Source organism: Actinopolyspora lacussalsi, from assembly GCA_030803735.1.
Lineage (GTDB): Bacteria > Actinomycetota > Actinomycetes > Mycobacteriales > Pseudonocardiaceae > Actinopolyspora > Actinopolyspora lacussalsi.
Genome location: JAURUC010000001.1, coordinates 498,529 through 613,871, shown reverse-complemented (window position 1 = coordinate 613,871; position 115,343 = coordinate 498,529). Strand labels below are relative to the sequence as shown.

Sequence of the window (115,343 nt, the reverse complement as noted above, 5' to 3'; positions counted from 1 at the left end):
CGACATCGATCTGGAACACAGTTTCGACACCGCGGGAATGACCAGTGCCGCGCGCCAGCTCCGAAACCACTCCGGTTCGGACTTCATTCTGACCATGGCGCCCCAGACACTGTACGTACAGCCGGGTGGCTCGTACATGCAACTGATCGACAACCTGAGCGACATCATCACCACGGTGCACACCCAGTACTACAACTCGGGCTCGATGCTGGGATGCGACCAGCAGGTGTACAGCCAGGGCTCGGTGGACTTCATCACCGCCCAGGCGTGCATTCTGCTGGACAAGCTCAGCGCCGACCAGATCGCGCTGGGGCTACCTGCCGCACCGTCCGCCGCGGGCAGTGGTTACGTGCAGCCCTCCGTCGTCACCGACGCACTGGACTGCCTGGCGTCGAGGACCGACTGCGGACAGTTCGTCCCAGGTCAACCGCGCCCCTCGATCAGCGGAGTAATGACCTGGTCGATCAACTGGGACGTCAGCAACGGCACCACCTTCTCCACGACCGTCGGCAACCACTTGGAGACCCTGCCGTAAACCCCGTGACCCGCGGGCCGCGAAGCCGTCACGGCGGATCGGGCGAGCTACGTCCCGGAGCCCGCTTTTCCGGACCGGCCGAGGAGACGGAAGCTCCCCTAACACATTCCCGGACGTGACGCCTCGCCGAAAGTGGACGACTCGAAGCCGCCGGCGGTGGAAAGTCGTCCACTTTTCGCGCCTTTTCCCGAAGTTTGATTACACAAAGCAATATTCTTGTCACTTAATGTGATTCTGCTGACAACCCGCACGTTGGCGCACACAAACTCTTCACCAGGAGGTAAGCTGGAACCATGACAGTCGCGCTGGAGACCGTGCTCGCCAGAGCCGGTCTGAAGGTCACCGCGCATGAATTCCTCGTACTGGTCGAGGACGCGGCCAAAAGACTCACGCCGCCGCAGGCGGATCCCAGCGCGCACTTCGACGAATCGGAACGCGCGGCGCTGACCGAGACGGGGCTGGATCTGTCGCCGCTCGCCGAGCAGGAAACCGACCCCCGTGCGCGCGCGGTGGCGGAACAGACCGTACTGCGCGACACCGCACTGTCGGTGGGCCAAGCCGCCGAGATCGTGGGAGTGGACAGCAGCCGCATCAGACACCGGGTGGCCTCCCGCCGGCTGATCGGCTGGAAGGACCGCGGGGGCTGGCGACTGCCGGCCTGGCAGTTCACCGAGGACGACGTACTTCCCGGCCTGGAAACGGTGCTGGCTGCCATGCCCGGTGACCAACCGGCGCTGGTACTGGCGAACTTCATGACCACTCCGCAGCAGGACCTGGATCTGGGAGATCGCCCTGTGAGTCCGCGTGACTGGCTGATGGCATACGGTAATCCGCAGCGAGTCGCCGAACTCGCTGCGGTCATCGGAACGCCCGCGTAGTCGACGACGGACACAGGACCATCAATGGCTCGGCTCCCACAGCCGCCCGCTCCAGCCGTGCTGCAGGCGCTACTTCGCCGAACCGAGGACGTCGTCGCGGTCCCCGCCGGGACCCGGCTCGTACGGATCTTCGCCTCGGGAGGTAATCACCCGCAGCACTGGAACAGTTTCCGCTACGCGGGACCGCTGCCGCACGCCCGCTTCGACCCGCACCCCCCGAAGCCGCAAGGCGGTCCCACCGTCACCAGGGAGCACGGCGTGCTGTACTTCTCGCTGGCGGTACAGACCTGCATCGCCGAGGTGTTCCAGGCCACATCCACAGTGGACCGAAAAACGCGTGCGCCACAACTGGTGATATTCCGACCACGTCGGACGGTCCGACTGCTCGACCTGTCCGGGCTCTGGCCGACCAGAGCCGGCGCCTCCCAGGCGATCAGCAACGGCACGAAGGAGCGCGCCCAGTCCTGGGCACGTTGCATCCGCGCGGCCTACCCGGAACTGGACGGGCTCTGGTACCGATCGTCGATGGACGCCGGTGAGCCCTCGGTCTGCCTGTGGGATCCACCGGCGGCGACGGTACTGCCGGAAAACCCCGATCTACTGCTGCCGCTCGAACACCCCGGCCTGGACCTGCCGCTGGGAAGGGTCTGCAAGGAGCTCGGCTACACCCTGCTGAACTAGTGGACCCCGTCCACCGGTTTCGACGCGGCGCTCGCCCGCTCGCGGACCGGCGGAACCAACCGTGAGCTCTCGCCGCGAACGAGCGGAAGCATCGGCCGACGGCCTGCCCAACAGCGGGCCGGACACCCCGCACGCGTGCTCGCGAGCGACCTGTCCGGCCCACAGAGCCGGCCCAGCGGATGCCGCTGTTTCGGCCCGTCCCTGTTTCAGCCTGTCCCCTGTTTCAGCCTGTCTCCGCGTTCTCGGCTTCACGCTGCTGTCGACGTGACCTGAGCAGACTGGCCACCGTGGTGACCAACAGCACGAGAACGATCACACCGAGCGACAGGAAGTTCCCGATCTCGAACCACCCGGGCACCAGCCCGTAATCGTGCAGGGCGTGCACGATCAGCTTGAATCCGATGAAGGCCAGAATCACGGACAGCCCGGTGGAGAGATAGACCAACCTGTCGACGAGGTCCCCGAGCAGGAAGTACAGCTGACGCAACCCCATCAACGCGAAGGCGTTGGCGGTGAACACCAGGAACGCATCCTGTGTGATCCCGAAGATCGCCGGGATCGAATCCACCGCGAACATGACGTCGGCGCTGCCGATGGCCACGATCACGATGAACATCGGTGTCAACCACCGCTTACCGTCGATCCTGACCGACATCTTGGTGCCGTGGAACTGCTCTGTTACGGGATAGGCCTTGCGAACCCATCGCACGACCGCGTTCTCCGGATCATCGTTCTCCTCGTTGTTACGGAGCATGCTGATCGCGGTCCAGAGCAGGAAAGCGCCGAAGACGAAGAACACCCACACGAAGCGGGAGATCAGCTGGGCGCCGATGGCGATGAACAACCCGCGGAAGACCAGCGCGAGCACGATCCCGATCAGCAGCACCCGGTGCTGGTGGATCGAGGGAACCGCGAAGCTGGACATGATCACCATGAAGATGAACAGGTTGTCCACGCTCAGCGAGTACTCCACCACGTAACCCGTGAAGTACTGGATCGCGAAGTCGTGGCCGCCGAACCACCACACTCCGAGACCGAACAGGAGAGCGCAGGCGACGTAGAAAACCACCCAACGAGCGGCCTCACCCGCCTTGACCTCGTGCGGCTTGCGGTCCACGATCACGAGATCCAACAGCAGCAGCACGACCAGACCGGCCAAGGTGGCCAGCCAGACCCACCAGGAAACACCCAGCGTCTCCTGTTGACTCCGCTGCGTCGCCTCCGCGAGCACATGAGTCCCGACGTACATCAATCACCTCCGGTACAGGGCTTATGCCGGGGACCGGAGGTCTCTCCCACCGGCTGAGCCGGCCGACGGTACCGGGAAAGAGTCACCGGACATGCCGGAGTTCGATCCGTGATGACGACACCGCCGCGACAGGAATACTCCCCTCCAAACCTCGTGAATTGTCACCCACGTTCGACGTCGACCGCTATCGGGGGTACGGCACCGACAGCCGTTCACCGAGAACGCCATGACCCCCGAAAATACGGGGACACGCGGCGCGAACTGTAGCCAAGGTCACTCTCGCGTGGTTAAATGAGGGCTCCATCGGCGATGATGTCTTCGCCTGAGGTCCGGTTCCGGCCGGTGGAACGCCCTTCGGATCACGGTTGACATCACGGGGAGACGTCACGGGGAGTCTGTCCGAACCGGAGCAGCGGGGTCGGTTCGTCGAAGGGTGATCGAGCCACTCACACGGTTCGCGCCACTCCCGTGCGGCAGCTGTGGAATATTCCCATCGCGATGCGATTTCGTCCCGATATCCGATTCATAGCTTCTTCGGTCGTATCGGATCCATGGGACCCCGTGATACGACTCGTTGCCCTAGAGTCACCCGCGTGTTCCAGTCCCGCCGGTATGTCCCGAACTTCGCGTTGCTGCCGATCGTGCTGGTGGCTCTGATCGTGGCAGCAACAGCGATGTGGTCGGCCGAACAGGATTCGGCCGACCGTGTTCCCAGTGTCGACACGCGGGACGCGAGTATCGACGTACTGGACGGTCCCGACCAGCAGCAGCGGATACAGCTCGATCTCAGGCTGTTCGTCCCCGAACGCACCCCGGCACCATCGGTGGTACTGGCACACGGCTTCGACGGTGACAAGACCGAACTGGCAGGCCCCGCACGGCGACTGGCCGCACGCGGATTCACCGTGCTGACCTACTCGGCCCGCGGTTTCGGACAGAGCACCGGCAGGATCGCACTGAACTCACCGGATTACGAGGTGACCGACGCAAGCCGGATCCTGGACTGGCTGGCCCGGCAGCCCGAGGTGGCGACCCAGGACGAGGAGGACCCCCTCGTCGGGGTAGGAGGAGTCTCCTACGGTGGAGCGCTGAGCATGCTGCTGGCGGGTAACGATCCCCGTGTCGACGCGATCGCACCGCTGAACACCTACAACGACCTGCGTACCGCGATGCTGCCCAATGCCGCCTCGACCGAGTCGATACCGACCACCACCGCCGCGCAAGGCAGCGACTCGAGGCCGGGTGTGTTCCGACGGGCATGGGCGGGCTCACTGTTCGGGATGGCAACACGCCCGCGGTCGGAGCAACGGGACTCGCGGAGCCCGGAATCCCCGTCGACCACGCCGCCGCCGCCCGAGGAGAGCGGCGAGGGCGAGACGGACAACACGAGAACACCACTGACGTGCGGCAACCTCACCGCGAGGATATGCCGTGCCTACACCGAGATGGCCCGTACCGGACGAGCCGGATCGAGCACGCTCGAACTGCTGGCCGCGGCCTCGCCGAGCAGCGTGACCGGCGACATCGACATTCCCACCCTGCTGGTGCAGCGTCAGCGCGGCGAACTCTTCGGGTTGTCACAAGCCGACGCGAACGCGCGTCAGATCAGCGCCGCGGGGGGCACCGTCAACATGATGTGGCTGCACGGCGACGGCAACGCTTCACTGCCCACACACGTCTGGGAGAAGGTCGGCGACTGGTTCTCGTACTACCTACACGATTCCGACGAACCGCGACCGCCCCAACCGGAAACGGGATTCCGGTACCAGTTGGTCGACCGCATCGCCTCGGAACGTCAACCCGCGACGACCTGGCGGACGGCGGAGTACCCCGGTCTGGGCTCGAACGAGGTGGCTCGCACCGAGCTCTCGCTGGAGGGCGAGCCCTCCCGAGTGATCGATCCACCCGGTAACGGTGCGGGCACGAGCGGATTCTCGACCACTCCTACTTCCGGGAGCCGGGCAGGAACGACAGCCGGAAACGACGGCGACCCGTCCACCCGCGGCGATGCCACACCGGGCAGGGTGGCGGTTTTCAAGACCGCACGGGTGGACCGGTCCACCCTGATCACCGGGATACCACGGACGCGACTCTCGGTGGCTTCGGTTCCGGAACAGCCCGGCAACGGCGAGGCGGTGCTGTTCGGCAAGCTGTTCGACATCGGACCGAACGGCTCTCGGACGCCGATCGGCGACGGCAGTTCCCCCCTGCGAATAACGGGGCTACCCGACAACGGGACGGCGGTTCGGGTCGATGTGGCCCTGCCCGCCACGATGCACACCCTGCAGCCCGGTCATCGGCTGGAGCTGCGAATGAGCACCAACGATGCCGCCTACAGCGGCCCCCGGGAAACAGCGGTGCACCTGATCTCCCCGGCGGGTGCGGGAAATATCTCGCTTCCCGCCGTACCCGCCTCCCGGGTCGATGAAACGTCGATCCCGGTGGGAGCTCTACTCGGTATCGCGGCGTTCGTGGTGCTGCTGGTCGTGGCGGGGGTACTGGCGATCAGGTTCGAACGTGCTCGTCGGAAACCGCCGAAACCGGAGTTGACCAGCGTGCCGATCTCGATCGAGGGGGTGAACAAGTCCTATCCCCGACATCCCGACGCGGTGAACGACCTGTCGCTGCGAGTCGAGGCAGGACAGGTCGTCGGACTGCTCGGGCCGAACGGTGCGGGCAAGACGACCCTGCTCCGCATGGTGCTCGGTATGACACGAACCGACACCGGCCGGATTCACTTGTTCGGTCACTCGGTGATACCGAGCGCACCGGTACTGTCGCGAGTGGGCGGGCTCGTGGAGTCCCCGGGACTGCTGCCGCACCTGACCGGGCTGGAGAACCTGCGCAGCTACTGGCAGGCAACCGGCAGACCGGCGGAACAGGCCGGGCTGGACGAAGTCGTTCGGATCGCCGGACTGGGCGCCGCGGCTGATCACAAGGTGCGTACCTACGGCCCGGGGATGCGGCAACGAGTGGCCCTGGCACAAGCCATGCTGGGACTGCCCGATCTGCTCGTGCTCGACGAACCGATGAACGCGCTGGACCCCGCGCACACGCAACGGATGCGCGAGGTCATCCGGGAGTACGCCAGGACCGGACGCACCGTCCTGATGTCGAGTCACCTGCTCAGCGAGGTCGAACAAACCTGCACACACGTCATCGTGATGCACGAAGGGCACCGAGTGGCGGGCGGAACGGTCGACGAGATCACCGCTGGGGACTCGATGATCGCCTTCCACGTCGATCAACCCGAACTCGCCGCGCGTACACTCCGCTGTCTGGAGGGAATCGGCAGCGTGCGGGTCGGCGCCGATGTGGTCTACGCCGAACTGGCCGGACACTCCACGGCGACAGCCGTGAACGTGTTGGTCGCCTCCGATGTCTCCATAACGCGCGTGGGGCCCCACCGCAAACTCGAGGACGCGTTTCTGGAACTGGTCGGAGAGGACCACTGATGCAGCACGAGCGGGACCGTTCGGCCGAGCGTGCCGTGGAACCGGCCACTCGCCTTCCGGGAGGGTCCGACGGCAGCGCACCAGGATACCGCGCCAATCGCACTCTGCCACTGCGTGTGGAGCTGCGCAGACAGCTGACGCGTGGCAGGACCAAGCTGGTGCTGTGCTGTCTGGCGGCGCTGCCGCTGTTGTTGGTGGGCACCTTCGCTCTCGGTAACGACGAGACGGCTCCGCGGCCCCCGGCCGACTTCGGTGATCTGGCCACGAGCAGCGGGGCGAACTTCACCGTCTTCACGCTGTTGCTGTGTACCCATCTGTTGCTGGTACTGCTCGTAGCACTGTTCTTCGGGGACGCCATCGCCGGTGAGTCGTCCTGGGCGAGTCTGCGTTACCTGGTCGCGATCCCCGTACCCAGGCATCGACTGTTACGGCAGAAAGCACTGGTGGCGGGACTGCTGTCCTGCCTGAGCCTGCTCGTGCTGACCGGCGCGGCCTTGGTCACGGGCACCTTCTGGTACGGCGCGGGCGTACTGCGCACCCCGCACGAGGGAGTGCTCCACTCCCCGTGGAACGTGCTGGTTCCGCTCGCGATCTGCGGCTATCTGGCGATCCACCTGACCTGGGTGGCCAGCCTGGCACTGCTGTTCAGCGTGATGGCCGACAACCCGCTCGCGGCGGTGGGAGCGACAGTGGGTGTCTCGGTGATCTCGCAGATTCTGGACGAGATTCCCCGGCTGGAACAGTTCCGTATCCTGCTTCCGAGTCACCATGCGACAGCCTGGACCGACCTGCTGGACACCGGCATCGACTGGACCGACATGGCGAACGGAACACTGTCGGCCACCGCTTACGCGGCGGTGTTCATCACCGCCACGCTGGTGCGGTTCCACCGGGCCGACATCACCAACTGATCGAGGAGTTCCCCGGAGCGGATCGGCCCCGCAGTGTTCGCCCACCCGGACGAACCACTCGGACGAACCACTCGGACGAACCGCTCGTGTGGCACCACTCAGTGGTGCGGCACGTCCCGGTTCTCGGCCGCGCCCCAGCCGTGCCAGCGGTCCACATCGATCCAGGCACTGACCCGGTCGCGGTCGCGCACGTGGTAAGGGGAGCCGGTGTAGTGCCGCGCGAGCCGGTCTATGTCGGAAAGGCTCGGATCGTCCAGTAGTTCGGTGACACGTCCCTGCAGACTCACGTGGGTGTACCAGTCGTCGGTGGCCAGCACGGTCAGCGACACCCGCGGTTCGGCACGCATGTACTCCAGCCGTTTCCGCCCTTCGTCCATGTTGACCAGGATCCGGCCGTGCCGCAGCAGATACCAGGTGGCCACCGAGACCGGCTGGCCGTCAGCGCGCACCGTGGTTATCACCGATGGATTCGGCGCGGACAGCAACTCGGTGACCCGCTCGGGCAGTGGTGGCTTCGGCACGGACAAACACCTCGCTGTTCGAACGACGCTCGTACTGTGGCCGACCGTTCCGCGCCGGTCCGGTCATTTCGCGTCGAGCCGGTCGCTGTGTCTCGGTTACCGGTTCGTTCCGGACCGGATGCTCGGTCGGCCCGCCGCTCGAACCAATCGTGGCATTCCCGCGGGGCACCGACACACGCACCTCCGTCGGGGTGCTCTCCGAGCGCCACACTCACCCTTCCGGAGTAGTCTCGACCGCGATGGAGATACTCCACCCGAGTTGTCTCCTCGCCGTCGTGGCGAGTCTCCGTTTCTCGGGCCGAACGCCGACTCCGAATGGCCGCCTTCCCGCTCCTCTCCCCCGGCCGCGTGACGCCTACGGCGGGCGGAACAACTCGCGACACCAACCACGCGGAACGATCCCAGCAGGAGGCAGGTGATCATCATGGCGAAAACCGCCAACACCGATTCCGACTTCTTCGGATTCGAGGAACTGCTGACCGACGAGGAACGAAGCGAGCTGGCCCGGATCCGCGAAGTCCTGCGTCGGGAGATCAAGCCACTGGCCAACGATGCCTGGGACCGTGCGGAGTTCCCGTTCGGGGCTGTCGAGACCTTCGCGAAACTCGGCCTCGCAGGCTTTCAGTTCCCGGAGTACGGCGACGGGGTCGCTCGCCGACCGCTGTTCAACGGGTTCCTCAGCCTCGAGATGAACAAGGTGGACCCCTCGCTGGCCGTTGCCTCCGGTGTGCACACCGGGCTGGCGATGGGCAGCATTTACGGCGGTGGTGACCAGCGACAGCGGGATCGCTGGATGCCGGACATGGTCGCCTGGAACAAGATCGGAGCTTTCGGACTGACCGAGCCCGAGGGAGGCTCCGACGTGGCCGGGGGAATGCGCACCACCGCCCGCCGCGAGGGCGACGAGTGGGTACTCAACGGCGCCAAGCGCTGGATCGGCAACGGCACGTTCGCCGATCTGGTCGTCATCTGGGCCCGCGACGAGGCCGACGACAGTGTCAAAGGCTTCGTGGTCGAGAAGGACATGCCGGGCTTTCACGCGAGCAAGATCGAGGGCAAGATCGCGCTGCGCTCGGTGCAGAACGCGGACCTGTCACTGGAGGACGTGCGCGTACCGGAGGACAACCGGCTGCAAAACATCGACAACTTCCGCGACACCGCGAAGGTCCTGGCCAAGACGCGGGGAAACGTGGCCTGGCAGGCACTCGGCGTGGCAGCACGCGCCTACGAACTGGCGCGGGACTACGCGGTCACCCGCGAACAGTTCGGCAACTCCATCGGAGGGTTCCAGCTCATCCAGGACCTACTGGTCAAGATGCTGGGCAACATCACGGCCATGTTCGGGATGGTCACCCGACTCGCCCAGAAGATGGCGGACGGCGCGGCGGGGCCCGACCACGCCGCGCTGGCGAAGAGCTTCACCACCACCAGGATGCGCGAGTGCGTGGCGTGGGCACGCGAACTGTTCGGCGGTAACGGCATCGTGCTGGACTACGAGGTGGCCAAGTTCTTCGCCGACGCGGAAGCCGTCTACTCCTTCGAGGGCAGCCGGGAGATGAACACGCTGATCGTGGGCAAGTCGATCACCGGGCAGAGCGCCTTCACCTGATCCACGGAGTCCGATGTCCCGGGGCGGGGATGAGTGAACGTCCCACCCGTCCCCGCGAGGTTCAGCTCACGCCGGCTTCGTCCATGGCCCGAAGCTCCTTCTTGAGATCATTGATCTCGTCCCGCAGCCGCGCGGCGAGCTCGAACTGCAACTCCCTGGCCGCGTTCATCATCTGGTCGTTGAGCTGCTGCACCAGGTCGGCCAGCTCCGCACGTGGCATCGACTTGGTGTCGCGATCCTTGAGCACACCGGAACTGGTGGTGGCCGAAGTCTCCCCGCCGGGTTTCTTGCCACGCGAGGCGTTGCGCCCGGAGCCACCCTCCGGAACGGTCTCCTCGGTGTCCTCCGACTCCGAGTACACCCGGTCGAGAATGTCGGCGACCTGCTTGCGCAACGGCTGCGGATCGATGCCGTGCTCGGTGTTGTATGCGATCTGCTTGGCCCGCCTGCGGTTGGTCTCGTCGATGGCCCGGCGCATCGAGTCGGTCACCTCGTCCGCGTACATGTGCACCTGCCCGGAGACGTTGCGGGCGGCACGGCCGATGGTCTGCACCAAGCTGGTCTCGGATCGCAGGAACCCCTCCTTGTCCGCGTCCAGGATCGAGACCAGTGAGACCTCGGGCAGGTCGAGCCCCTCACGCAGCAGGTTGATACCGACCAGCACGTCGTACTCACCGAGCCGGAGCTGGCGCAACAGCTCCACGCGTCGCAAGGTGTCCACCTCCGAGTGCAGGTACCTCACCCGGATCCCGAGTTCGAGCAGATAGTCCGTGAGGTCCTCGGCCATCTTCTTGGTCAGCGTGGTGACCAGTACCCGTTCGTCCCGGTCGGCACGTTGCCGCACCTCGGCGACCAGATCGTCGATCTGCCCCTCGGTCGGTTTGACGACCACTTCGGGATCGACCAGCCCGGTGGGCCGGATGACCTGTTCGGTGAACTCCCCACCGGCGCGCTGCATCTCGTAGCTGCCCGGGGTCGCCGACAGGTACATCGACTGACCGATGCGATCGGCGAACTCCTCCCACTTGAGCGGCCTGTTGTCCAACGCGCTGGGCAGCCGGAATCCGTGGTCGACCAGGGTGCGTTTGCGCGAGGCGTCGCCCTCGAACATCCCGCCGATCTGCGGCACCGTCACGTGGGACTCATCGATGACCAGCAGAAAGTCCTCGGGGAAGTAATCGAGCAACGTGGCCGGGGCCGAACCGGCCTCCCGGCCGTCGATGTGCCGTGAGTAGTTCTCGATACCGGAGCAGAACCCGACCTGACGCATCATCTCGATGTCGTACTGGGTGCGCATCCGCAGTCGCTGCGCCTCCAGCAACTTGTTCTGGCGCTCCAGCTTGCCGAGCTGTTCGGTCAGCTCCTCCTCGATGCCGCGGATGGCCTGTTCCATCCGCTCCGGCCCGGCCACGTAGTGCGTCGCCGGAAATATCCGCAGGTCACGAACCTCGTGCACCACGTCACCCGTCAGCGGGTGCAGGTAGTAGAGCCTGTCGATCTCGTCGCCGAAGAACTCCACTCGTACCGCGAGTTCCTCGTAGGCCGGGATGACCTCGACGGTATCCCCGCGCACGCGGAAGGTACCGCGCTGGAAAGCCAGGTCGTTGCGCTGGTACTGCACGTCCACCAGGGCGCGCAGCAGCACGTCGCGGTCGATCTCCCCGCCGACCTCCAGGGCGATCGAACGATCCAGGTACGACTGCGGCGTACCGAGACCGTAGATGCACGACACGGAGGAGACCACCACGCAGTCCCTCCTGCTGAGCAGGTTGGAGGTGGCAGAGTGCCGCAACCGTTCGACGTCCTCGTTGACCGAGGAGTCCTTCTCGATGTAGGTGTCGGTCTGCGGTACGTAGGCTTCCGGCTGGTAGTAGTCGTAGTAGCTGACGAAGTACTCCACGGCGTTCTCCGGAAAGAACCCGCGCAGTTCGTTGGCCATCTGGGCGGCCAGCGTCTTGTTCGGCTCCATCACCAGGGTGGGGCGCTGGATCCGCTCGATCAGCCACGCGGTGGTGGCGGACTTGCCGGTACCGGTGGCTCCCAGCAGCACCACGTCGGTCTCGCCCGAGTTGATCCGACGTTCGAGCTGATCGATCGCCTCCGGTTGGTCACCGGCGGGTTCGTAATCACTGACGACGCGGAACCGTCCGTCCTTGCGCGGGATCTCACCGACCGGGCGGAACTCGGAGTGCGCCAGCACGGGGTACTCAGTCGCGAATGCCACTCTCCCAGCTTACGGGGCCGGTACGACATCACGCCGCCGACTGCGGATCGCGCTCGAATGCGGACAGCGAGACCTCTCAACTCGTAGAGTGGCACCGTGACGACGCAACGGGAGATCGCCGCGGACCTCGGGCTTCCGATTCATCCCCCGAAGGTGGAGATTTTCGATCTGACCGATCGGACGAACACCGACGCCAAACAGCGGGTGCGCCGGGTGGACGAGTACCGGACGGAACCGTTCGGGCTCTACATGGCACGTCCCATGATCGACCACCCCGAGCTGGACTACCTCGAGTCCTGGCTGCTGCCCGACCTGGACCTGCGGATCAGTGACTACCGGCGGAGACCGGGGCACGACAGGGAACAGGACTTCTACGTCGACATAGCGCGGATCGAGCCGGGCGAGCACCGCTGGCGCACCGTCGACCTGTACCTGGACATCGCCGTCAGGCAACGGCAGGACGCGCGGGTGCTGGACAGCGACGAGTTCGTCACCGCGCTGCGGGCGGAGCTGTTGGACGACGAGACCGCGCGGCGCGCGATGGACACCACCCACCGGGTGGTGGACGGGCTGGCCCGGCACGAGTACGACCTGCCCGCGTGGTTGCACACCCTCGGCGTCGAGCTGAGCTGGCGACGCACCGGTTGACCGAGCTCGGGGCGGCAACACGTATCCACCCCTCGGAACAACCGCCGAATCTCGCAATGCGTCGAACGAGATCCGAACGTGATGTCTACAACACTCAAAAGTTACGTAACGGATTCATATTGTTGATCATTTCACAGTTCCCGTGCGGCTATGGTCGAGTTCGTGGGTTCGGTGATCACTCCTCAACACGTTGAAGTCGTCGATGTCGCCAGTGGGCAGCGACACCTGGGCTCCGGGATCACCCAGCAGCTTGACGACTGCCATCTCGAGCGGTGGGGGTTGTGCCTGGAACGCAGCACACCCGACGACCCCGTGCACGGCAGCGAGGTGACCTGGTTACTGCCCGAGCTCGGGCTGCGGCTGACGCGCTATCGCCCCCGCAGCAGACACGCCCGTCCGGACGGCAGCCTGCTGACAGCGGCCCGGATCGACCGGGACGCGCGTTCCTGGATCACGACGGATCTGCTGCTGGGGCTGGAAGTGCCCGAGCACGGGGCCGCACGAATCGTCAAGTCCGAGGAATTCGCCGCCGCGGTCAGCGACGGGATGCTCACCCCGGAGGAAGCCGATCTGGCGGTGTGCACGGTGCACCGGATCTACGAGGAGATCCGGCTGCACCGGGATGTCGAACAGTGGTTGGCCTACCGCGGCGTGTTCACCGCTTGGTAGCCGGAACAGCGCTCGGGCGGGCGCCCCGGAACCGATCGAGCCAGTTGAAAACCCCGTACGGAACTCGGCTGCCCGTCGACACGCTCCCGGAAGGGCCCGGACGACTCACCACGGCGGCGGCTGCCATCCGGTCTCGGATGCCCACCGCTCCGCGCGGGGCAGCGCCCGCTCGAACCAGGACCGCTTTGCCTCGACGTAGCGACGCGTATCGGGATCGGAGCCGAACCGGACCGCGAGGTCGCGTTTGATCGAGGCGTACTCCCGCCGAGCCCCGTCATCGGCGCGGAGCCAGGCGGGAAACAGCAGCGCGAGCCGCCAGTTGGCCGCCCCCGCGACCCGCGGGTACAGCTTCGCTCGCAGTCCCGGGTCGGCGGAGACGTGCGTGCGATCGGGCCACTGTTCCGGATCCGGCTGAGGGTGGTGCACCTCGTCCGTGTCCGCTCCGGGCAGTAGGGGCATCCCCGCTTCGGCCAACGGCTCGACGAGCGCTTCCGCCTCGGCGAGACTCCGCACGGTGAGCTGTAGGTCGATCACGTCATCGGCGGGCAGGCCGGGCACCGAGGTCGAACCGATGTGATCCACGCGGAGCGCGGAATCACCGGCGGCCTTGGAGATTCTTGCCAGCAGCCTGCTCGCCCGGCGCGGCCATTCCGGGTCCGGCTCGACGATTCGGGGCCCGTTGAGCGGTAGGGGGTTACGGGAGCGGATGTTGGCCTCGAAGGGCACGAGCCGCTCCCGCCAGAGCTCGTCCACGCTCGACCGGATCCGGTCCAACTCGGCACCGTTGTCCAGCCAGATGTCGGCAGCGTCCCTGCGCTGCGCTTCGCTCGCCTGCGCCCCGATACGTGCCCTGGCGTCCTCCTCGGGCAGTCCGCGGTCGACGAGCCGCCGCACTCGCTGCTCCACCGGAGCGTCGACGACGATCACGAGGTGGTAATCGGCCTGGTAACCGTTCTCCACGAGCAGCGGGACGTCGTGGACCACGATGGCATCGGGACCGGCTTCGGCCATCAGCTCGGCGGTTCGTGCGGCGACTCTGGGGTGGACGATGCCGTTGAGGTCGCTCCTGGCCGACTCGTCGGCGAAGACGAGGCGTGCCATGGCGGCGCGATCCAGCGCGCCGTCGGCATCCAGTACCTCGGGGCCGAAACGGGCGGATATCTCGGCCAACCCGTCGGTTCCGACGGCGACCACTTCCCTGGAGATCCGGTCCGCGTCGACGACGCGAGCGCCGTGTTCGACCAACCGGTCGGCGACCGTCGACTTGCCCGAACCGATTCCTCCGGTGAGACCAACGCGCAACATCGGCTTCATCCTGCCAGGCGGTTCAGGCCGTGCCGAAGCGGTCCGCCGTGCCGTGGAGCGAGCCGACCGGGCGAACGACGAAAAACGGCCCCGCCCCTGCTCGCGGCAGGGACAGGGCCGTCGACGGTTTCAGCCGTTCACCGCCGAACTAGCGGTCACGCGCCACCGGAGAGCTTCTCGCGGAGAGCGGCCAGCTGAGCGTCACTGGCCATCGCACTCGGCTCCTGCTCTTCCTCCTCGGCGGGAGCGGCGGAGGTGTAGTTGCCCTCCTGCTGCTGCTGTTCCTCCTCGCCACCGGCGGCAGCCGCGGCGGCGTCGGCCTCGGCGGCCTTGGCGACCTGGCGCATGTGAGCCTCGTAGCGCTCGAGGGCCTCGGCGTACTGCCGCTCCCACTCCTCGCGCTGGGTCTCGTAGCCTTCGCGCCACTCCTGGGTCTCCGGGTCGAAGCCCTCGGGGTAGATGTAGTTGCCGTCGTTGTCGTACTCGGCGGCCATGCCGTACTGCGTCGGGTCGAAGTCCGAGTCCGGTGTGAAGCCCTCGTTGGCCTGCTTCAGCGACAGCGAGATGCGCCTGCGCTCCAGATCGATGTCGATGACCTTGACCATGACCTCGTCACCGACCTGCGCGACCTGCTCGGGAATGTCCACGTGGCGCTCGGCCAGCTCGGAGATGTGGACCAGACCCTCGATGCCCTCGTCCACGCGGACGAAAGCACCGAACGGCACGAGCTTGGTGACCTTGCCCGGCACGATCTGACCGATCGCGTGCGTACGGGCGAACTGACGCCAGGGGTCCTCCTGCGTCGCCTTCAGCGACAGCGAGACCCGCTCCCGGTCCATGTCCACGTCGAGCACCTCGACGGTGACCTCCTGGCCGACCTCGACCACCTCGCTCGGGTGATCGATGTGCTTCCAGGAGAGCTCCGAGACGTGCACCAGTCCGTCGACCCCACCCAGATCGACGAACGCACCGAAGTTGACGATGGAGGAAACGACGCCCTTGCGGACCTGGCCGTTCTGCAGCTGGTTGAGGAACTCACTGCGCACGGCCGACTGGGTCTGCTCCAGCCAGGCACGGCGGGACAGCACGACGTTGTTGCGGTTCTTGTCCAGCTCGATGATCTTGGCTTCGAGCTCCCGGCCCACATAGGGCTGCAGATCGCGGACGCGCCGCATCTCCACCAACGAGGCGGGAAGGAAACCACGCAGGCCGATGTCGAGGATGAGACCACCCTTGACGACCTCGATGACGGAGCCGCGCACGGGCTCGTCCTTCTCCTTGAGGTCCTCGATGGTGCCCCAGGCACGTTCGTACTGCGCGCGCTTCTTGGACAGGATCAGACGGCCTTCCTTGTCCTCCTTCTGCAGGACAAGAGCCTCGACAAAGTCGCCGACGGCCACGACCTCGGCGGGGTCGACATCGTGCTTGATGGAGAGCTCCCGGGAAGGGATGACCCCCTCGGTCTTGTAGCCGATGTCGAGCAGGACCTCGTCCTTGTCGACCTTGACGATAGTGCCTTCGACGATGTCGCCATCGTTGAAGTACTTGATGGTCTGGTCGACGGCGGCGAGGAAGTCCTCCTCCGTCCCGACGTCGTTCACTGCGACCTGCGGCTTGGTGGCGGCTGCAGTCGGGACGGTGGTGGTGTCGGTGGACATCAGGTGGGTTGCTCCGGTACGGGTAGGTCGGTTGTCGAGTCTCTAGGTTCTCATGCACCCGGATCGGCTCCGCACGGACCACCCCCGCTACCGCCGAGGCACCCCCCCACGGAACGACGGGAACCGCCGTTGACCACACCGACGTTCCACTTCCGTCCGGAAGCCGCAGCTTCCGGCGGGAAGCAGCACGTGCGGTGGCTTCCCGCGCGGTGTTTTTCCGAGAATGACCGCTTTCGGAACGAATCCCGAAGGCGGACGGACCACGCGAAAACGGACTGTTCCGGCGCCGTGCGGTAACACGGGCCCTGACGGAGACAGACCCCTGGTGCGAGCGATAGCGTACCCGTCTCGGCGATCGTGGGGCAAATCGCCCGGCGGTTCCCGAAAGCTGTCGGCACCGGCACGCACCGCACACCACACGATTCCCAGGGAGGCGATGGTGACCAATCCCGCACCCGATCCGACGGGGCAGGCGGCGGAGTCCCAGCACAGCAACGCCGAGAGGATTCTCGGGACGATCGGGGTGGCCAACCGCGCGGCCGGAGCTACGGAGTCCCGTTCGGCGAGCAGAATGTGGTGGGACGCCGACGCGGACGACTACCAGGCCGAACACGGTCCGTTCCTGGGCGACGCGGAGTTCGTGTGGTGCCCGGAACGACTCAGGGAACGCGAGGCGCGCCTCCTCGGCGACGTCGATGGTTCGCACGTACTGGAGGTCGGCTGCGGAGCGGCGTCCTGCTCCCGCTGGTTGGCCGCCCGGGGAGCACGACCGGTGGGGCTCGACATCTCCGGCGGGATGCTCGGGCACGCCCTAGCGGGCAACGAGCGCAGCGGGATCCACGTCCCGGTGGTGCAGGCCAGCGCCGACATGCTGCCCTTCGCGTCCGACTCGTTCGACATCGCCTGCTCCGCGTTCGGCGGCGTGCCGTTCGTGGCGGATTCGGGAGCCGTCATGCGTGAGGTGGCGCGCACGCTGCGCCCCGGGGGGCTGTGGGTGTTCGCGGTGACGCACCCGATTCGCTGGGTGTTCCCGGACGACCCAGGCCCGGACGGGCTCACCGCCGTCGGCTCCTACTTCGACCGCAGCCCCTACGTGGAGATAAACGGCACCGGCAGGGCCACCTATGTCGAGCACCACCGAACCCTGGGCGACTACATCACCCAGCTCGACGACGCGGGGTTCCGGCTCCGCGGCCTCGTCGAACCGGAATGGCCCGACGATCTCACCGAGACCTGGGGACAGTGGAGTCCGCTGCGCGGCAGAACCCTGCCCGGAACCGCGATCTTTCGGTGCGAGCTCGCGGCATGACGACCGAGTCGACGTCTCCCGTCGCACCGGTGTTTCGCCCACCTGACCACGGCACACAACCACCGGAATCCCACGAAGGAAGCGCAGCAGGGTCGTGACCAGCGCTCAGGAACTACTGGAAATTCAGCAGGCGAGGTTTCGCCGGTTGGATCCGGCACTGCCGGAGGCCTACCCGCTACCACGCGGCGGTGAACCGGTGATGGCCCGGTTGCGCGGTGGTGAACCGGTGGCGGGACTGACAGCACACACCACCCAGCCACCGGGCTCGCTGGCGAGCCTGTGGTCGACCACCGAGACCTACGAGCTGTTCCCACTGCTGGGCGATGCTCCGGGGGAGGGCATGGACGCACTGCTGCACGCGCTGCGACGGCAACTCGGCGAGCTGGGGGCACCGGAGCACGACTCCTCCTGCCTGGTCACCTGGCCCAGCGGGGACGTGGCGGCGACTCGCGCCCTGCTGGATCACGGCTTCGTCCCCTTGTCGTGCCTCGCGATACGAACGCCCGTGGCTACAGTAGATACGAAACTGTCTGGTACCGTAAAAATGCGCCGGGCGGAGCCTGCCGACGTGGACAGTGTGGTGGAGCTGGCGATGGCCGAACTCGAATACGCCGCCCTCGTCGGCGCCTCCGTTCCGCGCTCCGGCGCGGCCGGACTCAAGCGCGACGCCGTGTCGGTCCGACTGCGCACGAAGAGCGGACCACGCGGGATTCGCCGCGCGGACGGCGCGCCGTCCGGCGACCCGGTCTGGTTGGCCGAACGGGACGGAAACCCGGTCGGACTGGCCGAGTGCGGCTGGGTCGACGCGGACAACCATCACAGTGGACACCGGCTCGGCAACGGGCTCTGGGGTTACGTCAACTGCCTCTCGGTACGCGAGGAGGAGCGGGGCACCGGCATCGGGCGAGAACTGATGTCGTTGGTCCACGACGACTTCGCCGCCGCGGGTGCGGTGGGCAGCTATCTCTACTACAACCCGGCGAATCCGTTGTCCCCGGTGTTCTGGCACCGCAGGGGCTATCGCCCGCTGTGGACACTCTGGGAGATCAGACCGGCAACCGCGCTTCGCTGAGAGCCGCGGCGAGGGGTGCCGGTCGCTGACGCGAAAGGCACGCCGAGTCGTGGAAATCCTCGCAGCGGGCGCCGGAGTCACCGGGCCACACGGGACACTGCTCGAACCGACCTCCATACGGGCATCGTCGGGAGAACTGCTGCTGGTGTCAGGACCGCCGAGATCCGGGCGCACCGCACTGGCCCTGCTGCTCGCGGGCAGACTCCGCCCCGACTCGGGAACCGTGCTCCGGAACGGGCGCCGGGCCCCCGCCGAGCTGCGCGAAACCGTGGCCGTCGTCGACGCGCCCGGTGTCACCGAGCCGGAAGGCAGTGTCCAGCTGCGCGATGTGGTCGCCGAAGGTCTCGGGATAGCCGGACGGCGCTTCGGCGGACGGGCGGTACGCGACTGGCTCGCGGAACGCGGTCTGCGGCAGCAGGCCGGCCTGAGATTCGAACGGATCACCCCGCACTGCCGCACGCGGCTGCTGCTGGACCTGGCTCGCGAGGCTCGTGGCGTCGAGGCACTCGTGCTCGACTGCCCGGACCGGCACGGCGGCGAGGCGGTCCGCTGGTACAGCGCCGCGCAGGAGGCCGCCTCCCAGGGATACGCCGTCGTCGCGCTGTGCTCACCGCACACCGCCACCGAGCTCAACCACCTCCCCGCGCGTATCGGCACGGACAACGACGAGCCGGCGTCACCGCCGCGAACCGAACCGTCCGCCGATTCAGCCCCGCCCGCCGACTCCGGCTCGTTTTGAGGAAATCAGCATGACCACGTTCCGGCTGGCTCGGACCGAGCTCCGTCGACTGACCTCCGGCAAATTACCCAAACTCGCCCTGGTAGCGGTCACGCTCGTACCGCTGCTGTACGGCGCGATGTACATCTACGCCAATCTCGACCCCTACGAACGCCTGTCCGCCGTCCCCGCCGCCGTCGTGATCGACGACGAAGGGGCCGAAACGGAGGACGGCAGCGAACTCAACGCCGGCGAGAAGGTCTACGACCGCCTCGTCGATTCCGGGGACTTCGACTGGCACCGGGTCGATGAGCGACGGGCGACCACCGGTGTCTCGGAGGGGAGCTACACGTTCGCACTGGTGATTCCGGAGGACTTCTCGCGTGCACTGCGGTCGCCGAGCGATTTCGACCCCAGGCAGGCCCGGCTGCGGCTGGTGACCAACGACGCGAACAACTATCTGGTGGGCACCATCGCCGACCGCGTGGCCACCAGGATCCGTGAGTCGGTGGCCGCAGATGCGGGCAGTGACGCGGCACACCAACTGCTGCTCGGGCTGAGCACGGTGCACGACCGAACAGCACGGGCGGCCAACGGGGCGGGAGATCTCGCCGACGGAGCGGGCGATCTCGACACCGGATTGGAGAACGCCAGGCAGGGCGCCGAGAAACTGTCGACGGGCACCCACGAGCTGCTCACCTCGCAACGGAAGTTGACCGACGGCGCCGCGACGCTGGAGGAGGGCGCGGGCCGGATCTCCGCGGGCAGTCAGCGGCTCGCAGACGGAGCGGACGAACTGCGCGAGAAGACCGCGGATCTTCCCGACAAGAGCGAGGAACTCGCCGACGGTGCCGAGCGGGTCGCGGAGGGCAACTCCGAACTGGCCGCCACGGCCGAACGACTCGGCGGCGTCTCGCAACACATCGTCGACGAGCTGGACGGGGCCAACGAGAAGATCGCGGACCGCCTGCGGGCGCTGGGTCTCGACGAACAGGAGATCGAGCGGATCACCGCCACGCTGGACGAACTGAACCAACCGCTCGACGAGACCAACAGTCAGGTGCAACAGCGGGTTTCCCGGGTGAACGAACTCGCCGACGGTGCCGAGCGGGTGGCGAGCGGGGCTCGCCGACTGGCCGACACCACCCCGGAACTGACCAACGGCATCGAGAAGCTCGACGAGGGCTCACAGCGTGTCACCGACGGGGCGAGCGAACTCGACCGAGGGCTGGGCGAACTCGTGGACAACCAGCGGCGTGCGGTCTCCGGAACGGAGGAGCTGGCCGGAGGCGCCGACGACCTGGCGGCGGGGACGAGCAGGCTGGCCAACGGTTCGACGGAACTGGCGACGGGGTCGAACGAACTCGCCGACAGGTTGTCGAGCGGGGTGGACGAGATCCCGAACCCGGACAGCGGAGCACGGCAGGCCACGGCCGAAACCATCGGGGACCCGGTCAAGGTGAGCGAACGGGCGCAGACCAGTGCGGGCAGCTACGGCGCCGGGCTCGCGCCGTACTTCATGGGGCTGGCGCTGTGGATCGGCGGTTTCGTGCTGTTCCTGCTGCTGCGGCCGCTGTCCAACCGGGCACTGGCCGGAGGGGTCGCCCCGTGGCGCGTCGCGCTCGGCGGCTGGCTACCCGCGGCGATCGTGGGAACCGTGCAGGCCGTACTGCTCTACGGGGTCGTGCGGTTCGGGGTCGGGATAGAGCCGGCCAGGCCGGTGGCGACGCTGGCGTTGCTGGTGCTGACCTCGCTGGCGTTCACCGCCGTGGTGCACTCGCTCAACGCGGCCTTCGGACCACGCGGCAAATTCCTGGCGCTGGTGTTCCTGGTGCTGCAGCTGGTCAGCGCCGGTGGAACCTTCCCGTGGCAGACGACACCGGCACTGCTCCATCCACTGCACCACGTACTGCCGCTGAGCTACGTCGTGGACGGCCTGCGGCAGCTGCTCTACGGCGGCTCGCCGGACAACGCGGCACACGCTGCACTGGTACTGGGCAGTTACCTGGTCGGGGGGCTGCTGCTGAGCACGGCGGCAGCGGCACGCCAGCGGGTGTGGACCGCGAAACGGCTTCGTCCGGAGCTCGCCCTGTGACATGGTGCGGACCAGGGCGTGACCGATGACCGAACCGTTCGGGCGGTGGCCTCCCGAGTGGACCACCGCCCGAACGGCGTCACTGCTCGGAGCGCTGCGAGGGATCGTCGTAACGGGCGACCTCGATCAGGTTGCCGTCCGGATCGCGCAGGTACAACGAGGTGATGGGGCCGTTGGTGCCGGTGCGGACCACGGGCCCGGCCTCGATCCGCACGTCGTTGGCCCGCAGGTGCTCCTGGACGTCACCGAGCGCGTCGCCGGTCACCAGGCACAGATTCGCCGACCCGGGAACCGGGTGGGTGGCCGTGGGCTCCACCAGTTCACTGGCGGCGTGCAGTTTGATGGTCTGCTGTCCGAAACGCACCGCGCGCCGTTCCTCCTGGAACTTCACGGGCTCCATACCGAGAATGTTCTCGTAGAAGTCCAACGCACGATCGACATCGGCCACGGTAAGTACCAGGTGGTCCAGTCTGTCGACGTTGATCATGATCCTCCTTCGCCGACGCCAGGCACGCTCCCCCAACACCACGCGTCGACACCGCGGTTTCTCGTGTCGTCCAACTACGTCGGGTCCCCGGCGATTCGTTTCCCCTGATCGAGTGAGCAGACGGAACCCCCGACGGAACCGGTACCGCCGACGCATCAATGAATCCAGGGCAGCCTAACGGCAGCCGTTGATCGCCGAAGCAGCAGGCCGACACGGTTCAGTGTGTGCCCACCGCACTCCGGAGCGGTAGGGGAAACCGCCCTCCGCGACGCGGAAGGCGGTTCCGTCCAGCGAGCATCCCGACCACCCGAAAAAACTCCGATCAGTGGGCGGCCGCGTCCCAGGAGACACCGGTACCGACCGAGACCTCCAGCGGAACGTCGAGTTCGGCGGCCGAGGTCATCTGTTCCCGCACCACACGCCGAACCGCCTCGGTCTCGCCCTCGGCCACCTCGATGATCAGCTCGTCGTGCACCTGCAGCAGCATGCGGGAGGCCAGTCCCTCCGCCGCCAACGCGCGGTGCACTCCGAGCATCGCCACCTTGATGATGTCGGCCGCGCTGCCCTGGATGGGAGCGTTGAGGGCCATGCGCTCGGCCATCTCGCGACGCTGCCGATTGTCGCTGGTCAGGTCCGGAAGATACCGGCGCCGCCCCAGGATCGTGGCGGTGTAGCCCTCCTTGCGCGCGCGCTCGACGATCTCGTGCAGGTACTCCCGCACGCGCCCGAAGCGGGCGAAGTAGGCCTCCATCTGCTGCTTGGACTCCTCGTTGGAGATCTGCAGCTGCTGGGCCAGCCCGTAGGCGGACAGTCCGTAGGCCAGGCCGTAGGACATGGCCTTGACCCGCCGGCGCAGCTCCTGGTCGACCTCGTCGATGGGAACCCCGAAAGCCTGCGCCGCGACGTAGTTGTGCAGGTCCTCGCCGGTGCGGAACGCCTCGATCAGCCCTTCGTCACCGGAGAGGTGAGCCATGATCCGCATCTCGATCTGGCTGTAGTCCGCGGTCAGCAGGGTCTCGTAGTCACGCCCCACCACGAACACCTCGCGGATGCGGCGCCCCTCCTCGGTACGGACCGGGATGTTCTGCAGGTTGGGCTCGGTCGAGGACAACCTTCCGGTGGAGGCGATCATCTGGTTCAGCGTGGTGTGGATCCGACCGTCGGAAGCCACCGCCTTGTCCAACCCCTCCACCGTGGTCTTGAGCTTGGTGGCGTCCCGGTGCTCCAGCAGGTACCGCAGGAAGGGGTGCTCGGTCTTCTCGTAGAGCCCCTGCAACGCCTCCGCGTCGGTGGTGTAACCGGTCTTAGTGCGCTTGGTCTTGGGCATGCCCAGCTCGTCGAACAGCACGGTCTGGAGCTGTTTCGGCGAACCGAGGTTGATCTCCTTGCCGATCACGGCGTACGCGTCCTCGGCCGCCTGCTTGACCCGCGCGGAGAACCGGGATCCCAGTTCGGTGAGCCGATCCTGATCGACCGCGATCCCGGCTGTCTCCAGATCGGCCAGCACCAGCAGCAGCGGCAGTTCCAGATCGGTGAGCAGCCCGTGGTTCTCGATCGCACGCAGCTGCTGGTCCAGCGCGTCGGCCAGTTCCAGGACCGCCTTCGCCCGGGTCAGTTCCGCTGCCGCCGCGTTCTCCCTGACCTGCTCTTCGTCCTCCAGCAGCGAGAGCTGACCACTGCCGTCGCCCTGGTCGACGGTGAGATCGCGCTGCAGGTAGCGGACCACGAGGTCGGGAAGGTCGAAGGAACGCTGTCCCGGACGGACCAGGTAGGCGGCCAGTGCCGTGTCACTGTTGAGCCCACCGAGCGACCAGCCGCGGTCGCGGATCGCGTGCAGCGCCCCCTTCACGTCGTGCGCGGCCTTGGGGACGGCCGAATCGGCCAGCCACTCCGCGAAAGCCGCGTCGTCGTCCGAGGTCATCGCGGTGACGTCGACGTAGGCTCCCTGCCCGGCAGCGCTGGCCACGGCGATTCCGGCGAGATCACCGCCGTTGCGGGACGAACTCCCGGAACAGGCCAGGCCCACGCGCGAACCGTCCCACGCGTGACGCTCCAGCCAGGTGCGCAGCGTACCGGGCTCGACGATCCCGCCGGCCACCTCGAAACCCTCGACGACCTCCGGCTCCTCGGTCGACAGCGTGGCGAACAGTCGGTCACGCAGTACCCGGAACTCCAGATCGTCGAACACCCGGTGCACCGCGTCGCGGTCCCACTGCCCCATTCGCAGGTCCTCGGGCCCGGAATCGAGCGCGACATCGTCGACCAGCTGAGTCAGCTGCCGGTTGAGCAGCACCTGAGCGATGTTGTCCCGCAGCTTCTCCCCGGCCTTGCCCTTGACCTCGTCGGCCCTGTCGACGAGGTCGGACAGCGAGCCGAACTGCTGTATCCACTTGGTGACCGTCTTCTCGCCCACACCGTCGATCTTGGGAAGGTTGTCGGACGGATCGCCGCGCAACGCGGCGAAATCGGGGTACTGCACCGGGGTGAGCCCGTACTTCTCCTCGACCGCCTCGGGCGTGAAACGGGTCATCTCGGAGACACCCTTGCTGGGATAGAGCACGGTAACGTCCCGGTTGACCAGCTGCAGCACGTCCCGGTCACCGGTACAGATACTGACCCCGAAGCCGGATTCCACAGCCTGTCCGGTCAGGGTCGCGATAACGTCGTCGGCCTCGTAGTTCTCCCTGCTCAGGACCGGTATGTTCAGCGCACCGAGCACTTCTTGGATCAGACTCACCTGGCCGCGGAACTCTTCCGGCGTCGAACCGCGGTTGGCCTTGTAGTCCGGAAAGGTCTCGGACCGGAAGGTTTGCCGCGACACGTCGAAGGCCACCCCGAGGTGTGTGGGCTGCTCGTCCCGTAGCAGGTTGATCAGCATCGAGGTGAAGCCGTAGACCGCGTTGGTGTGCTGTCCGGTGCCCGTCTGGAAGTTCTCCTTGGGCAGTGCGTAGAACGCTCGGTAGGCCATGGAATGGCCGTCGATCAGCAGCAGGCGTCGGTGCTCGGATGCCATCACGGCATGCGAGTCTAGGCTTACCCCCCGACAGAGGTCGCGCGCAGGGCAGGAGTGTGAACAGTGACCGAGAACACCGATATCACGTCGCTGAACGGCGCGGAAGCGCTGGAGGCGGCGGCGACGGTTCCGCCCGAGGAACAACTGGGCAGTCGGATGGGCATAGCGGTGACCGAGTATGCCCCTGATCGTGTGGTCGGAACCATGCCGGTGGCGGGAAATCGGCAGCCCTACGGACTGCTGCACGGCGGCGCCAACGCGGTACTGGCCGAGCAGCTCGGCTCCATCGCGGCGGCACTGCACGCGGGAGCGGACCGGATCGCGGTGGGGTTGGAACTGTCCTGCACGCACCACCGGGCAGCGACCGAGGGAACGGTGACCGGGGTGGCGACGCCGTTGCACCGGGGTGGTGCCACGGCCACGTTCGAGATCGTCATCACCGACGAGCGCGGCAAACGTACCTGCTCGGCACGGTTGACCTGCGTGCTGCGCGACAAACCGCCCGCGAACTGAAGCGGCGTTCCGCGGCACGCCGCGTTCCGCGACGGCGGGGCCGTTCCGGAACCTGGCGGGGTCGCGCCAACCGCGAAACCTTGGGCCGTCCCCGCGGGGGATCCGCTCGTTCGGACCGCCGCGGGGTCGTGCACGGGCTCACTCCTCCGAGGACATGCTGTCGAGCACGGCCTGGGCGACCGCCTTCATGGTGGTGCGCCGGTCCATGGCGGTTCGCTGCAACCAACGGAACGACTCGGGCTCGGACATGTCGTGGTTGCTCATCAGCAGGCCCTTGGCCCGCTCGATCGTCTTCCGCGATTCCAGCCGCTCGGAGAGACTGGCGGCCTCGGCCTCCAGTGCCTGCACCTCGGTGAACCTGGAGACCGCCAGCTCGATGGCGGGAACCAGGTCCCGCTTGGCGAAGGGCTTGACCAGGTAGGCCATGGCTCCGGCGTCCTTGGCCCGCTCCACGAGGTCGCGCTGGCTGAAGGCGGTGAGGATCACCACGGGGGCGATGCGCTCACCCGCGATGGAGGAAGCGGCCTCGATGCCGTCCATCTTCGGCATCTTGACATCCAGGATCACCAGATCGGGACGCAGTTCCTCGGCGAGCCGCACCGCCTCCTCGCCGTCACCGGCCTCACCGACGACCTGATATCCCTCCTCGCGAAGCATCTCCACCAGATCGAGCCTGATCAGCGCCTCGTCCTCGGCTACGAGCACACGGTGCTGAGTAGCGTTCGTCGCACTCGCCGCGTTCGGCTCCTCGGCAGCCGGCGTGGTCACCGGATCCTCCTGGATGAGTCTCGGGTCTGCCGATGCGGTCGCATCGGAGCCTGCAGCTTATCGTCCTGCGCACCCCCACCACAGCGGCAGGGGCGCGGAAGCGGAACCCCGCGTCGGGCACGCCAGGCGGGCGAGCCGAAGGAGGATCCCGTCGGACGAAGCGGCGGGTCCGGCCGAGCCTCACCGGATGGTGGAGCCCCGACCTCGGGGCACGAAGAGAGCCGCCCACCCCGCTGTCGGGCAATGATCACCCCTACCGTATGCTGTACGCAGTAACGGCCCCCGTAGCCCAATAGGCAGAGGCGGCGGACTCAAAATCCGTGTAGTGTCCGTTCGAGTCGGACCGGGGGCACCCTGCACCACCATCAGAAGCTTGATGTTGCACTGAATGGACCAGCCTCGCCGCCTGTCGCTACAAACCTTCCGGCGGAATCGAGCTTTTCGATCGATGTTCGCAGCCGGTCCCACCCCGCAGCACGCGGACTCACCGCGCCCTTGGAGAAGCCACGAGGTGTTGCGCGGTTGGTCCGCACCGGAAATCCCGACGAGGGCCCCTCTGCTCTCGAACCTGCACCAGCACGCTGTTCACGAGCCCGATCAACCGGAGCATCGGCTATCCCTGGAGCAGCCAAGTGGAGACCGCGAGCATGCGAACAACACCGGTTGACGAGCGAAACTCTTCCCGCGAAGAGAACAACCCCGTGTTCTGGGTTTTTCTCTGGTCGCGGCCGCAACTTCCCGAAGGGACGGATCCGGCGCGGATAGGGTGGTCAAACGAAAGTCACGAGCTGACCGGATGTGACGTCCACCAGGCGATCGCGTGGGCACGTGCTAGCACTCCGGAAAACGGTGTGTATACGCTGCACCTCGCCCACGAGGAAATCGATGGGGCGACCACCCTGATTCGCATAGCCGGGACAGAGCCGACTCGGGAATAGGATCCCGCTGCACCCACTCGAGAAGTGCCGCACCACCACCCGCCAGACTCGGCGAGACGGAACCGACCAAGGCCAGACTCATCAGTCTGATCGTCGTCCATGGCGAGACCCTCTGGAAGAGTTTCGTAGGACAGATCGAAACGAACTGGAAGTCGAGCAATCTTCAGAAGTGCTCCAGCATGGGCCGCGAGCTACTCACTGAGCTGTGTTCCGATGAAGTGCGGAGCAACGAGGGCCTGTTCGCGTTCCTCCAGGGACTGCGCAGGCTCTCCGAGTTGGACAACGAGCGGGTGAACGCCGCGGGTGAATCCTGGGACACTTCATCGACCCCGGCGAGGACATACGGCACCCCGAGGACGTCGAAGTCAAAAGGGGCGTGCATCCTCCCTGCGATAAAAGCGGCCCGAATGAGCACCGGACCACGAGTGAACCATCCTGGTCCTATTGATCGAGGGCAACTTCTACGTCTACCTCGCCGACGGACAAGCCCTCCTCCAGCGCTAAGGTGACTACCTCGCCGGGGGCCAGGTGTTGAGCGCTCCTGGGAAGCCGAAGAATACTCCGTCGTCGTCACTGTCCGTTGTCCCTCTGCTTCTTGCTAACCTTTCCCCAAGCGGACGCCAAGGCCAGCCAACCTCCGCATGATGTTCACTGGCGCATCCGCAAGCTTATACTTGCTGTTGTTCTTCGTAGCGCCCCGGACGAGGTCATGAGAAAGCAATTGGAGGCATTCTTCAACGGCATTCTGCGTAGGCCGCGGAGACAACTCTTTTCGTAGTGCATAGTTCACATTCTCAAGGCTGATGTATCCTTCCATGAGCGGATCCTCCTCTTTGGCTTCTTCGTGCAGGAGCTCAACGATTTTTGCCAGCAACTCTACTGATCGCTCAGAGTCTGAGTACAATTCTTCAAGGTCGGTTAAATCATCTCCGTTCACTTGAAACAGTACTTGTAGATCTGACAGTGGCACCGGATGGGCAGTATGACGAACTAGGAGATTAACGAGATCATCGACAGTCATCAACGCAAATCTGTTGTTTTCAGCCCATTCTCGGATCCTGCCGCCAAAATCTGGTCCGATTACCATTCCAAAGTCCGCGTGATGACGCTTTTGATGATCCTTCAAAGCGTCAAACTTTACAAGATGCTCGGCGATCATACCGCTTGACGACGCTTTTGTTTCGATCATCGCACGGTACGAGTCCTTTGCTGGGAGTTCGGCGTCGATGACTACATCAGTGCGCCCCGCCCCTCCGACATGCCGAGAAGTAAACCCAAGGAAGGCAAATGCGGAAGCTACCGCCTTCTCAAATTCTTCGCTTTTCTCTCCGTTGTATCCACACTCTCGAAGATCGGAGACAATTGAATTTTCTTGAGTTGTGTAGGTAGCATCCCCTGAGAGCTCGGAAGATTCCTCTTCTGGTGCTTTATTGGTTGGCAGATCGAGTGCCAACTCAGCCGCTAGGAGCTTTCCAATAGGAGAAACGCGGTACCGAGTCCAGTCGATCCTCTCCACCAGGCCGGCACCAGATAAGAATCCCATTCGAGTTCGAATCTCGCCCTTGTCAAGACGAGTTAAACTAAACTCTTTGTTTGCGATGCGCGCGACCTCAGGAACAGGCGTAGGTTCATCAAGAATACTGAGTATTTCTCCGATGAAGCAGTAGCGCGAATGGAGGTAACGGATGAAGTCGACTTCGTTTCCGAGATTCAGTAGTTCTGCGACATCAGGCACTGGACCGTACTGACCGAAGGCCACCATGTCCATAATACCTAATTGTCGCATTGTTTGTATTGTTTGGTTTGCCGAGGTCTTCTTGATTCCAAGGCGAGTTGCGCATCGTCTATAATACTCGCCAACATCGACACTATCCCCTACCAGAGACAGGAGATTTCTAATAGCCTCAAATGGGGATTGCGAAGAAGAGGTCGAATTATGACCGCGAGCATTTCGACCTCTGGGTATATACCCGATAAGGTCTCTACGTTGGCCAGCACTCTTCGAGATTAGGTTCAAAACAACGTCACCTGGATCAGGCAGAGTAGCAGTCTTGTCGTTGGGTGATGCCATAGTTCCATTGGCTTCCTCTGGGGATGCAAGCGATACCCTATCAAGAAAGGACTGTCCAGCTTCCGTAATTACAAACCTGGAAATGCCCCATCGCTCGAGGAGTCCAAGTACTTCGAGCCATGAAATTCGCCGGTATAGCTGGTCTGTGCTCGTCCAGTTAAGTCCGTACTCTTGAGCAATCGCGATGAGGTTATCTTTAGTGTGGCACCCCTCGATTCGTTCTAGGAGCTCACCAAAGAGCTTCACGTTGTTGTGTATATAGACGGCAAATTCCACATCATCCTGGTTGGACAGCCATATCCGTACCGGTTCTGTCGCTTCCCAACTTCCATCGGTCTCTCGGCGAACGAGTTGTCCGCGAGTTAGCTGAGCCGAACAGAGGTCGTCGACCTGCACGGTGACCTCTTTGCCAGAACCGTTCTTGATTGCGATGAAGGTACCGGAATCAGCCGGCAACTGTTCGAATATCCGACGCAGAGTGTCGCGACGTTCTGTCTTCTTTCCGGGGACGTAGCCGATCGTATTAGACCGCTCTGCCCAAGGCCGAGTCTCCTGCACCGCTTACCTTTCCCACTGTTGTTTCGTTCCATCCCTCGGAGGGACCCAAGCTGATCAGGAAGATACCAACGGTCACCGACAGTGTGATCATGTCATATGGCACGCGATCGGGGACGCTCGCTCCAGCACTTCGGAGCAGGCGCTGCATATGGATAGGCTCTTGATCACCTTCTCAGGTGCCTGTGTGCCCAATGCGTGCCACCGTGCAGGTTGTTCGACGATGTTCGCGTTTCCGGGTGCAGGTCATGGGGTTGTGGTGTGTGATCGATCATGAGCCTGTAAATCAGCCACCGCAATCGTGCGGTACCTACAACACTATTTCACGCTCGCTTTATACGCTGGCTGGTCACACCACCTATCTCCAGCGCTCCGAACCATCGAGTGGGACATCAACACACAACCAATACACGGACAAACCGAGCCGAGCGTCAGCATCACCACAGGTCACGGGCACGATCGCGGAACCACTCAAAATCCGTGTAGTGTCCGTTCGAGTCGGACCGGGGGCACCTTTCATCGCAGTTCATAGGGCTATGGAAGATCCCACAGGAGATCCAACTCCCTTTTCCCACCCTCTTTCAGCACTTCAAAGATCCAGATGTCGGTCCAAGCTGGCCTTCTCCATGACCGACATCTGTCAAACTCTTACACTCAGTGCCTGACGAGTCGTCCAGTGGCGCACCTCACTGCTGCTCGCCCCGTCCGGGGTCGCCATGAAACGCGGCACGGTCGACGGGGTCACGTTCAAGGTCCACAACGTGCGCTCTGAAGCTTCTACCAACTCGCTGGGTAACGCCACGCCTTCGCCCGAAGGTCAGCGGTTCGTGGCCTTCGACATGGACGTGACCAACAACAGCGGCGAGGAACGCTCGGCCCTCGGGGTGTCCGAGTCCCGCATCCACGTGGGCAGGGCGGAGCTTCACATGGACGTCGACGCGCCCACGCTGCCAACCACGTTCCTGCCCGGTGATCGCGTCACCTCCACGCATTTCGTCGCGGTGGACTGCACCGCCAAGCAGCTGCGCATCACGGCAGGACTCGACATGGGGGCAGAACCAGCAGTTGCAGTACCCGGTGCGAAACCCGCACTTCCGGGGTCCACTGCCGCAGGAGCAGCCGCGGCCCGCCTCGGGGCCCGCTGAGGAGTACTCGCCCCCGAACCCCGGGACCCCGCCACAGCAGCCACGGAGATGATGACTCTGGCCGTGACTTTGGGAGAGTACTCGCACGGCGAACTCGACACCGCCAAGGCCCACGGCAAGAACCCTGTCTGCCCCGACGGCAAACTCTCCCTCGGCAAGCCGCATTCGGGCCCGAACAAGCAGGGCACCCGAATGATGCGACTGCGCTGCCCGTACTGCGGCTACACCGTCCGCACCACCGCGAAATGGCCGGAATACGGCAACCCCGCTCCGCCGGGGAAGAAATGACCCCGTGAGTGTTCTTCTCCGGACACGATGAGGGACGAGTCCTCGTCCCTCATACACACACGTCGAGTCCCCGACCGTGGCAGGCCGGGGGTTGATGTAGATCAATCGACGTTGGCTGTCCGGGCCCGTCGTGCCGCCACCGCATCGGTGTACTGCTCGGTGATAAGATCGTCCTCGACGACGCCCAACGAGTGCAGGACCGCGCGTACCACCGCCAAGCCGGCTGGGACATCCTCGGGCCGCCCGACCTGGGTTTCGACTTCGAGGAAGGTTCCCTCCAGCTCAGGAACGTGCACCAGAGTCGCGAGCAGCTCGTAGCCGCTTTCGGTGAACCGGTAGTTGCGGCAGTGCTTGCTGAACGCGATTCGTTCGATGAGTCCGAGACCGCTCAACAGCGCTGCTACAGAAGCCCCATCGGCGACCTCGGTCTCGTGCTCGGGTTTGGAGCCGCTGGTGTGCACGGCGGGTTCCTTGAAGGTCAACACGGTTTTCGCGGAGCGTTCATCCTCCACGGTCCGCAGCCGCACCTCGTAGTCTTGGGCGGTTAGTTCTCCGGTCGGCTGGTCGAAGTACCGATCCCGGTAGGTCTGCACCTGTTCCTCAGCGCGCGAGGCCAGTCGCTCGTGTACCGCATCCGGATGACGGACATGTGCTTTCAGTTCGGCCTCTACTGCCACGGTGACTCCCTACACGATCCGAACGGCCTGGTTGCGCAGCTCATGGGTGAACCTGCGAAAGCCTCGGTGTAACGCGCCGTGCGAACTTTCCGCAATCTTGTACATGCGTGAAGTGTGTCCCTCGTGGTTCTCACCGAAGGCGGACACGAACTGAACATCGTCCAGAGTCAACACTCGCCAAGTCGGGAGCATGTCGTAGAAATACACTCGCACATCAGTGTGCGTGCTCAGCTCTTCGAGACGCGCGACGCTGAACTCTATACCTGATTTGAACACTCCCCAGCTCTCGCCGACCTCTCTGGCACGACGCTGCGCTGCTTCGCCATTCGGGTCAAGCAACATAGCACTCACTGTCGGGCAACCACGACTGACGACTGACCGAAGCAGGGAGTCATTCATCGCGACAATGCCCAGCCCGCGCACCGCCACGATCTCTATCATGCTCGCGGTGGCAGCTGCCCGCTGAATATCCGAGACGGCGTTGGACTGTGATGGAAACGTCGCCAGCTGTTCCCAGGTGATCCACTCCCAAAGGACGTACTGGCGCCAACCCGAACAGAACTCGCACCTCGTCAGGCATATTCAGACCATCGGCGATGCGTTCGTAGACGTCGAAGGCGGTAATTCGACGTGAGCCATTCACGATCTCACTGACACGTCCTTGAAGGATGTCAGTGGCACTGGAAAGCTGAGACTGCGTAGCTCCGGCCGAACGTTGCAACACGCGGAAGAGCTCTCCAACGTCACGATCGCGGCACGCTTTCCGCAGGTCGTCGCGTTTCCACACCGGTTCAGGAACGTTGAGCGAGTTCCACACGAGCGTGATCTTCTCACCATGAGAACCCCGAGTTGGAATTGGGACATCCCCTCACCGTGCCGATGCTGGAAGTGATGAAAGTGGCAACGGCGCACATCGGCCGGGATTGACCCGGTCGGTGTTGGAGGAGATGGAGCACGACATGCTCGACATGGACCCGCCGGAGGACAGGCACACGGTCTACCGGTTCACGCCCGAGGGGAATGGCTGCAACACGCGACATTGACGCAGCCTCCAGAAGAGGGCGGGCCGGTCGACACGCTCGGCGGGCGCGGCTCCCGCACAGCACCCCCCGAACTCCGGCACCCGAATGCGCCACACCCAGCAGTTCAGCCCCCAGTGCTTCGACGCCTATCCGCACTTGCCCACGTCCACCCCCGGACGGAAGCCCACGAAAGGAGAAAGGATTGGCTCCCCCCTTCCCACGTGAAGCCCGGTGCATCCGCGAGGCCCTGGACCGCACCGACCCGCAACGACGTGCCGAGTTTGACCGCGACTTCCAGGAAGCGCTGCGAAAAGTCGCCGAGGACTACAACACCGGCCACATCGACACCGTGCTCGACGACTGGTGGGGCACGGCCATCCTCGCCGAATACCCACCCACCGAGGAAGAAGAAGCGATCAAAGCCCGCGCCGACCGCGGTGACTTCTCCGGCCTGATCCGAGTCGACGAAACCGGTCTCGAATGGCGCGAGGACGCACACGGCAACCTGTGGCGCACCGACGACAACGGCGAGCTGTGGCGGGGGACCCCCGACGGCAAACGGGAAAAGGTGGAGGCGAACACGACTCCGGAGGAGAACTGATGGCCCGTCACTTCATCCAATGGAGCGATGTTCCCCGAGAAGCATATCGGGCTCTGCCAACCAAGCAGCGCAAAGCTGTCGACAAGCGCATGGAGCAGGTCGCGGAAAACCCTCGGGACGACAGCAGATACGACAAGAAGACGGACCGATGGAGCACCACCGCTGACAACGGCGCCATCCTGATCGTGTTCGCACTCCACGACGAGACCCTGCGCATCACCATCCTGCGCCTGTTCTGACACCTCCCTGACGACCCCGAACTCGGCCGCTCGTGCGTGAGCGGCCGATCACGAATTCTGCGGTTGTTCCCGGCTCGGTGCGGGTCTGTGCGGATGTTCACGGCACATACACGGCAAAGTTTTCGCCTTATGTATCGCCCGGTTCCTCCAAGAACTTCTGAATCCGGTTTCGTGCCGCTTCTTCCTACCCGGTCAGTACCCTGGCGTAGATCTGGAGCAGCACGTTGCCGCTGTGTCCGGCTCATTCGGCCACCTGGGTGAGTGGCACTCCGGCGGTCAGCCAGCTGGACACGACGGCGTGCCCGAAGATCATAGGGCCGCTTGACCAGTGGGGATGCGAACTCAGCCGGTTGTACAGCATCCCGAAGCTCATAGCCCCTCGAAGCACTGTTCCCACAGCCACTTCGGTGGTCCGTATGACGCACGCACGGTCAACTCGGTTATGTCACCTTCGCCCGTGGCTCCGAACGGACTCCAGCGAATCGCTGTTTCCTCGTTCGTATCCGTTCCCCAGGGGCGGGTCGAGCCGCGCCATATCCCGTCATCGAGTGCGTTCATCAGTCCGTCCAGCACCCGACGGTGATCCCTTCCGAAGGTATGCATCGACGCCTGTGCTCGGTACTTACCGGTATCGCACTCGCTCGTTTCCTCGGGGATCACCCACGTTTCCTCGGCGGAAACACGGGGCCGGATATCGTCCAGCAGGTTCCGAAGCGCGTTCTCGGCAACAGCGCCCCGGGAGCAACGCACCTCGGCGCTGACAACGAGCCAGACCTGCCCCAGGACATCCCGCAAGCCACTGAACACTTCGACAAATTCGGATAGCTGCTCATCGGTGAGGTCGTCCTCCGGCAGGTCGTCCTCCTCGGGGTCCTCATCCGACTCGAATCGTGAGGTGCTGTTGTCGACGATTCCGAGCGGATCGGCACCGAGCCGCACGTAGATCCCCTCGAACCACCGGGCACCCGTCGAATTCCCCCGAGTTCGTGGGTTCCGCACCACTCCGATCGATTCCCGGGGCCACTGTTCGACGATGGCACTGTCCTCCGGAATCCCGAAGAAGCGGGCCGTATCCCGTCCCGCGGCCAGCATTCGCTCTTCCCGATTCGTACTCGCGTCGCTCGCGACGGTGCCGAGCAGTGCCGCGTGATACCCGTCCTCCGCACGAGCACCGGCCGGTAGTAGTTCGACCGCCTGCCCGCCCCATTCGTACAGCGGCTGGCGTAGCAACCCCACGGCCGTGGTCAGATCCGCGGCCGCGAGCCACAGCTGTGTACGAACCACCACCTCGTCCGGCTGGTCGGCGGCATCCGCGAACACCGAATGCACCCGCCCCGAATCGTAGGTCTCACGGCTCCGGAACGGGTAATCCGCTTCCGGGTAATCCGCACGTGCGTGCTTCGCGGTGAACCCCGATACCGAGGACACGGTCACACCCATTTTCGGAAAGAACCGAGGTGGCGCCACGAGATCGGCGAAGACCTCGCTCTCGTCCTCTTCCTCGTCCCCGATGATGCTGTACCGGTCTTCCGAGAACCTGAACTTCTCGAGAGCCGGACAAGCGGCGGCGAGCAACGAATCGCCGATCGAGGACGAAGAATCACGGGACGTCACCGAAGTAACGACGGAGCTGTATCCCGGCCCGTCCTCCTCGATCCCTCTCGATCCCACACGAAGCGTCGAGCACTCCAACATCTCGGCGATCGAACAAGATCTGTCCAGTGCTTCGGTGATCGTGTCGGCATCGACATCCAAATGGACCGAAGTCACCACGTCGTTATCGTCGAAGCGCATTCCATCCCCGAATTACTCCCCTTGCTCCGCATTCCGTGTTCACCTTTCCGGCGTTTTCCCACGCGGGACAACGTATACCGGCCGGTACGTGTCGAGCAAAGCATTTCGACGGAGCCGCGCATCGGGCGCCGGGCGCCCCTCGACCCAGTGGCACGCCGAGAGGTACGGTCGGAATTGGGCATCTGCCCAAGGCGAATGCCCAAAATGATCGGAAGAAACAGGTGGTGCCGACATGGCCGCGACGGCTAAGGAGCGAGGACGCGAGGCGCGCGAACGGTTGCTGCGCGCGGCGGCGGAGCTGATCACCGAACGCGGCTGGAACGGGGTGACCACTCGCGCGGTGGCCGAGCGAGCCGGAGTGACCGCCGGCATAGTGCACTACCACTTCGACTCGGTGGACGCGCTGCTGACGGAAACGACCATCGGAACGATGCGTGCGGCAACCGCGTGGCTCAAGACAGCCCTCGAGCGGGTGGGTAGCGCGGACGAAGCACTGACGACTCTACTCGCCGCGCTGGATTCCTACGGTGGAAACGATCCGGAATCGGTGCTGTTCGTGGAGGCTTACCTCGCCGCCACACGCGATCCCGGCTTGCGGGAGCGGATCAGCGCTGTGCTCACCGAGCTTCGCACGGCACTGACCGGCCGATTCACCGAACACGGCATCACCGACGCCGAAGCCACAGCCGCGGTAGTGGTCGCGAGCCTCGACGGCCTGGTGATGCACCGCGCCCTGAACCCCGCGCTCACCGCCGGGAGCGTACGAGCCGTGCTGCGCAGGCTGCTCACCACCGAGCACGACGGCGAGGGCGACCGACACGACGAGACCGCCGACGGCGACGCGAGCACCGAGAAGGGAGACCGCTCGTGAAAGCGATCATCTGCGGAGCGGGCATCGCCGGACTCACCCTGGCGCGACGACTGAACACTCTGGGCTGGCACGTGGTGCTGTTGGAACGAGCACCCGGTCCGCGCACGCAGGGCTACATGATGGACTTCTTCGGTCCCGGCTACGACGCCGCCGAGGCGATGGGATTACTGCCGAGATTGCACGAACTCGGCTACCAGGTCTCGGAGGCGTGTCTCGTCGACCGGAACGGCCGCACCCGCGCTCGGCTCGACTTCGAGCGGTTCTCCCGGGCGGTGAACAGTCGCATGGTGAACATCCCGCGTCCGGACCTGGAACTGGCGTTGCGGGAAAGCCTTCCCACCGAAGTGGACCTTCGATTCTCGGTCGGTCCCGTTCACGTCGACAACCGTTCCGACGGGGTGAGCGTGACGCTGAGCGACGGTCGGGTGCTGCACGCGGACCTGCTGGTCGGCGCGGACGGTGTTCATTCCACGGTACGAACGCTGGTGTTCGGCGACGAACGAAACCACCTGCGGTATCTCGGTTTCCATACCGCCGCGTTCACCTTCCACTCCCCAGAGATCCGCGCCCGTCTGGAGGATCGTTACTGCCTCACCGACACCGTCGACCGCCAGATCGGGCTGTACGGCCTGCGCGACGACAGGGTCGCGGTGTTCGCCGTCCACCGCACGGGCGATCCCACGCTGCCCACCGACCGCCACGCCGCGCTGCTCGACGACTACGGTTCGCTGGAGTGGCTCGTTCCCGAGGCGCTGGCCCATTGCCCGCCGTCCGAGGACGTGTACTACGACCAGGTCGCGCAGATCGAGACGTCCCGCTGGCACCGCGGTCGCGTGGTATTGGTCGGTGATGCCTGCCACGCAGTGTCGCTGCTGGCGGGCCAGGGTGCCTCACTGGGACTGGCCGGTGCGTACGTACTCGCCGACCGACTGCGGCGTGCCGCATCGATCGAGGACGGACTCGGGGACTACGAACGGGTGTGGCGACCGGTGGTCGAGGAGAAGCAGCGGACCGCGCGCGGCGGCGTGCGCTGGTTCCTGCCACACACGACCGCGCAACTGACACTGCGCCGGATCGTGCTCGGTCTGTCCCGGCTACCCGGCATGCACCGCCTTGTGGCGCGCTCGCAGATCGGCAAGCCGGTAACGACCATCACCGAGCTCGGCCAGCAGGGTGACACCACCACGGGCCACTCGGCACGGCGATGAGCGATGCGTGGGAGTCGGAGACCGCGAGGACGACGGAGACACGGCGGGCTCCGCAGGTGTCCGGGCCGATGACGGGAGCAATTTAGAATGCCCGTTGACACGAGCGGACCGACTTCGGGAAGGAACCAGTGAGCCAGCAGGAGCCCACTCCCCCGCCAGCAGCACGACCACAACCACGTCTGATGCGTCAGGAGGGTGCGCGGCGCTCCGAGGTCGCGCCGATCGAGCTCTTCTTCGACCTGGTATACGTCTTCGCGATCGTCCAGGTGTCGCACACGCTGCTGTCCCACCTGAGCTGGCTGGGAGTGCTGGAGGTGGCCCTGCTCTTCGGGGCCGTGTGGTGGGCCTGGAACTACTCGGCCTGGGCGATGAACTGGCTGGATCCGAGCAGTGGGCTCGTTCGGGTCCTCAACGGACTGCTGATGCTCGCCGCGCTGGGCATGTCGCTCGGGTTGCCGCACGCCTTCGCCGAGGACGGCCTGTTGTTCGCCGCCTGCTACGTGGGCGCCCAGGTCGGGCGCGCGGCGTTCATGGCCGTGGCGCTGCGTGGGCACGTACTCGGGAAGAACTACACGAACCTGCTCGCCTGGAGCGCTTCGGCAGGCGTGCTCTGGCTCGTCGGCGCGTTTCTCGACCCCACCGCACGACTGGTCGTCTGGCTGGTCGCGCTGGTCGTGGACGTGGCGGCACCACGATTCGAGTTCCGCTTCCCCGGTCTGGGAACGGCGCCGATGCACACCTGGCCCACCGACCCGGAACACCTCGCCGAGCGCAACCGTGGCGTGTTCATCATCGCGCTGGGTGAGTCCATCCTGATCATGGGGTTCACGCTCTCCGAACTGGAGCCGATCACCGTCCGCGCGGTCGTGGCCACACTGCTCGGTTTCGTCGGACTGTTCGTGCTGTGGTGGGCCTACTTCGCGCTGGCCGGGCAGGACACGCAGGCCAGTCGGGGCGACGCGAGCACCAGTGCGCTGCGTTCGGCGTTCGCCTACGCCCACGCGCTGATGGTGGCGGGTGCGATCGTCGTGGCCGTCTCGATCGAACTGCGCATCAGCCATGCCGAGACCGACCCGGCGGTGGTGCTGACCACTGTAGGGGGTCCACTGGTCTATCTGGCCGGCAACATCCTGTTCCTGCGTTCACGAACCGGTTCGGTGGCCCGCGCCCGTTACGTGGCGGCGACGGGGCTGGTCGTGATCGGTGTCATCGGCCTGGTACTCGGCCACACGGTTCCCTCGCTCGCCATCGGGCTGGCCACCGTGGCGGTCATGGGGACGCTGGCCGTGGTCACCCAGCTCACGTCGAAGTCGGGTTCCTCGGAGACCGCGGCGTGATCGCACCTCTCGGCGCGGGGCGGGTGTGACCCGGCGACGGCCCTTCCCGAGCTGACGCACCGCACTCCCACCTCCGGCGCCCAGCTGCTCGACGAGCGGCGCCTCCTCCGGCTCACGGAGCCACCGACCGCTCCACGGTGGTCCGGTGGCTCCCACGGCTCTACCTGAGTCGTGACGCGTTTCCGGACGAGCGATCGGTCGACGTCCAGCGCCATTCGACACGACTCTCCATTGACGTGATGCCGATCACTGTCTACTGTGCTGTCGAAGCGCTTCGAAAAGCGGAAGTTCGTTCGGTGCGGATGAGAACAACTTATGCCAACGGTCGCCGATCTCGCCCGACAAGCCGGTACACCGATGAGCACCACGTCCTCCGACGCCGGCGGAGAGCGGTTCACCCCGGAGGACACGGGCGACCGTGCGGGTCGGGGTGTTCACCGCTGGACGCACCCGCCACGACAGGGTTCGCGGACACCGAAACCTCCCACCGACGTGAGCGCCGTTGAGCTTCCGCCCCAGCGGCGAGGAGAACATGCCGGTGACGCCCGAGCGAGCGGGAACGCGGGCTCGGGGCCTCGCACGCTCCCCCGAGCGGACGAGGCGACGGAACCACGGCACCTCGCGACCGACAGGAACGCCACGGGACCGGAAGAAGGTGGCAACGGTGCGATTACCGGCAAGCATAATCGAATCGCTTCGACAACCTCGCTTCGGAGGAAGCGGAATCGACCGTTCGGCGGAGAGCGGAAGGGCCACGGCGGGCTCGGACGGGCACGGGGCACGCGGTCCCCGGTGGCCCCGTCCGAGAGCCAGGATGGTCACCTTCGGCCTGGCGCTGCTGTTGGTCACCGCGGGCTGCACGGGCGGGGTGAGCTCCCGGCCCGCTGACGTGGTCGTCGAGCTCGACCACTACACCAGCGCCGAGGCAGGTCGCCAGTTCCGTTCGGTGCTGGACCGGTGCGCCGAACGGTTCGGGCTGCGCATCCGCAGGCAGAACGTCCCGGTCGATCAGCTCATGCCCAAGGTCCTCCGGGACGCCACGGCCCATTCCCTTCCCGATCTGCTGTTCGTGGACAACCCCGATCTGAAGACCGTGGCCAAAACGGGAGCGCTCACCGAGCTGAGCCAGTACGGGCTCAGCGGCGAGGGGTTCTACCCCGGCATCGTCGAAGCCGGCAGCTACCGGGGAAAGCTCTACGGCCTGGCACCCGGGGTGAACGGGCTCGCGCTGTTCTACAACCGCACCATGTTCGAACGGGCCGGACTGGAGCCACCGGAAACCTGGCAGGAGATGCGAAGCGCGGCCGGGGAGTTGACCGAGGGCTCGACCCACGGAATCGCGTTCTCGGCGCTCGCCTCCGAAGAGGGATCCTGGCAGTTCGAACCCTTCCTGTGGAGCAACGGAGGCTCGCTCGACTCCCTGGACTCGCGGCGGTCCGTCCAGGCGCTGGAGTTCTGGGCCGGTTTGGTCGAGGACGGCCTGGCATCGAGATCGGTGGTCAACTGGAACCAGAACGACGTCATCGACCGCTTCGCCGGTGGAAACGCCGCGATGATGATCAACGGCTCCTGGTCGTTGTCCTCATTGGATGATTCCGGGGTGGACTACGGCATCGTCACGCTCCCGACGCCGAGTACGGACATCGCCCCGAAGGTGCCGCTGGGTGGTGAGGTCGGCGCGATCCCGGAGACGACCCCGGAGCGGCAGCGCGATGCCGCTCGGGTGCTGGGCTGCATGCTCGAGCGGGACAACATGCTGGATTGGACGAGCGACCACGCCTACGTACCGGCACGCACGAAGGTGGCCGAGCAGTACGCCGCGGACCGTCCGGTCATGAAACCGTTCGTCGAGGAGGTGGCAACCGGCCGGGCCCGCACCGCCGAGCTGGGACCGCGCTACCGCGAGGTCTCACAGGGGTTGGCCGACGCGATCCAGGCCACGATCGCGGGATCGACCAGTCCGCGAGAAGCATTGGAACGGGCGGCACGCATCGCGGCGAACGCGGACTGACGTCGACGGTGTCGAGTGGATGGTTGCCATGACGACGAATACGCGAACGACGAGCGGAACCAGTCGGCCGCGACACGCCAACCGGAAACCGGGCGGCCACGGCGAGCGTCTGGTCCAGTGGACCTTCGTCCTGCCGATGATGCTGTTCCTCCTGCTGTTCTTCTGCTATCCGGTACTGCGGAACCTGACGATGAGCTTCCAGGAGTGGACCGTCGCCTCGTTCTACGAGGGCGGTTCCCCCTTCGTGGGGCTGGACAACTACATCGCGCTGGTCACCGATCCGATCTTCGGCAGAGCGGTGCTGAACACGGCCCTGTTCACCACGGGATCGTTGTTGTTCCAGTTCGTGATCGGGCTGGGGCTCGCGGTGTTCTTCCAGCGGCGTTTCCCGCTCAGCGGAACGTTGCGCGGCCTGATGCTGCTGCCGTGGTTGTTGCCGCTGGTTGTTTCCGGCGCGGTGTTCCGCTGGATCTACGACGAGGGGTTCGGGGTGCTCAACCAGCTGCTGCTGGGGCTGCACCTGATCTCGGATCCGATCCCCTGGCTCTCCAGTACCCAGTACGCACTGACCTCGGCGATCATCGCCAACATCTGGGTCGGGGTGCCGTTCAACCTGGTCATCCTGCACAGCGGACTGCAGGCTGTACCCGCTTCGCTCTACGAGGCCGCCGCCCTGGACGGGGCGGGACCGTGGCAACGGTTCCGGATGATCACCCTTCCGCTGCTGCGCCCCGTGATCGCCATCGTGCTGATGCTGGGGCTGATCTACACCCTCAAGGTGTTCGACATGATCATGATTCTCACCGGCGGTGGCCCCGCGAACGCCAGTGAAACGCTGACCACCTGGTCGTTCGCCCTGTCGTTCGAGGAGTTCGACTTCGGACAGGGAGCTGCGGTGGGCAACTTACTCATCGTGATCGCGCTGGTGTTCGCGTTGTTGTACCTGCGTTCCATCCGGAACACGTTCAGCTCACAAGGGGAGCGAGGATGACTACCACGCGACGCGTCGGCAACACCGTGGTCGGGGTCCTGCTGGTGCTCGTGTTCCTGGCACCGGTCTACTGGATGATCAACGTTTCGCTGCAGAGCAGCGACGCGTTGCTGCGGACACCGCCCGCCTGGTTCCCGTTCGACCCGACCTGGAGCGGCTATGCCGAGGCCCTCCGCACCCAGGGCTCGCATCTGGCGACCAGCCTGGTGATCGCGTTGGGCACCGTGGTGTTCACGCTGCTGGTGAGCGCACCGGCCGCCTACGCCCTCGCGCGGTTCCGGCTGCGCGGCACGCTCGCACTGGTGCTGGTCGTGCTGCTGGTGCAGATGGTTCCCGGCATCGTGATGGCCAACTCGCTGTATCCGATCTTCAGCGGGGTCGGGCTGCTGGACAGCTATCCCGGCATGATCCTCGCCGATTCGACGCTGACCGTACCGTTCGCGGTGCTGATACTGCGCACCTTCATGAGCGGCGTCCCCGGTGAGCTGATCGAGGCGGCCCGGGTCGACGGTTGCGGCCAGTGGCGCACTTTCGGCTCCGTGGTGCTACCGGTGTGCCGCAACGCGGTGATCACGGCAGGGCTGTTCAGCTTCCTGTTCGCCTGGGCCGACTTCCTGTTCGCCGTCAGCTTCACCACCGGCAACACCATTCAACCGATCACGGTGGGGATCTATCGCTTCGTGGGGAACCAGACGACGAACTGGAACGGCGTCATGGCCACCGCGGTACTCGCCTCCATTCCCGCCGCCGTCCTGCTGCTGACGGCACAACGCTACGTCGCGGCGGGAATCACCGGGGGCGGAGTGAAGGAATGACGTTCGCGAGGTTCGGAAGCGGATCGTTCCGCGTCCCCGGCGACAGGTTCGCGGAGTTCCTCCGACACGACGGGGTTCTTCCGGTCCCGCGGATCAGGCAAGGACCCGATCGACCACGGCTACAGGAAGGCGGAATCATGCGAGGTGCCCACGAGAGCGACGGGGCATTGGAGTGGACCCACGGTCAGGAAACCGTTCGGATCGAACCCTGGGGGCGGGACAGCCTGCGGGTACGAGCCGGATTCGCTCCGGTGGTCGACGACCTTCCCGGGGCGCTCGTCGAACGTCCCGACTCCGGCGAGGCTCCCGGGATCACCATCGGGGACTCCCTCGCCAGGATCACCAACGGTTCCCTGACCGCCGAGATCGACACGGCGGGAATGCTGCGTTTCGTCGACGCGAACGACGGCGGCGAACTGCTGGCGGAGCAACCCGCGCACTTCTGGTGGCCCGGGCCGCGGCTCTACGGGTCCAGCTCCGGCAGCAGCAGGCGCATGGAGCAGTGCTTCCGGGCCTACGACGGGGAGCGGATCTACGGGCTGGGGCAGCACACGCACGGACTGCTCGACCAGAAGGGGACCGTGCTGGATCTGGTGCAGCGCAACGCGGAGGTCTCCATTCCCTTCCTGCTCTCGAGCAGGGGATACGGCTTTCTGTGGAACAACCCGGCGGTCGGCAGGGTGGAGTTCGCGCACAACGGGACCAGGTGGGTGGCCGACAGCACCAGGCAGCTGGACTACTGGGTCACCACCGGCCGAACACCGGCCGATCTGCTGGGCAACTACACCGAGGTCACCGGCCGGCCCCCGATGCTGCCGGAGTGGGCCGCCGGATTCTGGCAGAGCAAACTGCGGTACCGCTCCCAGGAGGAACTGCTGGAGGTGGTCCGGGAGTACCGCCGTCGCGGGCTGCCGCTGTCGGTGATCGTCTCGGACTTCTTCCACTGGCCCCACCTGGGCGAGTGGAAGTTCGATCCGGCCGAGTACCCGGACCCGGCGGCCATGCTGCGCGAGCTCGACGAGGCCGGAGTGCGCCTGATGGTCTCGATCTGGCCCTCGGTCAACCCGCTCAGCGAGAACTTCGAGCGAATGAGCCGGGAGGGGTTGCTGGTCGAGACCGAGGCCGGGGTCCCGTACCACGCGCCGTGGCGGGACAAGGGGTTCGACGTCGAGATGCCGGTGGCCTTCTACGACGCCACGAACCCCCGGGCGCGACGGTTCGTCTGGGACCGGGCGCGGGAGCACTACTACGAACTGGGAGTGCGGGTTTGGTGGTTGGACGCCTGTGAACCGGAGATCCGCCCGGGTACTCCGGAGAACCTGCGGTTCGCGGAGGGGCCGGGCAGGGAGGTGTTCAACCTGTATCCGCTGCGGCACGCCCAGGGATTCCACGACGGGATGCGGGAGGAGGGTGAGACCGAGATCGTGTCACTGTGCCGTTCCGCGTGGGCCGGCAGTCAACGCTACGGTGCGGCCCTGTGGTCCGGCGACATCGACGCCACCTTCGAATCGCTGCGGGCTCAGGTGCGTGCCGGGTTGAACGTCGCGTTGTCCGGGATTCCCTGGTGGACCACGGACATCGGCGGGTTCCACGGTGGCGATCCGGATTCGGAGTACTTCCGGGAGCTGGTGGTGCGGTGGTTCCAGTACGGGGTGTTCTGCCCGCTGTTCCGGCTGCACGGAAACCGTGATCCGCGTATGCCGCTGGGGCCGGAGATGACCGGTGGCCCCAACGAGGTGTGGTCGTTCGGGGAACAGGCCTACGAGTCGATCCGCGAGACGCTGTTCCTCCGGGAGCGGCTCCGGCCGTACCTGATGGAGCAGATGCGTGTGGCGCACGAACGCGGTCTGCCGCCGATGCGCCCGTTGTTCGTCGACTATCCGGGTGACGAGCGGGTGTGGGACGTCGAGGACCAGTTCCTGCTGGGGCCGGACGTGCTGGTGGCGCCGGTGACCGAGTACGGCGCGCGGGAGCGCTCGGTACGGCTGCCGCGCGGCGACAGGTGGGTCGGCGCCTGGGACGGGCGGACGTTCGACGGCGGCACCACGATCACGGTCGGGGCCCCGCTGGAGACGGTGCCGGTGTTCCGCCGGGAGGGCGCGACCGTGGAACTGGGCACGTAGGCGGAGAACCCGGTGGTGAGGTCCGTCGTGCACGGCGGGTCGCTCGCCGCACGGGCACTATCCCCGTAGTGGGTTCCGCCGGGTTCCGGTGGCGTCGACACGGGCACCACGGGAACCGGGGGAACACGGCCACTACGGGGTTCGCGCTCGGCGGGACGAAGTGGCACGAGGGCGGTTCGATGTGGCGGGACGGCGGCTACAGGTCCGAGCGCAACCCTTCGTCTCCGATCGGCGGCGGGGTGCCCGCTCCACCGGGAAGGAAAGCTCGGGAATCATTCGAAGGAAGCGAGAAAGCTGCTCACCGCGGCCTCGGCGGCACCGAGCAGGTGTCCCTGCTCCCCCAACCGAGCGCTGCCGAGTTCCACCGGCAGTTCGGGAAGTCCCCGGACGCGTTCGAGGCTGTGGCGCAGTTCTCCCTCGGCGTGCCGTAGCAGAGGTCGCAGCAGCCCACCGAGCAGTACCAGTCCCGGATCGAAGATGTTTATCAGATTGGCCAGACCGGTCGCGACCGGCGCACAGAGCTGCCGGAACGCCTCGAGCGCTTCGGCGTCCCCCCGTTCGGCGCGTTCGAACAGCCGCTCCAGTTCGGCCTGTCTGTCGGCGGGTTCGACGACACCGATCCGCCGCAGCAGGGCATCCGCCCCGATCTCGGTTTCCCAACAGCCCCGGGCACCACAGTGGCAGGTTCTGCCGCCGGGACTCGTGATCATGTGCCCGATCTCGCCCGCGTATCCGGTGTTGCCGGTGAGCAGCTGGTCGTGCGCCACGATCCCGGCGCCCACACCGACCCCCGCGGACACGTACACTAGGTCGGTTCGGTCCCTGCCCGCGCCACGACGGTGTTCGGCCAGGGCGGCCAGTCGCGCCTCGTTGCCGACCACCACCGGAGCCGTGATATCCGCCGACTCGCGCAGTCGTTGTCCGAGCGCCAGCTCGTGCCAACCGAGGTTGGGAGCGCGGGTGACCACACCGTCCTCGTCCCGTACCAGGCCGGGCACCGCCACCCCCACCGCGATGGGCGGGGCCTCGGTCGTCGTCACGAGCTCGCGGACCAGTCGTGCGAGCTGCTCCAGCCCCGGTGCGGGATCACCGGGCGAATGTTCGTGCTGGGTGGTCATCTCCTCGAGAACGTTGCCTCCCAGCCCCACTCTGCCGATGCGTACGGTGTCCACGTCGACGGCTATGGCGAGCGCGTAGGCGCGTTCGTCGCGCGGCGAGACGATCAGCGGGGGACGCCCCCGGCCGGTTCTGCCCGGCTGCTGCTGGCTCGAACCGCTTTCCAGTACCAACCCGCGTTCGGTCAGCTCCCCCACCAGGTCCGCGATGGCGCTGCGGGTGAGTCCGGTCACTTCGCCGAGTCCGACCCGGCTGGTGGGCCCCCGCAGGTGCAGATGACGCAGCAGCGCCCGGAGATTGTGACGTCGCAGGCTGGCCGGATCGCGGCCCTGCGCGGTCGATGCGGTCACGTGGTCCTCGCTTCGCGGCTCATTGCTTCCCTCACCAGTCAACGTTCGCCAGTCAACGTTGCACCGTTGCGCGGCGCCAACGGGTGTGGGGGTTGACACGCCGCCCATTTTGTTTTTACCTCTTACAAATAATATTTAACACGTCACATCGCACGATCGCGGCAGCGGCGAACCGGTGAACGACCGGATCCGGTCCCGCTGTCGAGACCGAACGACATTTGGCACCGAGTTGACGGAGAGCTGGATGAGACGAGGACCGACACGTCTCCTGGTGACCCTCGGCCTGTGCGTGAGTTGTGCGCTGTCCACCGCACCCGCGCTGGCCCAGGAGAGAACCGATGAGACCCCCGTGTACCTGGACCAGAGCTACTCGGCACGGGAACGTGCCGCAGACCTGGTTTCCCGGATGACGCCGTCCGAGAAGGCGTCACAGCTGATCAGCAGTCAGGCACCCGCCATCCCCCGGCTCGGGGTGCGGTCCTACGGCTGGTGGAACGAAGCGGCGCACGGCGTCGCACGGGAGCAGTACAACGAGGAGGGCAACCCCGAGATACTGACCAACACCACCTCGTACCCGGTGAGCCTGTCCATGGGATCCACCTGGAACCCCGACCTGATGCACCGGGTCGCACAGGCCACCTCCAGCGAGGCTCGCGAGGTGGTGCGCGACAACAGGCTCGACCTCAACTTCTACTCCCCCACCATCAACCTGAGCAGGGATCCGAGGTGGGGCCGCAACGACGAGACATTCAGCGAGGACCCCGGGCTGACCGCGGCCATGGCCTCGCAGTACGTCAACGGCATGGAGGGCAAGGACAAGCAGGGCAACCTGCTGCCCTCCTCGGACGGTTACCTCAAGACCAGCACCACGATCAAGCACTTCGCCGCGAACAACAGCGAGTTCAACCGGCTCACCGGCACGTCGAACATGGACGAGCGGACGCTGCGCGAGTACTACACGGCTCCGTTCAAGGAAGTGATCCGCCAGAGCTCGCCCGGTTCGATCATGACCGCTTACAACCGGGTCAACGGGGTGCCCGCCTCAGCCGACGTCGGCCTACTGGACACCCTGGCCCGCAAGACCTTCGGGTTCGACGGGTTCTTCACCTCCGACTGCGACTCGGTCTACGAGATCCAGCACGGCCACAACTGGAAACCGGAGGGCGAGGAGGAACCGCTCGACCACATCGAGCGCAACGCCTACGCGAACGCGGCCGGTGTGGACCTCAACTGCAACCAGGGTTACCACGACGAGCACAACTTCGGTAACACGCTGCCCGAGGCGGCCCAGCAGAAGATCGAGACCCACAACGGCGTCTACACCGAGAACTTCATGGACGCCTCGCTGATCCGGATGTTCACGGTGCGGATCCGGCTCGGCGAGTTCGACGACCCCGAACAGGTGCCCTGGGTCCAGCGCGCCCGCGAACGAGTCCCCAAGGGCAGCTGGGAGGACGCGGAGTCGAACAACGCGGTGACCCAGACCCCGGAACGGTTGGATCTCGCCCGCGAGGCGGCCTCCGAGTCCATCGTGCTGCTGCGCAACCAACCCGCCGAGGACGGTGGCAAGCTGCTGCCGCTGCGGATACCGAAGTCGGGACAGTACCGCCTGGCGGTCATCGGTGATCACGCCAATCCGGAAGAGATGTATCTGGGCGGCTACTCCAGCGACCAGGGGCCGTCCGGCCGTGCCAACGGCGTCAACGGCTACGAGGGGCTCAAGCGGGCGGTCGAGGAGATCAACCCCGATGCGGTCGTGGACTACCTCCCCGGCACGAAGCCCGGTACCGAGAACCAGTTGAACCGGAACTCCGTGCGTGCCTCCGCCGACTTCGACTCGGTGGTCGTCTACGGCGGAACGGACGAGAGCACCGCGAAGGAGGACGAGGACCGGGAGTCGCTGCGGCTGCCGGAACCGCAGACGAAGCTGATCAACGAGGTAGCGGCGAACAACCCGAACACGGTGGTCTACCTGGAGACCATCGGGGCGGTCGACGTGAGCGACTTCTCCTCCGAGGTGCAGGCGCTGCTGTGGAGCTCCTACAACGGACAGCGCAAGGGCCAGGCGCTGGCCGACGTGCTGCTGGGCGAGAGCAACCCGAGCGGGCACCTGCCCTTCACCTGGTACAAGAACGAGTCCCAGCTGCCCTCGATCGGTGACTACTCGATCAGACCCGCGGACTCGCGACCCGGCCGGACCTACATGTACTTCGACGGCAGGGCCGCCTACCCGTTCGGCCACGGTCTCGGCTACACCGAGTTCGAGTACGGTGATCTGCGGATCCAACGCGACCACGTCAACGCCAACGGTGAGGTCCGCGCGAGCGCGCGGGTCACCAACACCGGAGAGGTCGCGGGCTCCGACGTGGTGCAGCTCTACGCCGCCTCGTCGAAGGCGGACCGGACCGAGCGTCCGGACGAACGGCTCGCCGGCTTCGAGAAGGTCTCGCTCCGGCCGCACGAGAGCAAGCGTGTCGAGTTCACGATCCCGGTGCGCGATCTGGCGCTGTTCGACCAACAGCGGAACCGCTACGAGCTCAGCGCAGGTGGCTACGAGTTCCGACTGGCGCATTCGAGTTCCGAAGCGGACGTCGCCGACAGCGAGCGGGTGACGGTGCACGGCAAGCTGCGACCGGTTCCCGCCGCTGTGAGCACCACACCACGGGCCGCAGGTGACGCCGAACGCGGGATCACGGTGCGCAGGACCTTCGATCGCGACACCGTGGTCCGGCCACGCACGACGGTCTCGTTCAACGACGGAACGCTCGTCGGGCATGTCGCGGACGAACGCGACGAGCCCCTGCCACCCGGAATGCGGGTGCAGTACCGCAGCAACCGACCGGGGGTCGTGTCGGTGAATCCGCACGGGGTGATTCGCACCCGTGATTCCGGGGTCGCCACGGTCACCGCGACCGTGCGCTACCGCGGTCACACCGAGTCGACGAAGTTCGTCGTCAAGGTTAGGTGACCGAGCCGGGGAGCCGGTGGTCACCGGCTCCCCACTCGTCCCCAGTGGACGGCAAAGCCGTTCCCGTGAAAGGAGCAACAAGTGAACGACTACTCACCCGCCGCGTCCGACAAGTTCTCGTTCGGACTCTGGACCGTCGGTTTCCAGGGAGCCGACCCGTTCGGAGCGCCCACCCGGTCGGAGCTGGACCCGGTGCGGGCGGTACACCGCCTGGCGGAGCTGGGGGCCTGGGGAGTCACGTTCCACGATGACGACCTGATCCCGTTCGCGGCGGACGAGTCCGAGCGGCAGCGGGTGGTCTCGCGGTTCCGCGAGGCGCTGGACGAGACCGGCATGACCGTGCCGATGATCACCACCAACCTGTTCGGACACCCGGTCTTCAAGGACGGCGCCCTGACGGCCAACGACAGGGACATACGGCGGTTCGCGCTGCGCAAGATGCTGCGCAACGTCGAACTCGCCGCCGAACTCGGTGCGCGGACCTTCGTCGCCTGGGGCGGCAGGGAAGGCGCCGAGACCGACGCGGGGATCGACGCCCGTGCGGCCTTCGCCCGCTACAAGGAGGGCATCGACACGGTCTGCCAGTTCGTCCGGGACCGCGGTTACGACCTGCGGTTGGCCCTGGAGCCCAAACCCAACGAGCCGCGTGGCGACATCCTGCTGCCGACGGTGGGGCACGTGCTCTCGTTCATCGAGCAGCTCGAGCACCCCGACATGGTCGGGGTGAATCCGGAGGTCGGTCACGAGCAGATGGCCGGGCTCAACTACGTGCACGGCATAGCCCAGGCGCTGTGGGCGGGCAAACTGTTCCACCTGGATCTCAACGGCCAGCACGGCGCCAAGTTCGACCAGGACCTCCGGTTCGGTGCGGGCGACCTCAAGAGCGCGTTCTTCACGGTCGACCTGCTGGAGAACGCGGGCTACCAGGGGCCGAGGCACTTCGACTTCAAGCCCTCGCGTACCGAGGACGACGAGGGTGTGTGGACCTCGGCCGCGGGGTGCATGCGCAACTACCTGATCCTGCGGGAGAGGTCGGCGGCCTTCCGCGCCGACCCGCGAGTGCGGGAGGCGCTCGAGGCGTCCCGCGTGGACGAACTCGCTCGTCCCACGCTCGCCTCCGGCGAGAAGCCCGAGGAACTGCTGAGTGCCGCGGAGGGATTCGACCCCGAGGAGGCGGGGAAGCGCGCCATGCACTACGAGCGGCTGGACCAGCTCGCGTTGGAGCACCTGATGGGGCTGGGCTGAGCTGAGTCCGCACGCTCCGCCGCCGCGGGGCGACTGCCATCGCGGCGGGCACCACTCGTGTCGAGCGCGTGTGTCGCGAGCACACGCGCTCGACGCGTGTCGTCACGTACGAGAACCGCCGAGAACCGAGCGCGCCCGTGGGGTGCTCTCCTGGTCACCGCGAAAGGAGTCGTCGTGTTCGTTCTGGGGATGGATTCCTCCACCCAGTCCACGAAGGCGCTGGTCGTCGACGCCGAGGACGGCAGCGTCGTCGCCGAGGGCAGGGCCTCCCACTCACCGCACTCCGAGATAGATCCGGAGGTGTGGTGGCGGGCGTGCGGCGAGGCCGTGCGACAGGCGGTCGATGCCGCCCCCGGCCCCGTCGAAGCCGTGGCCGTGGCCGGGCAGCAACACGGCATGGTCGCGCTCGACGCCGCGGGAACGGTGCTGCGGGACGCGCTGCTGTGGAACGACACCCGTTCGGCACCGCAGGCACGACAGCTGACCGAGCGACACGGCGCCGCCGAGCTGGCCGAACGTACCGGGCTGGTTCCGGTGGCGAGTTTCACGCTCACCAAACTCGCCTGGCTCGCCGAGAACGAGCCGGAGAACGCGGCACGGCTGGACCGGGTGCTACTGCCGCACGACTGGCTGACCTGGCGATTGTCCGGCAGCCCGGACCGTGCCGTCACCGACCGGGGGGATGCCTCGGGAACCGGTTACTTCTCCCCCGCTTCGGGGGAATGGCTGCCGGAACTGTGCCGGGAGGTGCTGTCCGACCGTGCTCCTCGACTGCCCGAGGTGCTCTCCCCGCGCGAACCCGCCGGGGAGGTCACCGAGCTCGAGGAGCTGCGCGGAGCGGTGCTGGGCCCGGGAACCGGCGACAACATGGCCGCGGCGCTCGGGCTCGGGATCGAACCGGGCGATGTGGTCGTCTCCGTCGGAACCTCGGGTACCGCCTTCGCGGTGACCGAGCAGCCGTGCGGCGACCCGACGGGAACGGTGGCCGGATTCTGCGACGCGACCGGCCGTTACCTCCCGCTGATCGCCACGCTGAACGCGGCCCGGGTGCTCGACTCCACGGCCAACGCGCTCGGCACCGACCTCGCCGGGTTGGACGAACTCGCGCTGCGGGCCGACCCCGGCGCGGAGGGGCTGACGCTGCTGCCCTACCTCGACGGCGAGCGCACCCCCAACCTGCCCGACGCCACGGGCACGTTGACCGGGATGCGCACCGGCAATCTGACCCCGGAGAACATGGCACGCGCGGCTGTGGAGGGAATGCTCTGCGGACTCGCGGACGGGATCGACGCGCTGCGGAACGTGGGAGTGACCGTGCGGCGGGTGCTGCTGATCGGGGGCGCCGCGGAGTCGGCCGCGGTGCGCGCGATCGCTCCGATGCTGTTCGGAGTGGACGTGCAGGTACCGGAGGCGGCGGAGTACGTCGCCCTCGGCGCCGCCAGGCAGGCCGCGTGGGTGGCCAGCGGGACCGACCAACCCCCGAAATGGCCGCTGCGCTGCGAATCGTACGAGGCCCGGGACGTGGCTCGCGGGGAGGAGATCCGCGAGAAGTACCGCGATGCCGCACAGCGGGTGTACGGCTAGTTGTAGGTGCTTGAACCGCTCGGTGGGCACCGGTGCTCCGCCGAGCGGTCGCGGGCCGTCCGTCCGAGACGTGTTCTCGCTCAGGCGGATTCCCCGAACGGTTCCGTGCTCGCTCGGGGCTGGTTTTCCACGCACTCGGTGACTCGACAACGGGCAGTACCGTCGTCGGTTACCGGTGTGTAGGTTGGCGCGGAAACACCGGCGTCGGTCACGGAGGAACGGATGCGCTCGATCGAGCTGAACGGAACGAACCCGACCGTGCGGGACGGGGCCTGGGTCGCCCCGGGTGCCACGCTGGCGGGCGACGTCACCCTCGCCGAACAGGCGAGCGTCTGGTACTCCTCGGTCGTACGCGCCGACTGCGACAGCATCTCGATCGGTCGCGGGAGCAATCTCCAGGACGGCTGCGTCGCACACGCCGATCCCGGGACGCCGGTGAACATCGGCGAGCACGTCTCGGTCGGTCACCGTGCCGTGCTGCACGGCTGCACCGTCGAGGACAACGTGCTGGTGGGCATGAGCGCCACCGTGCTCAACGGTGCGCGCGTCGGTTCCGGCAGCATCATCGCGGCGGGCACCGTGATCCTGGAGGGCACCGAGATACCCCCGAACTCGTTGGTCGCGGGCGTGCCGGGCAAGGTACGCCGCGAGACGACCGAGGAGGAACGCGAACTCATCACCGCCAACGCCGAGCACTACCTCACGCTCAAGAACCAGCACTCCGAAGCGGCGGGGTGAACTCCGGATCCGCCGCTCCCGGCCCCGGGTGGCTTCCGAAGCGCGACACCGGAACCCGCGTGGATTCCCCGAGTGCTGCTTCCCACAGCCGCACGAGGGTCCGCCACGGCACGAGCGGAGGTAGCGTTCGGTCATGGACAGCGCGAACACGACGAAGGTCGACTGGGGAGAACCACGCAGCAAGACCGTCACCTGGTACGACCCCACCACGGGCGCCCGCGCGGCCACCGGCATGTCCGGACTGGACTACCTGTCGGCGATGCACCGCGGCGAACTGCCGCCACCGCCGATCAGCGCGCTGTTCGGTGACATGCGGATCAGCAGCGTGGCCGAGGGCGAGGTGGAGTTCAGCTGCGTTCCCGACGAGTCGGCCTACAACCCGATCGGGTTGGTGCACGGCGGACTGGCCTGCACCCTGCTCGACTCGGTGACCGGCTGTGCCGTGCACAGCACGCTTCCCGCCGGTACCGGCTACAGCTCGGCCGAGATCAAGGTGAACTACCTGCGCGCGATCCGGCTGGACACCGGCAAGCTGCACGCCCTGGGCCGGGTGACCAAACCGGGGCGGCACGTGGCGTTCGCGGAGGGCGAGATCCGAGACTCGGCGGGCAAGCTGCTCGCCACGGCATCGAGCACCTGCACCGTTTTCGGCTGAGCCCAGCCCCGGGCCCGGCCGGGCCCGGACCATCCGGTGTGCGACAGCGACCACCACATCGGATCGTCGGGAATCGTTCAGCCCGACAGCGACCCTCCGGTGGAATCCGGTGCGGAGGTCAGCGCGCGGGAGATCCCGCGGGCTGCCATCCGCACGGCCGGGGCCAGTGAACTCGGCCGGACGCTGCCGAACCGCAGCACCACCGAGAGGGCCGCCACCACCGCGCCGGAGCCGTCGAAGACGGGCGCTGCCACCGAGAGGGCGTCGGAGGTCACCTGCCGGTCGCTGACCGCGAACCCGTCCCTGCGCACGTCCGCGAGCACTCTTCGCACCCGTTCCGGGTCGGTCAGTGTGTGGGAGGTGAACCGGTGCAGCGGCGCCGCCAACACGCGTTGGCGGACCTCGGGCGGAGCGTGGGCGAGCAGCACCAGCCCCACACCGGTCGGCGGCATCGGAAACCTCCCGCCGATTCTGGTCCGCACGCCCACCGAGGCGCGCCCGGCGAGCCGTTCCACGAACACGACCTCCTCGTCGGCCCGAACACCCAGCTGCACGTTCTCCCTGGTGACCTCGTAGAGGTCCTCCATGTAGGGCAGCGCCACCTCGCGCAGGCCGGGACCACGTGGTGCCAGGGCGGCGATCTCGAACAACGCGAGCCCGACCCGGTAACGCCGGTCCGAACCGCGCTCCAGGACTCCCCGCTCGGTGAGCTCACCGACCAGCCGGTGCACCGTGGTCATTGCCAGCCCCGATCGGTGCGCGATCTCGCTGAGCGTCAACTCCGCTCTGCCTGATCCGAAGGCGGAGAGCAAGGTGAACAGCTTCCCGGTGACGGAACGGTCGTCGCGTCCGACAGCTCCGCCCTTGGTCGGTGGCATACCACGCTCCCGGTACTCGGTTCGAGTGCGACGAGACCGTCGCCCTCACGGACTCTTGGGTATCACCGCCCCCGAACCAACCCACCGGGATCTTCGCCGGGGATCACCGTGCTTCCCCGGAATCGAACATCCTTCCCAGGATGATCCGGATCACTCCGCCACGAAACCGGGTTTTCCGTTCAACGGAAACGGAATCGCGGGAATTCCGGGGTTAGGCACATCCGTCGAGGACGGAACAGCTGCGCAGCGACTTCTTCCTTTTCCGCGACCAACAAGTCGCACAGAAGGTGCCCTACTGTCACGGTCATGACGCGACGTTCTTTCCCGCCCTACCGGGCCGACCACGTGGGCAGCCTGCTGCGCCCCTCGTACCTGCACTCGGCACGCGAGAAGTTCGCGGCGGGCGAGCTGTCCGCCGAGGCGCTGCGCGAAACCGAGGACCGCGCGGTGCGCGAGGTGGTGGCCATGCAGGAGGACATCGGGCTTTCCACCGCGACCGACGGTGAGTTCCGCCGCTCCACGTGGCACATGGACTTCATCTACAAGTTGGACGGCATCAACGCCAGCGACTCCACGATGTCCGTGCGGTTCCACAACGAAGCGGGCGACATCGAGTTCGCTCCCTCCGCCACCCGGATCGACGGGAGGATCCGGCTCGGGGAACCGATCTTCGGCGAGGACTTCGCATACCTGGCCAGTCAGGTCAGCACCGCCACCCCCAAGCTGACGATGCCCTCGCCGAGCATGGTCCACTACCGGGGCGGCCCCGCGGCGATCAGTCCGGAGGTGTACCCGGACATCGAGCGGTTCTGGGACGACCTCTCGGCCGCCTACGCCGACCAGATCCGGGCCATGGGCGCCAAGGGCTGCAAGTACCTCCAGCTCGACGACACCAGTCTGGCCTACCTCAACGATCCGGCCCAACGCGCCCAGCTGGCCGAGCGCGGCGACGACGCCGAACACCAGCACCTGCGCAACATCAAGCAGATGAACGCGGCTCTCGCGGCGCGTCCGGCCGACATGGCGGTGACCACGCACATGTGCCGGGGCAACTTCCGTTCCTCGTGGGTGGCCGAGGGCGGCTACGAGTTCGTCGCCGAGGCGGTGTTCAACGAGCTCGACGTGGACGGTTTCTTCCTGGAGTTCGACGACGAACGTTCGGGAGGCTTCGCCCCACTTCGCTTCGTCCCCGACGACAAGGTGGTCGTACTCGGACTGGTCACCACCAAACGCGGTGAGTTGGAGTCCAAGGACGCGCTGAAGCGGCGGATCGAGGACGCCACCCGCTACATCGACATCGACCAGCTCTGCCTCTCGCCGCAGTGCGGATTCGCCTCGACCGAGGAGGGCAACGCGCTGGACATCGAACAGCAGGCGGCGAAACTGCGGCTGATCGTCGAAACCGCCCGTGAGGTGTGGGGCGACTGAACCGGACACCGGTCGCCCCTCTCGGAGCGGCTAACCCCGGTGCGCGGCGAACCGTCGTCACGAATCCATCGGCCTTCAGGGACGCTTCCCACCGGGCGCCGCGGGAACGATCCCGTCATCGCGGGGTGCTCCATTCGAGCGAACTCGATCAACGGCGGTACCCCGATGCCAGGTCCAACCGGTAGGCACGGGGCGTGAGCGCGCGATCCGGCCACCCGGTCGGCACCGACAACCACCTTAACCGCACGAGTAATGGACTCCACGGCGGCGTCACTACGCCGGTCACCGGCCGCACCGGAGCTCGCGCGCCCGTATCGGCGCAGTCGACCTCGTCGAGGGGGCTCGGTCATGACCGGTGAGGAAAAGGCACTGCTCGGCGCGCTCGGTGTGGTGGCCGCGATCGTCCCGTTGGTGCTGGGGCTGACCGCGGGATGGCCGGTATGGCTGTGGCTGCCGCTGGCGTTGGCGCTGGCGGCGGCCCCACAGCCGCTGGGCAGACGGATCAGCGGGCGGCGCGAGGAACAACGCATCCGCGAGGAGATGCGGCAGCAGCAGGAACAGCGCCAGGAGCAACAACCCGAGCAGACACCCTCCACTCATCCTTCGCACCAGGTCGAGGGCCTGTGGGTACCCACGCAGCATCCGGAGTACCGGCTGCTGATGTCGGCCACGGTGCACTGGATTCCGGCTCCCGGAGCAGCGGGCCCCTCCCCGGAACGACAGCAGGCCATCGCGGTGGACGCGGTCTATCGACGTGCCTGCGCGGTGACCGCGGAGACCGGCGCGCTGGATCACGGGATCACCACTCATCGGCTGCGGGACGCGCTGGGGACGATGCGTCAGGATCCGGCCGGGCACCTGCGGGCTTGGGCGCAGGACGTGTCGCTGACGTTGCGGGAGACCGACGAACAGCGGCTGCGCGCACTCGACGATGCCGCCAAGGACGAGGAAATACGGCAGCGCAGGCGCGACGGAGAACGAGGTTTCCGCGAGTACCTGACCAACGACGCGCTCAAGGACACCGCCAACGCGGTGGTGTGGTGGCTCGCGCAGGAGGATGTGTCCAGGCAGCGGCTGGAGGAGGCGGTGGGGTTGGTCGACACGCTGTCCCAGCTGTCGGCACTGGCCCACAGCCCGGAGGAAGCCGCGCGGCACGGTGCGGCAGCGGCGCAGTGGGTACCCGCCACCGGTTTCTTCACCTCGGACACCGCTGTCAACGGCACCGGGTTCGCGCCCCAGGCTTTCGCGTCGGACGGGGAGGCACCGCCGGAGATCTCGGGAATCGACGAACGACAGGACCCCGCGAGCATTCGTGTGCTGTTCGCCAAACACATGATCGAGGCGAGCCATCCCGAGGACGACGAACAGCGGCCGCTCTTCGCACGTCGACTGGCTGATGTGCTCGACGCGCACGAGATGTCATGGGAGGCCACCGAGATCCGAGCGGAGTACGGGGGTGGCGGTGGTGAACCGGAGAACTCCGAGCAGAACACCACGGTGATTCCCGGGGACGAACTGGATCAACACCGGTCGCGGCGGGATCAGTAGTCGGATCGCCGTCGGCGGCCGGTTCCGGTGACGTTCGGCCCTTGCCGCTCCCCGCGGGGGACAACAGTCTGACCGGTAAGCATTCCTCCCCTCCCACACGGGGAGACCGGTTCGTCACGAGCGGAGCGAGAAGATGTTGTCACCGGACCAACAACACATCGTGGTAGGCGTCGACGGATCCACAACCGCGCTGCAAGCGGCGCTGTGGGCGTCCGAGGAATGCGTCCGCACCGATTCCGCGCTGTGTCTGGTGATAGTCGACGAGGACGAGGCGCTCCAGTACTACGCGGCCCGCACGGTCGAGGAAGTGGCGGCGCGCTGCCGGACACTGCGACCGCAACTGTGCGTGGTGAACAGGGTGTCGTCGGGGCATCCGGTGGAATGCCTGATCCGGGAGTCCCGCGACGCGCGCGAGCTCGTGCTCGGCGGACTCGGTGAGAATCCGCTCGGCTCGGTAAGCGCCGCCGTGGCCGGGCGAGCGCGCTGTCCCGTGGTGCTGACCAACGGCACGAGCGGTTCGTGGAACGGTCCCGTCGTGGTCGGGGTCGACGAGACCGCTGACAGCGCTCCCCTGCTGCAGTACGCCTTCGAGGCGGCGAGCGCACGCGACGATCCGCGGCTCGAAATCGTGCGGTCCTGGCACGAGTCCGACAACGGGCATTCCTCGCGAATACCGCTCTCCCCGCGCGACGGGGAGGGCCCGCTACAGGCACTGGAGCGATCGCTGGCCGAACGCTCGGACGGCTGGGCCGAGAAGTACCCGGAAGTACGAGTCAGCCGAAGCGTGCGGATCGGTCAACCGGTTCCGGTGCTCACGAGGACGAGCGAGAACGCCGCGCTGCTGATCGTGGGCCGCGGGGACGACGGAAACCTCGCCCGAAACGGCCCGGGATCCACGATCATCGGAGTGAGCCGCCACGCGAACCGCCCGGTGGCGGTGGTGCCGCTACGCTCGCCGTCCGGCACGTACACCGGATGATCGATCCCCGGGCGCGGCACCGGCCCGCGCCACAGCGACCCCGGAAGAAGCGCGGGGCGCCGAACGTGGTCGCCACCCGGATCGAGTAGTCCCGGTGCGGAGTGATCAGGTTTCGAGATACCCGAGCTGGGCCGAGAGCTCCTTGGAAGCCACCGTCATCGCGTCGACGAGCTCACGCATCCTTCTGCGGGAGAATCGGTAGGACGGCCCGGAAGCACTCAGCGCGGCGATGACACCGCCATTGTGGTTGTAAACGGCGACCGCCGCCGCGTTCAGCCCCAGTTCGAGTTCCTCGTAGCTTGTCGCGTAACCATCGCGTTCGATGGCCTGGAACTCCTTGCGGAGCTCCTCGGAATCGGTGATGGTTCGCGCCGTGTAGCGCTGCAGTTCCTCACCGAGCAGGTCCTCCCGGTCCTCGTTCGGGGCGTGCGCGAACAGCACCTTGCCGCTCGAAGTGGCATGCAGCGGTGTCCGCTGCCCCACCCAGTTGTGCGCGGTGACGGAGGCCGTGCCGCGCGCCTGGCTGATGTTGATCGCCACGTCGTGGTCCCGGATGGCGATGTTGACGGTCTCGCCCAGCTCGGCGGCGAGCGAGTCACAGTACGGTGCGCCGAGGCGTGGCAGGTCCATCCGCTCGGTGGCGGCTCCGGCGAGCCGGACCACTCCGAAGCCGATGACGTACTTCCCCCTGTCCTTGAGCTGTTCCACCAGGCCACGTGTTTCCAACACACTGACCAGCCTCGACGCGGTGGACTTGTGCACGCCCAGTTCCCCGGCGATCTCGGTTATGCCAACCTCGCCGTTGCGTGCCACGAGCTCCAGGATCGTCACGGCACGGTCCACCGACTGGACCAACGCCCCCGATCCCCTGCCTCGTGTGTCCGCTGATTCACTCACGACTCAACCGTATCCGTCCGGGGACAATTGCCGGAACCAACCGTCCTCGTCGGTCCACCGCCCGACTTTCCCGGCAGTCGCCCGACAAACCGCGCGCGGTTCCGTTATACGCAACATAGCGCTCGCCCTGTGGCGAACCCGGCGGCACCGGCGAGTTCACCGGCTGCGACACCACCATGCGGCCGGGCCCGCTTCCACCTCGGAATCGGCCCTACCTCGTGTTTACAGTATCGCAGACCGTAACAGCCCGGGAAGCCCGCGAATCGCCCGGACGACTACCGAGAGCTATCGGACTCGGCGAAATCGGCGGGAAGTGAACACTCCGGGTCACTGCCGTCAACCGTCGAGGAACTCGGCCATGGCGTCCAACAGCAGGTCCGCGAGGTACTCGGCGAAGGAACAGCGCACCATGACGCGGTAGCCGGGTTCGTGGTCCAGCTGCCACAGCACCACGACGACCCGTCCCAGCAGGGTCTGTGCGCAGTCACCGGGCCCGAACGCACGCGGGTGCAGATCGACCGAGCACAGCTTCTCCAGCACCTCACGGGCCATCGGCCCGGAAAGTCGCAGCGTGGTGCGATTGGCCGAGACGTCCACCACGGAGCCGGAACCGCCCCGCTGTGCGTCCCGGACGGTACGCAGCAGACTTTCGGCACGCCCGTCCGGTGCCACGATCAACGACTCGTCGGGGCCCAACCACAGCACCGCGTCGTGCTCGTCACCGGTGACCCTGTTGGCCGCGGGCAGCGGGAGCCCCAATGCCTCGGCCACCGAGGCGGCGGAGGAACCGCCCGGCGGGGTCCGGAGGTCGAGCTGCGTGAGGAACGGTTCCTCGCGCAACCGAACTCCGCGAGCACCGGACGCGCTGCGACGTTCGAACTCGGCGGCACGGTGTTCCAGCGGACTGTGCCGCGGCGCCGTGCCGACATCGGTCGCGGCGGTTTCGGATTCAACCTTGTGCGGGACCGTCACGTCGGACTCCTTCCGGGTCGTAGAACACGGGGCTGGTGATCTCCACCTCGACGTCACGACCGTCGAGCGGAACGCACACCACGTCTCCGAGGCGTTGCTGTCCCCGGCTGATCAGACCGAGTGCGAAGGTTCGTTCCAGAGCGGCACTGTGGTAACTCGAGGTGACGTGTCCCAGCATCGGCACGGGAGGTTGCCTCGACACGTCGGGCTCGACCAGGTGGGACCCCTCCGGCAGCAGTGTCGTGGTGTCGGTGGGCAACAGCCCGACCAGCTGTTTGCGGTCCTCGCGCACCAGGTCGGGACGGCTCAGCGAACGCTTGCCGATGAAGTCCTTCTGCTTGGAGACGGCCCAGTCCATTCCCAGGTCCACCGGAGTGACCGTTCCGTCGGTGTCCTGCCCGACGATCACGAATCCCTTCTCGGCGCGCAGCACGTGCATCGTCTCGGTTCCGTAAGGGGTGATGCCCAGGTCGGATCCGGCCGTCATGGTGGCTTCCCACAGCGCCTGTCCGTACCAGCGGGGGACGTTGACCTCGAAGGCGAGCTCCCCCGAGAACGAGACCCGGGAGATCCTGGCGGGAACCCCACCGGTGAGCACCGTCTCGTGGAACCGCATGAACCCGAAGGAATCGGCCGACACGTCGAGGTCCGGGGCGAGTCGTCCCACCACCGTGCGGGAGTCCGGGCCGACCACCGCGACGGCCGCCCACTGCTCGGTGACCGAGGTGCAGTAGACGTCCAGTTCGGGCCATTCGGTCTGCAACCACTCCTCGAGCCAGTCCAGCACCTTCGCCGCACCACCGGTGGTGGTGCTCATCAGGTAGCGGTCCTCGGCCAACCGCATCGAGACGCCGTCGTCGAGCACCATCCCGTCCGCACCGCACATCATCCCGTACCGGGCCTTGCCGACCGCCAGCTTCGCGAACCCGTTGGTGTAGATCCGGTCGAGGAACACCGGCGCGTCCGGCCCCACGATCTCGATGCGCCCGAGCGTGCTGACGTCCTGGACAGCCACTCCGGTCCGCGCGGCCGCGCATTCGCGCAGCACGGCCGCGTGCATGTCCTCGTCACCGCGCGGGTAGTAACGGGCACGTTTCCACTGGCCCACGTCCTCGAAGACCGCGCCCGCCTCGACGTGCTGGCGGTGCATCGGTGTGGTGCGCACCGGATCGTAGAGTTCCCCCCGGGTGCGTCCGGCGAACAGCGCGAGCGGCACCGGCGTGTAGGGCGGGCGGAAGGTGGTGGTTCCCACCTCACCGGGGGAGTTCGCCGAGAGAATCTCCGCCAGGACCCCGACGGCGTTGACACCGGAGCCCTTCCCCTGGTCCAGCCCGGTCGAGATGGTGGTGTAGCGCTTGACGTGCTGCACCGAACGCATCCCGGTCTCGGTGGCGCGGTACATGTCGGCCACCGTGGCGTCGCGTTGCAGGTCCACGAAGTGCTCGGTGCGGCGTTCGGGAGGGCGCGATTCGTCGGGAACCAGCCATACCGGCCGGGGCCTGCTGCCCTGGCGGTCGCCGTCGACCTGCGGCACGGGAGGCGGGGCGGTGCGGAACCCGCTGAGCGTGGCGGTTTCCGCCCCGGCCGCGAATCCCTGCGCGAGACATCCAGCGAGATCATAGGTCCCTCGTGCCGAGCCCACCACTTTCGCGGAACGCCCACCGGCCTGCCGCGGCACGAAGCCGGCCACCACGGGGTCCCAACGCACCGCTCCCCCGCTCTGGGCGAACAGCTGAACCGCCGGATTCCAGCCACCGCTGACCGCCAACAGGTCGCAGGAGAACTCGCTGCTCCAGCCCGTGAGCGAACCGTCGGCGTCGAGCCCACACACCCGCACACCGGATATGCGGTGCTGCCCGGTGGTGGCTACCACCGCCGCCGAGGTCACCACGTGGGCACCGGCGGCACGGACCTGTTCGACCAGCCGCGCGGACGGCTCGGGCCGGGTGTCCACGATGGCCGGAACACGGGCTCCCGCACCGAGCAGGTCGAGCGCGGTGCTGTACGCGCTGTCCGAAGTGGTGAAGACGATGGCCTCACGGCCGGGCAGCACGGCGTAGCGGTTGAGATAGGAGCGGACCGCCGAGGCCAGCATCACGCCGGGACGGTCGTTGTCGGCGAACACCACGGGGCGTTCGTGCGCTCCGGTGGCGAGCACCACCTGCTTCGCCCTGACGTGCCAGAGTCGCTGCCGACTCATCGAGGGGGGCGGGACGGCCATGTGGTCCGTACGACTTTCGGCCACGAGCAGGTAGTTGTGGTCGTAGCACCCGAGTGCCGAGGAGCGGGTCAGCACCCGGACCTGTTCGTTCTCCGCGAGTTCGCGCGCGGCACGCCCGATCCATTCGGTCGCCGGATGTCCGGCGATGTCGGCCTGTCCGTCCAGCAGCATGCCGCCGAGCTCGCGGTGCTGGTCGACAAGGATCACCCGAGCGCCACCCCGCGCGGCCGTCAGGCTCGCCGCTATCCCGGAGGGACCGGCTCCCACCACGACGACGTCGGTGTGCACGAACTTCTTGTCGTAACCGGCGGTGTCGCGCTGTTGGCTCAACCATCCGACACCGGACAGTGTCTCGGCACGCAGCCCTTCCCGGAGTTCGACCTCGGTGGCGGGCAGCATGGGTTCCGGACAGTCGCCGTCGAGCAGCTGCACCAGCGCGTTGGGTTCGGTGCAGTCGGCACTGAACACACCCCTCGGACGTCCCCGCTGGATCGAGGGGGCCACCTCGATGTCGCCGTGGGCCAGCATGGCCGAGGCCAACGTGTCGCCGGGCCTGCCGCGGATCTCACGTCCGTCCACGGTGGCGTTCAACGTGCGGGTGCGGTCGATACGCCCCGCGCGGACCGATGCGTTCACACGGTTGGGGTTCGACGAACTCGTCATGGTGTTACCGACTTTCGCGACGTCGTGGAATGTCCGGCCTCATCTCGTTGGTCGCGGTGTCGCGAACGACCGAGAACCAGCGGCGACAACCCGCCGTGTGCACCCAGCGCTCGTCGAACGAGCCCGATGGGTTCGCGCGAACGAACAGGTACTCGCCCCAAGTGGCGTCGTCGAGCTGGTGGGGATCGGCCGGGTAGTCGACATCGGCCTGTCCGCCGTAGCGGAACTCGGCCTCGTCGCGGTCACCACACCACGGGCATCGGACGAGGAGCATCTACGGCCTCCTGTGGATGTCGTCGCGCAACGGACCGGGAATCCGCGGCGGAACTTGCTCGAGTGGCCGGGAGTCGGCACGGGAATCGGTGTCCCGCCTGGTGGGAACTGCTGGTGAGCAGCGCATTCGAAGTCACCCCGCTTCAGTGGGCGACGGCGGCCGCGCCGTGTTCGTCTATGAGGGCTCCGCTGGTGAACCGCTCCATGCCGTAGGGCTCGTTGAGCGGATGGGGCTCCCCGGTGGCGAGGGTGTGGGCGAACACCCAGCCCGCTCCCGGGGTCGCCTTGAAGCCGCCCGTCCCCCAGCCGCAGTTGACGAAGAGGTTCTCGTAGGGCGTGGGGCCGATGATCGGCGAGGCGTCCGGGGTCACATCCACGGTGCCGGCCCAGGTGCGCAGCAGATGCGCCCTGGCGAACACGGGGAACAGCTCCACTGCCGCCGCCAGCTGGTTCTCGATCACGTGCACCGAGCCTCGCTGCGTGTACCCGTTGTGGGTGTCTATGCCGGCGCCGAGCACGAGCTCGCCCTTGTGGGCCTGGCTGGTGTAGACGTGCACGTGGTTGGACATGACCACGCAGGGATGCACGGGTTCGAGGATCTCGGTGGCCATGGCCTGCAGCGGGTGGCTCTGCAACGGCAGCCGGATACCGAGGGTGTCGGTGAGCAGCGTCGTCCTTCCCGCCGCGGCCAGTCCCACCCGACCCGCTCCGATGTCACCGTTGTCGGTTCGCACCCCGATCACCCGGTCCCCGTCGGTGACGAAGCCGGTGACCTCGCGGTTCTGGATGAAGTCCACTCCCATCTCGTCGCACTTCCGCGCCAGCCCCCACGCGACGAGGTCGTGCTTGGCTATTCCCGCTCTGCGCTGGTACGTGGCGCCGAGCACCGGATAGCGCAGATTCGACGTGTTGAGGATGGGGCAGATCTCGGAGATCTCGTCGGGGGTGACCCACTCGGCGTCCACCCCGTTGAGCTCGTTGGCGAACGCTCTCCTGCGCGCGTCTCGGACCTCCTGCTCGGTGTGGGCGAGATTGAGCACGCCGCGCTGGCTGAAGTGGAACTCGTAGTCGAGTTCCTCGTGGAGTTCCTCCCAGAGCCGCAACGCGTGGTCGTAGAGCGCGGCGCTGGCGTCGAGCAGGTAGTTCGAACGGATGATCGTGGTGTTTCGGGCCATGTTGCCGCCCGCGAGCCACCCGCGCTCGACAACGGCGATGTCGGTGATGCCGTGGTTGCGCGCCAGGTAATAAGCGGTGGCCAGTCCGTGCCCGCCGGCCCCGACGATCACCACGTCGTAGTTGCGTTTCGGCTCCGGGTTGCGCCACAGCCGCTCCGGGGGAGCTGGGGTGTTGCCGTCAGCGACCAACGGTGGCTCCTTGCTGGCAGTTTGCTGGTGACCGGCGATGTCGGTGGATCGGATCGGTCCGGCTGCCGGAGAGGTCCCGCGGCGCGGCCGAACCGCACGAAGAGCACTGGGTGACCGATGACGATCATCGTTACATATGAGTGAACAACAACTGAAATGTCAGTCTGTGAGGTAGGCTACGAGTCGTGTCGGAAGCGGTCAATTCCCCATCGGGTGACAGTTCGCCGCAGCGGTTCTCCCAGGAGCGCCCCTCACAGGCCGAGCGCGCCTACCTGACCCTGCGGGAGGAGATCCTGTCGCTGCGGCTGGCCCCCGGATCCCCCGTGCGGGAAGAAGCACTGACCAGCGAGCTGGACCTCGGACGCACCCCCTTCCGGGAGGCCGTGAAACGCCTCGCCGCCGAGTCCCTGGTGGCGATCTACCCCCGCAGGGGCACCTTCGTCACCGAGGTCAATATCACCGATCACGCCCTGATCGCCGACGTGCGGCGGAGGCTGGAGGGACACGCGGCCAGGAGGGCGGCCGAACGGTCCACCGAGGCGGAGCGGGGCGAGCTCGCGGAACTGGTGGAGCTGGTGGAGCGCGTCCCCGAAGAACCGGAGTCGGTCATGGGCGTGGACGCCCGGGTGCACCGCACGCTGTACCGCTGCACCCACAACGGCTACCTGGAAAGCACTCTCGGGCAGTACTACAACCTCGCACTGCGCATCTGGGGACTTTTCTTCGATCGATTGAGTGACGTCACGAGCCATGTCACCGAACACACCGAGTTACTGAAAGCCGTCATCGACGCCGATGCGGACCGGGCCGACCGCGTCGCGGTCGACCACGTCGATCACTTCGAGAACTCGATTCGCCAAGTGCTGTAGCGACATCTTCGCCCCACGCTGGCGAACTCACCGATTCCCCAGCACAACCCCGCGATCTTGAGCCGGCAAGCCATTCTCTTGTCGCCCGAATGTGTGTCTTGACGCACATAGAGCATCGGGCGCACTGTTGCGAGTGACGCAGATAGTTGTTCTAGACGCAACACCGGTTCCCGATATTCGGCAGGGGGCGGCAATGGCTTCGGTGCTCGATTCGAGTGCACGCATCGTGATAATCGGCGCTGGAATCGTCGGTTGCAGTACCGCCTACCACCTCGCCCAACGCGGGGTGACGGACGTACTCGTGGTCGAGCAGGGGCCACTCTTCGCCACCGGTGGCTCGTCCTCGCACGCGCCGGGGCTCGTCTTCCAGACCAGCGGCTCGCAGACGATGACCCAGCTGGCGCGCTACACGGTGGAGCGGTTCACCGCCGCGAGCGTGGACGGTCACCCCTGCTTCCACCAGGTGGGGGGAATCGAGGTCGCCACCTCACGGGAGCGGTGGGACGAGCTCCACCGCAAACACGGACTCGCCACCGCCTGGGGCGTGGACGGCACGCTGCTCACACCGGAAGAGGTCCACGAGCGGATCCCGCAGGTGGATCCGAGCCGGATTTACGGCGGGTTCCACGTGCCCACCGACGGAGTCGCCAAGCCGGTACGCGCCGCCGAGTCCATGGCTCGGGAGGCACAGCGTCTCGGCGTCCGGTTCGCCGACCACACCGCTGTCACCGGCTTCGACACGGCCGACGGCCGGGTGAACGCGGTGCACACGGACCGGGGAACGGTCACGGCCGAGCGGGTGCTGTGCTGCGCGGGCATCTGGGGGCCGCGAATCGGCGAGATGGCGGGCGTGTCCATCCCGGTGCAACCGGTCGCCCACCAGTACGCGGTCACCGAGCCGGTCGAAGGGCTGGTAACCGGTGACGAGGAGGTCGAACAACCGATTCTGCGCCAGCAGGACAGCTCGCTGTACTTCCGGCAGATCCACGACCGCTACGGAATCGGCTCCTACCAGCACCGGGTGATCCCCGTGTCCTGCGACGAGCTGGCCCCGACCAAGGCCGCGGGTGACGGCGTCGAGGCACCGGCGGAGGGCGGCGGCTGGAAGGGCATGTCCTCGGTTCACCCGTTCACACCCGAGGACTTCGCCAAGCCGTTCGCGGAGGCGCGCGAGCTGATCCCCGCGTTGCGGCGCACCGAGGTGGCCGAGGGTATGAACGGGATCTTCCTGTTCACCGCCGACGGCGCTCCGGTGCTGGGACCGACCCGCGAGGTGGACAACTTCTGGGTCGCCGAGGCGGTGTGGATCACGCACTCCGCGGGCGTGGGGTTGGCGGTGGCCGAGTGGATGACCGAGGGCGAGCCCAGCATCGACCTGCGCTCGGCGGACGTGCGGCGGTTCGAGAACTTCGCGCACAGCGACAGCTACGTGTCCGAGCGCAGCGCGCAGACCTTCCGCGAGGTCTACGACATCATCCACCCCCAGCAGCCCCCCGAACACCCCAGGCCACTGCGCACCAGCCCGTTCTACCCGCGCCAGCAGGAACTCGGGGCGGTGTTCCTGGAGGCCAGCGGATGGGAACGGCCGCACTGGTTCGAGGCCAACGGATCCCTCGTGAACGGCCGGGAGACAGCCGCCCCCGGCCGGTGGGCCGGCCGTTACTGGTCCCCGATCATCGCGGCCGAGCACCAGGTCACCCGTGAACGGGTCGCCATGTACGACATGACCTCGCTGTGCCGGGCGGAGGTCAGCGGCCCCGGGGCGCTGGAGCTGCTACAGCGGTTGACGACCAATCAGCTGGACCGTGCTCCCGGGTACGTGACCTACACGCTGATGCTCGATCACAAGGGTGGTATCCGCTCGGACGTCACCGTGGCGCGGCTTTCGGAGAACACCTTCCAGGTCGGCTGCAACGGACAGCGGGACATCGCGTGGATGAGCGACCACGCGGACGAGTCGACCACGGTACGTGACATCACCGGCGGTACGTGCTGCATCGGTCTGTGGGGGCCGTACGCACGTGCGGTGCTGCAGTCACTGACCGAGACCGACGTCTCGCACGAGCAGTTCCGGTTCTTCCGGGCCAAGCGGTTGTTCGTCCGGGAGGTTCCGGTCACGGCGCTGCGACTGTCCTACGTCGGTGAGCTCGGGTGGGAGCTCTACACCACGGCCGACTTCGGACTACGGCTCTGGGACCTGCTGGCGGGCGCGGGCGCCGAGTACGGCGTCATCGCCGGCGGCAGGGGCGCTTTCAGCAACATGAGGCTGGAAAAGGGATACCGGGCCTGGGGCGGTGACATGTGGAGCGTGCACACCCCCGACGAGGCGGGGCTGGCCTTCGCGGTGAAACCGGACAAGGGCCAGTTCATCGGTCGTGACGCGCTGCTTCGCCACCGCGAGTCCCCGATACGACGAAAGTTGTGCTGCCTGTCGGTCGACGACGGCACGGTAGTGATGGGTTCCGAGCCGGTCTTCGCCGATTCCCAGGACCGGCGAGCCAGCGGTTTCACCACGAGTACGGGCTACGGCCACAGCCTCGGCCTCAGTCTCGCCTACGCGTGGTTGCCCTCGGAACTGTCCGAAGCGGGTACCTCCGTCGAGGTGGCCTACTTCGGAGAACGGCATCCCGCCACGGTGATGTCCGATCCGGTGTTCGATCCCGAGATGAAACGGATGCGCTGCTGAGAGCGCATCGAGCTCCATCCCCCCGACAACCGGGCCATTGACCGCAGCGCGGTGGACGGTCCGGCGGAATCGCCCCATCAACCCCGTGAGGAGTCCCCCATGAGCATCAACCCGACCCCCGCGATCCTGCAGTACCCCCGTCTCCGCAAGTCCCCCTTCTTCTACGCTTCGCGCAGGCATGGGGTGGGGATGTACAGCGTGTACAACCACACCTATCACGCCAGGCACTACGGTGACCCGGTAGCCGAGTACTGGCACCTGCTCAACGGTGTGACGCTGTGGGACGTCGGTGTCGAGCGTCAGGTGGAGATCACCGGCCCGGACGCCTTCGAGTTCACCAACATGCTGGTCCCCCGGGATCTGAACAAGTGCCGGGTCGGGCAGTGCAAGTACGTGTTCATCACCGCGGAGGACGGCGGCATCATCAACGATCCCGTGCTGCTGCGCCTCGGGGAGAACCACTTCTGGCTGTCGCTGGCCGACAGCGACGTGCTGCTGTGGGCCAAGGGGCTCGCCTACAGCCTGGGGATGAACGTCCAGATCCGTGAACCCGACGTGGGGCCGGTCCAGGTACAGGGGCCGAAGTCCCGTGACGTCATGGTGGACCTGTTCGGGGAGTCCATCCAGGAGATTCCGTACTACTACGCCGTTGACCGGCAGCTGGACGGTATGGACGTGATCGTCTCGCGTACCGGCTACACCGCCGAGCTCGGCTACGAGATCTACCTGCACAACGCCAGCCAGGACGGTGTGCGACTCTGGGAGAAGATCTGGGAGGCCGGTCGGCCCTACGACATGCGGGTGATCGGTCCCTGCCACATCCGGCGGATCGAGGCGGGCATCCTGTCCTGGGGCTGCGACATCACCTACGACACGAATCCGTTCGAGGTCGGTTACGGGTTCGAGGCGACCTGGATGGTCGATCTCAACCAGGAGGCGGACTTCATCGGGAAATCCGCGCTGACCAGGATCTACAACGAGGGGATCACCCGCAAGCTGGTGGGTGTGGCCATGGGTGGCCCCGAAGTGGGCAGCTTCAACGACGGCTCGATGATCGACACCTTCCCGGTTCGGGATCCCAACGGACTGCGTATCGGAGACGTCACCTCCGCCTGCCACTCGCCGAGGCTGGACCGCAACATCGGTTACGCGATGGTGCCGATCAGCTACCACGAGGTGGGTACACCACTCGTGGTGGAGACCCAGCACGGCCCGCAGGAGGCCGAGGTGGTGGAAAAGCCGTTCCTCGACCCGAAGAAGCAGATCCCCAAGCAGTTCGAACGGCAGGAAGAAGCGGCGGTGTCGAAATGACCACGAACGCGCAACAACAGCTACAGCGTTACCTCCGCAACGCCCGTTACGAGGTTCTGCCGCTGCGGGGGGTCGTCGAGCAGGTGCGGGAACTGCCCGCCGGGACGACGGTGACCGTGACGTCCTCGCCAGCCAAGGGGACCGAAGCCACTCTGGACACCGCGGCACGGCTGCGTGACGAGGGCATGCACGTGGTCCCCCATCTGGCGGCACGACTGGTCCGGGACTCGGCTCATCTGAGCGATCTGCTCGCTCGGGTGAGCGACCTCGGTCTCACGGAGGTGTTCGTGATCGCCGGGGACGCCGAACGTCCGGCGGGCAGGTTCACCGACGCCCTCTCGTTACTGCGGGGCATGGAGGAGATCGGGACCAGGCCGTACCGACTCGGGATCACCGGGTATCCGGAGCAGCACGCCTTCATCCCGGATCGCATGACCATCCAGGCCACCGACGAGAAGGCACGTTACGCCGACTACATCGTCTCGCAGATCTGCTACGACCCGAACACGATCGCCTCGTGGGTCAAGAGCATGCGAGCCAGGGGCGTCGAACTGCCGGTCTACATCGGTGCGCCGGGATCGATCGACCCGAGCAAGCTGCTGCGGATCTCGATGAAGATCGGGCTGGGCCAGTCCATGCGTTTCCTGCGGAAACAGCACGGCGTGGTAACCAAGCTGCTGACCCGCTACACCCCGGAGAACGTGTTCGACGAGTTGTCGCCCTGTCTCGTGGACCCGGACTACAACATCGCGGGTTGGCACCTGTTCACCTTCAACGAGATCAGCAAGACCCGGCAATGGGCCATCGAGATGGCCGACCGGCTGCAGGAGGTGCCCGCATGAACATGCCGTCCGATCTGGACATCTCGCGGTCCTCACCACGCAAACCGCTGGAGGAGGTCGCCGCGGATCTGGGGCTGGCTCCCCACCTGCTGGAGCCCTACGGCAGGGACGTCGCCAAGGTCTCCCTGAGCGCCCTCGACGAGCTCGGTGAGCAGAACCGGGCCAAGTACATCCTGGTCTCGGCCATCACACCGACTCCGCTCGGCGAGGGCAAAACCACCACCACGGTCGGACTCGGCCAGGCACTGCATCACCTGGGAAAGCGATCGGCGATCGCGATCCGACAGCCGTCCATGGGTCCGACGTTCGGTATCAAGGGCGGCGCGGCGGGAGGTGGCTACAGCCAGGTGGTGCCCATGGAGGCACTGAACCTGCACCTGACCGGCGATATGCACGCCGTCACGGCCGCCAACAACATGCTGGCGGCGATGGTGGACAACCACATCCACAAGGGCAACGAACTCGGGCTGGATCCCCACCGGGTGACCTGGCGGCGGGTGGTCGACATCAACGACCGGGAGTTGCGCAACGTGGTGACCGGCCTGGGCGGCAGTGCCGACGGCACTCCGCACCAGACGGGTTTCGACATCACCGCGGCCAGCGAGGTGATGGCGGTGCTGGCACTGTCCAACTCGCTGCACGACATGCGTGAACGGCTGGGACGCATCGTCGTGGGCTACACCCACCAGGGGCAGCCGGTCACGGCGGAGCAGCTGGGTGCCGCCGGTGCGATGACGGTGATCATGCGGGAAGCGATCAAGCCCAACCTGATGCAGACCGTCGAGAACACACCGGTGCTGGTGCACGCGGGCCCGTTCGGCAACATCGCGCACGGCAACTCCTCCATCGTGGCCGACCGCATCGCCAGCAGGTGTGCCGACTACGTGGTCACCGAGGCCGGTTTCGGTGCCGACATGGGGGCCGAACGGTTCTTCAACATCAAGTGCCGGACCTCCGGGTTGCGCCCGGACGCGGCGGTGCTGGTCGCCACCGTTCGGGCGTTGAAGGCGCACTCCGGGCGATTCCGCGTGGTGGCGGGCAAGGATCTTCCGGCGGAGATGCTCGACGAGAATCCGGAGGACGTGCTCACGGGGGCCGACAACCTCCGCAAGCAGATCGAGAATCTGCGCATGCACGGTGTCTCACCCGTGGTGGCGGTGAACGCGTTCCCCACCGACCACCCCAGTGAGCACCAGGCGATCCGCGAGGTGGCCGAGAACGCGGGTGCCCGCGTGGCCATCAGCACCCATTTCACCGACGGTGGCAAGGGGGCGGTGGAACTGGCCGAAGCGGTCAGCGAGGCCGCCGAGGAACCCAGTCGATTCGAACTGCTCTACCCCGACTCCGCGGATCTGCGCACCAAGATCGAGACGGTCGCCACCAGGGTCTACGGCGCCGACGGAGTTTCGTACACCCCCGCGGCGGAACGCGCGTTGCGCAGTTACACGGCCAACGGGTTCGATTCGCTGCCGGTGTGCATCGCCAAGACGCACTTGTCGCTGAGTTCCGATCCGAGTCTGTTGGGGGCTCCTACGGGATGGACGCTGCCGGTGCGTGAGGTCCGGGCTTCGGTCGGTGCCGGGTTCGTCTACCCCATCTGCGGCGACATGCGCACCATGCCGGGACTGAGTTCCCGGCCCGCGGCGGAGCGGATCGACATCGACGACCGCGGCGAGGTCGTCGGGCTGAGTTGAACGGTATCCGCCGGTCCGCTGTCGAGTCGTCGCCGTTTCGGCGGCGACTCGACTCTTGCCGCTCCGGCCTTGGAGCAACCTAGCGTTCCAGTGATGCGGGGTGCAGGTGTTCGACCCGATTGACCGCCTCGTCGAAGAACTGCGCGACGTGCGAGTCGTAGAGCGAGTACACCACTGCCCTGCCCGCACGGTCACCCTTGACCAACCAGAGGGATCGCAGCACGCGCAGCTGGTGCGACACCGCGGACTGCCCCATTCCCACCGCTTCCGCCAGTTGATTCACCGACCGCGCTCCCTGCCGCAGCTCACTCAGAATCAGCAGGCGTGACGGTGTGGCCAGCGCCTGCAGCGTCTCGGCGACAGTGGCGGCCGAGCTCTGATCCAGTCTTGCGGTCGGAGTGGGAACGTCGCGGAGTCCGTGACCCATGCGGGCAGTCTATCGGGGGCTCGGGGGCACGATCGGCCAACGTGGTGGAAGTCGCGAGCGCCCCACTCAGCCGTCCGACACCGCGGAACTCCCGGTCACGGCGAGGACACTTCGTCCGGGTCGTACTGATACATCACCGACTCGGGAAGTCGGGGCGAGCGAGCGGAGCCAAAACAGCGATCTCACTCACACCGGTCCGGTCTCGCGTACCGACGTGGTCACTCGACCTCGAGCTCGATGTCGACGTTGCCGCGCACCGCGTTGGAGTAGGGACAGACCCCGTCGGCCGCTTCGGCGAGTTCGAGTGCCCGCTGCCGGTCGAGTCCGGGAAGCCCGACACGCAGCGAGAGGCTCAGCCCGTATCCACCGTTGCCGTTCGGTCCCATGCCGACTCGCGCGGTGACGGTGGAGTCGTCCACACTCACCCCGGCACGGCGGGCGACCACCCGCAGCGCACTGTGGAAGCAAGCCGCGTATCCGGCAGCGAAGAGCTGTTCCGGATTGGTCGCCTCTCCCCCCGGACCACCGAGTTCCTTGGGCACGGACAACCCGAGGTCGAGCACACCGTCCGAGGAACGGGTACGACCGTCCCGTCCTTCGCCGCTGGCGGTGGCCTCTGCCGTGTACAACGCTGTCATCGTCACTCTCCCAGTCACCGATCGGTTGGCGCGGGCAAGGCCGCGTACCGCGACCACCCACCAAAAAGATAGCGGAAAACTAAATTGCGCACAACCTAATTGGGTGAAATACCCGTACCGCACCGTGATGCGGAAGAGATGAACCGGGGCACACTCACCCCGGAACTCGATCAGTACTGGTCGAACCGGCCCACGTCGGTGACGCGAACCACAGCGACGCCCGCCTCGTCCGAAGCGGGCAGGTCGATCTCGGCGCTGATCCCCCAGTCGTTGTTGCCCTCCGGATCACTGAAGACCTGGCGCACCAACCACCGCTCGGACTTCTCGGTGACCATGAACAGGCTCGGACCACGAGCGTCGGCATCGGTACCGAGCTCCTCGTGTTCAGCGAAGTACTCGTCGAGCGCGGCCTGCCAGTCCTCGGCCTTCCAGCCTTCCTCCCCGTCGAGTTCGCCGAGTTCGTCGAACCGCTCCCGCGCGGCCAGCTCCACGCGCCGGAACATGGCGTTGCGGACCTGCACTCGGAAGGCCCGCTTGTTGTCGGTGAGCTTGGCGGGCCCCTCGTCGACGGTCTCGGCGCCGGAATCGTCCTCGCCCGGATTGCGCAGCCGCTCCCACTCGTCGAGCAGGCTGGAGTCCACCTGACGCACCAGCTCGCCGAGCCACTCGATGATGTCGCCGAGCTCCTCGCTCTTTGCGTCGTCGGGCACGGTGTGCCGCAGCGCCTTGTAGACGTCCGCGAGGTACCGCAGTACCAGCCCTTCCGAACGTGCCAGCCCGTAGTGGTTGACGAACTCCACGAAGTTCATCGCCCGCTCGTACATGTCCCTGGCCACGGACTTGGGGGAGAGCTCGTGCTCGGAGACCCAGGGATGCCCCTGCCGATAGGTCTCGTAAGCGGCCTCGAGCATCTCGGCCAGCGGCTGCGGATGGGTGATGTCCTCGATCATCTCCATGCGCTGCTCGTACTCGACGCCCTCGGCCTTCATCCGCGCGATGGCCTCACCGCGTTCCTTGGCCTGCTGCGCGCCCAGCACCTGACGCGGATCGTCCAGAGTGGCCTCGATGATCGACAGCACGTCCACCGCGTAGCTGGGCGAAGCCGGATCGAGCAGTTCGATCGCGGCCAACGCGAACGGCGACAGCGGCTGATTCAGCGCGAAGTCGAACTGCAGGTCCATGGTGACCCGGACCAGCCTGCCCTGCTCGTCCGGCTCGTTCAACTGCTCGACCACCCCGGCGGCCACGAGCGCACGGTAGATGGAGATGGCCCGCAACATGTGCTTGCGCTGGGCCGGACGGTCCTCGTGGTTGTCGGTGAGCAGCTCGCGCATCGCAGCGTAGGTGTCGCCGGGTCGGCTGATCACGTTGAGCAGCATGGCGTGGGTGACGTTGAAGCTCGACGTCAACGGTTCCGGCTCGGCCTCGACCAGTTTGTCGAAGGTCTTCTGTCCCCAGGAGACGAAGCCCTCGGGCGCCTTCTTCTTGACGACCTTGCGGCGTTTCTTGGGATCGTCGCCGGCCTTGGCCAGGGCGCGTTCGTTCTCGATGACGTGCTCGGGAGCCTGTACCACCACATAACCGTCGGTGTCGTACCCCGCGCGGCCCGCCCGGCCCGCGACCTGGTGGAACTCCCTGGCCTTGAGGTGGCGGGTGCGGCTGCCGTCGAACTTGGTCAACCCGGTCAGCAGCACGGTGCGGATGGGGACGTTGATCCCCACCCCGAGCGTGTCGGTACCGCAGATGACCTTGAGCAGTCCCGCCTGTGCGAGCTGCTCGACCAGCCGGCGGTAACGCGGCAGCATACCCGCGTGGTGCACGCCGATGCCGTGTCGGATCAACCTGGACAGTGTCTTGCCGAACCCCGCCGTGAACCGGAAGTCGCCGAGCTTTTCGGCTATGGCGTCGCGCTCGGCACGGCTGGCCACGTTCATACTGACCAACGCCTGCGCCTGCTCCACCGCGGAGGCCTGGTTGAAGTAGACCACGTAGATCGGGGCCTGCCTGCCGTTGAGAAGCTCCTCGATCGTCTCGTGCAGCGGGGTCATCGCGTACCGGAAGGTCAGTGGCACCGGACGTTCGGCGGAACTGACCACGGCGGTCTCACGACCGGTACGGCGCGTGAGATCCTTCTTGAAACCGGTGACGTCACCGAGGGTCGCCGACATCAGCACGAACTGGGCCTGCGGCAGCTCCAGCATCGGCACCTGCCACGCCCAGCCACGCTGGGGCTCGGCGTAGAAGTGGAACTCGTCCATGACCACCTGGCCGACCTCGGCGCGTTCGCCGTCGCGCAGCGCGATGTTGGCCAGGATCTCGGCGGTGCAGCAGATGATCGGCGCGTCCGGGTTGACGCTGCTGTCGCCGGTCAGCATCCCGACGTTGTCGGCACCGAACTGGTCCACCAGCGAGAAGAACTTCTCCGAGACCAGCGCCTTGATCGGCGCGGTGTAGAAACTGCGCTGCTTGTTCGCCAGGGCGGTGAAGTGCGCACCGACCGCGATCAGGCTTTTCCCCGAACCCGTCGGGGTGCTGACGATCACGTTGGAGCCGGACACGACCTCCATCAGCGCCTCTTCCTGCGCGGGATAGAGCTCGAACCCCTGTTCGGCGGTCCAGCTGGTGAACCCGTCGAGCAGGGCGTCCGGATCGGTGTCGGGTGTCGGGGGAAGCTGGTCGGTAAGCGTCATCTCGGATTCCATCTTCCCTGTTCAGCTCGTGTCGGCACATGTGGGGTCGCACACCGTACCCGGAGTTCGTTCAGCCCCTCTCTTCGCGTTACGACTCCGCCCTGGAAACAGTTCAGGAAAAACTGAACTACCGCTTTGAAGCTGGCACGTGAGAGCAGGGAAGAGACGCGAGCCTACTGCCCACCGCCTCCTTGGGCTGGTTCTCGGCCGATCCGGCGGCGGCACCGGTCATCGCGGTCATGGCGGCCAAGGAAGGGCGCGAGGCATGGCGCGGTGACGGGTACCGCGCCCAGGGCGGACTCGCCACCACCTTCCCCTCGACCCCCCGGACTGCCTCGGCCCGGGATGCGACCGCTGCGACGAGCAGCGAAATCCCGTCGATCCGGCTTCCGCGGCGACTCGTCCGGCGGAACCTCCCGACACGGGTCTCGAACCGCGGGAACCGATCGACCACTGCCCACTACGGGCGATTCCTCGGATTCCCACCGGCCGAGCGTGGCACAGCGCTTTTCGGGAGCGCTCCCGATTCAAGACTTCACTTTTACCGCTCCTGAACAGCGACTCCAGCGAGCCACGGCGAACCACCCCGGAAACAAATGTGACCTTGACAACACAACAATAACGGGCAGAATCAGTCAGCAACAAAAATCAGAACGGAGGACAACGGGCATGTACGGGGCGGAGCGTCGGCAGGTGCTGGTGCAGCGGGCACGCCGCGACGGTCGTATCGACGTCGCGGCGGCGTCCACGGAGCTCGAGGTAGCGCCGGAGACCATTCGACGCGACCTCGGCACGTTGGAACGCCAAGGGCTACTGCGCCGCGTGTACGGCGGGGCGATCCCGCAGGAACGGCTCGACTTCGAACCGGGTGTCTCACAGCGGGACCAGACAGCCGCGGCGGAAAAGGACCGAGTGGCACGCGCCGCGCTGGACCTGGTGCCCGAAAGGGGGACGCTGCTGTTGGACGCGGGAACCACCACGAGCCGGGTGGCGGGCCTGCTGCCCACCGACCGCGAGCTGACAGTGGTCACCAACTCGCTTCCGGTGGCCAACCAGTTGGCCAACCGTGGCAACCTCGACCTGCATCTGCTCGGCGGTCGGGTGCGAGGCACCACGCTGGCAGCTGTCGAGTCCTGGGCACTGAGCGTGCTGGACGGTCTGACCATCGACGTCGGTCTGCTCGGCACGAACGGTTTCTCCGCCGAGCGGGGCTGCACCACCCCGGACAGCGCGGAAAGCGCGGTGAAATCGGCGATGGTGCGATCCTGCCGCGAACGAGTCCTGCTGGCCGACAACACCAAGTACGGACGCGACCACTTCAGCCGTTTCGCCGAGATATCCGATCTCGATGTGCTGATCACCAACAGTGGTTTGCACGAGACGGCGGTGTCCGAGCTGCGCGAGTGCGGAACGGACGTGGTACTGACATGATCGTCACCGTCACTCCCAACCCCAGTCTGGATCGCAGCGTACTGCTCGATCGTCTCGATCGGGGGGAGGTTCACCGCGCCGGTGGAGTACACGTGGACCCCGGCGGCAAAGGGGTCAACGTCGCCCGCGTGTTGACCGCGGCCGATCACAGCGCCGTGGCGGTACTACCGACCGGAGGGGTCGAGGGCAACAGCCTCGCCGAGCTGCTCGCGCCGGAGGCCGTCTCCGTCGTCGAGGTGCCCGTGGAGGCCGCCACCCGCAGCAACCTCACCCTGGTCGAGGCCGACGGGACCACCACCAAGATCAACGAGCCCGGGAACGCGTTGACCACCGGCGAGCTGGAAGCGTTGCGCACCCGGTTGGGTGAGGTGGCCACGCGAGCGCGATGGGTGGTGGCGAGTGGGAGCCTGCCGCACGGTTGCCCCGACGACTACTACGCCGGTCTGGTGCGAACCGCTCGCGGGGCCGGCGCGAAGGTCGCGGTGGACTCCTCGGGGGCCGCGCTGGCCGAGGCGTGCGCGGCGGGGCCCGACCTGCTCGCCCCCAACCTGGCGGAACTGACCGAACTCGCGGGACACCGGCCCGCTGACCTCGCAGAAGTGGCCGCCACCGCACGAGCGGTTCGCTCCGAGGGCACCGGTTCCGTGCTGGTCACCCTCGGCGAGCACGGCGCACTGCTCGTCGAGGACGAGTCTGCCTGGTTTGGCACGAGCAACGCTCGAAGGGTGCGCAGCACGGTCGGTGCGGGTGATGCCGCGCTGGCCGGGTACCTGCTCGCGGGCGGAGACGGACCGGAAGCCTTGCGCTCCGCCGTGGCCTACGGCTCGGCAGCCGTGGAACTGCCGGGCAGCAGGATGCCCACCCCGAAAGAGCTGCGGATCGAACAGGTGCGGATCACCGAAGTCGACGAATCAGGTCGGCTCGACCCCATGTCGCCGTAACGGAGTCGAAGAATGAGCAGTGAACTGATCACCACCGAACTGGTCGATTTGGACCTGCCGGACACGGATCGCCGTGCCGCGGTCCGCTCATTGGCCGATCGACTGGTCAACGCCGAACGCGTCACCGACATCGAACGTTTCCTCGACGATGTCGAGGCCCGCGAACAACAGATGGCCACCGGCATGCGGGGTGGTATCGGCATCCCGCACTGTCGCTCGGCTGCCGTGACCGCTCCGAGCCTGGCGTTCGGGCGCAGCTCCACGGGGATCGACTTCGGCGCCGAGGACGGTCCGGCGAATCTGATCTTTCTGATAGCCGCCCCGGAAGGCGGGGATTCGGACCACATGGCGGTGCTGGCCTCGCTGGCACGTCGACTGATGCGGGGAGAGTTCAAACGAACCCTGCTCGACGCGGACGACCCGGCCGTGGTCGCTTCCTACGTGCGTGAGGAGGTAAAACCTTGAAGTTCGTTGCCGTGACCGCGTGTCCCACCGGAATAGCGCACACCTACATGGCTGCCGAGGCGCTGGAACAGGCCGCTCGTGACCGGGGTGACGAGCTCAGCGTCGAGACGCAGGGGGCGGCCGGTTCCGATCCGTTGTCCGAACAGGACATAGCCGCCGCCGACGCCGTGATTCTGGCCGCCGACGTCGGGGTCGGCGAACGCGACAGGTTCACCGGCAAGCCCGTCGTCGAGGCGAGCGTGAAACAGGCCGTCGACAGTGCCGCTTCCCTGCTCGAACGCGCCGCGACGGCCGAGCCGGTCCGCACCGGGGCCGAAGCGGACCGCTCGAGCCCCGAACCGGCCACCAAGGTCTCCGCCAACGCCTCGGCGGGCGCTAGGCTGCGGCAGTGGCTGATGACGGGCGTCAGTTACGTGATCCCGTTCGTCGCGGCCGGTGGGCTGTTGATCGCGCTGAGCTTCGCGTTGGGCGGTTACCAGATCACCGAAGCGCCGGACGTCACCGAACGGTTCGATCCGGCGAGTCTGACCAGCTGGGCCGCGTTGGCGAACCAGATCGGCACTGCCGCTTTCGAGTTCCTCGTCCCGGTGCTCGCCGGTTTCATCGCGTTCGCGATGGCCGAGCGCCCCGCCCTGGTTCCCGGTTTCGTGGGTGGTGCCGCCGCCGTCGCGGTGGGGGCGGGTTTCCTCGGCGGTCTGATCGCGGGACTGCTGGCAGGCGGTGTCGTCGCCGGTCTGCGCCGGATCAAAGTGCCCTCGGCCGTCGCGGGCATCATGCCGGTGGTCGTGATACCCCTGTTCGGCTCGATGGTGGTCGGCACCCTGATGTTCGTGGTGCTCGGCAAACCCATCGCCGCCGCGATGACCGCTCTCACGGACTGGCTCAACGGGCTCAGCGGTGCGAACGCGATGCTGCTGGGCGCGGTGCTCGGTGGAATGATCGCTTTCGACCTCGGCGGTCCCGTCAACAAGGTCGCCTACACCTTCGCGGTCGGCGGGCTGACCACCGGTAGCGAGACGGCGTTAGAGATCATGGCCGCCGTGATGGCGGCGGGGATGGTGCCACCGTTGGCGATGGCACTGGCCGCGACCGTGCGCGCCGGGGCGTTCTCCGCCGCCGAGCGGGAGAGCTCACGTCCCGCCTGGCTGCTGGGAGTCTCGTTCATCACCGAGGGGGCGATCCCGTTCGCCGCTTCGGACCCCCTGCGGGTCATCCCCTCCATGATCGCCGGATCGGCGAGCGCGGGCGCGCTGTCCATGTTCTTCGGCGCGACGCTGCGCGCGCCGCACGGTGGGCTGTTCGTGCTGCCGCTGGTCGGCAGTCCGCTGCTGTACGCGGTGGCGATCCTCGCGGGGGTGGTGGTGGCCGCGTCCGTGGTGATCGCTACCAAGACGTTCGTGGGACGCGGGGCGACGTCGAAGGAACGGGCCCCGGAGACCGAAAGGGCCGTTGCCGCCTGAAGGCGATGGTGAAACCGATCGAGCGGGAACGTCGGTTCACCCGCTCGTCAGCGGCGACCGGACGACCGGGCGCCACTGGGAGAGGAGTAACGGAATGCACCAGCGTCGCGTGACGATCGCGTCGAAGGTCGGACTGCACGCACGCCCCGCGGGACTGTTGGCGACGAACGCGGCCGCACAACCGCTGCCGGTGACCATCGCCAAGGTCACCGACGGCACGCCGGGCGGACCGGTGGATGCCGCGAGTGTGCTGGGACTCATGACGCTCGGGGCCGAGCACGGCGACGAGGTCGAACTGGCCGCCGAGGGAGACGGTGCCGAAGCGGTGCTGGACGAGCTGGTGGAACTGCTGGCCCGCGACCTCGACGGGGAGCCCACCTCCTGAGAGGCGTCCGTCGAATCGGTTCTCCCCCTCCCGCTCGGTGGGGCCTCCCACGAGTTCTCGCTCGGGGAGGCCCCGACATCGAACACCGTCCCGAAGGGCGGCCGAATCGCCGGTGAACCGCCAACGTCTTCCTCGAACATCCGTATCAGCGCTTGAAACAGACCGTCAGGATCCGTCACCCCACGACAGTCTTGTCCCGAACCCGGTCTCGACCGGTAGGCAGCGCAGCTCAACATACCGACCAAGCGGTTTTTAGGATGGGAAATCTCCCCCACCACCAGCGGAACGACCGGGTATACCGCTGTTCCGATGAATCCGGACACGGCGTGGCCGGGACCGGGCGTGGCCTCCCAAGGCTTCGGGCGGTCAACACCGTTTCCGGCCCGGTCACGACGGGTTCGTTCTCGTGGTCACAGGGCTTGGTCCGCCGGGTGACTGGCGAGGTTCGTGTTCGGTGGGGTTATCGGTGTGCCGGGGCGAAGCTGTCGACGTGGTCGTGTGCGAAGTCGGCGAAGCCACGGGGCTGGTGGCCCACGACGTTCTGGAAATCGTTCGTCGTGAAGTCACCCCACCCGGTCGCGTAGGCTTGCCCGTACTCGATGAGCATCTCGGTCATCCATTCCGGCACGCCGATGTCGAGCAGGGTCTTGCGCTCGATCTCGTCGGCCGTCGGCACGTAGCGGATCTCTCGTCCGAGCGTTCGACCGAGCTGTTCGGCTACCTCCGTGAAGGACAGCGAGCGCGGCCCGGTCGGGGTGTAGGTCTTGCCGTGATGGCGGTCCGGTTCCGTGGTGAGTACCCGCGCGGCGAACTCGGCGATGTCGCGAACGTCGATCATCCCCAGCCGTTCCTGGCCCATGTTGAGGGAGAACGCTCCCTCGGCCGCGATGTCGCCTGCCTCGTTGAGCAGGTTCTGCATGAACCAGTGGGGTTGCAGGATCGTCCAGTACATGCCGGATCGTTCGGTCTCGCGATCGGACAGTGCGTGCAACCGTCCGCTGCGGGTCGGCGCGTCATGGGCCGCACCGATCGCCGACAGGCGAACCACCCGTTCCACGCCCGCCCGACGCGCGGCCCAGACGGCGTTCATGTTGTTCTCGGGTGCCCGGGGACTGTTCGGGGTCAGCAGCCACAGATCCTGCACGCCCTCGAAGGCCGCCGGCAACGACCGGGCGTCGTCGAGGTCGCCGACGACGGCCCGTATACCCCGTGCCTCGAATTGCTCGGCCTTCGCCTCGTCGCGGACCAACGCCCGTGGTTCGAGCTCGGAGTGCCGCAGGGCCTCCAGCAGGGCACTGGACACGGTGCCGGTGGCTCCGGTGATCAACAGGGTTCGACTCAACGTTTTCTTCCTTTCCCGAGAGTGGTTTCGTGTCGTTACCGGTGACTGTCACTACCGGTGGGCTGTGGCTGCCGGTGCGCGTCGGGATTCGTCGGACTCCTCCGCCGCAGCGGCTTTCGGTGCCGTTTCCCTCGACGGGAACGGCGAGTTCGATCGGCGTGACTTGCCGAGATCGGGAGGGCTGAGCTGTGCGGCCGCGATCGAGAGCAGGGCGAGCACGAAACCGATCGTCTGGACGGCGGTCAGGGCTTCGTTCAGGACCAACCACCCGAGGATCGTGGCCACGGCAGGAGAAAGCAGACCGAGGAACGACACGGCCGCTACGGGCAGCCGAGTCACCCCCTGGAACCACAGCATGTAGGCCAGCAGCGTGCCGAAACCGCCCAGCCAGAGGTATCCGCCGATCGCGGAGAGATCCAGTGGTGGGGGCATTCCCTCGAAAGCGAGAGCCAGCGGCGCGAGCAGGAGTCCACCCGCCGTCAGCTGCCAGCCGGTGAAGGTCAACAGGCTCACCCCTTCGGGGCGACCCCACCGCTTGGTAAGCACTACCCCGGCCGACATCGCCCCGGCACCGGCGAGTCCTGCCATGATCCCGATCGGGTCGAAGCTGAGCCTGCCCTGAAGCACCATCATGGCCACCCCGACCACTCCGGCCACTCCCCAGCCGAGACGCCAGCGAGTCGGCCGCTCCCCGAGCAGCGCGAACGCCAGTCCCGCGACCAACAACGGCTGCACCGCGCTGAGAGTGGCCGCGACACCCCCGGGCAGCCGGTAGGCCGCGACGAACAGCAGCGCGAAGAAGGCTCCGATGTTGAGGGTGCCCAACAAAGCCGCACGCCACCACCAGCTTCCCCTCGGCAGGGTCCGGGTCACCGCGAGCACGATCAGCCCCGCGGGCAGCGCACGGATCGCGCCGGAAAGTACCGGGCGGTCCGGCGGCAGGAACTCGGTGGTCACCAGGTAAGTGGTGCCCCACGTAGCCGGCGCCAGCGCGGCGAGACCGATCAGACTCCATGTTCGAGCCGGGGAGCCGTCCGCAGCGGAACTTCCGGTTTCAGCGATCCGGGCCATCACTTCTCCTCAATATTAAACTAATTAATATTCATTAGAATAGCTCGCCTGCTAGTATGGGTCAAACACTTCAACATTAAGGAGATCAGTGAGGGACAGCGTGGACCGACTGCTGGAGCAGTGGAGTACCGAACGACCGGACATCGATCCCGCACCGATGGGGGTGGTGGGGCGCATCAAGCGCGCATCCCAACTGCTCGAACGCAAACTGCGCGAGAACTACGCCGCCCACAACCTGCAATCCTGGGAATTCGACATCCTGGCCACGCTCCGTCGCTCCGGAGTCCCGTACCAGCTGACCGCGAGCGCCCTCGTCGAAGCCGCCATGGTCACCTCCGGAGCCATCACCAACCGCATCGACCGGCTGGCGGCCAAGGAACTGGTGACCCGCGAAACCGACCCCGACAACCGGCGCAGCGTACTGATCACACTCACCGAACACGGTTATCGAGTTGTGGACGCGGCCGTGGTCGACCACGTCGAACACGAGACGCGTGCACTCGCCGGACTCGATCCGCACGAACAGGAGCACCTCACCGAACTGCTGCGCAAACTCCTCACCAGCCTCGGCGACACCGTCCCGAACGAGACGGACCGCTGAAGTCGCACCGACAGATCACCGGACAACCTCACCCGCATGAACCGCGGCCAACCGTCCTGCCACCTCGGCACAGGAAACGAGCACTGCCGTGTTCGCCCGCACCGAGCATCCCTCCGTCGCCGCATGAACGGCCCGCATGAGGTACTTCGTGATCGCTTGACCACTCACCCCGTCCTTCTCGGCCGCGACCGTGACCTCCCGTATCGTCCGATCGACCTCATCGCTGTCGATGGCTCCCCGTTCCGGGACCGGGGTGGTGATCAGGAACGAGGAATGGTTCCCGAGTGCCCAGTGGTTCTCGACGGCACTGGCCAGGAGTCGCTCGGCGTCCATCCGGTGCGGACTGGCAAATCCCGAAATGACGCGGTAGAAGGCCGGAAAGTCGTCCGAGTGGTTCGAAACCACCGGCACACAGTGCGTCTCCAAGTACTCCATCGTCAGGCCGAGAACCAGGATCATCTTCGCCCCGGCGCGGACCACGGCGATCCGGGAGCGGGTGAACTGGATCAGGTCCGAGGAGATGTCCATCGTTTCCTGGGCATCCCGATGCACTCCACCGATGCCGGCCGAGGAGAAGAACGGGATGCCCGCCAAGTCCGCGGCAACCGCGGAGGAGGCAACCGTGGTGGCCCCTCTCTCCCCTTGGGCCGGCACCACCGACATGTCTCGACTGCTCACTTTCGGGATTCCCGGCGTGGCGGCGAAACGCTCTATGTCCGACTCGGTCATACCGACCCGGATGGCACCGTCCTCGATACAGATCGTCGCGGGTGTGGCTCCCCCAGGACCGGACGGCCTGCCCCACTTTCCGGGCGGTGGCCGCGTTGTCCGGGTAGGGCAAGCCGTGTGTGATTACGTTCGACTCCAGCGCCACGACCGGATCGCCGGAGGCGAGGGGCGACCGAACCTCCCGGCCCAGTGGCCACTCCCCATGAGCAACACCGGAAGACAAACCCGAGTGTGAGAGGGTTCACAACTTCCGTAACTCTCGCTAGAGTTTTTTTGGGAGCGCTCCCATAAACCGTGTTCCTCTCTCTAGGAGACGAAATGTCCAAGCGTTCCGTTCGTCGACGCACCGGCGTCCTGACACGGGTGGTGGCCCTGTCCGCCGCCGCCACCGCGATGTTCGCCGGAATGCAGATGGGCCAGCCGGAAGAGGCCAGCGCCCACGGGTCCGCGACCGACCCGCCCTCCCGCAACTACGGCTGCTGGGATCGTTGGGCGGACAACTTCCAGTCCCCCGCGATGGAAGAAGAGGACCCGATGTGTTGGCAGGCGTGGCAGGCCAACCCGAACGCGATGTGGAACTGGAACGGTCTGTACGTCAACGGCGTCAACGGCAACCACGAGTCCGCCATCCCGGACGGCCAGCTGTGCAGCGCCGGTAGGGACCGCTACGCCGCGCTCGACGAGCCGGGCCAGTGGAAGACCACCACCAAGGACAACCAGTTCTCGGTGACCGTCACCGATCAGGCCCAGCACGGTGCGGACTACTACAAGGTCTACATCACCAAGCAGGGCTTCGACCCCACGTCCCAGCAGCTAGGGTGGGACAACCTCGAACTGGTCACCGAGACCGGCTCACGTCCGCCCGCCACGACCACGACGATCGACAACATCGACGCGGGTGACCGCACCGGTCGCCACATCGTCTACACGGTCTGGCAGGCCTCGCACATGGACCAGTCCTACTACCTCTGCAGCGACGTGCAGTTCAACGGGAACTGACGGGACGGATTTCGGTGATCCGGTTCGTCGCACACTCGATGCCCGGGGCGCCGCCCCGGGCATCGACACGTTCCCGCACCGGGGATGAGCTCGGCCGCCCGCCTCGACAAGCCGCCGCACCCGGGTACAGCACCGCGACCGCGGCAGCACGAGCTCGACGACCGTGATTCATAATGTCGGGTACCGAGAACTCCTCACCGGCAGCTTCAGGAGCAAGCGTGCGCATCGCGTTCAGCAGTCAACCGGTCTACTCCCATCTCGTACCCGCTCTGTTGCCACTCGCGGGATTCGCGGCCGAGGCCGGGCACGAGATCGGGGTGCTGACCTCCCCGGAGCTCGCCGAGGAGGTACGTGCCTTCGGGCTCACCCCGCTGGTGCTTCCGAACGCGATGGGACCGCGGGAAATCCTCCAACGGCCGGAGACAGTCGAACGTCTCGGCATCGACCCCTCCGTGATGGCGGATCTCGGTCGCCGCACGATCCGTGCCGAGCCCGATTACTTCGCACGCGTCTTCGCCGGAGCGGTCGCGGGTGACACCGCCGAGGAGTCGATCGAATCGCTGCGTTCGTTCGGACCGGACCTGCTGGTGCGCGAGGCGGCCGACTACCCGGCCTACTACGCCGCCGAATACCTCGGCATCCCGCACGCGGCGCTGGACACCGGCCCACTGGGACAGCACGAACACGAGGACGTGCTGGCCAGGATCAACGAGCAACGCGAGCGACTCGGCATATCCGGCGTCTCCGATCCGCTGCATCAGTTCCGGCATCGCAGGCTGAGCATCGTGCCCGAGAGTTTCTACCCGGAACACCTGCGGCTGGACTCGGCGGTTCACTACCGGGCACCGCGCGCGGCTGAGCAGCGACTCGATCCCGCGATCGCGGAGCTACCGGGTGATCGGCCGTTGGTGCTGGCCACACTGGGGTCCAACGCGGCGGCGCTGCACGAGGCCGGGCCCAAGGGACTGTTGGACACGATCGTCGAGGCCCTCGGCGATCTGCGGGTGACCGGGGTGGTCGCGCTGGGCAGGGGAACCGCCCCGGAGGACTGGGAAGGGGCACGCCCGGACAACGTGTACCTGACCTCCTTCGTCCAGCAACAGCTGTTGCTGCCCGCCTGCGACGCGTTCATCACCCACGGCGGGTTCAGCGGTGTCCGGGAAGCACTCAGCAGCGGAGTGCCGATGGTCGTGCTGCCGGCCTTCGCCGAACAACCCGCCAACGCCGAACGGGTGGAACGGCTCGGCGCGGGGAAACGGCTCGACCTCGAGGACGTCTCGCACGATTCGCTGCGCACGACGGTGGGAACCGTGCTCGCCGACTCAGCCCACCGGCACCGTGCCAGGGCCATCGAGCGGGAGTTCCTCGCGCTGCCGCCGTTCCCCGAAGTGGTCACCGAGCTGGAGAAGCTGGGCGGGCGTTGACCACGCGGAGGGTGACCACGCACTCGGTTAACGCCGGCTAACAAATTTGGGACACGCATCACACCTCACGCATGTCTCGATCAGTGGGCCACCGGAATACCATCGGCTCCCATGACGGCGTCGGAACGCTCAGCGGCGAGCGAACACGGAGACCGGCGGGACCTGATGGCGGGCTTCGAACTGCCCACGCACCGCCAGTGGCAGGAGCAGGTCGAGCAGGTGCTGCGCAGGTCCGGCCTGCTGAAGCAGGAGGCACCCGCCCCTGAGGCGCCGGAGGAATCGCTGGACACACGCCTGCACGACGGTTTCGACGTTCACCCGCTCTACACCTCCCGCGCGGGACATTCGCGAACCGGTCTCCCCGGATCCGCACCTTTCACCAGGAACAGCACGGTCCAGGGTGCGGCGGACGACGGTTGGGACGTCCGGCAGTACCACGAGGACCCCGACGTGACCACCACCAACCGCGAGATCCTCGCCGATCTGGCCGGCGGGGCGAGCTCGGTGTGGCTGCGGGTAGGGCCGGGCGGCATCGCGGTGGACGAACTCGGTGACGCGCTGCACGGGGTGCGGCTGGACATGGCCGGTGTGGTGCTGCGAGCGGGCGAGCAGTACGAGGCGGCGGCGGGCGAGCTGCTGCGGTCGGCCGAGCAATGGAACGTGCCGTACGAATCGCTGCGCGGCAACCTCGGCGCCGATCCCCTGGGACTGCGGGCACGAACCGGTCGGCAGCACGAGACGGCTCCGGCGATCGAGCTGGCACGGCGCTGGGCGCGCACCTGCCCCGGTATGCGGGCCATCAGCGTGGACGGACTCCCCTATCACGACGCGGGCGGTTCGGACGCCGAGGAGCTGGGCTGCGCCGTGGCCGCGGGGGTCGAGTACCTGCGCTCGCTGTCCGAGACCGACCTGGATCTGGACGCCGCGGCCGGGCTGCTGGAGTTCCGGTTCGCCGCCACGGTGGACCAGTTCAGCACCACGGCCAAGCTCCGCGCGGCACGACGGATGTGGGAACGGGTACTGCGGGCCTGTGGAGTCACCCCTCGAGCCCGGGGCCAGCACCAGCACGCCGTGACTTCCTCGGCCATGCTCACCCGGCGCGACCCCTGGGTGAACATGCTGCGTTCGACCATCGCCGCGTTCGCCGCGGCAGCGGGCGGCGCCACGGCGATCACGGTCCAGCCGTTCGACGCCGCGCTCGGACTGCCGGATGCGTTCTCCCGCCGGATGGCCCGCAACGTGCAGGCACTGCTCTCGCACGAGGCGCACCTGGGACAGGTGATCGACCCGGCTGGTGGCTCGTACTACGTGGAGTCGCTGACCGACGAACTCGCCGGGGCGGGCTGGAACTGGTTCCGGCGTATCGAGGCCGAGGGCGGTTTGACCGCCGCGCTGGAGTCCGGTCTGGTCGCCGATCGACTGGCCGAGACGTGGCGGGAACGTGAACGGGCGATCGCCTGCCGGACCGACCCGATAACCGGAGTCAGCGAGTTCCCCGATCCCGGTGAACAGCCAATCGTGCGCGCGCCCCGTCCGGCGGAACCGGAGAGCGGCGGATTGCCCCGACATCGTTACGCCGAGGAATACGAACGGCTGCGTGACGATGCCGACCGAGCGGCCGAACAGCCACGGGGACGGCCGCGGGTGTTCCTGGCGACGCTGGGGCCGCTGGCTTCCTACACCGCACGTGCCTCCTTCGTGCGGAATCTGCTCGCGGCGGGCGGCGTGGAAACGACCGAGGCGGGCGAGACCGAGGACTCGGCGGCGGTGGTGGCCGCGTTCGAGCGGGCAGGGACTCCGTTGGTGTGCCTGTGCTCGACGGATCGGCTCTACGACGAGCGTGCCGAGGAGACCGCGCTGGCGCTCCGAGCGGCAGGCGCGGAGCTGGTACTGCTCGCGGGGAAGTCCCGCGGTTCGATCGCGGCGGGCGTGGACGGATTCGTGCACGCGGGCGGTGACGCACCGACAGTACTGAACGACATCCACCAGCGCTGGGGCGTGTCGACCCCGGCCGTAGCGAAGGCGACACCATGAGCAGCCACGGCAGGATTCCGGATTTCGCCGACGTCGAGCTGGACGATCCACCGGTCGAGGCCGACACGCCGGAATGGCACCGCCGGCTACGGGACACCACCGACCGGGACGCGGAGTCGCTGAGCTGGCACGCCCCGGAAGGCATCGACATCAAGCCGCTCTACACCGAGGAGGACACCTCGGGGCTGCGCTTTCCGCACGGTTACCCGGGAATCGCGCCGTACCTGCGCGGTCCTTACTCCACGATGTACGTCAACAAACCGTGGACGGTCCGACAGTACGCCGGGTTCTCCACCGCCGCCGAGTCCAACGCGTTCTACCGACGCAACCTCGCCGCGGGGCAGAAGGGACTGTCGGTGGCGTTCGACCTCGCCACGCACCGCGGTTACGACTCGGATCACCCCCGCGTGTCCGGTGACGTGGGAATGGCGGGAGTGGCCATCGACTCGATCCTGGACATGCGGCAGCTGTTCGACGGGATACCGCTGGACAACATGAGCGTGTCCATGACCATGAACGGCGCGGTACTCCCGGTGCTGGCGCTGTTCATCGTCGCGGCCGAGGAGCAGGGTGTGCCGCCGGAGAAACTGGCGGGGACCATCCAGAACGACATCCTCAAGGAGTTCATGGTCCGCAACACCTACATCTACCCACCGCGGCCGTCGATGCGGATCATCTCCGACATCTTCGCCTACACCTCGGCACGGATGCCGAAGTTCAACTCGATCTCCATTTCCGGTTACCACATCCAGGAGGCCGGTGCCACCGCCGACCTGGAGCTGGCCTACACCCTGGCCGACGGGCTCGACTACATCCGGGCGGGGAGGGAAGCCGGCCTGGACATCGACTCCTTCGCGCCCAGGTTGTCGTTCTTCTGGGGAATCGGGATGCACTTCGGCATGGAGGTGGCCAAACTGCGTGCCGCCAGGCTGCTGTGGGCGCGGCTGGTGTCGCGGTTCGAGCCGACCGACTCCAAGTCGCTGTCACTGCGCACCCACTCGCAGACCTCCGGTTGGTCGCTGACCGCGCAGGACGCGTTCAACAACGTGGCACGCACCTGCGTGGAGGCCATGGCCGCCACCCAGGGGCACACGCAGTCACTGCACACCAACGCCCTGGACGAGGCACTGGCGCTGCCCACCGACTTCTCGGCCCGCATCGCGCGCAACACCCAGCTCCTGCTGCAGCAGGAGTCCGGCACCACCCGGACCATCGACCCCTGGGGCGGCAGTCACTACATCGAGAGCCTCACGCGAGATCTCGCGGAACGAGCCGAGGTACACCTCGACGAGATCGAGCAGGCCGGTGGGATGGCCGCCGCGATCGAGGCCGGGATCCCCAAGATGCGCATCGAGGAGGCCGCGGCACGAACCCAGGCACGAATCGACTCCGGCCACCAACCACTGATCGGTGTCAACCTGTACCAACCGGACGGCACCGAGGGGGACGGTGGCCCCGAGGTACGCAAGGTGGACAACAGCGCGGTGCGGGCCGAACAACTCGACAAGCTGCGCAGGCTGCGCGAGGAGCGCGACGAACAGGCCTGTTCCGACGCGCTGCGCAGGCTCACCGCCGTCGCGCAGGCCACTGTGGATGGTGAGCGCCCCGACGACCTGGAGCACAACCTGCTCACGCTGGCCGTTGACGCCGCACGCGCCCACGCCACGGTGGGTGAGATCTCGGACGCTCTCGAAGCCGCTTTCGGTCGCCACTCCGGGCAGATCCGTACCATCTCCGGGGTGTACAGCGAGGAGGCAGGCCACGACGGCGCGATCGAACGGGTCAGTACCACCGTTTCGGAGTTCGCGGAGGCGGAGGGCCGCAGGCCCCGCCTCCTGGTCGCGAAGATGGGACAGGACGGGCACGACCGGGGGCAGAAGGTCATCGCCACCGCGTTCGCCGACCTGGGGTTCGACGTCGACGTCGGCCCGCTGTTCCAGACACCGGCCGAAGTGGCCCAGCAGGCCGCCGAGTCCGACGTGCACCTCGTCGGGGTTTCCTCACTGGCCGCTGGGCACCTGACGCTGGTTCCCGCGCTGCGTGCCGAGCTGGACGCGTTGGACCGCGAGGACATCATGATCGTGGTCGGCGGGGTGATCCCGCCCGCCGACCACGAGGCGCTGCACGAGGCGGGGGCCTCCGCCGTGTTCGGGCCGGGCACCGTGATCGCAGAGGCGGCGGAGCGGCTGTTGCGGCAGCTGCGCGTCGAGCTCGGCCACGAGGGGTAGAGCGGACCATGCCGCGAACCATCGATGTGGACAAGCTCGCCGAGGGCGTGCTGGCCGGCTCCCGCACCACGCTGGCGCGGGCGATCACCCTGGTCGAGTCGACACGTTCGGATCATCGGGAAAAGGCCCAACGACTGCTGACCGAGTTGCTGCCCCACTCGGGAGGCGCGCGTCGTATCGGCGTCACCGGGGTGCCGGGCGTCGGAAAGTCCACCTTCATCGAGTCGTTGGGCACCAAACTCACCGGCGAGGGACACCGGGTCGCGGTACTGGCCGTGGACCCCTCCTCCAACCGCAGCGGCGGAAGTATCCTGGGTGACAAGACCAGGATGGGTGCGCTGGCCTCCGACCCCGCCGCCTTCGTGCGTCCCTCCCCCAGCACCGGAACGCTCGGCGGGGTCGCCAGGGCCACCAGGGAGACCATCGTGCTCATGGAGGCCGCGGGCTTCGACGTGGTCCTGGTGGAGACCGTCGGGGTCGGACAGTCCGAGGTGACCGTGGCGGGGATGGTGGACTGCTTTCTGCTGCTGACCATCGCGCGAACCGGTGACCAACTGCAGGGGATCAAGCGTGGCGTGCTGGAGTTGGCCGACATCGTGGCCGTGAACAAGGCCGATGGCCCGCACGAGGACGAAGCTCGGCAGTCCGCCCGCGAGCTGCGCGGCGCGCTGCGGCTGCTGACCCCGCCGAACGCGTCGTGGAATCCGCGGATCACCACCTGCAGCGGACTCAACGGGACGGGGCTGGACAAGCTCTGGCAGCAGGTGTTGGAGCATCACACCGCGCTGTCCGAAGCTGGTGAGCTGGCGGAGAAACGCAGTGAACAGCGATGGGAATGGACCTGGGAACTGGTGCGGGACCAACTGATGAGCGAACTCCTCGCCGACTCCGGGGTGAAGCGGACCCGCGAGGAGATCGAACACCGGGTACGCGACGGCGAGATGACCGCGGGGATGGCGGCCGAACGGATCCTGCGGGCCTTCCGGGAGGGATGAACGGCAGTCCGCGGGACGGCGCGGAAACGACTCCGGTTCCTTCCCGGTAGGCGTACCGCCGTGCCAATTTCTCGCGAAATCGCCGCCGCGACGCGGTTCGGGCGGTATCGATAATCGGTGCGGAGGCTCCCGTGGGAAGACTGGTGGCGGCCACCCGGGCGTCAATTTCTCGCGAAATGTACATCGGGGAGGAAGGTCACGTTCACAGCGACAGGGTCATGTCCCTGAACTCGGGCCACACGCGCTGCCAGTCGACACCGGTGACGTCGGCGAGGTGGATCGGTTGTCCCCGCACCACGTTGTCCACCCCCGGACCGTTGTTCACGGTACCAACCCGACGAACCCCGTCGAAGTGCTCACGCACCCCGGGCGCGATCTCACCGATGTGGATCACGGTGGTGGTTCCGGCGGGGGGATGCCCGAAGAACCAGAATCCCCGCGATCCGCTGTAGGCATCGGGAAGGTCGGCTCGCCTTCCGTGGAACTCCACCGCCGAGGCGGTCCAGTAGTGCGAACCGAGCACTACGGTGTGTTCCCGCTGCCGCGGTGGAAGATCTCGGTAGATCTCGCCCACATCGGCGGCCAGCTCGGGCCATCCGATCTCGCTGCCGCGGAAGTCGACCGGACTGGTGTCACGTTCGGCGAACGACTCCACCGAGGCGATGGGCAACGACTGCACCGTGACCACCACCGACACGGCCAGCGCGGGCCAGGCCAGCCATCCCCGACCACGCCGGTTCTCCCCCGCGAGAACCTCGCGGCGACGCTGGAATCCCAGCGCGCCCGCCGTCCACAGCGCGGGGAACACCCCCGCCACGTAGTAGGGTTTGCCGCCCACCACCAGGAACACCACGAGCACCCCGAGCGCGCTCCACCCCAGGAACCGGTAGGGGCGCGTCTCCTCCGCGCGCAGCAGTCGCCACAGGCCGTACCCGCCGAGCACCAGACCGAACACCAGCCCCAGCAGGGCGAGCATGCCGACGAAACTGAACAACCGCCCTCCGAGCGAAGTCATCTCGGTCGAGGAGGAGCGTGCCACGGCCAGCTGTGGCCAGCCGTGCGTGAACTGCCACACCACGGCCGGAACGGTCACCACTGCCGCGATCAGCGCACCCACCCACAACAGTGGCCGCCGAAAGATCGCACGGGGACCGAGAACTGCCAGCGTCAGCAGGATAACCACCACGAACACGACGATGTGGATCTTGACCTGCACGCTCAGGGCCACCACCACACCGGACAACAGCAGCAACCGATCGTCGGAATCACCCGCGCAGTGGGTACGTACCCATCGCAGGAGCAGCAACGTCAGCAGTGTCCAGCCCAGGATGTCGAGACCTATGGTGTTGAGGTTGCGGTACATCGACGCGAAGGCGAGCACGAAGGCCGTCGCAGTGAAAGCCTGCGCACGACGGTCACCTCCCAGTTCGCGGGCGACTAGCGCGGCCACCACCGCTCCCAGCCCGAAGGCGAGGATCGAGGGGGCGCGCAACGCGATCAGTGAACCGGGGAACAACCACTCCATGGCCGCGGCGAGCAACGGAACGACCGGCTGCTGGTCGGCGTATCCCCAGGCCGGGTTCGTACCGGCGATCACGAAGTACAGTTCGTCCCCGAAGTAGCCGTACCGCCCGGCGAAGGCGAACATCACCGTTACGGCCACCACGACGACGGCCGAGACCGGAACGAGCGCGAACGGACGACGAGCGGGGAACGGACCGCTCCCCGCCTCCCGCTCGGTGCTCGCCACGACGTTTTCCCCCCGTACCGAGAATCGTGTACCGACCGGAGCGAGGAAACCCGACGTCCGGTCCCACCCCGAACGGAAGCCTCGGCTACGAGGCGTCCGACGCGGGTGCGTTCTCCCGCAGCAATTCCGTCATCTCCGACGCCGAGAGCACCTCGGAGCAGAACGGGCCGGATCCGATGTCACAACCCTGCTCCCGCCACAACCGGGCCTGTCCCCCCGTACGCACTTCCGGCACTGCCAACGGAATGCCGCAGGAACGTACCAGTGGGACTATACCGCCGAGCGCCCTGAGCTCCGGGGACTCGAAGGTCTCGTCCTCCTCGGCGAGTCGGACGAGATCGGGCGCCAGCAGCACCGCACGGGTGGGGAACTTCCGCAGGAAGCGCAGTTCGGCGGGAGCGGCGCGGAACTCGTGGGCCGCCGTACGCACCCCCATGTCCGCCAGGGTCGCGACGTTGTCAGCGGCTTCCCCGCCGGTTCCCATCAACGCCGTCATCGACATGCACAGCAACAGCCGGCTCGGGTCCGGCGATTCCTCCTCGACGACGCGTCGAACGCGGGACACCAGATCCGGGTCGCGGGACTGGTTGGGACTGAGCCCAACCACGAGCTGGTGGTCGAATCCGACCGCGTGCCACTCGGACAGCTGTCGCCAGGCGGTGCGCAGCGTCCAGTCGCGCAACGCGAGGGTGATACCGGAACGTTCGGCCAAGCGGAGACACGCGTCGTGCTCCAGCCGTTCGTGGCCCTCCGGCTGCCACGCCAGCCGCGCCTCGACTGCCACGAGCTCTCCGTCGGCCAGCGAAACCAGTGGCCGGTAACCGACCTCGAACTCCCCGAGTTCCAGAGCGCCGGGCATGATGGCGGCCAGTTTGGCCTCGGTCAGTTCGACGGGAGCCCGGTGCGGGTCGAACACGGCCCACTGTCGTTTCCCGGCCTTCTCCGCACTGCGCAGCGCCACTCCCGCGGCCCACAACATGTCGGTGGGCTCGGCATCGCCGACCGAACGCTGTACGACACCGATGCTGGCCGTGGGGGCCAAGCCGTTGCCGTTGATGTAGATCGGCTCGTCGAGTTCGGCGTTGATCAGCTCGGCGAACTCCGCGATTCCCGGAGTACCGGGGCACTGCCGGAGCAGCACGGCGAACTCGGTTCCACCGATCCGGGCGACCAGCCCGTCCTCGCCCCGGACGAGTCCGGAGAGCCGGTTGGCGACTGACTGCACGATGCTGTCACCGATCTCGTAACCGAGTCCGTGGTTGATGAGCCCGAAACCGTCGAGCCGCAGCTGGTAGAGCGTGAGCCGCTCGTCGGGCGAGAAGGAGGCGAGTGCCCCTTCCAACCTCGTTCGGAAGTGCTGGCGGTTCGCCAGACCGGTGATCGGATCGTGCAGTGTCTGGAAGTAGAGCTGTTCCTGCAGGTCGTTGAGTTCACGCAGATCCTCGACCATCAGCACGATCCGGTAAGCCTCGCCGTCCGTGTCGCGCAGCACCGAGACGGCGATGTAGGTCCACGCCTTCGTGCCGTCGGCTCGCACCAGATTGCGGCGTTCACGCAGCCCGCTGCGCCGGCCCTGCAGCAGCTCGACGTAGTTGGCCGAGACGATCTCCGCTTCACCGGGGTCGAACAGTTCGGTGACGGCGGTGGAGACCAGTTCCGTCGCGCTGTAACCGAGAGTCCGCTCCAGCGCCGGATTGACCTCCCGAAACGTGCCGTCGAGATCACACAGTCCGATACCGATCGGGGTGGTGTTGAATACCTCCCGGAAGCGGTCCTCGCTGACGCGCAGCTTGCGCTCGGCATCCAGTTTGGACCACAGCAGTGCGCGCTTGAGGGTTTCCTGCTGTTCGAGAGCACTACCCCGATCGGCCTCGGCGTATCCGGAGGCGACGGAGGCCAGCAGGGTCAGCACCCGCCGCGCGGATTCGTTCGAGGGGCCGGGCAACAGGGTGCGGCACAGCAGTTCCAGACTGCGGGTGAGGCTGTCCTCCCCGGTGGCGTGCAGGCTCACCAACCGGGTTCCCACCGAGTGACCGGTCGTCTCGATCCGCTCCGGCTGCCGAAGTCCTTCGAGAATCAGTTCGATCAGTTCACGGAGCTCGGATTCCAGTGAACCGAGAGCCATCGGTATGTAGGCGGTGTGGCTCAACCATCGGGCCCACTGGGTGGCCAGATCGGCACACCATCGTCCGCTCTCCCATGTGGCCACCCTCTCGTCCTGGCCTGCCCCATCGTCGATCGGGAGATCCCGGTCCGAACTCGCGTGGCTCATCTCATCAATCCCACGTTCAGGGTATTTACTTCCGAGGGAAAGCAGATTATCGCAACGGTATGTATTTCGGCAGTCCGGCTGGGCAACATGCCTCACTCCTTGCAAAGAACAATTACGCTGCGTAAACAGCTGAAATCACGCTTTGTAGCCAACTCCGGCGTAGATCTGCGCCGATCCGGGGGTCTCGGCGTGCAGGCCGTCGTCGTCCGGACGCCACAGCGCCGTTCCAACCACTCCGGGGTCGAGCAGTTCGAAACCGTCGAACAGTTCGGTGATCTCGGCGTGGGAACGCGGATGGATCGGGTCGGCGCTCTGCCGCATCACCTCGGCGACCCCGAGCATGTCCTCGGGCCTGATATCGGCGGTGAAATGCGAGAGCGCCAGGTAGCTGCCGGGGGGCAGCGCTTCGCGGTAACGGCGCATGACGTCGACCGGATCGTTCTCGGGAGCGGCGAAGTGCAGCACACCGACCATCAGCAACCCGATGGGTCGGGACAGATCCAGCAGGTTCGTGGTTCGCGGGTGCCCGAATATGCCTTCCGGATCGAGGAGGTCCGCCTGCAGCATCGTCGCGTTCGGATCGTCGCGCAGCAACAACTCGCTGTGGGCAACCGCGACGGGCTCGTTGTCGGCGTAGACCACCCTGGAGTTCTCGTCGACGTCCCGCGCGATCTCGTGCACATTGCCGACGGTGGGAATCCCCGAGCCGATATCGATGAACTGCCTGATACCGGCGTCTTCGAGAGTCAGCACCGCACGTCGCAGGAAAGCACGGTTGAGACGGGCGACGTGCCGGGCACTCGGTAACGCGGCCAGGAACTTCTCGCCCAGTCTGCGGTCGGCGGCGAAATTGTGGGCACCACCCAGCAAATAGTCGTATATTCGCGCCGCGCTGGGCACCTCCTCGTCCACATCACGCGGCAGCCAATCCGTCTGTTCCGTCACCACGCCCCCTTGCCGGTTCGTTCGCGTACACACGAGATTACTGGGCGCTCCGGACACCGCGAATGTCGCACCGACACGTCGGGGCAACCGACTGTTGCCACCGTGGTACGACCCACTCACCCGGACCGCGGAGCGGGGACGGCCCTCTCATCACGAGCAGAACATCGCCATGATGGCGATACTCGCCCGATCGGGCCCCGGTTGACCACCGGAAGCGGGAAGATCACCAGAACGGAATCAGATCCGCCAACAGCCAGTTCGCTCCCAGCACCAGCGCTCCGAGAGCGATCAACAACCACAGCGACAGCCAGAGCACCGCCGGCGCCGCCGTCAAGCGCGCCAGCTGATCAGCATCGGAGTTGCTCGCCCCTCCCCTGCGACGCTTGCCGGACAACTCGAAAAGCGGACGGATGCCTCCCAACAGCAGGAACCACCCCAACAACTGCGCGAACAGCAGTTGAACACCGGGAGTGGCCCACCAGGAAACCGCGAACAACGCGGTGCCGGTCAGCAGTACCGAGAGCACCCCGTAGAGATTGCGCAACGCGACGAGCAGCAACGCCAGCGCCACCACGGCGGCGCGGAGCAGCAGCGACACCCGGTCCGCCGAAACCAACCACGCCGCCACCAGCCCCAGCAGCGAGACCGCCGGATAACCCGCGAAGAGTGTGAGGACCATCCCCGGACCGTGAGCCGGCCCGGTGGAGACGGTCAGGCCCGAGGTGTCCGAATGCAGCCTGATGCCGTTGAGCCTGCGTCCGCTGAGCAGCGCCACGACCGCATGACCACCTTCGTGCGCGATGGTGACCACGTTGCGCAGCACTGTCCAGCTCGCCCGGTAGGTGACCAGTACCAGGGCGAGCAGGGCGACCACCGAAGCGGGCAGCGTCCCGGAGAACTCGGGCAGCAATCGGACGACGTCTTCCACAGTGGATCCTCTTGAGACGGGGGCTCATCGACGGTGCCGACGTCGTCAGACCGTCCCAGCACCGTTGGTTCGGTTTCCGTCCGCCGTTGACTCGTCCGGCCACCGGGTACCCAGCACCCGATGCGCCAGCAGGGTTCCTCCGACCACCGCGGCGGGGATCACCACGAGCTGAGCCACCGGTACCAGGCAGAGCAGGTACGCCGGTACCGCGAATCCGAGCACCGTACGTCGATGACGCCACAGTATCCGATGCCGGGTACCGACCGTCATGCCGAGCCGCTGGAACACCGGCCCGGTCAGTTCGAGCGCGACCAGCCAGCCGCCGAAGAGCACACCGACCACCGGCACCACTGTCTGGCCCAGCACCGGCACGAAGCCGAGCGGGAACAGGACCAAGGTGCCGATCACACCGATGAGCAACAGTCGCAACGCGTCGGCCAGTCCCCGCGACAGCAGTCGTAGCCAGCCCGCGCCCTCATCACCGTCGAGGCCGCGCTCCCGTTCGGTGCGCTCGGCGATGTGATCGTAGAACGGCCCCCCGATCAACAGGGTCAGTGCTATGAACGACACCGAGCCGAGCAGCACCGCTCCGGCGATCAACGCGAGTGCCAGCAGCCCCCGGAACGAGCGACGCCACCATTCCGACCAGCCGTCGGCGAAGGGGGTCAACCAGCCCGCGAGATCACCGCTGAAGAAGGCCAGCACGACGATTCCGGCCAGCAGCAGCAGACTGCTCAGCAGCGCGGGCACTCCGCCCAACAACAACATCCGCGGCGAACGCACGATGCTGGTGAAGCCGGTACCGAGATCACGGACACCGGCGGAGATGTGGTTCATCAGAGGTGAGCCTCGCGGTGGGCGGCATTGTCCCCACGATCCTATGAGAGGCCACCCGTTCGGCGGTGTCGGCGGTTACTCGGCGCGGCCAACCTTCAGCAACACCCGTGAGCGGGTTGTCCGCCGGTCGTGACGGCGGCCGGCGGACAACCTCGGTCTCTAGGCGATGATCCGGATGGGGTCCTGCAGCAGCGAGGTGAGCTGCTGCATGAACACGGCCCCCACGGCACCGTCGACCGCACGGTGATCGGCGGACAGGGTCATGCGCATCATCTTGCGCACCACGAACTCCCCGTCGTGGACCTGCACCTCCTCGCGGGTCGCGCCCACGGCGAGGATGGCCGCCTCGGGCGGGTTGATGACCGCCGAGAACTCCTCGATACCGAACATGCCCAGGTTGGACACGCTGAAGGTACTTCCGGACATCTCGTCGGGCTTGAGCTTGCCGTCCCTGGCGCGTTCGGCCTTCTCCTTGCCTTCCGCCGCGATCTCGGAGACGCTCTTGCGGTCGGCGTCGGGGATGACAGGTACGACCAGACCCGAGTCCAGCGCCACGGCGACCCCGAGATGAACCCGGTTGTGCTGGAACAGCTTCTCGTCCCGGAACGAGACGTTGACCGAGGGATTCGCGCGCAGCGCGGTGGCACAGGCCTTGACCACCAGGTCGTTCACGCTGACCTTCGGGCCGCCGGAGGCCTGCAGCCGTTCGTTGAGGTCGGAGCGGAACGAGACCAGGTCGGTGACGTCCACGGCACTGGTCAGGTAGAAGTGCGGCGCCTGCTGTTTGCTCTCGGTCAGCCGCCGAGCAGTGACCTTGCGGATGTTGCTCAACGGGATCTCTTCGAGATCCTGGCTCTGTTGGTGGGACTCCGAGCGCTCTGTCGGCTGGGGCTCCGGGGCCGACTGCCGGGATGACTCGGTGTCGGTGGTCGCCTCGGCCGCGGCCTCGATGTCGACCCTGATGATGCGTCCGCCGGGGCCCGTACCGGTCACGGTGGACAGGTCGACACCCTTCTCCCTGGCGACGGCCCGGGCGAGCGGTGAGGCCTTCGGACGTTCGCGAGGATCGGCATCGGACTCCGTCGACGCGGCGGACCGTGGCGCGGCGGTATCGGGAGAAGCGGTCTCGGTTGAACCGGACTCCGAGCTCGCCGCCGTGGTCGCGGAACCGCCGGTGGACCCGTCCGAGCCGCCTCCGGAGGTACCGGCGGCAGCGGCGGCACCCGATCCGTCACCCATGATCCCGATGGGGACACCGATGGGCACGGTCTCGCCCTCGGCGATGAGGATCTTCTCCAGCACCCCGTCGTCGTAGGCCTCCATCTCCATGACGGCCTTGTCGGTCTCGATATCGGCCACGACGTCGCCGCGGTTGATCTGGTCGCCCACCTGTTTGCGCCAGGTGGATATAACGCCTTCCTCCATCGTGTCGGACAGGCGCGGCATGTGAATCTCGGTCATGGTCTTCCTCGGATCCTGGTGGTCCGGCTCACCTCGTGGCTCGGTCCGAACCGAACGCGGTCGCCGCCCGGCGACCCCGTCCACCGGGCCGACGCGGTGAGCCTGCGCCTTGGTGCGGAATGTGTCAGCGACGATGTCCGACGGCGTCGAGTGTCTGCCGTACCGCCGCGTTGAGCGACTCGGCCGAGGGCAGCGCCGCCCGCTCCAGCGGCTTGGCGTAGGGCAGCGGAACCTCGGCCGCGGCGACACGACGTACCGGGGCGTCGAGATAGTCGAAGGCACCGTCGGAGATGGAGGCCGCGATCTCGGCACCGATGCCGTAGGTCAACCAGTCGTCCTCCGCGATCACGGCGCAACCGGTCTTGCGGACGGACTCCACCAGAGTCTCCCGGTCCAGCGGACGCAGGCTGCGCAGGTCGATCACCTCGGCGGAGATCCCCTCCTCACCCAGCTGGTCGGCGACCTGGGTAGCCACGGTGGCCATGCGCGAGTAGCCGATGATGGTGATGTCGCTGCCGGTGCGGGTGACACCGGCTCTGCCGATCTCCGCGGGCGGCATGTCGTCGGGAACCTCGCCCTTGGTGTTGTAGAGCGCGAGGTTCTCCAGGAACAACACCGGATCGTTGTCGGCCAGCGAAGCCTTCAGCAGTGCCCTGGCGTCTGCCGGGGTGCTCGGTGCGACGACCTTCAGCCCGGGCACGAACGCGTAGTACAGCTCGATGTTCTGCGAATGCGTCGCACCCAACTGCTGCCCACCACCGCCGGGGGTGCGCAGCACCATCGGGGCGTTGGACTGGCCGCCGAACATGCCGTAGATCTTCGCGGCGTGGTTGACGATCTGGTCGAGCGCCAGCAACGAGAAGTTGATCGTCATCAGCTCCACGACCGGACGCAGCCCCAGCATCGCGGCTCCCACCGCGGCTCCGACGAAGCCCTCCTCGGCGATCGGGGTGTCGCGTACCCGCTTCTCGCCGAACTCCTCGAGCAGTCCCGCGGTGATCTTGTAGGAGCCCTCGAAGACTCCGATCTCTTCTCCGATCAGAAACACGTTCTCATCGGAGAGCATTTCCTCGCGCAGCGTGTCGTGCAGCGCTTGCCGGTAAGTGATGACGGCCAACGGTGTATCTCCTGGACATGGTCGCGCCGTGGGGCCGCACGCGCGGCCCCGGCGCCTCGTGGCGGGGTGTGATTCGACGGATCGCTCCCGCGACACTCGTCAGAGTCGAGGTCGATCGCGGGGAGCGGGAACGGTTTCCCTCAGAAGACGGGATCGGCCGGCAACCTGCGGGAGTCGTTGGCGACCGGGGTGGCGTAGGTGTAGTCGAACAGCGTTGCCGGGTCCGGGTGCGGGCTGTCGTCGGCGAAGGCGACGGCCGCGTCGACATCGGCCTGCACCGCACGCTCGATCTCGGCGGCACCGTCCTCGTCGAGCACATTCGCCGAGACGAGCTGCTCGCGGAACGCGGCGACCGGATCGGCCTCGCGCGCCGCCTCGGCGTCCTCGGAATTGCGGTACTTCGCGGGGTCGACCACCGAGTGGCCCTTCATCCGGTGGCTGACCGCCTCCAGCATCGCGGGCTCCCCGGTCTTCCTGGCGTGCTCGACCAGTCGCCCCGCGGCTTCCCGCACGGCCACTACGTCGTTGCCGTCGACCCGCTCACCGTGCATCCGGTAGGCCACCGCCCGCTTGTACAGCTCGGACTCCGCGGAGGACATCTCCACCGTGGTACCCATGCCGAGATAGTTGTTGATCACTACGAACACCACGGGCAGGTTCCACAGCGCGGCGATGTTCATCGACTCGTGGAAGGCGCCGATGTTAGTCGTGCCATCACCCATCTGGCACATCACGACCTCGTCGCCGCCCCGGTAGTCGATGGCGAGCGCGGCACCGGTGGCCAGCGGAACCTGGCCGCCGACGATGCCGTAACCGCCGAGCAGCCCGACCTCGGTGTCGAACATGTGCATGGAACCACCCAGTCCCTTGGAGGTTCCGGTGGTGCGCCCGTAGAGCTCTGCCATCACCTTGCCGGGCTCGATCCCCTTGGCGATGGCGTAGCCGTGCTCCCGGTAGTTGGTGAACAGGTAGTCGGAGCGGCGCAACGCGCTCATGAGCCCGACCACCGTGGCCTCCTCGCCCAGGTTGAGATGGCAGTAGCCACCGACCTTGGCCTGGGTGTAGCCCTGTGCCGCGCGTTCCTCGAAGCGCCGGATGAGGCTCATCTGCCGGAAGTAGTCGCGCAGGGTTTCGGGGGACTCGGCCTGCGGCGCGGTCTTCCCCTGGCTCTGCTGGCTCCTGCTGCCGCCCGAACGGGTACCGCCGCGGCGGCCCTTCGATCCGGAGCCTGCCGGCTTGCTGCGGGTAGCGGTCTCCGCCATGAGAGATCCCCTTTTTCGAGTGGGTGGTTGCGGCGTCGCTTCGGCCCGGACAACGCGGGTCGTGGCGATGACGGTCGGACGCCGATGTCCTGATCGAAGGTCCTGCCCCGACCGTCCGGGACGGACCGTTTTCGAGAACGCCGCGGTTCAGCGCCGCCGCGGCGGCGCGGTGTGCAGTGGCAACCCCAGTGCCGACATGGCGGATTCCATTCCGATCTCGCCCAGCGTCGGGTGAGCATGGATCGTGTCGGCGAGCTCGTCGAGGGTGGCTTCGAGACTGATGGCCAGCGTTCCCTCGGTGATCAGATCACTCGCTGAGGGGCCGATGACGTGCACACCGAGGATCTCGCCGTGCTTGCCGCCCGCCACGATCTTCATGAACCCTTCCTCGTCCCCGGTGGTCTTGGACCTGCCCAGGGCCGCGAACGGGAAACGGCTCGTCACCACGTCGTGGCCGCGCTCCTTGGCACCGGCTTCGGTGAGACCGACGCTGGCGATCTCCGGATGAGTGAACGTGGCGGCCGGAACGACGCCGTAGTCGATGTGGGTCTCGTACCCCGCGATGGTGTCGACGGCGACCACGCCCTGGTGGGAGGCGACGTGCGCCAGCAGTGCCTTGCCGGTGACGTCCCCGATCGCGTAGACGTGCTCGACGTTGGTGCGCAGTTTGTCGTCGACCGCCACGAATCCGCGTTCGTCGGTGGCGACGCCGGTGGCGTCGAGGCCCAGTGCGGCGGTGTTGGGTTTGCGCCCCACTCCCATGAGGACCACGTCGACGTCGAGCTGTTGCGCGTCGGAACCGTCCACGTGCACCCGCAGCTGCCCGTCGGCCTGTTCGATGGAAGAGACCGTGGATTCGGTGAGAACTCGTACACCGCTCTTCTTCATGGAACGGCCGAGCGCCTTGCCGATCTCGGCGTCCTCGATCGGAACCAGGCTGGGGGCCATCTCCACCACGGTGACCTCGCTGCCGAAGGTGGCGAACATGCTCGCCCACTCGGCGCCCACGGCACTGCCACCGACCACGGCGATGCGCTTGGGGACCTCCTGGAGCCCGAAGGCCCCGTCGGAGGTGATCACCCCTGGAAGGTCGGCTCCCGGAACGGGCAACCGCGCGGGCACCGAGCCGGTCGCGATGAGTACGTCGCGACCGGTTACGCGTTCCACGGCCTGACCCCCCGCGGGTTCGGCCGCGTAGCGCGGGCCTCCTTCGCCGAGCGGGGACTCCCCGTTGGGGTGGACGTCCACGGTGTTGGAGCCGGTGAAGCGCGCGTGTCCGTCGATAACGGTCACGCCGTTGGCCTTGAGCAGCCCGGCCACCCCGTCGGTGAGGTTCTTGACGACACCGTCCTTACGACGTGCCACCGCCGAGAAGTCCAGCGCCACGTTCTCGGCGTGCACTCCGAAATCGGCGGAATGCAGCACCGTCTCGTAGACCTCGGCGGAGCGCAGCATCGCCTTCGTCGGGATGCAGCCCCAGTTCAGGCACACACCGCCCGCTTTCTCCTTCTCCACGAGGCCGACCGACAGACCGCGCTGCGCCGCGCGGATCGCCGCGACGTAGCCACCGGGGCCGCCGCCCACCACCAGGAGGTCGAATTCCTGCACTTCGCTGTGCTCCTTTGCTCGTGCACCCACCGAGAAGCCTCGAACTGTCGTATTTCGAGTGTCGTGACCGGGACCACGGCGGCGCCATACCGCCACGCCCAGAGTTGACCCTCAGTCACTGTGCATCTCGCACATCAGCCCCACTATTCAGTGACATTCGGAACACAATTGAATACGCACAGTAAAAATCTGACCGTTATGCGAGCGAGGTCACGAACAGAAAACGAACGAAGCCGAACGAGATGTAAAAAACGCGGCGATTTGTTCGCGACATCGGTTGACGACGGCCGACTCGACTGTTCCGTCAGCGGTCGTTGCCACGCATCCGCAGCGCGGACAGCGCCAGCGAGAGGGCCACATACGAGTCACGACCGTGCAGCGGTCTGCCGATGAGCGTCGTGATTCGGTGCAACCTGTTCAACACCGTGTTGCGGTGACAGTGCAGCCGAACGGCGGCATTGGCCGTGGAGCAGTTTTCCTCCAGCCAGGCGGCCAGAGTCTCCAGCAGCATGTCCCGTTCCTTGGGCTGCAACGCGAGAATCTCCCCGAACTGGTCGTCGAGCAGCCGCCGTGCGAGATCGGGCGACTGGACGAGCAGGGCTTCCGGATAGCGTTGCTGCAGCGAGACGAGTTCGACGGCCCCGCGCTGTGACGTTCCCAGCGCCGTGAGGGCGAGTTCGTGCGCCATGCCCGTTTCCGCGAGGCCACTGACCAGCGGAGAAGCCGCGGCCCGTCCTCTGACGAGTTGTCGCAGGGCCCCCAGCGCACTCGACTCGTCGTGCTGCTCCAGCGCGATCAGCCCCACCAGGGTGTCCGCTCGGACCTGCCAGACGGAACGGATGTGCAACGCGGCGAGCGCGGCCTGCTGACCACGGAGCGCGAAACTTCCGTCGGAGATCATCTCGGCCACCACCACGACGTAGGGGCCGGAGGTCGGCAGGTCGAGTTCCTTGGCGGTTCGCTGCGCGAAGGCGGTGTCGCGTGCCCGCCCGCTGAGCAGGTCCTCCACCAGGGCGTGCCTTCGCTGATCGTCGTTGCGCAGCTGCTCCAGTTCGGTGTTGCGATAGGAGGTGGACAGCGCCGACGACAGCGCGTCGATCACGGTCCACATCGTGGTTGCCGCGCCGAGAACGGCGTCCGGATCGACCTTGTCGGTGTGGGCCTGTTCGACCAGTGCTTCCCAGAGGATCCGGCCGCCGATCCGGAAGGTCCGCAGCATCACCTCGAGCGGGACCCCCTGTTCGGCGCGTCGCCTGCCGATGGCCGAGGCCACCGAGTCGTCCTCGCTGCGGGGTACACGCCCGCTCAGCACGTGCAGCGCTCGGGCCAGGTAGTTGGCGCACCCCTCCCACAGGTCCTCACGAGGAACCGGACGGTAATCGGTCCATTCCGGGTTGTCCGTGAATATCGCGTCCATGAGCCGTTGCGCGAGCCCGGGCACGTCGTCGAGACGTTTCTCGGCCAGCGAACGCGTAATCTGCTCGGCGCGCCCTTCGGGGAGGTTGTGGGTCAGTTCCCCGTGGACGCCACCTGTGAAGGGATCAGCCACCACGCTTCCAGACGATACGCCGTGGTGGCGGCCACGAGCTGGCCCCACAAGGGAAGCGAAAGGATTTCGGCCGGAAATCGGCAGCGCACAGTTTCGTTGCCCGCTGGAGCGGCACCTGGCAGTCCGAACACCGGCGGCACGGTGCGGTCCGCGACCGTCACACGATGCGCGCAACGCCACATTCGTCGACAATTCGGTCCGCCCCTGTTCGGGCCGAGTCCCGGTGGCACGGGCGATCGCACTCGATGCCACACCCGCGCGACGATCGGGAGTTCGATGGCCGCATCCGGATCACCATCCCGCGGACGCAGACCCCAACTGCCTGAGGAGGTCGCGGTACACATCCGTGAGCAGATCATCACCGGTCAGGTGCAGGAGGGGGAATACCTGCGGCTGGACCAGCTCGCCGAGGACCTGGGGATAAGCGTGACCCCGGTCCGGGAGGCGTTGATAGCCCTCTCCGCGGAAGGATTCGTGGAACTGGAACCGCGCCAGGGGTTCGCGGTGGCACCACCGAGCAGGCAGGATCTCGACGACATCTTCGAGTTGCGCGCTCTGCTCGCGGGGGGACTCGCCGGACGCTGTGCCGGGCGGATCACCGGTGAACGAGTGCGAGAGCTGCGAGCACTGCAGCACGAGCTGTCCCGAGTTCACGAGCTCGGTGACGGCACCACGGCCACCGAGTTGCTCAACCGGTTCCACCACGAGCTCGGCGAGGCTTCCGGGGCTCGCAAGCTCGCGTGGTTCTTCGAACTCGCGAGTCGCTACGCTCCGCGGGAACAATCCCTGGCGGTCGCCGGATGGCCACAGGCGTGTGTCCGGGACCACGGTGCGGTGTTGCGGGCGCTGGAGGACGGGGACCCGACCGCCGCCGAGGAAACGATGCGGGAGCACCTGCGCACGCTCGGACGCCTGCTGATAGAACACCTCGACTCCCGGAACGCCTGGCCGGAACGGCGGGATGACTGAGCGTTCGTGACCGCACCGGCAACGGATCGCCGTCGAGTCCGGAGTTTCAAGGGTAACGAGGTATGCGCCCCGCACGGGGTCGCGATCACGTCGGAGCGGCGCAGCGCACCGACTCGTTCTCGTCACGGCGAGGAGCAAGCTGAATAAGCCACGGAGCTTAGGCCAATTCACCCGCACTTCACCACCGTCAGAGTGACAATGCAGGCATGATGGTGGCGAATACCCGCCAGTGCACGGTTTCCACGAACACAGGGGTGATATCACGCACCCCGGTGAATTCCACGATCGTGTGAGTAGGGGAAACTTAACAAACGTCCGTGCGCGAGTCCGCTCGCGCGGAAACCGACCGTCGAAGGTGTAGCAGGCCGATGCCCAAGACAACCAATCCGATGGCGAAGCGCAGCGGGGCTTCGACCAATATCATCCTGACCGCGATCGTGCTGGTCGTCGCGGTGGCAGTCATCGGTGGAGTGATGATCTTCGGAGGAGGCAATCAGACCGACGAGGCATCCTCGAACAAGGTCGACCCCTCCGTGCTGCACCCCCAGGGCAGCCACCAGGTCGTCGAAGCGGGACAGGGCGCTCCCACGCTGGTCGAGTTCGTGGACTACCAGTGCCCCGCCTGCCACAACTTCTACCAGAACGTCACCAGTGAGCTGGAGAAGGAGTACGAGGGCAAGATCAATTTCGTGGTTCGGAACAACCCGCTGGACATGCACCCACTGGCGGTGCCGGCCGCGAAGGCGGCTGAAGCGGCCGCCATGCAGGACGAGTTCCAGCCGATGTATCACAAGTTGTTCGACAACTACTCCTCCTGGGCAGCTCCCGCGAACAGCAGCAGCGGTGTCAGCAACGACGAGCAGCGCGCACAGCGGCAGTTCACGGAGTTCGCCGAGCAGATCGGTCTGGACACCGAGCAGTTCCGCGAGGACATGAACTCCGACAAGGTCCAGCAGCGTGTCGACCAGGGCCTATCCGACGGCCAGAAAGCCGGGGTGACCAGCACTCCGACATTCTTCCTCGACGGCGAGAAGATCCAGTTCTCCCAGGGAGGCGAACCGCTGCAGCAGCTGCGTGACAAGATCGACGGAGCGCTGGCCAAGTGACCGCGACCGCCGAACCGAACACACGTGACGACTCCCCCTCCCCACTCCCCTCCGACCGGGCACCGTTCGGCAGCGGCCTGGGCTGGCTCTACCTGATCGCAGGCGGCATCGGGTTCTTCGCCGCCTTCGCGCTCAGCGTCGAGGAGTATCTCAGTCTGATCAATCCGAACTACGTGACCAGCTGCAGTATCAATCCGGTTGTTTCCTGTGGCTCGGTCATGGAAAGCGATCAGGCCAAGGCGTTCGGCTTCCCCAATCCACTGATCGGGGTAGCCGCGTTCGCGATCGTGACCACAACCGGTGTCGCCATGCTGTCCGGCTTCCGCCCACCGCGCTGGTACCGGATCGGAATGCAGCTCGGCACGATCTTCGGCGTGGTCTTCGTACACTGGTTGATCTGGCAGAGCCTGTACGAGATCCAGGCGTTGTGCCCGTACTGCATGGTCGTCTGGGTGGTGACCATAGCCGTCTTCTGGTACACCACGCTGCACAACCTGGGAAGCGGTCACATCCCCGCAGGACCGGTGAAGCCAGTGGTCACAGCGGTCAGCAAGGTGCACAGCGTAGTACTGGTGCTGTGGTACCTGGTGATCGTCGGAATGATCATGCAAGCTTTCTGGAGCTACTGGAGCACGCTGGTGTAACCGGAGCACAACCGCTCCGAAGACATGTCCCCGGATCGCCCGAGGACTCGGAGGACGAGGGAACCGTCACGTGGGTAATCGCCCGATCGCCCCGCCGACGGTTCTCTCGTCCGTTCTCGGAGCGGACCTCGCCCGCTGGCCGGTGGCCTTCTAGGCCCCCGTGGCCCTCCCGCGGATCCATGGCAGCCACACACTCCGCGGTCGAACGCACTCGTCCCCGACAAGGGGGACATCCGTTTGTCCCGTTCCGTTACCGGGTATGAGGCGGCTATGAGTGTTCAGGTCCGTTCGACATCACCGCGCACCGGGAGTGCGCGGCAACCGGCTGTCCCGCCGGGGCGAGCCACCCCCCGAAGCGACGGACGGTTCCGCACCTTTGATTCGATGTGCGGTGGTCTCGCATGAGGTTGGAACGAGGAGTCCGCGTGTCAGCATCCCATCCGGACCGGAATCGGGCATCACCGGAAGAAGCCGCACAGCACGTCGAAACCGCTGAGGCGGATGACGAATCCCGGGTGGTCGAAGTCCGGGTAGCCGCCACCGCTGCGCAGTTGCCCGTCATGCGCGCCGTGGCGGGTGATCTCGCCATGCGTGCCGATTTCGACGTCGACACCATCGCGGATCTGCGGCTGGCCGTGGACGAGGCATGCTCCTCGCTGGTTCGCATCGCCGCAGAGCGGAGTCAGCTGTTGGGCAGATTCCGAACCGAGGACGACAGGCTGGAGTTCACCGCGGAGGTGACCAGCACCGATCCGTCCGGACCTCGTAAGAACACCTTCAGTTGGCGCGTACTCGGCGCGCTTACCGACACCGTGGCATCCTCGGTTCAGGAATCCGACAGCCGCGACGACGGACACGTCGTGCGGATCGAGCTGAGTAAGGGACGGATGGTCCACGAGTGACGCAGGCGGACTCCGAACACGTCTATCGAGGTCAGAGCTACGAGGAGCTGGCCCCGCTATTCGTCGAGTTCGCGGACCTGGACAACGACGACCGGCGCCGTGCGGAACTGCGGGACAAGCTGGTAACGGCGCATCTGCCCATCGCGCAGCACATCGCGCGGAGATTCAGCAACCGGGGTGAGTCCCAGGAGGACCTCATCCAGGTCGCCACACTCGGTCTGATCAACGCGGTGGACAGGTTCGACCCACAGCGGGGTGTCGATTTCCTGTCCTACGCGGTGCCGACCATCATGGGAGAAGTGCGGCGACACTTCCGCGACACCGGCTGGACGGTACGGGTACCCCGACGACTGCAGGAACGCCACCTGTCCATCTCATCGGCCATATCGACGCTGTCCCAGGAGTTGGGCAGGGCCCCCGCTCCCAGTGAGATCGCGGAACATCTCGGCATCAGTCGGGACGAGGTGCACCAGGGGCTGGAAGCGGGAAACGCCTATCGAAGCAGTTCGCTCGACGAACTGCTCAGCGACACCGACGAGATACCGCTGGGAGACGCGATCGGTTCCCCGGACGCCGAACTCGACGAGGTGGAGAACAGGGAAGCGATTCGTCCGTTGCTGCGTGAACTGGGCGAACGGGAACGGCGCATCGTGGTACTGCGCTTCTTCAAGTCCATGACACAGACCCAGATCGCCGAACAGATCGGTATCTCGCAGATGCACGTCTCCCGACTGCTGGCCCGTACGCTGAGCTGGCTGCGGGAACGGCTCGAGGTCGAGGTTCCCCCCGAACCGGTAACCGATACCTGAACAGCGGTGCCGCAGTGAAACGAGCCAGTACCCGGCATTCGGAATCACCCGACAACACGAGGAGGCGTTCCGGGACCGGAGAGCCGGGTCCCGTCACACGCGAAAGCCCCCGTGACGTCCGCACCGGTGGGGTTCACCGGGTGGAGACGCCTCCGGGGGCGTGAAAACCGCTGTTGGAGAGTTGCCGGGGATCCGGTGTCGGGGGTAACTCGGATCCCCGGCAACGACCTGGGGTAGCGGCCCGCGATCAGTGTCCCGGGGTCAGCCGAGGGCGTAGCCCAGCTGCTTCAACCACGGAATCGGGTTGACCTCCCCCGCACCGGGGCCGGTGCGAACCTCGAAGTGCAGGTGCGGGCCGGTGGACTGCCCACGGTTGCCGACTGTCGCGATCTGCTGACCGGCCTCCACGCGCTCGCCGACACTGACCTGCGAGCTGTGGATGTGCCCGTAAACGGTGACCTTGCCGTCATCGTGCTGGACCCGGACCCACAGTCCGAAGCCGCTGGCGGGGCCGGAGCTGATGACGGTGCCCGCCTGCGGCGAGTAGATGGGTGTACCGGTGTCAGCACCGATGTCGATACCGGCGTGGGTACCGCCGCGGCTGTGATAGCCGGAGGTCAGAAAGCCGCTCTGCACCAGCTTCTCGGGGGTGGCGGACTTCGCGGGCTTCTTGGGGGCCGCGGCCTTGTCCTTCGACTGCTGGTCGTTGTTGTCGGACTTGTTCCGTTCGGCGGCCTCGCGCTCGAACTCCTTCTTCTGCTCGGCCTGCTCCTTAGCGGCCTTGCGCTGTTCGGCCTCGCGTTCTGCCGCGGCCTTCTCGGCCTCGGCCTTCTCGCGCTGCTGCTGAACCTTCTCGCTCTTGTTCAGGTTCTGGCGCTCCGAACCGTCGTTCTTGGAGTCGCCGCTACGCAGCTGGACGGAGCCGGGGGACTCGGGGGTGCCGTTGACCGCGGCGCTCAGCGGGCTCTGTTCGGCCACCGGGGCGACATCACGATTCTGCGGTTCCGAACCGTCTCCGTTCGTCGCCGCGACGAAGGGGGATCCCACAGCGACGAACGCACCGGCGGCGACCACACCCGCCAACACCTTGTTTCGAACCGGGGTTCGCGAGTCACGGGAAAAAGAATTACGCAGTGATTGAGGCAGATAGGACTTGAGGGTGGAGGTCTTGCGACGGCCACTCTCGTCGTTCTTGTCGGCCATGCTCGCCTTTCCGTCTCGGGGAGGTCCGGCCACTGCCCGTCGGGGGTCGGGCTTACTCGTCGGGGGATCGAGTTCGTCGTGACCGAACCGTGACGTACCTGGTGCAACGTAGCTTTATGTATCCGTGACATCAAGCGTTCACCCTTTAGTTGCAGGGAAAAAGCACGCAATCAACGCGGTTGAACACTCTGAGTACTCGACGGTTGATTACCCTTCGATAACGGATCAACCAAACGACCACTTGGCACCACAGGCCGAGAACAACCGACCCTTCCTCTTGCCGACGGAACGAGGCGGGGAGACATCATTTCCGCCGAATCCGCTGGTAAAAACACCAACAAAGAAGACAAAAAGATCCGTCCGAAGATCGCCGATCAACGAGAAAACGATCTGAAAAAGATCGTGAAATCCCGAAACGTAGCCCGCCAGAACAATGATCGAATTCCTCGGAAGAATATCATCTTCACGGATTCGCGCGCCCGCGGTGACGTCCGACACGCCGATGCGACTCTCATCCGCGAATAGCTATCCGTGACGACGGAGCACGCCAACCCGAACACACTGCGAGGTAATCCCCTCCACGCGGGTTACGTGCTCGGCGAAGCCGTGAACCACTCTTCGGAGTGAGGTAAGGACTCCTGCGTTGCGCTCCGGAGGGCTGTGCTCAAGCCTGGTCGGGTGGTAACCGTTTCGGCGGGAGGCTGCCGTGTCCGACGATTACACCCGCCCATCCGGCGGTCGAGGCGACAACGGCCGTACTTCGGTCAACGCCAGGCAACTGTGGACCGGCGGAGCCGCCACCGCGCTGGTAGCCGCACTCATAGGGCTCGTGGCGGTGGTGGTCCTGCGGGGTGTGCTGGGAATCCCCGTACTCGGTCCTTCGCGCTACGGAACGCTGGGCGACGTCAGCACGGCCCGGCTGTGCCTGTTCGCCGCACTCGCGGCGCTGTTGGCGACGGCCCTGATACACCTGCTGCTGGTGACCACACCGCGTCCGAACCTCTTCTTCGGCTGGATAGTCGCGCTGATCACCGTGGCCGTGGCGGTACGCCCATTCACCACGGACGCCGCACTGCAGACACAGATCGCCAGCTGCGCCCTGAACGTGGTGATCGGTCTGGCGATCGGAACACTTGTGACAGGAGTGGCCGCCGGGGCCAGCAGGCCCCGGCGTTGAGCAACCGACGGCTGAACCGGAGCACGAAGGCATGCCCGGACGATTCGTGTCGAAACCGCCCGGTCCGTCCACCCCGCGGGGGATCCGGTTCAGCCGCCGAAGCCAATCACCGGGCACGACCCCGCTCGTTCGAGCGGAGAGCGCAACCGGCGGCGGAGACGGCCGCGACCGCTGTCGAGCCGTCCACCGCGGTGAATCAGTCTTCGGAGCGCATCGGGCTGGAGGCCGTCCGCCACTCGACGGTGGGACGCATCGCGGCCAGGTCCACCCGGTCCTTGAACTGCTCGGCGACGCCGAACAGCGAGTTGATCAGGGTGTTGGACAGCAGGTGCGGGTCCAACCCGAGCTCGACCAGGCCCGTGTGCACCACGTTGTAGTAGTGCTGGTCCTGCTCCACACGGGGGTTGTCGAGGTACTCCACCTCAACGGTGCCGTGGTAGTTGTTGGCGACCGTCTTGGCGATCTCCTCGACCGAGAAGCTCTCGGTCATCTGGTTGAAGACCCGGAACTCACCCTTGTCGGCGGGGCTCTCGGCGGCGAGGCGGATGCACTCCACGGTGTCCCTGATATCGATGACACCGCGTGTCTGGCTGCCGGTTCCGTAAACAGTGAGGGGATGCCCGAGCACTGCCTGGATCACGAAGCGGTTGAGCACCGTACCGAAGATGGCATCGTAGTCGAACCGGGTCGCCAACCGCGGGTCGCGCACGGTCTGCGGCGTTTCCTGCCCGTACACGACGCCCTGGTTGAGGTCGGTGGCACGCAGCCCCCAGATACGGCAGGCGAACTCGATGTTGTGGCTGTCGTGCACCTTGCTGAGGTGGTAGAAGGAGCCGGGCTTCTTCGGGTACAGCATGCGGTCGGTGCGACCCTTGTGGGTGACTTCCAGCCAGCCCTCTTCGATATCGATGTTGGGCGTGCCGTACTCACCCATGGTGCCGAGCTTGACCAGGTGAATCTCCGGATCGACTTCCTGGATCGCGAACAGCACGTTGAGGTTGCCGACAACGTTGTTCTGCTGTGTGTAGACCGCGTGTTTACGGTCGATCATCGAGTAGGGGGCGGCTCGCTGTTCGGCGAAGTGCACGATGGTGTCAGGACGGAAGTCCCGGATCATCTCGACGGTGAAGTCGGCGTCGACGAGATCACCGTAGTACATCTTGATGTCCTGCCCGGAAACCTCTCGCCAGGCATCGACACGCACCTGCAGCGGCTCCGCCGGAACCAGACTGCGTACGCCCATTTCGTGGTCGTAGGCCCTACGGGCGAAGTTGTCTGCCACGGCCACGTCGTGACCGCAGTCGGACAGATGCAGAGCGGTCGGCCAACCAAGATAGCCGTCCCCACCGAGGACGAGGATTCGCACGCCTTCTTCTCCTCTACAAAATGTCGGCATCCATCGGTGCCCGTGTGTAACGAGACCGTGGCTGCCACCTATCAGGGTCCGTTCCGCGACACCCGCACCTTGTGGGTATCCACAGAATTTAATTCATCGAACACGCTGTGCGCGACTCAAGCCCTCACCACACTATCGTGTTCGATGTGAAAGGCTAACTGCTGCGGCGCAACAGCCAACCCCACCTCCACGCACGGCATGCTCTCATCCGTCGACCGGATGGCGAAGCCACTTCCGTACAGTTCGTGGAGCTCGTTCCAGACAACCACTCTTCCACCCGGAGGGAAGCAAACGTGGCCGCTACCCCGGAGCCGCCTTCGAAGCCCGGCGGCACAGGCCGGTACTGGAGACTGCTACGTGGTTTCGCCGCGGTCTCCGCGTTGGCGACCATCAGCAGTCAGCTCGTATTCGTCGTCTCCTACTGGATCGGTTCGGCATCGACCCTGTCCACCGTGCTGGGGTGGCTCGCCGGAGCGGTCCCGAACTTCTTCCTCAATCGCCGGAACTGGGGAAGCGCCGGCAGCCATCGGCTGGGCGGTGAACTGACACGGTTCGCACTGGTCTCGGTGGCCACCTTCCTGATAGCGGCGGTCGCCACCAACTACACGGAAGACCTCGCCCACAATCTCTTCGCCGATTCCGAGGTTCGCAGAGTGGCCCTCGTGTGGGGAGCTTACCTCGGTACCTACCTCCTGATGTTCGTGGTCAAGTTCTTCCTGCTCGACCGCGTGGTCTTCGCTACTCCCCGGCGGCACGAGCAGGTTCGTTGACCTGCTCGTCCGGCGAAGAGGCCCCGGCCGCACCGGAGAGCCGCCTGGCACGGCGCTCCCGGAGCCAGGTGCCCAGCACCACTCTGCTGTAGCGATAGCCGTAGAGCACGTTGTTGCCCTTCTTGCTGACACCGGCCACCCGCTGCCGCATGGTCATGGCCTGTTCACGGACCCGGTACCCACGCGCCAGCACACCCACCAGAAGCTCGGAAGACTGGTACTGCTGTTGTTCCAGTCGAACCGAGTTGGCCACCTCGACCCGCATCGCACGGAATCCGAAAGACGTGTCGGTGATGCGCTGTCCGGTCATCACGCTGACCAGCCAGGCGAACACGTAGGTACCCAGGCGGCGCAGCAGCTGCGGATTCTCACTGCTCCCCAACCTGCGCGAGCCGGTGACGAAGTCCGCCTCGTCGTCGAGGATCGGGCGCAATAACCGGGGAAGCTCGTCGATCTCGTACTGCCCGTCGGCATCCGTGGTGACCACGTAACT

General features: G+C 66.4%; 94 protein-coding genes, 1 tRNA gene and 1 pseudogene (2 of these 96 only partly in view). 56 read left to right on the top strand and 40 right to left on the bottom strand.

Going from position 1 to position 115,343, the window contains the following annotated elements:
- The 3 genes from J2S53_RS02725 to J2S53_RS02715 form a co-directional block, all read left to right on the top strand.
- On the top strand, positions 1-535 hold the 3' portion of the coding sequence (locus tag J2S53_RS02725) for a chitinase (protein ID WP_456239610.1). It extends 491 nt beyond the left edge of the window; the window shows 535 of its 1,026 coding nt (coding positions 492-1,026); its start codon lies beyond the left edge, outside the window; it ends in the stop codon at positions 533-535.
- Positions 536-828: 293 nt separating this feature from the next.
- The gene (locus J2S53_RS02720; protein ID WP_456239609.1) at positions 829-1,413 is read left to right on the top strand and encodes a DNA-binding protein; all 585 of its coding nucleotides are present in this window, start codon (positions 829-831) and stop codon (positions 1,411-1,413) included.
- Positions 1,414-1,437: 24 nt separating this feature from the next.
- Positions 1,438-2,094: an RES family NAD+ phosphorylase gene (locus J2S53_RS02715; RefSeq protein ID WP_456239608.1), complete on the top strand. Its 657-nt coding sequence runs from the start codon at positions 1,438-1,440 to the stop codon at positions 2,092-2,094.
- A 223-nt stretch (positions 2,095-2,317) separates the two neighbouring features.
- Here J2S53_RS02715 and J2S53_RS02710 read toward each other — a convergent pair whose 3' ends face one another.
- Positions 2,318-3,343 (bottom strand): TerC family protein, encoded by a 1,026-nt coding sequence (locus J2S53_RS02710; RefSeq protein WP_456239607.1) that lies wholly within the window; start codon positions 3,341-3,343, stop codon positions 2,318-2,320.
- A 593-nt stretch (positions 3,344-3,936) separates the two neighbouring features.
- On the opposite strand from J2S53_RS02710, the gene J2S53_RS02705 reads away from it, so the two are divergent.
- Positions 3,937-6,798, top strand: a complete 2,862-nt coding sequence (locus J2S53_RS02705) for an alpha/beta fold hydrolase (protein ID WP_456239606.1) — start codon at positions 3,937-3,939, stop codon at positions 6,796-6,798.
- On the top strand, positions 6,798-7,709 hold the full coding sequence (locus tag J2S53_RS02700) for an ABC transporter permease (RefSeq protein WP_456239605.1): 912 nt from the start codon (positions 6,798-6,800) through the stop codon (positions 7,707-7,709). The genes J2S53_RS02705 and J2S53_RS02700 overlap by 1 nt, the downstream gene beginning before the upstream one ends.
- Positions 7,710-7,807: 98 nt before the next feature.
- Here J2S53_RS02700 and J2S53_RS02695 read toward each other — a convergent pair whose 3' ends face one another.
- Entirely contained in the window at positions 7,808-8,230 is a 423-nt protein-coding gene (locus J2S53_RS02695) for a PPOX class F420-dependent oxidoreductase (protein WP_092977791.1), read from the bottom strand.
- A gap of 424 nt (positions 8,231-8,654) precedes the next feature.
- Between J2S53_RS02695 and J2S53_RS02690 the strand changes: the two genes are divergently transcribed.
- Positions 8,655-9,839, top strand: a complete 1,185-nt coding sequence (locus tag J2S53_RS02690; protein ID WP_456239604.1) for an acyl-CoA dehydrogenase family protein — start codon at positions 8,655-8,657, stop codon at positions 9,837-9,839.
- Positions 9,840-9,900: 61 nt separating this feature from the next.
- Here the strand turns inward: J2S53_RS02690 and uvrB are convergent, their stop codons facing one another.
- Positions 9,901-12,063 carry an excinuclease ABC subunit UvrB gene (gene uvrB, locus J2S53_RS02685; RefSeq protein ID WP_092977370.1) on the bottom strand — a complete coding sequence of 721 codons (2,163 nt, stop codon included), beginning with the start codon at positions 12,061-12,063 and terminating at the stop codon, positions 9,901-9,903.
- A gap of 96 nt (positions 12,064-12,159) precedes the next feature.
- Between uvrB and J2S53_RS02680 the strand changes: the two genes are divergently transcribed.
- On the top strand, positions 12,160-12,711 hold the full coding sequence (locus J2S53_RS02680; RefSeq protein ID WP_456239603.1) for a DUF402 domain-containing protein: 552 nt from the start codon (positions 12,160-12,162) through the stop codon (positions 12,709-12,711).
- A 150-nt stretch (positions 12,712-12,861) separates the two neighbouring features.
- Positions 12,862-13,380 carry a DUF402 domain-containing protein gene (locus tag J2S53_RS02675; RefSeq protein WP_456239602.1) on the top strand — a complete coding sequence of 173 codons (519 nt, stop codon included), beginning with the start codon at positions 12,862-12,864 and terminating at the stop codon, positions 13,378-13,380.
- Positions 13,381-13,485: 105 nt separating this feature from the next.
- On the opposite strand, the gene coaE is transcribed toward J2S53_RS02675, so the two are convergent.
- On the bottom strand, positions 13,486-14,685 hold the full coding sequence (coaE, locus tag J2S53_RS02670) for a dephospho-CoA kinase (protein WP_456239601.1): 1,200 nt from the start codon (positions 14,683-14,685) through the stop codon (positions 13,486-13,488).
- Positions 14,686-14,840: 155 nt separating this feature from the next.
- Positions 14,841-16,343, bottom strand: coding sequence for a 30S ribosomal protein S1 (gene rpsA, locus J2S53_RS02665; RefSeq protein ID WP_092924855.1), 1,503 nt, complete (start codon positions 16,341-16,343; stop codon positions 14,841-14,843).
- Positions 16,344-16,779: 436 nt separating this feature from the next.
- Between rpsA and J2S53_RS02660 the strand changes: the two genes are divergently transcribed.
- From J2S53_RS02660 to J2S53_RS02645, 4 genes are all read left to right on the top strand, one after another.
- Positions 16,780-17,652, top strand: a complete 873-nt coding sequence (locus J2S53_RS02660) for a class I SAM-dependent methyltransferase (protein WP_456239600.1) — start codon at positions 16,780-16,782, stop codon at positions 17,650-17,652.
- Positions 17,653-17,746: 94 nt separating this feature from the next.
- Complete coding sequence (locus tag J2S53_RS02655) at positions 17,747-18,724, top strand: GNAT family N-acetyltransferase (protein ID WP_130466987.1); 978 nt, start codon at positions 17,747-17,749, stop codon at positions 18,722-18,724.
- A 49-nt stretch (positions 18,725-18,773) separates the two neighbouring features.
- A complete protein-coding gene (locus tag J2S53_RS02650) occupies positions 18,774-19,463 on the top strand; it encodes a hypothetical protein (RefSeq protein WP_456239599.1) in 690 nt (229 codons plus the stop codon).
- Positions 19,464-19,473: 10 nt separating this feature from the next.
- Positions 19,474-21,537: a YhgE/Pip family protein gene (locus J2S53_RS02645; RefSeq protein WP_456239598.1), complete on the top strand. Its 2,064-nt coding sequence runs from the start codon at positions 19,474-19,476 to the stop codon at positions 21,535-21,537.
- A gap of 79 nt (positions 21,538-21,616) precedes the next feature.
- Here the strand turns inward: J2S53_RS02645 and J2S53_RS02640 are convergent, their stop codons facing one another.
- Together J2S53_RS02640 and polA are read right to left on the bottom strand one after the other, a co-directional pair.
- Entirely contained in the window at positions 21,617-22,024 is a 408-nt protein-coding gene (locus J2S53_RS02640; protein ID WP_130466985.1) for a VOC family protein, read from the bottom strand.
- Positions 22,025-22,346: 322 nt separating this feature from the next.
- Positions 22,347-25,037 (bottom strand): DNA polymerase I, encoded by a 2,691-nt coding sequence (polA, locus tag J2S53_RS02635; RefSeq protein ID WP_456239597.1) that lies wholly within the window; start codon positions 25,035-25,037, stop codon positions 22,347-22,349.
- A 144-nt stretch (positions 25,038-25,181) separates the two neighbouring features.
- On the opposite strand from polA, the gene J2S53_RS02630 reads away from it, so the two are divergent.
- Complete coding sequence (locus J2S53_RS02630) at positions 25,182-25,550, top strand: hotdog fold thioesterase (protein ID WP_456242681.1); 369 nt, start codon at positions 25,182-25,184, stop codon at positions 25,548-25,550.
- A gap of 138 nt (positions 25,551-25,688) precedes the next feature.
- Here J2S53_RS02630 and J2S53_RS02625 read toward each other — a convergent pair whose 3' ends face one another.
- Entirely contained in the window at positions 25,689-26,318 is a 630-nt protein-coding gene (locus J2S53_RS02625) for an ANTAR domain-containing response regulator (RefSeq protein ID WP_092977390.1), read from the bottom strand.
- A 278-nt stretch (positions 26,319-26,596) separates the two neighbouring features.
- On the opposite strand from J2S53_RS02625, the gene J2S53_RS02620 reads away from it, so the two are divergent.
- Positions 26,597-26,670 (top strand) — tRNA-Leu (locus tag J2S53_RS02620).
- A gap of 1,184 nt (positions 26,671-27,854) precedes the next feature.
- Here the strand turns inward: J2S53_RS02620 and J2S53_RS02615 are convergent.
- Complete coding sequence (locus J2S53_RS02615; protein ID WP_456239596.1) at positions 27,855-29,783, bottom strand: restriction endonuclease; 1,929 nt, start codon at positions 29,781-29,783, stop codon at positions 27,855-27,857.
- Positions 29,784-30,643: 860 nt separating this feature from the next.
- Between J2S53_RS02615 and J2S53_RS02610 the strand changes: the two genes are divergently transcribed.
- Entirely contained in the window at positions 30,644-31,027 is a 384-nt protein-coding gene (locus J2S53_RS02610; protein WP_456239595.1) for a hypothetical protein, read from the top strand.
- Positions 31,028-31,078: 51 nt separating this feature from the next.
- Positions 31,079-31,315, top strand: coding sequence for a hypothetical protein (locus tag J2S53_RS02605; RefSeq protein ID WP_456239594.1), 237 nt, complete (start codon positions 31,079-31,081; stop codon positions 31,313-31,315).
- Between the two features lie 101 nt (positions 31,316-31,416).
- Here J2S53_RS02605 and J2S53_RS02600 read toward each other — a convergent pair whose 3' ends face one another.
- From J2S53_RS02600 to J2S53_RS02590, 3 genes are read right to left on the bottom strand one after another with little or no spacing between them, the layout of a single operon-like run.
- Positions 31,417-31,992 carry a class IV adenylate cyclase gene (locus J2S53_RS02600; protein WP_456239593.1) on the bottom strand — a complete coding sequence of 192 codons (576 nt, stop codon included), beginning with the start codon at positions 31,990-31,992 and terminating at the stop codon, positions 31,417-31,419.
- A 9-nt stretch (positions 31,993-32,001) separates the two neighbouring features.
- Positions 32,002-32,433: a hypothetical protein gene (locus tag J2S53_RS02595; protein ID WP_456239592.1), complete on the bottom strand. Its 432-nt coding sequence runs from the start codon at positions 32,431-32,433 to the stop codon at positions 32,002-32,004.
- The gene (locus J2S53_RS02590) at positions 32,384-32,716 is read right to left on the bottom strand and encodes a hypothetical protein (protein ID WP_456242680.1); all 333 of its coding nucleotides are present in this window, start codon (positions 32,714-32,716) and stop codon (positions 32,384-32,386) included. The genes J2S53_RS02595 and J2S53_RS02590 overlap by 50 nt, the downstream gene beginning before the upstream one ends.
- Before the next feature lie 500 nt (positions 32,717-33,216).
- Between J2S53_RS02590 and J2S53_RS02585 the strand changes: the two genes are divergently transcribed.
- Both J2S53_RS02585 and J2S53_RS02580 read left to right on the top strand, forming a co-directional pair.
- Positions 33,217-33,615, top strand: coding sequence for a DUF6247 family protein (locus J2S53_RS02585; protein ID WP_456239591.1), 399 nt, complete (start codon positions 33,217-33,219; stop codon positions 33,613-33,615).
- Entirely contained in the window at positions 33,615-33,854 is a 240-nt protein-coding gene (locus J2S53_RS02580) for a hypothetical protein (protein WP_456239590.1), read from the top strand. Before J2S53_RS02585 ends, J2S53_RS02580 begins: the two co-directional genes overlap by 1 nt.
- Positions 33,855-34,223: 369 nt before the next feature.
- On the opposite strand, the gene J2S53_RS02575 is transcribed toward J2S53_RS02580, so the two are convergent.
- Complete coding sequence (locus tag J2S53_RS02575; RefSeq protein WP_456239589.1) at positions 34,224-35,648, bottom strand: hypothetical protein; 1,425 nt, start codon at positions 35,646-35,648, stop codon at positions 34,224-34,226.
- A gap of 232 nt (positions 35,649-35,880) precedes the next feature.
- Between J2S53_RS02575 and J2S53_RS02570 the strand changes: the two genes are divergently transcribed.
- The 7 genes from J2S53_RS02570 (at position 35,881) to J2S53_RS02540 (ending at position 45,004) form a co-directional block, all read left to right on the top strand.
- On the top strand, positions 35,881-36,519 hold the full coding sequence (locus tag J2S53_RS02570) for a TetR/AcrR family transcriptional regulator (RefSeq protein WP_456239588.1): 639 nt from the start codon (positions 35,881-35,883) through the stop codon (positions 36,517-36,519).
- Positions 36,516-37,727 (top strand): FAD-dependent oxidoreductase, encoded by a 1,212-nt coding sequence (locus J2S53_RS02565; protein WP_456239587.1) that lies wholly within the window; start codon positions 36,516-36,518, stop codon positions 37,725-37,727. Before J2S53_RS02570 ends, J2S53_RS02565 begins: the two co-directional genes overlap by 4 nt.
- A gap of 182 nt (positions 37,728-37,909) precedes the next feature.
- Positions 37,910-39,064 carry a low temperature requirement protein A gene (locus J2S53_RS02560; protein WP_456242679.1) on the top strand — a complete coding sequence of 385 codons (1,155 nt, stop codon included), beginning with the start codon at positions 37,910-37,912 and terminating at the stop codon, positions 39,062-39,064.
- Between the two features lie 814 nt (positions 39,065-39,878).
- On the top strand, positions 39,879-41,075 hold the full coding sequence (locus J2S53_RS02555) for a sugar ABC transporter substrate-binding protein (RefSeq protein ID WP_456239586.1): 1,197 nt from the start codon (positions 39,879-39,881) through the stop codon (positions 41,073-41,075).
- 28 nt (positions 41,076-41,103) lie between these two features.
- Entirely contained in the window at positions 41,104-42,066 is a 963-nt protein-coding gene (locus J2S53_RS02550) for a carbohydrate ABC transporter permease (RefSeq protein ID WP_456239585.1), read from the top strand.
- On the top strand, positions 42,063-42,881 hold the full coding sequence (locus J2S53_RS02545; protein WP_456239584.1) for a carbohydrate ABC transporter permease: 819 nt from the start codon (positions 42,063-42,065) through the stop codon (positions 42,879-42,881). Before J2S53_RS02550 ends, J2S53_RS02545 begins: the two co-directional genes overlap by 4 nt.
- A 137-nt stretch (positions 42,882-43,018) precedes the next feature.
- Positions 43,019-45,004, top strand: a complete 1,986-nt coding sequence (locus tag J2S53_RS02540; RefSeq protein WP_456239583.1) for a glycoside hydrolase family 31 protein — start codon at positions 43,019-43,021, stop codon at positions 45,002-45,004.
- A gap of 272 nt (positions 45,005-45,276) precedes the next feature.
- On the opposite strand, the gene J2S53_RS02535 is transcribed toward J2S53_RS02540, so the two are convergent.
- Positions 45,277-46,470: an ROK family protein gene (locus tag J2S53_RS02535; protein WP_456239582.1), complete on the bottom strand. Its 1,194-nt coding sequence runs from the start codon at positions 46,468-46,470 to the stop codon at positions 45,277-45,279.
- A gap of 244 nt (positions 46,471-46,714) precedes the next feature.
- Here J2S53_RS02535 and J2S53_RS02530 point away from each other — a divergent pair, with 244 nt between their 5' ends.
- The 5 genes from J2S53_RS02530 to J2S53_RS02510 all read left to right on the top strand — a co-directional run bounded on the left by J2S53_RS02530 (position 46,715) and on the right by J2S53_RS02510 (position 53,660).
- On the top strand, positions 46,715-49,438 hold the full coding sequence (locus J2S53_RS02530; protein WP_456239581.1) for a glycoside hydrolase family 3 C-terminal domain-containing protein: 2,724 nt from the start codon (positions 46,715-46,717) through the stop codon (positions 49,436-49,438).
- Between the two features lie 81 nt (positions 49,439-49,519).
- The gene (gene xylA, locus J2S53_RS02525; RefSeq protein ID WP_456239580.1) at positions 49,520-50,683 is read left to right on the top strand and encodes a xylose isomerase; all 1,164 of its coding nucleotides are present in this window, start codon (positions 49,520-49,522) and stop codon (positions 50,681-50,683) included.
- A gap of 189 nt (positions 50,684-50,872) precedes the next feature.
- Positions 50,873-52,267: a xylulokinase gene (xylB, locus tag J2S53_RS02520; RefSeq protein ID WP_456242678.1), complete on the top strand. Its 1,395-nt coding sequence runs from the start codon at positions 50,873-50,875 to the stop codon at positions 52,265-52,267.
- Positions 52,268-52,489: 222 nt separating this feature from the next.
- Positions 52,490-53,005 (top strand): gamma carbonic anhydrase family protein, encoded by a 516-nt coding sequence (locus J2S53_RS02515; protein WP_456239579.1) that lies wholly within the window; start codon positions 52,490-52,492, stop codon positions 53,003-53,005.
- A gap of 133 nt (positions 53,006-53,138) precedes the next feature.
- Complete coding sequence (locus J2S53_RS02510; protein WP_456239578.1) at positions 53,139-53,660, top strand: PaaI family thioesterase; 522 nt, start codon at positions 53,139-53,141, stop codon at positions 53,658-53,660.
- Between the two features lie 77 nt (positions 53,661-53,737).
- Here the strand turns inward: J2S53_RS02510 and J2S53_RS02505 are convergent, their stop codons facing one another.
- Positions 53,738-54,538, bottom strand: a complete 801-nt coding sequence (locus tag J2S53_RS02505; RefSeq protein WP_456239577.1) for an IclR family transcriptional regulator — start codon at positions 54,536-54,538, stop codon at positions 53,738-53,740.
- A 306-nt stretch (positions 54,539-54,844) separates the two neighbouring features.
- On the opposite strand from J2S53_RS02505, the gene J2S53_RS02500 reads away from it, so the two are divergent.
- From J2S53_RS02500 to J2S53_RS02490, 3 genes are all read left to right on the top strand, one after another.
- The gene (locus J2S53_RS02500) at positions 54,845-55,966 is read left to right on the top strand and encodes a 5-methyltetrahydropteroyltriglutamate--homocysteine S-methyltransferase (RefSeq protein WP_456239576.1); all 1,122 of its coding nucleotides are present in this window, start codon (positions 54,845-54,847) and stop codon (positions 55,964-55,966) included.
- Positions 55,967-56,314: 348 nt separating this feature from the next.
- Complete coding sequence (locus J2S53_RS02495) at positions 56,315-57,514, top strand: hypothetical protein (RefSeq protein ID WP_456239575.1); 1,200 nt, start codon at positions 56,315-56,317, stop codon at positions 57,512-57,514.
- Positions 57,515-57,647: 133 nt separating this feature from the next.
- On the top strand, positions 57,648-58,493 hold the full coding sequence (locus tag J2S53_RS02490; protein WP_456239574.1) for a universal stress protein: 846 nt from the start codon (positions 57,648-57,650) through the stop codon (positions 58,491-58,493).
- A gap of 105 nt (positions 58,494-58,598) precedes the next feature.
- Here the strand turns inward: J2S53_RS02490 and J2S53_RS02485 are convergent, their stop codons facing one another.
- The 5 genes from J2S53_RS02485 to J2S53_RS02465 form a co-directional block, all read right to left on the bottom strand.
- Positions 58,599-59,390 carry an IclR family transcriptional regulator gene (locus J2S53_RS02485; protein ID WP_245755286.1) on the bottom strand — a complete coding sequence of 264 codons (792 nt, stop codon included), beginning with the start codon at positions 59,388-59,390 and terminating at the stop codon, positions 58,599-58,601.
- Between the two features lie 336 nt (positions 59,391-59,726).
- Positions 59,727-60,362 carry a sarcosine oxidase subunit gamma gene (locus tag J2S53_RS02480; protein WP_456239573.1) on the bottom strand — a complete coding sequence of 212 codons (636 nt, stop codon included), beginning with the start codon at positions 60,360-60,362 and terminating at the stop codon, positions 59,727-59,729.
- Entirely contained in the window at positions 60,340-63,246 is a 2,907-nt protein-coding gene (locus J2S53_RS02475) for a 2Fe-2S iron-sulfur cluster-binding protein (RefSeq protein WP_456239572.1), read from the bottom strand. Before J2S53_RS02475 ends, J2S53_RS02480 begins: the two co-directional genes overlap by 23 nt.
- A gap of 4 nt (positions 63,247-63,250) precedes the next feature.
- Positions 63,251-63,520, bottom strand: coding sequence for a sarcosine oxidase subunit delta (locus tag J2S53_RS02470; protein ID WP_092977437.1), 270 nt, complete (start codon positions 63,518-63,520; stop codon positions 63,251-63,253).
- A gap of 142 nt (positions 63,521-63,662) precedes the next feature.
- Positions 63,663-64,883, bottom strand: coding sequence for a sarcosine oxidase subunit beta family protein (locus tag J2S53_RS02465; RefSeq protein ID WP_456239571.1), 1,221 nt, complete (start codon positions 64,881-64,883; stop codon positions 63,663-63,665).
- Positions 64,884-65,068: 185 nt separating this feature from the next.
- On the opposite strand from J2S53_RS02465, the gene J2S53_RS02460 reads away from it, so the two are divergent.
- The 5 genes from J2S53_RS02460 to J2S53_RS02440 all read left to right on the top strand — a co-directional run bounded on the left by J2S53_RS02460 (position 65,069) and on the right by J2S53_RS02440 (position 72,285).
- Positions 65,069-65,752, top strand: a complete 684-nt coding sequence (locus J2S53_RS02460; protein ID WP_456239570.1) for a GntR family transcriptional regulator — start codon at positions 65,069-65,071, stop codon at positions 65,750-65,752.
- A 193-nt stretch (positions 65,753-65,945) separates the two neighbouring features.
- Positions 65,946-68,438 (top strand): GcvT family protein, encoded by a 2,493-nt coding sequence (locus tag J2S53_RS02455; protein ID WP_456239569.1) that lies wholly within the window; start codon positions 65,946-65,948, stop codon positions 68,436-68,438.
- Positions 68,439-68,537: 99 nt separating this feature from the next.
- Positions 68,538-69,749: a glycine cleavage T C-terminal barrel domain-containing protein gene (locus tag J2S53_RS02450; RefSeq protein ID WP_092627424.1), complete on the top strand. Its 1,212-nt coding sequence runs from the start codon at positions 68,538-68,540 to the stop codon at positions 69,747-69,749.
- The gene (locus J2S53_RS02445) at positions 69,746-70,591 is read left to right on the top strand and encodes a methylenetetrahydrofolate reductase (protein ID WP_092977445.1); all 846 of its coding nucleotides are present in this window, start codon (positions 69,746-69,748) and stop codon (positions 70,589-70,591) included. Before J2S53_RS02450 ends, J2S53_RS02445 begins: the two co-directional genes overlap by 4 nt.
- On the top strand, positions 70,588-72,285 hold the full coding sequence (locus tag J2S53_RS02440) for a formate--tetrahydrofolate ligase (protein ID WP_456239568.1): 1,698 nt from the start codon (positions 70,588-70,590) through the stop codon (positions 72,283-72,285). The genes J2S53_RS02445 and J2S53_RS02440 overlap by 4 nt, the downstream gene beginning before the upstream one ends.
- A gap of 79 nt (positions 72,286-72,364) precedes the next feature.
- Here the strand turns inward: J2S53_RS02440 and J2S53_RS02435 are convergent, their stop codons facing one another.
- The 3 genes from J2S53_RS02435 to J2S53_RS02425 all read right to left on the bottom strand — a co-directional run bounded on the left by J2S53_RS02435 (position 72,365) and on the right by J2S53_RS02425 (position 76,040).
- Entirely contained in the window at positions 72,365-72,712 is a 348-nt protein-coding gene (locus J2S53_RS02435; protein WP_092924779.1) for an ArsR/SmtB family transcription factor, read from the bottom strand.
- 218 nt (positions 72,713-72,930) lie between these two features.
- Positions 72,931-73,350, bottom strand: coding sequence for an organic hydroperoxide resistance protein (locus tag J2S53_RS02430; protein WP_130466940.1), 420 nt, complete (start codon positions 73,348-73,350; stop codon positions 72,931-72,933).
- A gap of 170 nt (positions 73,351-73,520) precedes the next feature.
- A complete protein-coding gene (locus J2S53_RS02425) occupies positions 73,521-76,040 on the bottom strand; it encodes a DEAD/DEAH box helicase (RefSeq protein ID WP_456239567.1) in 2,520 nt (839 codons plus the stop codon).
- A 669-nt stretch (positions 76,041-76,709) separates the two neighbouring features.
- Between J2S53_RS02425 and J2S53_RS02420 the strand changes: the two genes are divergently transcribed.
- From J2S53_RS02420 to J2S53_RS02400, 5 genes are all read left to right on the top strand, one after another.
- On the top strand, positions 76,710-77,471 hold the full coding sequence (locus J2S53_RS02420) for a DeoR/GlpR family DNA-binding transcription regulator (RefSeq protein WP_456239566.1): 762 nt from the start codon (positions 76,710-76,712) through the stop codon (positions 77,469-77,471).
- Positions 77,468-78,412, top strand: coding sequence for a 1-phosphofructokinase (gene pfkB, locus J2S53_RS02415; protein ID WP_456239565.1), 945 nt, complete (start codon positions 77,468-77,470; stop codon positions 78,410-78,412). The genes J2S53_RS02420 and pfkB overlap by 4 nt, the downstream gene beginning before the upstream one ends.
- Before the next feature lie 12 nt (positions 78,413-78,424).
- Positions 78,425-78,877, top strand: a complete 453-nt coding sequence (locus J2S53_RS02410; RefSeq protein ID WP_456239564.1) for a PTS sugar transporter subunit IIA — start codon at positions 78,425-78,427, stop codon at positions 78,875-78,877.
- Positions 78,874-80,337 carry a PTS fructose transporter subunit IIC gene (locus J2S53_RS02405; RefSeq protein WP_456239563.1) on the top strand — a complete coding sequence of 488 codons (1,464 nt, stop codon included), beginning with the start codon at positions 78,874-78,876 and terminating at the stop codon, positions 80,335-80,337. The genes J2S53_RS02410 and J2S53_RS02405 overlap by 4 nt, the downstream gene beginning before the upstream one ends.
- 94 nt (positions 80,338-80,431) lie before the next feature.
- Positions 80,432-80,722, top strand: a complete 291-nt coding sequence (locus J2S53_RS02400) for an HPr family phosphocarrier protein (protein ID WP_456239562.1) — start codon at positions 80,432-80,434, stop codon at positions 80,720-80,722.
- 460 nt (positions 80,723-81,182) lie between these two features.
- On the opposite strand, the gene J2S53_RS02395 is transcribed toward J2S53_RS02400, so the two are convergent.
- Entirely contained in the window at positions 81,183-82,064 is an 882-nt protein-coding gene (locus J2S53_RS02395) for an SDR family oxidoreductase (protein ID WP_456239561.1), read from the bottom strand.
- 51 nt (positions 82,065-82,115) lie between these two features.
- Positions 82,116-83,135 (bottom strand): EamA family transporter, encoded by a 1,020-nt coding sequence (locus J2S53_RS02390; protein ID WP_456239560.1) that lies wholly within the window; start codon positions 83,133-83,135, stop codon positions 82,116-82,118.
- A gap of 88 nt (positions 83,136-83,223) precedes the next feature.
- Here J2S53_RS02390 and J2S53_RS02385 point away from each other — a divergent pair, with 88 nt between their 5' ends.
- A complete protein-coding gene (locus J2S53_RS02385; protein WP_456239559.1) occupies positions 83,224-83,736 on the top strand; it encodes a MarR family winged helix-turn-helix transcriptional regulator in 513 nt (170 codons plus the stop codon).
- 15 nt (positions 83,737-83,751) lie between these two features.
- Here the strand turns inward: J2S53_RS02385 and J2S53_RS02380 are convergent.
- A pseudogene (locus tag J2S53_RS02380) lies at positions 83,752-84,655 on the bottom strand (pseudouridine-5'-phosphate glycosidase).
- 128 nt (positions 84,656-84,783) lie between these two features.
- Here J2S53_RS02380 and J2S53_RS02375 point away from each other — a divergent pair.
- The 5 genes from J2S53_RS02375 (at position 84,784) to meaB (ending at position 92,145) form a co-directional block, all read left to right on the top strand.
- Positions 84,784-85,464, top strand: coding sequence for a lytic polysaccharide monooxygenase auxiliary activity family 9 protein (locus tag J2S53_RS02375; RefSeq protein ID WP_456239558.1), 681 nt, complete (start codon positions 84,784-84,786; stop codon positions 85,462-85,464).
- A gap of 218 nt (positions 85,465-85,682) precedes the next feature.
- Positions 85,683-86,888 carry a glycosyltransferase gene (locus J2S53_RS02370; protein ID WP_456239557.1) on the top strand — a complete coding sequence of 402 codons (1,206 nt, stop codon included), beginning with the start codon at positions 85,683-85,685 and terminating at the stop codon, positions 86,886-86,888.
- Between the two features lie 111 nt (positions 86,889-86,999).
- Positions 87,000-88,922 carry a methylmalonyl-CoA mutase family protein gene (locus J2S53_RS02365; protein WP_456239556.1) on the top strand — a complete coding sequence of 641 codons (1,923 nt, stop codon included), beginning with the start codon at positions 87,000-87,002 and terminating at the stop codon, positions 88,920-88,922.
- Complete coding sequence (gene scpA / locus J2S53_RS02360) at positions 88,919-91,150, top strand: methylmalonyl-CoA mutase (RefSeq protein ID WP_456239555.1); 2,232 nt, start codon at positions 88,919-88,921, stop codon at positions 91,148-91,150. Before J2S53_RS02365 ends, scpA begins: the two co-directional genes overlap by 4 nt.
- A gap of 8 nt (positions 91,151-91,158) precedes the next feature.
- Complete coding sequence (gene meaB, locus J2S53_RS02355; RefSeq protein ID WP_456239554.1) at positions 91,159-92,145, top strand: methylmalonyl Co-A mutase-associated GTPase MeaB; 987 nt, start codon at positions 91,159-91,161, stop codon at positions 92,143-92,145.
- 202 nt (positions 92,146-92,347) lie between these two features.
- Here the strand turns inward: meaB and J2S53_RS02350 are convergent, their stop codons facing one another.
- The 10 genes from J2S53_RS02350 to J2S53_RS02305 all read right to left on the bottom strand — a co-directional run bounded on the left by J2S53_RS02350 (position 92,348) and on the right by J2S53_RS02305 (position 105,874).
- The gene (locus J2S53_RS02350; protein WP_456239553.1) at positions 92,348-93,895 is read right to left on the bottom strand and encodes a glycosyltransferase family 39 protein; all 1,548 of its coding nucleotides are present in this window, start codon (positions 93,893-93,895) and stop codon (positions 92,348-92,350) included.
- 85 nt (positions 93,896-93,980) lie between these two features.
- Positions 93,981-96,167 (bottom strand): putative bifunctional diguanylate cyclase/phosphodiesterase, encoded by a 2,187-nt coding sequence (locus tag J2S53_RS02345; RefSeq protein WP_456239552.1) that lies wholly within the window; start codon positions 96,165-96,167, stop codon positions 93,981-93,983.
- 135 nt (positions 96,168-96,302) lie between these two features.
- Positions 96,303-97,112: an SAM-dependent methyltransferase gene (locus J2S53_RS02340; protein ID WP_456239551.1), complete on the bottom strand. Its 810-nt coding sequence runs from the start codon at positions 97,110-97,112 to the stop codon at positions 96,303-96,305.
- A 223-nt stretch (positions 97,113-97,335) separates the two neighbouring features.
- A complete protein-coding gene (locus J2S53_RS02335) occupies positions 97,336-98,040 on the bottom strand; it encodes a M50 family metallopeptidase (protein WP_456239550.1) in 705 nt (234 codons plus the stop codon).
- Positions 98,041-98,085: 45 nt separating this feature from the next.
- Positions 98,086-98,877: an EI24 domain-containing protein gene (locus J2S53_RS02330; RefSeq protein ID WP_456239549.1), complete on the bottom strand. Its 792-nt coding sequence runs from the start codon at positions 98,875-98,877 to the stop codon at positions 98,086-98,088.
- A gap of 159 nt (positions 98,878-99,036) precedes the next feature.
- Positions 99,037-100,338, bottom strand: a complete 1,302-nt coding sequence (locus tag J2S53_RS02325; RefSeq protein ID WP_456239548.1) for a pyruvate dehydrogenase complex dihydrolipoamide acetyltransferase — start codon at positions 100,336-100,338, stop codon at positions 99,037-99,039.
- 124 nt (positions 100,339-100,462) lie between these two features.
- Positions 100,463-101,455, bottom strand: a complete 993-nt coding sequence (locus J2S53_RS02320; RefSeq protein ID WP_092977481.1) for an alpha-ketoacid dehydrogenase subunit beta — start codon at positions 101,453-101,455, stop codon at positions 100,463-100,465.
- 140 nt (positions 101,456-101,595) lie between these two features.
- Positions 101,596-102,717 carry a pyruvate dehydrogenase (acetyl-transferring) E1 component subunit alpha gene (gene pdhA / locus J2S53_RS02315; RefSeq protein WP_456239547.1) on the bottom strand — a complete coding sequence of 374 codons (1,122 nt, stop codon included), beginning with the start codon at positions 102,715-102,717 and terminating at the stop codon, positions 101,596-101,598.
- Between the two features lie 147 nt (positions 102,718-102,864).
- Positions 102,865-104,325, bottom strand: a complete 1,461-nt coding sequence (gene lpdA / locus J2S53_RS02310) for a dihydrolipoyl dehydrogenase (RefSeq protein ID WP_456239546.1) — start codon at positions 104,323-104,325, stop codon at positions 102,865-102,867.
- A 304-nt stretch (positions 104,326-104,629) separates the two neighbouring features.
- Positions 104,630-105,874 carry a PucR family transcriptional regulator gene (locus J2S53_RS02305; protein ID WP_456242677.1) on the bottom strand — a complete coding sequence of 415 codons (1,245 nt, stop codon included), beginning with the start codon at positions 105,872-105,874 and terminating at the stop codon, positions 104,630-104,632.
- A gap of 276 nt (positions 105,875-106,150) precedes the next feature.
- Between J2S53_RS02305 and J2S53_RS02300 the strand changes: the two genes are divergently transcribed.
- The 5 genes from J2S53_RS02300 to J2S53_RS02280 all read left to right on the top strand — a co-directional run bounded on the left by J2S53_RS02300 (position 106,151) and on the right by J2S53_RS02280 (position 110,304).
- On the top strand, positions 106,151-106,843 hold the full coding sequence (locus tag J2S53_RS02300; RefSeq protein ID WP_456239545.1) for a GntR family transcriptional regulator: 693 nt from the start codon (positions 106,151-106,153) through the stop codon (positions 106,841-106,843).
- Between the two features lie 368 nt (positions 106,844-107,211).
- Positions 107,212-107,949, top strand: coding sequence for a DsbA family protein (locus J2S53_RS02295; protein ID WP_456239544.1), 738 nt, complete (start codon positions 107,212-107,214; stop codon positions 107,947-107,949).
- A complete protein-coding gene (locus J2S53_RS02290; protein ID WP_456239543.1) occupies positions 107,946-108,593 on the top strand; it encodes a vitamin K epoxide reductase family protein in 648 nt (215 codons plus the stop codon). Before J2S53_RS02295 ends, J2S53_RS02290 begins: the two co-directional genes overlap by 4 nt.
- A 425-nt stretch (positions 108,594-109,018) precedes the next feature.
- Complete coding sequence (locus tag J2S53_RS02285) at positions 109,019-109,495, top strand: ATP-binding protein (RefSeq protein WP_456239542.1); 477 nt, start codon at positions 109,019-109,021, stop codon at positions 109,493-109,495.
- The gene (locus J2S53_RS02280) at positions 109,492-110,304 is read left to right on the top strand and encodes an RNA polymerase sigma factor SigF (protein WP_456239541.1); all 813 of its coding nucleotides are present in this window, start codon (positions 109,492-109,494) and stop codon (positions 110,302-110,304) included. Before J2S53_RS02285 ends, J2S53_RS02280 begins: the two co-directional genes overlap by 4 nt.
- A gap of 261 nt (positions 110,305-110,565) precedes the next feature.
- On the opposite strand, the gene J2S53_RS02275 is transcribed toward J2S53_RS02280, so the two are convergent.
- Together J2S53_RS02275 and J2S53_RS02270 are read right to left on the bottom strand one after the other, a co-directional pair.
- Complete coding sequence (locus J2S53_RS02275; protein ID WP_456239540.1) at positions 110,566-111,507, bottom strand: M23 family metallopeptidase; 942 nt, start codon at positions 111,505-111,507, stop codon at positions 110,566-110,568.
- 225 nt (positions 111,508-111,732) lie between these two features.
- The gene (locus J2S53_RS02270; protein ID WP_456239539.1) at positions 111,733-112,005 is read right to left on the bottom strand and encodes a hypothetical protein; all 273 of its coding nucleotides are present in this window, start codon (positions 112,003-112,005) and stop codon (positions 111,733-111,735) included.
- Between the two features lie 208 nt (positions 112,006-112,213).
- Between J2S53_RS02270 and J2S53_RS02265 the strand changes: the two genes are divergently transcribed.
- Positions 112,214-112,684, top strand: coding sequence for a DUF6069 family protein (locus J2S53_RS02265; RefSeq protein ID WP_175530060.1), 471 nt, complete (start codon positions 112,214-112,216; stop codon positions 112,682-112,684).
- A gap of 196 nt (positions 112,685-112,880) precedes the next feature.
- On the opposite strand, the gene J2S53_RS02260 is transcribed toward J2S53_RS02265, so the two are convergent.
- Complete coding sequence (locus tag J2S53_RS02260; RefSeq protein ID WP_130466920.1) at positions 112,881-114,050, bottom strand: NAD-dependent epimerase/dehydratase family protein; 1,170 nt, start codon at positions 114,048-114,050, stop codon at positions 112,881-112,883.
- 323 nt (positions 114,051-114,373) lie between these two features.
- Here J2S53_RS02260 and J2S53_RS02255 point away from each other — a divergent pair, with 323 nt between their 5' ends.
- Positions 114,374-114,850: a GtrA family protein gene (locus J2S53_RS02255; protein WP_456239538.1), complete on the top strand. Its 477-nt coding sequence runs from the start codon at positions 114,374-114,376 to the stop codon at positions 114,848-114,850.
- Here the strand turns inward: J2S53_RS02255 and J2S53_RS02250 are convergent.
- Positions 114,819-115,343, bottom strand: the 3' portion of a protein-coding gene (locus tag J2S53_RS02250) for a glycosyltransferase family 2 protein (protein ID WP_456239537.1). Its footprint extends 321 nt past the window's final position; the window shows 525 of its 846 coding nt (coding positions 322-846); its start codon lies off the right edge, out of view — the gene reads right to left on this strand; the stop codon is at positions 114,819-114,821. The genes J2S53_RS02255 and J2S53_RS02250 overlap by 32 nt on opposite strands.

What these genes read in the sequence shown, in the direction of transcription:
- J2S53_RS02605 (WP_456239594.1), top strand. Translation starts at nt 31,079, where the DNA reads ATGACTCTGGCCGTGACTTTGGGAGAGTACTCGCACGGCGAACTCGAC.
- J2S53_RS02470 (WP_092977437.1), bottom strand. Translation starts at nt 63,520, where the DNA reads ATGCTCCTCGTCCGATGCCCGTGGTGTGGTGACCGCGACGAGGCCGAG.
- meaB (WP_456239554.1), top strand. Translation starts at nt 91,159, where the DNA reads ATGCCGCGAACCATCGATGTGGACAAGCTCGCCGAGGGCGTGCTGGCC.
- xylB (WP_456242678.1), top strand. Translation starts at nt 50,873, where the DNA reads ATGGATTCCTCCACCCAGTCCACGAAGGCGCTGGTCGTCGACGCCGAG.
- J2S53_RS02295 (WP_456239544.1), top strand. Translation starts at nt 107,212, where the DNA reads ATGCCCAAGACAACCAATCCGATGGCGAAGCGCAGCGGGGCTTCGACC.
- J2S53_RS02375 (WP_456239558.1), top strand. Translation starts at nt 84,784, where the DNA reads ATGTCCAAGCGTTCCGTTCGTCGACGCACCGGCGTCCTGACACGGGTG.
- J2S53_RS02510 (WP_456239578.1), top strand. Translation starts at nt 53,139, where the DNA reads ATGGACAGCGCGAACACGACGAAGGTCGACTGGGGAGAACCACGCAGC.
- J2S53_RS02675 (WP_456239602.1), top strand. Translation starts at nt 12,862, where the DNA reads ATGGTCGAGTTCGTGGGTTCGGTGATCACTCCTCAACACGTTGAAGTC.
- J2S53_RS02530 (WP_456239581.1), top strand. Translation starts at nt 46,715, where the DNA reads ATGAGACGAGGACCGACACGTCTCCTGGTGACCCTCGGCCTGTGCGTG.
- J2S53_RS02425 (WP_456239567.1), bottom strand. Translation starts at nt 76,040, where the DNA reads ATGACGCTTACCGACCAGCTTCCCCCGACACCCGACACCGATCCGGAC.
- J2S53_RS02595 (WP_456239592.1), bottom strand. Translation starts at nt 32,433, where the DNA reads ATGATAGAGATCGTGGCGGTGCGCGGGCTGGGCATTGTCGCGATGAAT.
- J2S53_RS02475 (WP_456239572.1), bottom strand. Translation starts at nt 63,246, where the DNA reads ATGACGAGTTCGTCGAACCCCAACCGTGTGAACGCATCGGTCCGCGCG.
- J2S53_RS02550 (WP_456239585.1), top strand. Translation starts at nt 41,104, where the DNA reads ATGACGACGAATACGCGAACGACGAGCGGAACCAGTCGGCCGCGACAC.
- J2S53_RS02515 (WP_456239579.1), top strand. Translation starts at nt 52,490, where the DNA reads ATGCGCTCGATCGAGCTGAACGGAACGAACCCGACCGTGCGGGACGGG.
- J2S53_RS02300 (WP_456239545.1), top strand. Translation starts at nt 106,151, where the DNA reads ATGGCCGCATCCGGATCACCATCCCGCGGACGCAGACCCCAACTGCCT.
- J2S53_RS02540 (WP_456239583.1), top strand. Translation starts at nt 43,019, where the DNA reads ATGCGAGGTGCCCACGAGAGCGACGGGGCATTGGAGTGGACCCACGGT.
- J2S53_RS02275 (WP_456239540.1), bottom strand. Translation starts at nt 111,507, where the DNA reads ATGGCCGACAAGAACGACGAGAGTGGCCGTCGCAAGACCTCCACCCTC.
- J2S53_RS02660 (WP_456239600.1), top strand. Translation starts at nt 16,780, where the DNA reads ATGGTGACCAATCCCGCACCCGATCCGACGGGGCAGGCGGCGGAGTCC.
- J2S53_RS02490 (WP_456239574.1), top strand. Translation starts at nt 57,648, where the DNA reads ATGTTGTCACCGGACCAACAACACATCGTGGTAGGCGTCGACGGATCC.
- J2S53_RS02445 (WP_092977445.1), top strand. Translation starts at nt 69,746, where the DNA reads ATGACCACGAACGCGCAACAACAGCTACAGCGTTACCTCCGCAACGCC.
- polA (WP_456239597.1), bottom strand. Translation starts at nt 25,037, where the DNA reads ATGGCATCCGAGCACCGACGCCTGCTGCTGATCGACGGCCATTCCATG.
- J2S53_RS02410 (WP_456239564.1), top strand. Translation starts at nt 78,425, where the DNA reads ATGAGCAGTGAACTGATCACCACCGAACTGGTCGATTTGGACCTGCCG.
- J2S53_RS02645 (WP_456239598.1), top strand. Translation starts at nt 19,474, where the DNA reads ATGACCACGTTCCGGCTGGCTCGGACCGAGCTCCGTCGACTGACCTCC.
- J2S53_RS02400 (WP_456239562.1), top strand. Translation starts at nt 80,432, where the DNA reads ATGCACCAGCGTCGCGTGACGATCGCGTCGAAGGTCGGACTGCACGCA.
- J2S53_RS02365 (WP_456239556.1), top strand. Translation starts at nt 87,000, where the DNA reads ATGACGGCGTCGGAACGCTCAGCGGCGAGCGAACACGGAGACCGGCGG.
- J2S53_RS02690 (WP_456239604.1), top strand. Translation starts at nt 8,655, where the DNA reads ATGGCGAAAACCGCCAACACCGATTCCGACTTCTTCGGATTCGAGGAA.
- J2S53_RS02700 (WP_456239605.1), top strand. Translation starts at nt 6,798, where the DNA reads ATGCAGCACGAGCGGGACCGTTCGGCCGAGCGTGCCGTGGAACCGGCC.
- J2S53_RS02455 (WP_456239569.1), top strand. Translation starts at nt 65,946, where the DNA reads ATGGCTTCGGTGCTCGATTCGAGTGCACGCATCGTGATAATCGGCGCT.
- J2S53_RS02330 (WP_456239549.1), bottom strand. Translation starts at nt 98,877, where the DNA reads ATGAACCACATCTCCGCCGGTGTCCGTGATCTCGGTACCGGCTTCACC.
- pdhA (WP_456239547.1), bottom strand. Translation starts at nt 102,717, where the DNA reads ATGGCGGAGACCGCTACCCGCAGCAAGCCGGCAGGCTCCGGATCGAAG.
- J2S53_RS02505 (WP_456239577.1), bottom strand. Translation starts at nt 54,538, where the DNA reads ATGCCACCGACCAAGGGCGGAGCTGTCGGACGCGACGACCGTTCCGTC.
- J2S53_RS02495 (WP_456239575.1), top strand. Translation starts at nt 56,315, where the DNA reads ATGACCGGTGAGGAAAAGGCACTGCTCGGCGCGCTCGGTGTGGTGGCC.
- J2S53_RS02420 (WP_456239566.1), top strand. Translation starts at nt 76,710, where the DNA reads ATGTACGGGGCGGAGCGTCGGCAGGTGCTGGTGCAGCGGGCACGCCGC.
- scpA (WP_456239555.1), top strand. Translation starts at nt 88,919, where the DNA reads ATGAGCAGCCACGGCAGGATTCCGGATTTCGCCGACGTCGAGCTGGAC.
- J2S53_RS02555 (WP_456239586.1), top strand. Translation starts at nt 39,879, where the DNA reads ATGGTCACCTTCGGCCTGGCGCTGCTGTTGGTCACCGCGGGCTGCACG.
- pfkB (WP_456239565.1), top strand. Translation starts at nt 77,468, where the DNA reads ATGATCGTCACCGTCACTCCCAACCCCAGTCTGGATCGCAGCGTACTG.
- J2S53_RS02390 (WP_456239560.1), bottom strand. Translation starts at nt 83,135, where the DNA reads ATGGCCCGGATCGCTGAAACCGGAAGTTCCGCTGCGGACGGCTCCCCG.
- J2S53_RS02710 (WP_456239607.1), bottom strand. Translation starts at nt 3,343, where the DNA reads ATGTACGTCGGGACTCATGTGCTCGCGGAGGCGACGCAGCGGAGTCAA.
- J2S53_RS02325 (WP_456239548.1), bottom strand. Translation starts at nt 100,338, where the DNA reads ATGACCGAGATTCACATGCCGCGCCTGTCCGACACGATGGAGGAAGGC.
- J2S53_RS02570 (WP_456239588.1), top strand. Translation starts at nt 35,881, where the DNA reads ATGGCCGCGACGGCTAAGGAGCGAGGACGCGAGGCGCGCGAACGGTTG.
- J2S53_RS02450 (WP_092627424.1), top strand. Translation starts at nt 68,538, where the DNA reads ATGAGCATCAACCCGACCCCCGCGATCCTGCAGTACCCCCGTCTCCGC.
- J2S53_RS02500 (WP_456239576.1), top strand. Translation starts at nt 54,845, where the DNA reads ATGACGCGACGTTCTTTCCCGCCCTACCGGGCCGACCACGTGGGCAGC.
- J2S53_RS02430 (WP_130466940.1), bottom strand. Translation starts at nt 73,350, where the DNA reads ATGACAGCGTTGTACACGGCAGAGGCCACCGCCAGCGGCGAAGGACGG.
- J2S53_RS02345 (WP_456239552.1), bottom strand. Translation starts at nt 96,167, where the DNA reads ATGAGCCACGCGAGTTCGGACCGGGATCTCCCGATCGACGATGGGGCA.
- J2S53_RS02440 (WP_456239568.1), top strand. Translation starts at nt 70,588, where the DNA reads ATGAACATGCCGTCCGATCTGGACATCTCGCGGTCCTCACCACGCAAA.
- J2S53_RS02580 (WP_456239590.1), top strand. Translation starts at nt 33,615, where the DNA reads ATGGCCCGTCACTTCATCCAATGGAGCGATGTTCCCCGAGAAGCATAT.
- J2S53_RS02560 (WP_456242679.1), top strand. Translation starts at nt 37,910, where the DNA reads ATGCGTCAGGAGGGTGCGCGGCGCTCCGAGGTCGCGCCGATCGAGCTC.
- J2S53_RS02435 (WP_092924779.1), bottom strand. Translation starts at nt 72,712, where the DNA reads ATGGGTCACGGACTCCGCGACGTTCCCACTCCGACCGCAAGACTGGAT.
- J2S53_RS02715 (WP_456239608.1), top strand. Translation starts at nt 1,438, where the DNA reads ATGGCTCGGCTCCCACAGCCGCCCGCTCCAGCCGTGCTGCAGGCGCTA.
- J2S53_RS02720 (WP_456239609.1), top strand. Translation starts at nt 829, where the DNA reads ATGACAGTCGCGCTGGAGACCGTGCTCGCCAGAGCCGGTCTGAAGGTC.
- J2S53_RS02545 (WP_456239584.1), top strand. Translation starts at nt 42,063, where the DNA reads ATGACTACCACGCGACGCGTCGGCAACACCGTGGTCGGGGTCCTGCTG.
- J2S53_RS02640 (WP_130466985.1), bottom strand. Translation starts at nt 22,024, where the DNA reads ATGATCAACGTCGACAGACTGGACCACCTGGTACTTACCGTGGCCGAT.
- coaE (WP_456239601.1), bottom strand. Translation starts at nt 14,685, where the DNA reads ATGTTGCGCGTTGGTCTCACCGGAGGAATCGGTTCGGGCAAGTCGACG.
- rpsA (WP_092924855.1), bottom strand. Translation starts at nt 16,343, where the DNA reads ATGTCCACCGACACCACCACCGTCCCGACTGCAGCCGCCACCAAGCCG.
- J2S53_RS02575 (WP_456239589.1), bottom strand. Translation starts at nt 35,648, where the DNA reads ATGCGCTTCGACGATAACGACGTGGTGACTTCGGTCCATTTGGATGTC.